The sequence below is a fragment of the Rhodococcus sp. NPDC060176 genome, assembly GCF_042728675.1.
Taxonomy (GTDB): Bacteria; Actinomycetota; Actinomycetes; order Mycobacteriales; family Mycobacteriaceae; genus Rhodococcus_F.
The window spans coordinates 2,006-115,467 of the sequence record NZ_JBHWYS010000010.1; the positions used below are offsets into that span (position 1 = coordinate 2,006).

General features: G+C 61.8%; 109 protein-coding genes, 1 tRNA gene and 2 riboswitches (1 of these 112 cut by a window edge). Of the genes, 63 read left to right on the plus strand and 47 right to left on the minus strand.

Annotated elements, in window-relative coordinates; genetic code table 11:
• Positions 1-151: 151 nt before the first annotated feature.
• Positions 152-727 (minus strand): TerD family protein, encoded by a 576-nt coding sequence (locus tag ACFWEM_RS29775; RefSeq protein WP_003940660.1) that lies wholly within the window; start codon positions 725-727, stop codon positions 152-154.
• Between the two features lie 113 nt (positions 728-840).
• Complete coding sequence (locus ACFWEM_RS29780; protein WP_378539356.1) at positions 841-4,023, minus strand: SNF2-related protein; 3,183 nt, start codon at positions 4,021-4,023, stop codon at positions 841-843.
• 111 nt (positions 4,024-4,134) lie between these two features.
• Here ACFWEM_RS29780 and ACFWEM_RS29785 point away from each other — a divergent pair, with 111 nt between their 5' ends.
• The gene (locus ACFWEM_RS29785; protein ID WP_378539357.1) at positions 4,135-5,262 is read left to right on the plus strand and encodes an alpha/beta hydrolase; all 1,128 of its coding nucleotides are present in this window, start codon (positions 4,135-4,137) and stop codon (positions 5,260-5,262) included.
• Positions 5,263-5,354: 92 nt separating this feature from the next.
• Here ACFWEM_RS29785 and ACFWEM_RS29790 read toward each other — a convergent pair whose 3' ends face one another.
• Positions 5,355-6,728, minus strand: coding sequence for a dicarboxylate/amino acid:cation symporter (locus tag ACFWEM_RS29790; RefSeq protein WP_378539358.1), 1,374 nt, complete (start codon positions 6,726-6,728; stop codon positions 5,355-5,357).
• 339 nt (positions 6,729-7,067) lie between these two features.
• Here ACFWEM_RS29790 and ACFWEM_RS29795 point away from each other — a divergent pair, with 339 nt between their 5' ends.
• The 3 genes from ACFWEM_RS29795 (at position 7,068) to ACFWEM_RS29805 (ending at position 10,882) form a co-directional block, all read left to right on the plus strand.
• On the plus strand, positions 7,068-7,973 hold the full coding sequence (locus ACFWEM_RS29795) for a phosphodiesterase (RefSeq protein ID WP_378539359.1): 906 nt from the start codon (positions 7,068-7,070) through the stop codon (positions 7,971-7,973).
• A gap of 78 nt (positions 7,974-8,051) precedes the next feature.
• A riboswitch (SAM riboswitch) is annotated at positions 8,052-8,165 on the plus strand.
• Positions 8,148-9,494 (plus strand): LLM class flavin-dependent oxidoreductase, encoded by a 1,347-nt coding sequence (locus ACFWEM_RS29800; RefSeq protein WP_378539360.1) that lies wholly within the window; start codon positions 8,148-8,150, stop codon positions 9,492-9,494. Its footprint overlaps the riboswitch before it by 18 nt.
• Before the next feature lie 20 nt (positions 9,495-9,514).
• Entirely contained in the window at positions 9,515-10,882 is a 1,368-nt protein-coding gene (locus ACFWEM_RS29805) for an NtaA/DmoA family FMN-dependent monooxygenase (RefSeq protein ID WP_264613078.1), read from the plus strand.
• Between the two features lie 51 nt (positions 10,883-10,933).
• Here the strand turns inward: ACFWEM_RS29805 and ACFWEM_RS29810 are convergent, their stop codons facing one another.
• Positions 10,934-12,427, minus strand: a complete 1,494-nt coding sequence (locus ACFWEM_RS29810; RefSeq protein ID WP_020970156.1) for a stealth family protein — start codon at positions 12,425-12,427, stop codon at positions 10,934-10,936.
• 280 nt (positions 12,428-12,707) lie between these two features.
• Here ACFWEM_RS29810 and ACFWEM_RS29815 point away from each other — a divergent pair, with 280 nt between their 5' ends.
• Positions 12,708-12,941, plus strand: a complete 234-nt coding sequence (locus ACFWEM_RS29815; RefSeq protein ID WP_007729258.1) for a hypothetical protein — start codon at positions 12,708-12,710, stop codon at positions 12,939-12,941.
• A 3-nt stretch (positions 12,942-12,944) separates the two neighbouring features.
• Here the strand turns inward: ACFWEM_RS29815 and ACFWEM_RS29820 are convergent, their stop codons facing one another.
• Entirely contained in the window at positions 12,945-13,370 is a 426-nt protein-coding gene (locus tag ACFWEM_RS29820) for a nuclear transport factor 2 family protein (protein WP_378539362.1), read from the minus strand.
• A gap of 234 nt (positions 13,371-13,604) precedes the next feature.
• Here ACFWEM_RS29820 and ACFWEM_RS29825 point away from each other — a divergent pair, with 234 nt between their 5' ends.
• Positions 13,605-14,579 carry a TauD/TfdA dioxygenase family protein gene (locus tag ACFWEM_RS29825; protein ID WP_378539452.1) on the plus strand — a complete coding sequence of 325 codons (975 nt, stop codon included), beginning with the start codon at positions 13,605-13,607 and terminating at the stop codon, positions 14,577-14,579.
• Here the strand turns inward: ACFWEM_RS29825 and ACFWEM_RS29830 are convergent, their stop codons facing one another.
• Both ACFWEM_RS29830 and ACFWEM_RS29835 read right to left on the minus strand, forming a co-directional pair.
• The gene (locus tag ACFWEM_RS29830) at positions 14,580-15,422 is read right to left on the minus strand and encodes a hypothetical protein (protein ID WP_378539364.1); all 843 of its coding nucleotides are present in this window, start codon (positions 15,420-15,422) and stop codon (positions 14,580-14,582) included.
• A 31-nt stretch (positions 15,423-15,453) separates the two neighbouring features.
• Entirely contained in the window at positions 15,454-17,247 is a 1,794-nt protein-coding gene (locus ACFWEM_RS29835; RefSeq protein ID WP_378539365.1) for an alanine racemase, read from the minus strand.
• A gap of 160 nt (positions 17,248-17,407) precedes the next feature.
• On the opposite strand from ACFWEM_RS29835, the gene ACFWEM_RS29840 reads away from it, so the two are divergent.
• Positions 17,408-18,853 (plus strand): amino acid permease, encoded by a 1,446-nt coding sequence (locus ACFWEM_RS29840; RefSeq protein WP_378539367.1) that lies wholly within the window; start codon positions 17,408-17,410, stop codon positions 18,851-18,853.
• Positions 18,850-19,770, plus strand: a complete 921-nt coding sequence (locus tag ACFWEM_RS29845; RefSeq protein ID WP_378539369.1) for a universal stress protein — start codon at positions 18,850-18,852, stop codon at positions 19,768-19,770. The genes ACFWEM_RS29840 and ACFWEM_RS29845 overlap by 4 nt, the downstream gene beginning before the upstream one ends.
• Before the next feature lie 42 nt (positions 19,771-19,812).
• On the opposite strand, the gene ACFWEM_RS29850 is transcribed toward ACFWEM_RS29845, so the two are convergent.
• Positions 19,813-20,814 (minus strand): MBL fold metallo-hydrolase, encoded by a 1,002-nt coding sequence (locus ACFWEM_RS29850; protein WP_378539370.1) that lies wholly within the window; start codon positions 20,812-20,814, stop codon positions 19,813-19,815.
• Positions 20,815-21,110: 296 nt separating this feature from the next.
• Here ACFWEM_RS29850 and ACFWEM_RS29855 point away from each other — a divergent pair, with 296 nt between their 5' ends.
• From ACFWEM_RS29855 to ACFWEM_RS29885, 7 genes are all read left to right on the plus strand, one after another.
• Positions 21,111-22,211 carry an LLM class flavin-dependent oxidoreductase gene (locus ACFWEM_RS29855; RefSeq protein WP_378539371.1) on the plus strand — a complete coding sequence of 367 codons (1,101 nt, stop codon included), beginning with the start codon at positions 21,111-21,113 and terminating at the stop codon, positions 22,209-22,211.
• 109 nt (positions 22,212-22,320) lie between these two features.
• Positions 22,321-24,444 carry a hypothetical protein gene (locus tag ACFWEM_RS29860; protein WP_378539372.1) on the plus strand — a complete coding sequence of 708 codons (2,124 nt, stop codon included), beginning with the start codon at positions 22,321-22,323 and terminating at the stop codon, positions 24,442-24,444.
• Complete coding sequence (locus ACFWEM_RS29865) at positions 24,437-25,954, plus strand: ATP-binding protein (RefSeq protein WP_378539373.1); 1,518 nt, start codon at positions 24,437-24,439, stop codon at positions 25,952-25,954. Before ACFWEM_RS29860 ends, ACFWEM_RS29865 begins: the two co-directional genes overlap by 8 nt.
• Entirely contained in the window at positions 25,951-28,875 is a 2,925-nt protein-coding gene (locus ACFWEM_RS29870; RefSeq protein ID WP_378539374.1) for a Z1 domain-containing protein, read from the plus strand. Before ACFWEM_RS29865 ends, ACFWEM_RS29870 begins: the two co-directional genes overlap by 4 nt.
• Before the next feature lie 33 nt (positions 28,876-28,908).
• Positions 28,909-29,763: a ParA family protein gene (locus tag ACFWEM_RS29875; protein WP_378539375.1), complete on the plus strand. Its 855-nt coding sequence runs from the start codon at positions 28,909-28,911 to the stop codon at positions 29,761-29,763.
• Positions 29,760-30,251, plus strand: coding sequence for a hypothetical protein (locus ACFWEM_RS29880; RefSeq protein WP_378539376.1), 492 nt, complete (start codon positions 29,760-29,762; stop codon positions 30,249-30,251). The genes ACFWEM_RS29875 and ACFWEM_RS29880 overlap by 4 nt, the downstream gene beginning before the upstream one ends.
• 149 nt (positions 30,252-30,400) lie before the next feature.
• Positions 30,401-31,423 (plus strand): HNH endonuclease, encoded by a 1,023-nt coding sequence (locus ACFWEM_RS29885; RefSeq protein ID WP_378449246.1) that lies wholly within the window; start codon positions 30,401-30,403, stop codon positions 31,421-31,423.
• Between the two features lie 42 nt (positions 31,424-31,465).
• On the opposite strand, the gene ACFWEM_RS29890 is transcribed toward ACFWEM_RS29885, so the two are convergent.
• Positions 31,466-32,056, minus strand: a complete 591-nt coding sequence (locus ACFWEM_RS29890; RefSeq protein WP_378539377.1) for a hypothetical protein — start codon at positions 32,054-32,056, stop codon at positions 31,466-31,468.
• A 381-nt stretch (positions 32,057-32,437) separates the two neighbouring features.
• On the opposite strand from ACFWEM_RS29890, the gene ACFWEM_RS29895 reads away from it, so the two are divergent.
• The 5 genes from ACFWEM_RS29895 to ACFWEM_RS29915 all read left to right on the plus strand — a co-directional run bounded on the left by ACFWEM_RS29895 (position 32,438) and on the right by ACFWEM_RS29915 (position 38,230).
• On the plus strand, positions 32,438-33,694 hold the full coding sequence (locus ACFWEM_RS29895) for a plasmid pRiA4b ORF-3 family protein (RefSeq protein WP_378539453.1): 1,257 nt from the start codon (positions 32,438-32,440) through the stop codon (positions 33,692-33,694).
• A gap of 387 nt (positions 33,695-34,081) precedes the next feature.
• Positions 34,082-35,734 carry a sodium:solute symporter family protein gene (locus tag ACFWEM_RS29900; protein WP_378539454.1) on the plus strand — a complete coding sequence of 551 codons (1,653 nt, stop codon included), beginning with the start codon at positions 34,082-34,084 and terminating at the stop codon, positions 35,732-35,734.
• A gap of 27 nt (positions 35,735-35,761) precedes the next feature.
• Complete coding sequence (locus ACFWEM_RS29905) at positions 35,762-35,893, plus strand: putative transporter small subunit (RefSeq protein ID WP_003941363.1); 132 nt, start codon at positions 35,762-35,764, stop codon at positions 35,891-35,893.
• Between the two features lie 85 nt (positions 35,894-35,978).
• Positions 35,979-36,440 carry a MarR family winged helix-turn-helix transcriptional regulator gene (locus ACFWEM_RS29910; RefSeq protein ID WP_003941330.1) on the plus strand — a complete coding sequence of 154 codons (462 nt, stop codon included), beginning with the start codon at positions 35,979-35,981 and terminating at the stop codon, positions 36,438-36,440.
• The gene (locus ACFWEM_RS29915) at positions 36,437-38,230 is read left to right on the plus strand and encodes an AMP-dependent synthetase/ligase (protein WP_378539378.1); all 1,794 of its coding nucleotides are present in this window, start codon (positions 36,437-36,439) and stop codon (positions 38,228-38,230) included. Before ACFWEM_RS29910 ends, ACFWEM_RS29915 begins: the two co-directional genes overlap by 4 nt.
• On the opposite strand, the gene ACFWEM_RS29920 is transcribed toward ACFWEM_RS29915, so the two are convergent.
• Complete coding sequence (locus tag ACFWEM_RS29920; RefSeq protein WP_124569524.1) at positions 38,227-38,607, minus strand: helix-turn-helix domain-containing protein; 381 nt, start codon at positions 38,605-38,607, stop codon at positions 38,227-38,229. The genes ACFWEM_RS29915 and ACFWEM_RS29920 overlap by 4 nt on opposite strands.
• A gap of 223 nt (positions 38,608-38,830) precedes the next feature.
• Between ACFWEM_RS29920 and ACFWEM_RS29925 the strand changes: the two genes are divergently transcribed.
• From ACFWEM_RS29925 to ACFWEM_RS29935, 3 genes are all read left to right on the plus strand, one after another.
• Positions 38,831-39,076 carry a hypothetical protein gene (locus tag ACFWEM_RS29925; protein WP_378539379.1) on the plus strand — a complete coding sequence of 82 codons (246 nt, stop codon included), beginning with the start codon at positions 38,831-38,833 and terminating at the stop codon, positions 39,074-39,076.
• Between the two features lie 124 nt (positions 39,077-39,200).
• Positions 39,201-40,790, plus strand: a complete 1,590-nt coding sequence (locus tag ACFWEM_RS29930) for an FAD-dependent oxidoreductase (RefSeq protein ID WP_378539380.1) — start codon at positions 39,201-39,203, stop codon at positions 40,788-40,790.
• Positions 40,787-41,110 (plus strand): ferredoxin family protein, encoded by a 324-nt coding sequence (locus ACFWEM_RS29935; protein WP_315874114.1) that lies wholly within the window; start codon positions 40,787-40,789, stop codon positions 41,108-41,110. The genes ACFWEM_RS29930 and ACFWEM_RS29935 overlap by 4 nt, the downstream gene beginning before the upstream one ends.
• Here the strand turns inward: ACFWEM_RS29935 and ACFWEM_RS29940 are convergent.
• Positions 41,100-42,155 (minus strand): 2,3-butanediol dehydrogenase, encoded by a 1,056-nt coding sequence (locus ACFWEM_RS29940; protein WP_378539381.1) that lies wholly within the window; start codon positions 42,153-42,155, stop codon positions 41,100-41,102. The genes ACFWEM_RS29935 and ACFWEM_RS29940 overlap by 11 nt on opposite strands.
• Positions 42,156-42,331: 176 nt before the next feature.
• Here ACFWEM_RS29940 and ACFWEM_RS29945 point away from each other — a divergent pair, with 176 nt between their 5' ends.
• The 4 genes from ACFWEM_RS29945 to ACFWEM_RS29960 all read left to right on the plus strand — a co-directional run bounded on the left by ACFWEM_RS29945 (position 42,332) and on the right by ACFWEM_RS29960 (position 44,131).
• On the plus strand, positions 42,332-42,826 hold the full coding sequence (locus ACFWEM_RS29945) for a DUF3558 domain-containing protein (RefSeq protein WP_378539382.1): 495 nt from the start codon (positions 42,332-42,334) through the stop codon (positions 42,824-42,826).
• A 41-nt stretch (positions 42,827-42,867) separates the two neighbouring features.
• Entirely contained in the window at positions 42,868-43,194 is a 327-nt protein-coding gene (locus ACFWEM_RS29950; RefSeq protein ID WP_378539383.1) for a hypothetical protein, read from the plus strand.
• A 67-nt stretch (positions 43,195-43,261) separates the two neighbouring features.
• On the plus strand, positions 43,262-43,759 hold the full coding sequence (locus ACFWEM_RS29955; RefSeq protein ID WP_378539455.1) for a DUF3558 domain-containing protein: 498 nt from the start codon (positions 43,262-43,264) through the stop codon (positions 43,757-43,759).
• A 33-nt stretch (positions 43,760-43,792) separates the two neighbouring features.
• On the plus strand, positions 43,793-44,131 hold the full coding sequence (locus ACFWEM_RS29960) for a hypothetical protein (RefSeq protein WP_378539384.1): 339 nt from the start codon (positions 43,793-43,795) through the stop codon (positions 44,129-44,131).
• A gap of 1 nt (position 44,132) precedes the next feature.
• On the opposite strand, the gene ACFWEM_RS29965 is transcribed toward ACFWEM_RS29960, so the two are convergent.
• From ACFWEM_RS29965 to ACFWEM_RS29975, 3 genes are all read right to left on the minus strand, one after another.
• On the minus strand, positions 44,133-44,486 hold the full coding sequence (locus ACFWEM_RS29965; RefSeq protein WP_378539385.1) for a UBP-type zinc finger domain-containing protein: 354 nt from the start codon (positions 44,484-44,486) through the stop codon (positions 44,133-44,135).
• 70 nt (positions 44,487-44,556) lie between these two features.
• A complete protein-coding gene (locus ACFWEM_RS29970; protein WP_378539386.1) occupies positions 44,557-45,993 on the minus strand; it encodes an ATP-binding protein in 1,437 nt (478 codons plus the stop codon).
• Positions 45,994-46,002: 9 nt separating this feature from the next.
• Complete coding sequence (locus ACFWEM_RS29975; protein ID WP_019749255.1) at positions 46,003-47,679, minus strand: FAD-dependent oxidoreductase; 1,677 nt, start codon at positions 47,677-47,679, stop codon at positions 46,003-46,005.
• Between the two features lie 222 nt (positions 47,680-47,901).
• Here ACFWEM_RS29975 and ACFWEM_RS29980 point away from each other — a divergent pair, with 222 nt between their 5' ends.
• From ACFWEM_RS29980 to ACFWEM_RS29995, 4 genes are all read left to right on the plus strand, one after another.
• Positions 47,902-48,387, plus strand: coding sequence for a DUF3558 domain-containing protein (locus ACFWEM_RS29980; RefSeq protein WP_378539387.1), 486 nt, complete (start codon positions 47,902-47,904; stop codon positions 48,385-48,387).
• A gap of 34 nt (positions 48,388-48,421) precedes the next feature.
• Positions 48,422-48,820, plus strand: coding sequence for a hypothetical protein (locus ACFWEM_RS29985; RefSeq protein WP_378539388.1), 399 nt, complete (start codon positions 48,422-48,424; stop codon positions 48,818-48,820).
• Positions 48,821-48,828: 8 nt separating this feature from the next.
• Positions 48,829-49,344, plus strand: coding sequence for a DUF3558 domain-containing protein (locus ACFWEM_RS29990; RefSeq protein WP_378539389.1), 516 nt, complete (start codon positions 48,829-48,831; stop codon positions 49,342-49,344).
• A 98-nt stretch (positions 49,345-49,442) separates the two neighbouring features.
• On the plus strand, positions 49,443-49,679 hold the full coding sequence (locus ACFWEM_RS29995) for a hypothetical protein (protein ID WP_378539390.1): 237 nt from the start codon (positions 49,443-49,445) through the stop codon (positions 49,677-49,679).
• 56 nt (positions 49,680-49,735) lie between these two features.
• On the opposite strand, the gene ACFWEM_RS30000 is transcribed toward ACFWEM_RS29995, so the two are convergent.
• Together ACFWEM_RS30000 and ACFWEM_RS30005 are read right to left on the minus strand one after the other, a co-directional pair.
• On the minus strand, positions 49,736-50,197 hold the full coding sequence (locus tag ACFWEM_RS30000) for a 6,7-dimethyl-8-ribityllumazine synthase (RefSeq protein ID WP_378539391.1): 462 nt from the start codon (positions 50,195-50,197) through the stop codon (positions 49,736-49,738).
• A 46-nt stretch (positions 50,198-50,243) separates the two neighbouring features.
• Positions 50,244-50,756 (minus strand): Lrp/AsnC family transcriptional regulator, encoded by a 513-nt coding sequence (locus tag ACFWEM_RS30005; RefSeq protein ID WP_003941343.1) that lies wholly within the window; start codon positions 50,754-50,756, stop codon positions 50,244-50,246.
• Positions 50,757-50,975: 219 nt separating this feature from the next.
• Between ACFWEM_RS30005 and ACFWEM_RS30010 the strand changes: the two genes are divergently transcribed.
• The 3 genes from ACFWEM_RS30010 (at position 50,976) to ACFWEM_RS30020 (ending at position 54,820) form a co-directional block, all read left to right on the plus strand.
• On the plus strand, positions 50,976-52,091 hold the full coding sequence (locus ACFWEM_RS30010) for a Glu/Leu/Phe/Val dehydrogenase (RefSeq protein ID WP_378539392.1): 1,116 nt from the start codon (positions 50,976-50,978) through the stop codon (positions 52,089-52,091).
• Between the two features lie 129 nt (positions 52,092-52,220).
• Positions 52,221-53,339, plus strand: a complete 1,119-nt coding sequence (locus ACFWEM_RS30015; protein WP_378539393.1) for a methyltransferase — start codon at positions 52,221-52,223, stop codon at positions 53,337-53,339.
• Positions 53,340-53,452: 113 nt separating this feature from the next.
• Positions 53,453-54,820, plus strand: coding sequence for an acetamidase/formamidase family protein (locus ACFWEM_RS30020; protein WP_378539394.1), 1,368 nt, complete (start codon positions 53,453-53,455; stop codon positions 54,818-54,820).
• Positions 54,821-54,841: 21 nt separating this feature from the next.
• Here the strand turns inward: ACFWEM_RS30020 and ACFWEM_RS30025 are convergent, their stop codons facing one another.
• The 7 genes from ACFWEM_RS30025 to ACFWEM_RS30055 all read right to left on the minus strand — a co-directional run bounded on the left by ACFWEM_RS30025 (position 54,842) and on the right by ACFWEM_RS30055 (position 61,235).
• On the minus strand, positions 54,842-56,188 hold the full coding sequence (locus tag ACFWEM_RS30025) for a hypothetical protein (protein WP_378539395.1): 1,347 nt from the start codon (positions 56,186-56,188) through the stop codon (positions 54,842-54,844).
• 212 nt (positions 56,189-56,400) lie between these two features.
• On the minus strand, positions 56,401-56,883 hold the full coding sequence (locus tag ACFWEM_RS30030) for a hypothetical protein (protein WP_378539396.1): 483 nt from the start codon (positions 56,881-56,883) through the stop codon (positions 56,401-56,403).
• 165 nt (positions 56,884-57,048) lie between these two features.
• Entirely contained in the window at positions 57,049-57,606 is a 558-nt protein-coding gene (locus ACFWEM_RS30035) for a LysM peptidoglycan-binding domain-containing protein (RefSeq protein ID WP_378539397.1), read from the minus strand.
• A 288-nt stretch (positions 57,607-57,894) separates the two neighbouring features.
• A complete protein-coding gene (locus tag ACFWEM_RS30040) occupies positions 57,895-58,686 on the minus strand; it encodes an ABC transporter ATP-binding protein (RefSeq protein ID WP_378539398.1) in 792 nt (263 codons plus the stop codon).
• Positions 58,683-59,486: an ABC transporter permease gene (locus ACFWEM_RS30045; RefSeq protein ID WP_003941393.1), complete on the minus strand. Its 804-nt coding sequence runs from the start codon at positions 59,484-59,486 to the stop codon at positions 58,683-58,685. Before ACFWEM_RS30045 ends, ACFWEM_RS30040 begins: the two co-directional genes overlap by 4 nt.
• Positions 59,464-60,492 carry an ABC transporter substrate-binding protein gene (locus ACFWEM_RS30050; RefSeq protein ID WP_378539456.1) on the minus strand — a complete coding sequence of 343 codons (1,029 nt, stop codon included), beginning with the start codon at positions 60,490-60,492 and terminating at the stop codon, positions 59,464-59,466. The genes ACFWEM_RS30045 and ACFWEM_RS30050 overlap by 23 nt, the downstream gene beginning before the upstream one ends.
• A complete protein-coding gene (locus ACFWEM_RS30055) occupies positions 60,492-61,235 on the minus strand; it encodes a TenA family protein (RefSeq protein ID WP_378539399.1) in 744 nt (247 codons plus the stop codon). The genes ACFWEM_RS30050 and ACFWEM_RS30055 overlap by 1 nt, the downstream gene beginning before the upstream one ends.
• Positions 61,223-61,318: riboswitch (TPP riboswitch) on the minus strand. (Overlaps the previous gene by 13 nt.)
• Positions 61,319-61,448: 130 nt before the next feature.
• Between ACFWEM_RS30055 and ACFWEM_RS30060 the strand changes: the two genes are divergently transcribed.
• Positions 61,449-63,017 carry a carboxylesterase/lipase family protein gene (locus ACFWEM_RS30060; RefSeq protein WP_378539400.1) on the plus strand — a complete coding sequence of 523 codons (1,569 nt, stop codon included), beginning with the start codon at positions 61,449-61,451 and terminating at the stop codon, positions 63,015-63,017.
• Here ACFWEM_RS30060 and ACFWEM_RS30065 read toward each other — a convergent pair.
• Complete coding sequence (locus ACFWEM_RS30065; RefSeq protein ID WP_378539457.1) at positions 63,010-64,236, minus strand: MFS transporter; 1,227 nt, start codon at positions 64,234-64,236, stop codon at positions 63,010-63,012. The genes ACFWEM_RS30060 and ACFWEM_RS30065 overlap by 8 nt on opposite strands.
• Before the next feature lie 182 nt (positions 64,237-64,418).
• The gene (locus tag ACFWEM_RS30070; RefSeq protein ID WP_007726096.1) at positions 64,419-64,688 is read right to left on the minus strand and encodes a GNAT family N-acetyltransferase; all 270 of its coding nucleotides are present in this window, start codon (positions 64,686-64,688) and stop codon (positions 64,419-64,421) included.
• Between the two features lie 575 nt (positions 64,689-65,263).
• Here ACFWEM_RS30070 and ACFWEM_RS30075 point away from each other — a divergent pair.
• Positions 65,264-65,590: a hypothetical protein gene (locus ACFWEM_RS30075; RefSeq protein WP_003941297.1), complete on the plus strand. Its 327-nt coding sequence runs from the start codon at positions 65,264-65,266 to the stop codon at positions 65,588-65,590.
• Positions 65,591-65,616: 26 nt separating this feature from the next.
• On the opposite strand, the gene ACFWEM_RS30080 is transcribed toward ACFWEM_RS30075, so the two are convergent.
• Together ACFWEM_RS30080 and ACFWEM_RS30085 are read right to left on the minus strand one after the other, a co-directional pair.
• Positions 65,617-66,240, minus strand: coding sequence for a Type 1 glutamine amidotransferase-like domain-containing protein (locus ACFWEM_RS30080; RefSeq protein WP_378539401.1), 624 nt, complete (start codon positions 66,238-66,240; stop codon positions 65,617-65,619).
• 34 nt (positions 66,241-66,274) lie between these two features.
• Positions 66,275-67,093: a maleylpyruvate isomerase family mycothiol-dependent enzyme gene (locus tag ACFWEM_RS30085; protein WP_378539402.1), complete on the minus strand. Its 819-nt coding sequence runs from the start codon at positions 67,091-67,093 to the stop codon at positions 66,275-66,277.
• A 191-nt stretch (positions 67,094-67,284) separates the two neighbouring features.
• Here ACFWEM_RS30085 and ACFWEM_RS30090 point away from each other — a divergent pair, with 191 nt between their 5' ends.
• On the plus strand, positions 67,285-68,823 hold the full coding sequence (locus tag ACFWEM_RS30090; protein ID WP_378539403.1) for an AMP-binding protein: 1,539 nt from the start codon (positions 67,285-67,287) through the stop codon (positions 68,821-68,823).
• Positions 68,824-68,846: 23 nt separating this feature from the next.
• On the opposite strand, the gene ACFWEM_RS30095 is transcribed toward ACFWEM_RS30090, so the two are convergent.
• Complete coding sequence (locus ACFWEM_RS30095; RefSeq protein ID WP_378539404.1) at positions 68,847-69,212, minus strand: DUF488 domain-containing protein; 366 nt, start codon at positions 69,210-69,212, stop codon at positions 68,847-68,849.
• Positions 69,213-69,486: 274 nt separating this feature from the next.
• On the opposite strand from ACFWEM_RS30095, the gene ACFWEM_RS30100 reads away from it, so the two are divergent.
• The 3 genes from ACFWEM_RS30100 to ACFWEM_RS30110 are packed head-to-tail and all read left to right on the plus strand — an operon-like array spanning position 69,487 to position 72,349.
• The gene (locus tag ACFWEM_RS30100) at positions 69,487-70,596 is read left to right on the plus strand and encodes a Re/Si-specific NAD(P)(+) transhydrogenase subunit alpha (RefSeq protein WP_214924603.1); all 1,110 of its coding nucleotides are present in this window, start codon (positions 69,487-69,489) and stop codon (positions 70,594-70,596) included.
• Positions 70,596-70,919, plus strand: coding sequence for an NAD(P) transhydrogenase subunit alpha (locus ACFWEM_RS30105; protein WP_003941319.1), 324 nt, complete (start codon positions 70,596-70,598; stop codon positions 70,917-70,919). Before ACFWEM_RS30100 ends, ACFWEM_RS30105 begins: the two co-directional genes overlap by 1 nt.
• Positions 70,919-72,349, plus strand: a complete 1,431-nt coding sequence (locus ACFWEM_RS30110) for an NAD(P)(+) transhydrogenase (Re/Si-specific) subunit beta (protein WP_378539405.1) — start codon at positions 70,919-70,921, stop codon at positions 72,347-72,349. The genes ACFWEM_RS30105 and ACFWEM_RS30110 overlap by 1 nt, the downstream gene beginning before the upstream one ends.
• A 356-nt stretch (positions 72,350-72,705) precedes the next feature.
• On the opposite strand, the gene ACFWEM_RS30115 is transcribed toward ACFWEM_RS30110, so the two are convergent.
• Genes ACFWEM_RS30115 through pdhA form a run of 5 tightly spaced genes read right to left on the minus strand, consistent with a single transcriptional unit; the run spans position 72,706 to position 77,863 of the window.
• Positions 72,706-73,359 (minus strand): hypothetical protein, encoded by a 654-nt coding sequence (locus ACFWEM_RS30115; protein WP_378539406.1) that lies wholly within the window; start codon positions 73,357-73,359, stop codon positions 72,706-72,708.
• Between the two features lie 29 nt (positions 73,360-73,388).
• A complete protein-coding gene (locus tag ACFWEM_RS30120) occupies positions 73,389-74,594 on the minus strand; it encodes an MFS transporter (protein ID WP_378539407.1) in 1,206 nt (401 codons plus the stop codon).
• A 10-nt stretch (positions 74,595-74,604) separates the two neighbouring features.
• On the minus strand, positions 74,605-75,804 hold the full coding sequence (locus tag ACFWEM_RS30125) for a dihydrolipoamide acetyltransferase family protein (protein ID WP_378539408.1): 1,200 nt from the start codon (positions 75,802-75,804) through the stop codon (positions 74,605-74,607).
• Positions 75,801-76,778: an alpha-ketoacid dehydrogenase subunit beta gene (locus tag ACFWEM_RS30130; protein ID WP_378539409.1), complete on the minus strand. Its 978-nt coding sequence runs from the start codon at positions 76,776-76,778 to the stop codon at positions 75,801-75,803. Before ACFWEM_RS30130 ends, ACFWEM_RS30125 begins: the two co-directional genes overlap by 4 nt.
• Entirely contained in the window at positions 76,775-77,863 is a 1,089-nt protein-coding gene (gene pdhA / locus ACFWEM_RS30135) for a pyruvate dehydrogenase (acetyl-transferring) E1 component subunit alpha (protein ID WP_378539410.1), read from the minus strand. The genes ACFWEM_RS30130 and pdhA overlap by 4 nt, the downstream gene beginning before the upstream one ends.
• 221 nt (positions 77,864-78,084) lie before the next feature.
• Here pdhA and ACFWEM_RS30140 point away from each other — a divergent pair, with 221 nt between their 5' ends.
• Complete coding sequence (locus tag ACFWEM_RS30140; protein ID WP_378539411.1) at positions 78,085-79,113, plus strand: phosphotransferase family protein; 1,029 nt, start codon at positions 78,085-78,087, stop codon at positions 79,111-79,113.
• Here the strand turns inward: ACFWEM_RS30140 and ACFWEM_RS30145 are convergent.
• The 3 genes from ACFWEM_RS30145 to ACFWEM_RS30155 are packed head-to-tail and all read right to left on the minus strand — an operon-like array spanning position 79,110 to position 81,304.
• On the minus strand, positions 79,110-79,559 hold the full coding sequence (locus ACFWEM_RS30145; protein ID WP_378449283.1) for an acyl-CoA thioesterase: 450 nt from the start codon (positions 79,557-79,559) through the stop codon (positions 79,110-79,112). The two genes, ACFWEM_RS30140 and ACFWEM_RS30145, sit on opposite strands and share 4 nt — an antisense overlap.
• On the minus strand, positions 79,556-80,794 hold the full coding sequence (locus tag ACFWEM_RS30150) for a benzoate/H(+) symporter BenE family transporter (RefSeq protein ID WP_378539412.1): 1,239 nt from the start codon (positions 80,792-80,794) through the stop codon (positions 79,556-79,558). The genes ACFWEM_RS30145 and ACFWEM_RS30150 overlap by 4 nt, the downstream gene beginning before the upstream one ends.
• Positions 80,795-80,830: 36 nt before the next feature.
• Positions 80,831-81,304: an Lrp/AsnC family transcriptional regulator gene (locus ACFWEM_RS30155; protein WP_378539413.1), complete on the minus strand. Its 474-nt coding sequence runs from the start codon at positions 81,302-81,304 to the stop codon at positions 80,831-80,833.
• A 102-nt stretch (positions 81,305-81,406) separates the two neighbouring features.
• Between ACFWEM_RS30155 and ACFWEM_RS30160 the strand changes: the two genes are divergently transcribed.
• A complete protein-coding gene (locus ACFWEM_RS30160) occupies positions 81,407-82,030 on the plus strand; it encodes a LysE family translocator (protein WP_378539414.1) in 624 nt (207 codons plus the stop codon).
• Positions 82,031-82,052: 22 nt separating this feature from the next.
• Positions 82,053-82,889 (plus strand): sulfurtransferase, encoded by an 837-nt coding sequence (locus ACFWEM_RS30165; protein ID WP_378539415.1) that lies wholly within the window; start codon positions 82,053-82,055, stop codon positions 82,887-82,889.
• Position 82,890: 1 nt separating this feature from the next.
• Here the strand turns inward: ACFWEM_RS30165 and ACFWEM_RS30170 are convergent, their stop codons facing one another.
• Together ACFWEM_RS30170 and ACFWEM_RS30175 are read right to left on the minus strand one after the other, a co-directional pair.
• A complete protein-coding gene (locus ACFWEM_RS30170; protein ID WP_378539416.1) occupies positions 82,891-83,352 on the minus strand; it encodes a DUF6328 family protein in 462 nt (153 codons plus the stop codon).
• 12 nt (positions 83,353-83,364) lie between these two features.
• The gene (locus ACFWEM_RS30175; RefSeq protein ID WP_378539417.1) at positions 83,365-84,183 is read right to left on the minus strand and encodes a shikimate 5-dehydrogenase; all 819 of its coding nucleotides are present in this window, start codon (positions 84,181-84,183) and stop codon (positions 83,365-83,367) included.
• Positions 84,184-84,311: 128 nt separating this feature from the next.
• Here ACFWEM_RS30175 and ACFWEM_RS30180 point away from each other — a divergent pair, with 128 nt between their 5' ends.
• Entirely contained in the window at positions 84,312-85,886 is a 1,575-nt protein-coding gene (locus ACFWEM_RS30180; RefSeq protein ID WP_378539418.1) for a molybdopterin-dependent oxidoreductase, read from the plus strand.
• On the opposite strand, the gene ACFWEM_RS30185 is transcribed toward ACFWEM_RS30180, so the two are convergent.
• Positions 85,873-86,508 carry a TetR/AcrR family transcriptional regulator C-terminal domain-containing protein gene (locus ACFWEM_RS30185; protein WP_378539419.1) on the minus strand — a complete coding sequence of 212 codons (636 nt, stop codon included), beginning with the start codon at positions 86,506-86,508 and terminating at the stop codon, positions 85,873-85,875. The two genes, ACFWEM_RS30180 and ACFWEM_RS30185, sit on opposite strands and share 14 nt — an antisense overlap.
• A gap of 175 nt (positions 86,509-86,683) precedes the next feature.
• Here ACFWEM_RS30185 and ACFWEM_RS30190 point away from each other — a divergent pair, with 175 nt between their 5' ends.
• On the plus strand, positions 86,684-87,916 hold the full coding sequence (locus ACFWEM_RS30190; RefSeq protein ID WP_378539420.1) for an amidohydrolase family protein: 1,233 nt from the start codon (positions 86,684-86,686) through the stop codon (positions 87,914-87,916).
• Position 87,917: 1 nt separating this feature from the next.
• Here the strand turns inward: ACFWEM_RS30190 and ACFWEM_RS30195 are convergent, their stop codons facing one another.
• Both ACFWEM_RS30195 and ACFWEM_RS30200 read right to left on the minus strand, forming a co-directional pair.
• Positions 87,918-88,619, minus strand: coding sequence for an HNH endonuclease family protein (locus ACFWEM_RS30195; protein ID WP_378539421.1), 702 nt, complete (start codon positions 88,617-88,619; stop codon positions 87,918-87,920).
• Positions 88,620-88,699: 80 nt separating this feature from the next.
• Positions 88,700-89,620 (minus strand): NADP-dependent oxidoreductase, encoded by a 921-nt coding sequence (locus ACFWEM_RS30200; RefSeq protein WP_378539422.1) that lies wholly within the window; start codon positions 89,618-89,620, stop codon positions 88,700-88,702.
• Positions 89,621-89,712: 92 nt separating this feature from the next.
• On the opposite strand from ACFWEM_RS30200, the gene ACFWEM_RS30205 reads away from it, so the two are divergent.
• From ACFWEM_RS30205 to ACFWEM_RS30215, 3 genes are all read left to right on the plus strand, one after another.
• Positions 89,713-92,529, plus strand: a complete 2,817-nt coding sequence (locus ACFWEM_RS30205) for a DEAD/DEAH box helicase (RefSeq protein WP_378539423.1) — start codon at positions 89,713-89,715, stop codon at positions 92,527-92,529.
• A complete protein-coding gene (locus ACFWEM_RS30210) occupies positions 92,526-93,299 on the plus strand; it encodes an SWIM zinc finger family protein (RefSeq protein ID WP_378539424.1) in 774 nt (257 codons plus the stop codon). Before ACFWEM_RS30205 ends, ACFWEM_RS30210 begins: the two co-directional genes overlap by 4 nt.
• Before the next feature lie 149 nt (positions 93,300-93,448).
• A complete protein-coding gene (locus tag ACFWEM_RS30215; RefSeq protein WP_378539425.1) occupies positions 93,449-94,198 on the plus strand; it encodes a GntR family transcriptional regulator in 750 nt (249 codons plus the stop codon).
• A 54-nt stretch (positions 94,199-94,252) separates the two neighbouring features.
• Here the strand turns inward: ACFWEM_RS30215 and ACFWEM_RS30220 are convergent, their stop codons facing one another.
• Together ACFWEM_RS30220 and ACFWEM_RS30225 are read right to left on the minus strand one after the other, a co-directional pair.
• Positions 94,253-94,711, minus strand: coding sequence for a PTS glucose transporter subunit IIA (locus ACFWEM_RS30220; RefSeq protein WP_378449297.1), 459 nt, complete (start codon positions 94,709-94,711; stop codon positions 94,253-94,255).
• Complete coding sequence (locus ACFWEM_RS30225) at positions 94,708-94,938, minus strand: PTS glucose/sucrose transporter subunit IIB (protein WP_283307394.1); 231 nt, start codon at positions 94,936-94,938, stop codon at positions 94,708-94,710. Before ACFWEM_RS30225 ends, ACFWEM_RS30220 begins: the two co-directional genes overlap by 4 nt.
• A 328-nt stretch (positions 94,939-95,266) precedes the next feature.
• Between ACFWEM_RS30225 and ACFWEM_RS30230 the strand changes: the two genes are divergently transcribed.
• The 11 genes from ACFWEM_RS30230 (at position 95,267) to ACFWEM_RS30280 (ending at position 106,886) form a co-directional block, all read left to right on the plus strand.
• A complete protein-coding gene (locus ACFWEM_RS30230) occupies positions 95,267-96,610 on the plus strand; it encodes a PTS transporter subunit EIIC (RefSeq protein ID WP_378539426.1) in 1,344 nt (447 codons plus the stop codon).
• A gap of 2 nt (positions 96,611-96,612) precedes the next feature.
• On the plus strand, positions 96,613-96,882 hold the full coding sequence (locus ACFWEM_RS30235; RefSeq protein ID WP_019749212.1) for an HPr family phosphocarrier protein: 270 nt from the start codon (positions 96,613-96,615) through the stop codon (positions 96,880-96,882).
• Positions 96,882-98,555: a phosphoenolpyruvate--protein phosphotransferase gene (gene ptsP, locus ACFWEM_RS30240; protein WP_378539427.1), complete on the plus strand. Its 1,674-nt coding sequence runs from the start codon at positions 96,882-96,884 to the stop codon at positions 98,553-98,555. Before ACFWEM_RS30235 ends, ptsP begins: the two co-directional genes overlap by 1 nt.
• The gene (locus ACFWEM_RS30245; RefSeq protein WP_378539428.1) at positions 98,552-99,793 is read left to right on the plus strand and encodes an N-acetylglucosamine-6-phosphate deacetylase; all 1,242 of its coding nucleotides are present in this window, start codon (positions 98,552-98,554) and stop codon (positions 99,791-99,793) included. The genes ptsP and ACFWEM_RS30245 overlap by 4 nt, the downstream gene beginning before the upstream one ends.
• Positions 99,781-100,560, plus strand: coding sequence for a glucosamine-6-phosphate deaminase (gene nagB / locus ACFWEM_RS30250; RefSeq protein WP_378449301.1), 780 nt, complete (start codon positions 99,781-99,783; stop codon positions 100,558-100,560). Before ACFWEM_RS30245 ends, nagB begins: the two co-directional genes overlap by 13 nt.
• Position 100,561: 1 nt before the next feature.
• Positions 100,562-101,284 carry a copper homeostasis protein CutC gene (locus ACFWEM_RS30255; RefSeq protein ID WP_378539429.1) on the plus strand — a complete coding sequence of 241 codons (723 nt, stop codon included), beginning with the start codon at positions 100,562-100,564 and terminating at the stop codon, positions 101,282-101,284.
• Positions 101,285-101,412: 128 nt separating this feature from the next.
• Complete coding sequence (locus ACFWEM_RS30260) at positions 101,413-102,963, plus strand: CoA-acylating methylmalonate-semialdehyde dehydrogenase (protein ID WP_214888709.1); 1,551 nt, start codon at positions 101,413-101,415, stop codon at positions 102,961-102,963.
• A 14-nt stretch (positions 102,964-102,977) separates the two neighbouring features.
• Positions 102,978-104,138, plus strand: a complete 1,161-nt coding sequence (locus ACFWEM_RS30265) for an isobutyryl-CoA dehydrogenase (protein WP_378539430.1) — start codon at positions 102,978-102,980, stop codon at positions 104,136-104,138.
• Positions 104,135-105,193, plus strand: coding sequence for an enoyl-CoA hydratase/isomerase family protein (locus tag ACFWEM_RS30270; protein ID WP_378539431.1), 1,059 nt, complete (start codon positions 104,135-104,137; stop codon positions 105,191-105,193). The genes ACFWEM_RS30265 and ACFWEM_RS30270 overlap by 4 nt, the downstream gene beginning before the upstream one ends.
• Before the next feature lie 23 nt (positions 105,194-105,216).
• Complete coding sequence (gene mmsB, locus ACFWEM_RS30275) at positions 105,217-106,110, plus strand: 3-hydroxyisobutyrate dehydrogenase (protein WP_378539432.1); 894 nt, start codon at positions 105,217-105,219, stop codon at positions 106,108-106,110.
• Complete coding sequence (locus ACFWEM_RS30280; RefSeq protein ID WP_283307405.1) at positions 106,110-106,886, plus strand: enoyl-CoA hydratase; 777 nt, start codon at positions 106,110-106,112, stop codon at positions 106,884-106,886. The genes mmsB and ACFWEM_RS30280 overlap by 1 nt, the downstream gene beginning before the upstream one ends.
• 91 nt (positions 106,887-106,977) lie before the next feature.
• Here the strand turns inward: ACFWEM_RS30280 and ACFWEM_RS30285 are convergent, their stop codons facing one another.
• Positions 106,978-107,511 carry a MarR family winged helix-turn-helix transcriptional regulator gene (locus ACFWEM_RS30285; protein WP_054825961.1) on the minus strand — a complete coding sequence of 178 codons (534 nt, stop codon included), beginning with the start codon at positions 107,509-107,511 and terminating at the stop codon, positions 106,978-106,980.
• A gap of 85 nt (positions 107,512-107,596) precedes the next feature.
• Between ACFWEM_RS30285 and mraY the strand changes: the two genes are divergently transcribed.
• Positions 107,597-108,673, plus strand: coding sequence for a phospho-N-acetylmuramoyl-pentapeptide-transferase (gene mraY / locus ACFWEM_RS30290; protein WP_003941316.1), 1,077 nt, complete (start codon positions 107,597-107,599; stop codon positions 108,671-108,673).
• Here mraY and ACFWEM_RS30295 read toward each other — a convergent pair.
• Positions 108,670-109,956 (minus strand): multidrug effflux MFS transporter, encoded by a 1,287-nt coding sequence (locus ACFWEM_RS30295; RefSeq protein WP_378539433.1) that lies wholly within the window; start codon positions 109,954-109,956, stop codon positions 108,670-108,672. The genes mraY and ACFWEM_RS30295 overlap by 4 nt on opposite strands.
• A 233-nt stretch (positions 109,957-110,189) precedes the next feature.
• Here ACFWEM_RS30295 and ACFWEM_RS30300 point away from each other — a divergent pair.
• Positions 110,190-110,260: transfer RNA gene (locus ACFWEM_RS30300), tRNA-Cys, on the plus strand.
• 120 nt (positions 110,261-110,380) lie between these two features.
• Positions 110,381-111,715: a DNA (cytosine-5-)-methyltransferase gene (gene dcm / locus ACFWEM_RS30305; protein WP_378539434.1), complete on the plus strand. Its 1,335-nt coding sequence runs from the start codon at positions 110,381-110,383 to the stop codon at positions 111,713-111,715.
• 82 nt (positions 111,716-111,797) lie between these two features.
• Here the strand turns inward: dcm and ACFWEM_RS30310 are convergent, their stop codons facing one another.
• Both ACFWEM_RS30310 and ACFWEM_RS30315 read right to left on the minus strand, forming a co-directional pair.
• A complete protein-coding gene (locus ACFWEM_RS30310; protein ID WP_003941303.1) occupies positions 111,798-111,923 on the minus strand; it encodes a hypothetical protein in 126 nt (41 codons plus the stop codon).
• A gap of 394 nt (positions 111,924-112,317) precedes the next feature.
• A complete protein-coding gene (locus tag ACFWEM_RS30315) occupies positions 112,318-112,965 on the minus strand; it encodes a TetR/AcrR family transcriptional regulator (RefSeq protein WP_378449308.1) in 648 nt (215 codons plus the stop codon).
• 97 nt (positions 112,966-113,062) lie between these two features.
• Between ACFWEM_RS30315 and ACFWEM_RS30320 the strand changes: the two genes are divergently transcribed.
• Positions 113,063-113,462: the start of an amidohydrolase family protein gene (locus tag ACFWEM_RS30320; RefSeq protein WP_378539435.1), read on the plus strand. Its footprint extends 1,391 nt past the window's final position; the window shows 400 of its 1,791 coding nt (coding positions 1-400); it begins with the start codon at positions 113,063-113,065; its stop codon lies beyond the right edge, outside the window.

The following is a 113,462-nucleotide window of genomic DNA, read 5'->3' on the forward strand; positions in this document are numbered from 1 at the left end:
GGCACTTCGCCCAACAACCGCGCCGTGGGGGTGGTTTTTTCACCCGGGGGGGGCCTTTCTCCGGCCAACCCCCCCCCCCTCCCCACAAACCCCCACGGGGGTTCCCCCCCGCCCCCCCCGCCCCCAACCCCGTTTCGTGTACCGGTAGAGATCAGATGTTGACGCCGTAGTCGCGGGCGATGCCGGCGAGTCCGGATGCGTATCCCTGTCCGACTGCACGGAACTTCCACTCACCGTTGTGGCGGTAGAGCTCACCGAAAAGCATGGCTGTCTCGGTGGATGCATCTTCGGAGAGATCGTAGCGTGCCAGTTCGGAGCCGTTCGACAGATCAACGACGCGGATGTACGCGTTGGTGACCTGTCCGAAGGACTGGAGTCGCGCATCGGCGTCGTGAATCGAGACGGGGAAGAAGATGTTGGTGACGTTGGGCGGTACAGCCGGGAGGTCGACGTTGATGACCTCGTCGTCGCCGTCACCTTCACCGGTGAGGTTGTCGCCGGTGTGCTCGATGGATCCGTCGGGCGAGCGAAGGTTGTTGTAGAAGACGAAGTGCAGGTCGGAAAGGACCTTGCGTTCCGGGCCGGTGACCAACGCGCTGGCGTCGAGGTCGAAGTCGGCGCCGCTGGTACTGCGTGCATCCCAGCCGAGACCGACTGCGACCTTGGTCAGGTTGGGTGCGGCCTTCGACAGAGATACGTTGCCGCCCTTGGCAAGTGTGACGCCCATTCAGGTTCCTCTCGTTCGAACGAAGTGGATTTCTTCGTTCGGGAGTTCTGTGTTGTCCGTTCTCGACTCACATTACCGTGAGCGGGTAGGTGCGGTTCGACCGAAGAGGTACCTCACTCGAACAGCGCGCGAAGATCCTCGGCGTCGAGTCCGGTGCCGAGTGAGCCTTCGGCGTCCATGACATTCGAGAACAATGCCGACTTCTTGGCCTTGAGTGCCATGACCTTCTCTTCGATGGTGTCTTTGGCAATGAGGCGGTAGACCATGACGTTTCGTGTCTGCCCGATGCGGTGAGTGCGGTCGACCGCTTGCGCCTCGGCGGCCGGGTTCCACCAGGGGTCGAGAATGAAGCAGTAGTCGGCCTCGGTGAGATTGAGGCCGAAGCCACCAGCTTTGAGGCTGATCAGAAAGACTGGGGCCGAGCCAGACTTGAACTCTTCCAACACTTCACCACGATTACGCGTCGAACCGTCGAGGTAGCTGTACGGGATGTTTTCCGCGTCGAGTCGGGTGCGCACCGAGCTGAGGAACCCGGTGAACTGACTGAAGATCAGCGCACGGTGTCCGCCGGCGATGACGTCGTCGAGTTGCTCGACGAGAGCGTCGACTTTGGCCGACGGTATCGATCCGCTGTCCTTGTCGACGAGTGAGACATCGAGACTGAGTTGGCGCAGTATCGTCAGCGATTGCAGGATCGTGAATCGGTTCTTGTCGACGTCGTCGAGCAGGCCGAGGATCTTTTGCCGTTCGCGCTGTAGATGAGTGTCGTAGATTGCGCGATGGCTCGGATGCAACTCGATCTCGAGTACCTGCTCCTGCTTGGGCGGCAAGTCTGCGGCCACCTGTTCCTTGGTCCGCCGCACTATCAGCGGTTTGACGCGTCGTCGCAGTTGCGCCAATCGTTCTGCATCACCGTCTTTTTCGATGGGAGTGCGGTAGAAATCGGTGAAGGTGGTGGGGCTGGGAAGCAGTCCCGGTGCAGTGATCGCGAGCAGCGACCACAACTCCAAAAGATTGTTTTCCATGGGTGTTCCGGTGATCGCGAGTTTGAACGGTGCGTTCACCGCCCTCGCACATTGGTGGACCTTGGACTTGTGGTTCTTGGCGAACTGGGCTTCGTCGAGTACCAGTCCGGACCAGAGGCTGGCGGAATATGCATCGGTGTCGAGGCGAAAGAGGGCGTACGACGTCACGACGATGTCGGCTCCGTCGACGAGTGCTGCCAGATCGGTTTTTCTACGTCGCAGCGTGTCCGTGATGACAGCGGTGTGGAGGGTTGGTGCGAACTTCGCCACCTCGGATTTCCAGTTGGATACGACGCTGGTGGGTGCGACGATCAGAAAGGGAGGTGCGGCTGGATTCGATTGCCTTGCAGCGCAGATCATTGCGAGGGTCTGCAGTGTCTTGCCCAGGCCCATGTCGTCGGCGAGTATGCCGCCCAGACTGTGCTGGCGGAGGAAATTGAGCCAACGGAATCCGTCGACCTGATAGGGGCGCAGAGTTGCCGTCAACGTGTCCGGGACTTCGACGGGATCGATGCCCGAACTGCCGAGCAATCCTGCGATCTGCTTCTTCCATGCTGCTGCTTGATGTTCGACTCTTCCGAGAGCCGCCAATTCTTCCCACAGCCCGGCCTGAAATTTGCTGATCGCGAGTTTGCCGGTAGGTCGATCGAGTAGCGATCGCGCTTCGGTGATGAGACGGTGTAGGCCGAGTAGTTCGGGTGCGTCGAGTCGAAAGAAGGCGCCGTCCGGTAGCAGTATGTGCGTCTCGCCCTTACTCAGAGCGGCGAACAGTGTTGTGAACGGAACGCTTTGTCCCGCAACATCGACGGTGACATCGAGGTCGAACCAGTCGGATCCGCTGTCACCGTCCGGGGCCGATGTGCTGAGGCTGATCACTACAGCGTCGTCTGCAGGCCGGTAGTCGGCAGGGGTTCCTGCAACCGTGAGGTCGATGGCGTCGTGCGCTTCGAGTTGGGGCAGGAGGTCGAGTGTGAACTGCATGGAATCGAGGCCGGTCAGCGTTCCCGCGAGAGTGGCCTTTACCGCGGCCGCGCCGAGGCTGTTGGTGATGGCATCTTCGGCAGCGTGATTGCGGACCTCGGACTCGTCGGTGGCTGCATCGGCGGTAGAAATGATCAGTTCGTCGGCATCGACGGTGTATTTCCATGCCGATTCGATGTCGATGCGGTGGTCGTCTTCGTAAGTGGCCATCAGTTGTAGCCGTGGACCGGACACAGTCGGTGGGCTGTAGGCGCCGTCGGAAGATATGACGGGAGCGAGGCTTCCGAGTTTGAACACGAACCGCGAAGTGAACGCATCCCGATGCTCGGCGGGTATGTCGACTGACTTTCCGGAGTCGATCAACTGCCTCAATTTATGGGTGACCGGTGTGTGCAGTGGTGCGAGCGTGATCGTGTTGGTGGCGTCGAGCGTGAAGACACCATGTGCCGGCGTACCGACAAGTCCCCAGTCGGAATGGGTGATGATGTGCCCATTGGTCTGAATTCGGGGCGTGAGACGGAGATTGTTGTCTTCTGCTCCGTGGACGTCGAGGCAGATGTTGGCGTCGTCGAGTAGGAAGATGTTGCCGAGGCCGGCCTTCGAGTGAACGAGTGAAACGCCGACGCTGATCGCCTCATCAAGAAGCGACCAGAGTTGCGGGCTCGGAAACCCGGCAAGATCGATTTCCGCTGCATTCTGATTTCGGTAATGGTTGCCCGCGCTGTGGAGAAGATGAATGTCGCGTAAAACCCGGATGTGGTCGGCGGGGAACTGAAAGCTGCTTCCGAGTTTGTTCCAGGCAAGTCCGCCGGAGATCCACCCTCTCGCTCCTGGCTGTACGGGTTTGAGGAGGAGCCGTGTCGATGTGCCCTTGGTTCGGGTGGTGAATTGAATGCCGAGTCCACGAGTAGTGCGGTCGTGGGGGTCTGGCTGGAGCAACTCCTCGAGCGCGCCGTCCCACCCGAGTTGTCGTGGCGTCGTGTTCGCCTCGGCGACCGCTGCGAGCACCAACGCGGCCACGTGTTTACAGTTCATCCGCACCGGACACGTGCAGAGGCCACGCGCGAATGTGGCAGCACCGGTCGCGCTGTGACTTATGGAGATTGTGCAGGCGTACGGCTCCCGCGCAGTCCCCGCCACAGCCCCGGTCAAGGTATCCGGGGTGTCGTTCCAGCTGATGGACACGACCGCATTCTGCCGCAGGTAGGTAAGTCCGCGGTCGTAGGTTGTCGTGCCGACGGCAGCGCGAACTCGGTCGAGGTCGAGGGCCTTGACGGAGTCCGGTTGCACGGGGCCAGCCTAGTGGCGGCGTCCGACAGATCTTGTCGTGGTCGTTTGTCCAAGAAAGTCCGAACTGCACGGTATGTTCACGGAAACATCTTTGACTTGTTTGGGAGTTTCATGAGGACTGAGCGGCGTGCGTGGATTCGATCTGCGCGCACAGGTGCGGTGTGTTTGGCCGTCTGTGCACTTTCTTTGCAGTTGGGCGGACTGTCGACGGCAGCGCCGAGTTCCGGAAGCTCGGGTAGTTCGGGAAACTCCGGAATTCTGGGCAGCGTCGAGGGAAGCGTGAGCTCGGGGTCGACGATCCCGGGACCACTTCAGGAGGATCCGGGCCCTAAACCGGACCTGCGCGACGACATCGTCGTCCCGGCCATCGTCGGCGAGAAGGTGACTGCACCGCAGGCCGTCAGGCTGACGGTGGCGTCGCCTGCACTTCGACGCGAGGTCGGCGTCGAGATTTTGCTACCCGCTGACAATTCGGTTCCGCGCCCAGCGCTGTACATGCTCGAGGGTGTCGACGCCGGAGAGAAAAGCAGCGGATGGATGACGATCGGCGGCGCTCCGGCGTTCTTCGCCGACAAGAACGTCAACGTCGTGATGCTCAATGGCGGAATCGCGAGCCTGTACTCGGACTGGGAGAATCCGGATCCGCGGCTGGGACTGCACAAGTGGGAAACCTTCATCACCGAAGAGCTGCCACCGCTGATCGACGCACGACTCGAGACCAACGGCATCAACGCGATCGCCGGCAATTCCATGGGCGCGATGGGCGCAATGATGCTCGCCCAACGCTTTCCGGACATGTACCGGGGCGTCGCGGTTTTCAGTGGCTGCTACTCCACGATGGATCCGCTCGGCCGAACTGCCGTCCAGGCCACGATATCTTCCCGAAGTGGAGATCCGGCCAACATCTGGGGTGTGCCAGGAGGCCCGGAGTGGGAGGCGCACGATTCTTTGATCAACGCAGAGAAGTTGCGAGGCAAGGAAATCTACGTGTCGACGGCGAACGGTCTTCCCGGATCCGACGAGACGCTGCAGACTCCTGAACTGCTCGAGCGTCTGGTGATCGGCGGCGGCATCGAGGTTGCTGCGCATGCCTGCACCAAGATGTTCGACGCGCGGTTGCAGGAGCTGAAGATTCCGGCACAGGTGGATTACGAGCCGAACGGTACGCATGCGTGGGCGTATTGGCGTGAACGACTGCCGAAGGCGTGGCCGACTCTGTCCCGGGCATTGGGCGTCTGACGGTCGACGACAGTCTGTGCAGTTCCGGTTGAAAAGCAGCGTCCCCGCACCGTATTGCTCAGGTGCGGGGACGCTGCTGTTGTCAGAGAGGGTTACGCGTCGACAAGTTCCTCGGCGAAGGGATCACCGTTGCGGGGAGCGTCGAAGCGCTCATTGTCGAGGATTCCCTCACGCTTTGCGACGATGACCGGGACCAGTGCCTGGCCGGTGACGTTGACTGCGGTACGGCCCATGTCGACGATCGGTTCGACTGCGAGGAGCAGTCCGACGCCGGCCAAGGGAAGACCAAGGGTGGAGAGTGTGAGTGTGAGCATGACTGTCGCACCCGTAGTTCCGGCCGTTGCTGCCGAGCCGATGACCGAAACGACGACGATCAGCAGGTAATCGGTGAAGGTTAGCGGAACGTCGTAGAAGCCGGCGACGAAGATTGCCGCGATCGCGGGATAGATTGCGGCGCAACCGTCCATCTTCGTGGTGGCACCGAGCGGAACTGCGAACGAGGCGTACTCACGAGGAACACCGAGGTTGCGTTCGGTGACGCGTTCGGTCAGCGGCAGGGTGCCGATCGACGAGCGCGAGACGAACCCGAGCTGAGTTGCGGGCCAGACACCGGAGAAGAAGCTTCGAACCGAGAGACCGTGTGCGGCAATCAGGATGGGGTAGACCACGAAGAAGACAATGGCCAGACCGATGTAGATGGCTGCGGTGAAGACGCCCAGCGAGCCGATTGCATCCCAGCCGTAGGTGGCGACAGCGTTGGCGATCAGCGCAGCGGTGCCGATCGGGGCGAGGCGGATGATCCACCACAGGACCTTCTGGACGATCGCGAGCAGCGAAGCGTTGAATTCGAGGAAGGGAGCAGCCTTGGGTCCGATCTTGAGTGCAGCAATACCGATTGCACCGGCGATGACGAGCAGCTGCAGGACGTTGAAGCTCAGCGATGTAGTCGCCACGCCTTCGGCGACGGAAGTCTTTGCACCCAACCCCAGGAAGTTGTTCGGAACCAGTCCGGTGATGAACGCCCACCACGAACCGGAACTCTTGGGTTCCTTCGCGGCTTCGGCGGCGACGTCGGTCCGTGAACCGGGATCGGTGATCAGGCCGACGATGATGCCGATGATCACAGCGATGAACGCGGTTATGGCGAACCAGAGCAAGGTCTGCACGGCCAGGCGAGCTGCATTGGCGACCTGTCGCAGGTTGGCGATGGAACTGACGATGGCCGTGAACACCAGCGGGATCACCGCAACGGTGAGCAGCTTGACGTAACTCGAACCGATGGTCTGCACGGTGCCGACCAACCAGTTGACGTTGCCGTCGGCCGCATCAGGCATTGCCCGGGCGACGAGACCGATGATGACACCGAGTACGAGGCCGGCGACGATCTGCGGTCCGAATGCCGTCGCCCAGGACGGAAAACGGGACGTGGACTTTTCCGGCACGCCGGTGGAGGTGGAGCTGGGCATGACTATGCCTTTCGAAAATCAAGGGAGCGAAACGCAGCGCGGCACCAGAGGCCGGGCAGATTCGAAGAAATGTTTCCTGGTACGCGTCAGGTCAGAGCGAGCACGTACACATTGCGCTCGCCTGCAGGCGAAGGTCGACGTAACGCCGACTGGTCAGGAACAACACTGTCCACACACTACTCGCAGCTTCAACTACTCGATCCCGAGGGTCGCCGCGGGAGTTCGCTTCGTGTTCGTCGGGTGTGCCCCGATCAGTCACTGTTGGTCGGTTGACTAGTGTCGACGATCAGTAGGTGCCGCACCGGCGCCTACGCGTCGGCAAGCGGAAGCGAGAGACCGATGAGCGTTCGGAATGCCGAGTACCCGCGTCCGAAGCATTTTCTGGTGCACCTCAGTGACACACATCTGGTAGCACAGGGGGAGTTGTACGACGCCGTGGATGCGTCGACGAGGTTGCGGGAAGTGCTCCGCGGGATAGTGGCCTCGGGCGCACGCCCCGACGCACTCCTCTTCACCGGCGACCTGACCGACGAGGGGCACCCCGACGCGTACGCGCAATTGAAAGCCATCGTGGAACCCGTGGCGGCCGAGATCGATGCACAGGTCATCTGGGCTATGGGTAACCACGACGACCGCCCCACCTTCAGATCGTTGCTGTTGGGCGAGGACGCAGCAGATCATCCCGTCGACAACGTCTACGATCTCGACGGACTGCGGGTGATCACCCTGGACTCGTCGGTTCCGGGTCATCACTACGGTGAGATCACGGATCGTCAATTGGACTGGCTACGAGCAGAGTTGGCGGTCCCCGCGCCCGACGGAACGATACTGGCGCTGCATCACCCCCCGGTTCCGTGTATTCAGGATCTTGCAGTCTTGGTGGAGTTGCGCGATCAGCCCCGGCTGGCAGACGTCCTGCGAGGCAGTGATGTTCGGGCGATTCTTGCCGGACACCTTCACTATTCGACGACGGCGACGTTCGCCGGGATTCCCGTGTCCGTGGCGTCGTCGACGTGTTACACCCAGGACCTGAACGTGGAAGTCGGTGGGCAGCGTGGTCGAGACGGGGCTCAGGGGTGCAACCTGGTGCACGTCTACGACGAGACGATTGTTCATTCGGTCGTTCCTCTCGGCGCTCACGTGACGGTCGGTGAGCCCGTCGACGCGGCCGAGGGAGTCCGGAGGCTCGGCGCCGCCGGCATTCGAATCCTCGAGAGCGAAAAGGCGAGGCGCTCGATCGTCTGAGGTGGCAGGCGGTTTCCGGCGGGCCGGCACGGTTCGGGTTGATTGTCGGGCGGTCGCGTACTCACTACCGTCGAGGTAGGTGCAGAGCTCCAGCAACAAGGACCGGCTAGCTGGACGGCAACCCTTCATGCCGATGGGGTGCCCCGGAATCACACCTGGCGACACGCGCGGTGCGTGTCGCAAGCGGCAGTCGCCACGAGAACCGTCAGTCGGGTGCTGACGGTTTCTGCGGTCGGCACTGTGCGCTCCCGAGTAGTTCTCGAACAGGAGTATGCGCCGATGACCTCCACCCCTTCTTCTCATCTTGCTCCGCTTCATCTCGCCGTAGCGCTGGACGGTGCCGGTTGGCACCCTGCAGCCTGGCGAGAGCCACACTCGCGCCCGAGTGAGCTGTTAAGCGCGTCGTATTGGACTGACGTGGTGACGACCGCCGAGCGTGGTCTGCTCGATTTCGTCACCATCGAGGACAGCCTCTCGGTTCCGGCGGATCCACTCGCGCCCGTCGACGACGCCGTTGATCGGGTACGCGCGCGGCTCGACGCACATCTCGTGGCGGCCCGACTGGCACCCGTCACGAGCAACATCGGTTTGATCCCGACCATCACCACCATTCACACCGAACCGTTCCACGTGTCCAAAGCCGTTGCCACCCTGGACTACACCTCGGGTGGTCGCGCCGGATGGCAGGTGAAGGTGTCGGCTTCGGAGTCCGAGGCGGCCCAGTTCGGGCGACGCGACATCCCAGCGCTCACCGATGCCGAGCGTCAGTCGATCGTTTCAGGTGTCCTCCCGGACTTCGTACGTGACCTGTTCGACGAAGCTGCGGAGGCCGCTGACGTCATCCGGCGACTCTGGGACAGCTGGGAGGACGACGCCGAGATCCGCGACGTGGAGCAGCGCCGATTCATCGACCGGGACAAGTTGCACTACATCGACTTCGAGGGAAAGTATTTGTCGGTCCGTGGACCGTCGGTGACCCCGCGCCCGCCGCAGGGGCATCCCGTCGTTACCGCGTTGGCACATCAGCGGGTCGCGTACGAACTGGCGGCGCGGACGGCCGATCTGGTGTTCGTGACGCCGTTCGACGAGGAGCAGGTCACGGCAATCCTGGGTGAAGTGCGAGCAGCCGAAGAACACGTGCAGCGCACCGGCGAACCTCTTCGGGTCTTCACCGACATCGTCGTCTTCTTCGATACGCCGGAAGAAACCGGAAAGGAACGGCTCGCTCGCCTCGACGCGCAGGCCGGCGCCGAATACCGTTCGGACGCACTGACCTTCACCGGCTCTGCTGCGGAGTTGGCGGATCTTGTTCTCCGGTGGCAGCAGTTGGGAATCGACGGCTTCCGTTTGCGGCCGGGCGTTGTCGTGGACGACCTCGACGCCATCGCAGGTGAGCTGGTGCCTGAATTGCAGCGACGCAACGTATTCCGCACCGAATATCCGCAGGCGAATCTTCGCGGACTCCTTGGTCTACCCATCGACGTTCCCAACCGCTACGCCGCCGGTACTCCGGCCGCCTGACAGACGAGGAATAGATTCTCATGAGTTCTCAGAAGCGTAAGCAGGTCATCCTGGGTGCCTACCTCGGCGGCGTCAACCATCACACTGCGTGGTGGGATCCGCAGGCGGGCAGCCAGATAGAGTTCGATTCTTTCGAGCACACCGCTCGAACCGCCGAGCGTGGGAAGTTCGACTTCTTCTTCCTCGCCGAAGGCCTCGCCCTTCGTGAGCGTGCGGGACAGATTTTCGACCAAGACATCATCGGTAGGCCGGACACCTTCACGGTCCTTGCATCGTTGGCGGCGGTAACCGAACACCTCGGATTGGCCGGCACTATCAATGCCACGTTCAACGAGCCGTACGAACTGGCCCGCCAATTCGCGACGCTCGATCAGTTGTCCGGAGGGCGTGCCGCCTGGAACGTCGTCACCTCGTTCGACGCATTCACCGGCCAGAACTTTCGCCGCGGCGGATACCTCGACCGCGCGCAACGATACGAGCGTGCGGAGGAGACCGTAGCGCTGGTGCGTGAACTGTGGGATTCGTGGCGAAGCGACGACATCGTGGCAGACAAGGCATCAGGGCGCTTTCTCGCGCGACCGGATGCCGGTGAATTCGCTTTCCACGGATCACATTTCGATGTGAACGGCCGATTCACGGTGCCGCGTAGCCCGCAAGGGCGCCCGGTTATTCTGCAGGCCGGGGTGTCGCCGCAGGGGCGCGATTTTGCTGCCGGCAATGCCGACGCGATCTTCTCACCGTACGGTCAGTTGCCCGAGGCGGCCGATTTCTATCGCGATATCAAAGCACGTGCCGTTGCGGCCGGACGTGACCCGGGTGACATCAAGATCCTGCCGTCGGCGAGTTTTGTTCTCGGCACCTCGGAGGCAGATGCGATCGAGAAATACCGAGAGATTCGCGACCAGCAGGTCACCGGCCAGACCGCTTTGGTTCTGCTCGAACAGATCTGGAATCTCGATCTGTCGAAGTACGACCCCGAAGGACCACTACCCGACATCGCTCCGGATCCCGAAGCTCCGCCGATCATCCAGGGCCGCGCCTTCATTCACCAAGATCGTTTCGCGACCGTCGCAAAACTTCGCGCGGTAGCCGAGAGCAAGAAGTTGAATCTGCGCGAAGTGGTGATCGATCAGTTCGAGCGTGGACCGATCGTCGGTACACCGCAGCAGGTTGCCGAGAAAATAGATTCGTTTGTCAGCAACGACGGTTCGGATGGGTTCATCCTCGGATCGCACCTTGTGCCGACCGGCCTCGACGAGTTCGTCGACGACGTGGTGCCGCTGCTGCAGGATCGAGGTGTCCTCCGCAGTGACTACGAAGGAACGACGTTGCGTGAAAATCTCGGACTGCCCATCCCGGTGCAGCGGGAGCGCGCGACAGCACGCTGATCGACCGAAGTAGCAAGGGCCCAGCCGAAATCGGCTGGGCCCTTGTTTCGTCTAGGCTTCCCAGGGCGCCGGGATGGGGTAATAGCTCTCCAGAAACTCCGTGATCTTGCGTGTGCGAAGTTCCAGATCGATCTCCGGAGCGCTGCCGTCGTTGAGGCAGAAGAAGTCCATGGAGCGCTTGGCGAGCAGTGAGTCCATGTCGCGCAAACCGGCCTTGACCGTCGTGTCGACGTATTTGACGGCTGCGGACTTCTGCACCACCGACCGTCCACTCATGAGCGTGTAGTAGTGGTAGAGCGAATTGGTCACCGAGATATTGGAACTCGCGCGGAAGGTGCTTGCTGCAGTGGCCGCGAAGTCTTCGGCGAACTCGCGTTCCATCTCGGCCATCACGCTCTTGCGTAGTGGCGTCGCTGCGTGCTCCAGATGCCTGGTGGTCATCAGACCGAAGCGGTCCTGGAGTAGCCGGCGGTTGACTCGAGCCGCATTCTCGAACCCGCTGCGGTCGTTGTCGTTGTGTCCCAATCCGATTCTGGTGTCGGCCTCGATGAACATGCTGATCCCACCGGGGGAGAAGAACATGTCCGGGCCAACGGGGCGACCGAAGAACATGTCGTCATTGGAGTAGAGGAAATGCTCTGCCAGACCCGGAATATGGTGCAGCTGGCACTCGACAGCTTGAGAATTATGGGTAGGCAACACACTTGGATCGGCGAAGAATTTTTCGCTGGGCATGAACGTGACTCGCGGATCGTCGGCAAGCCAGTCCGGACGATCGGAATCGGTTGCGACGAAGATCCGCCGGATCCACGGCGCGTACATGTGGATGGATCGAAGCGCGTATTTGAGCTCGTCGATCTGACGGAAGCGCGCTTCTGATTCGTCGCCCTCTCCGACGATGTAGTTCTGCATGCGCTTGGCGCGCTGAGCCTGAAACTCCTTGGAAGAGCCGTCGACCCAGGAAAAGACCAGATCGATATCGAAGCTGATATCGGAGGCATGATCGGCGAACATGTTCTCGATAGTCGGCCAGATCCGGCCGAATCGCTCGACGGTTCCTCGGACAGCTTCTTCGGGGAGGACGGTTCGTCGTGTCAGTGAGTTCTCGACGGGTAGGACGATTTCTTCGTCGGAAATCGACCACAATTCGATTTGAACGCCGATGTTCGCGCCGTAGTTCATGCCGCTTGCGACGTGAACCCGCGGACGGAACAAGCGGAAGATCCGTGACTTGTTGGTTTTCGACAGGGCACCGTCCGCGACAAGGAGCGCTGGGCTCTTCTTCGCGTCGACGGTTTTGGAATAGAAGGGTGCGTTTGCGCATCCCTCGACAAGTGCCTGCCGCAGGTTTTTGCGCTCGGTCCAGCTCACCGCGATCACGGGGCGCTCGTCGTTTCCGCGGACGAGTAGATACTCGATTCCTGCGGCGTCGAGGATGTCGCGGATGAAGAGGAGATCTTCGACCATCGCTTCGAGCGGCGTGGTGGTCGTGATCGCGAGGGCAAAACGATTCTTGAATCGGACGGTCTCGGGTAGCTCGCCCATCCGTGCGCGTGACGCGGCCGACGCCGGTTCCACGGGATTGGGGCTGTCCTGCTCCGGGGGTACGAAGTAGATGTCGTGCGGAGCGGGAGATTCTGTAATGGGATGCCTTCCGATTCTGATCCAGCTGTGTATCTGTCGCCCCCGACGCTGCGAGAGCGTGGTGGCGACGAACTCAGTCTATGCCGTCGGCGCCGAAAGTCGGACATGAGTGACGGCGATGGGTAACGCGGGGCGAGTCGGGTACCCCGAGGACCGAAGCGAGAGTGAAGGAGGAGAACCGATGCGTGTGAAAGCGATGGTCGGAACGGGCGCGATGGCGGTTGCGCTGGCCGCCGGCCCAGTTGCGACAGCGTCTGCGGAGCGAACCGAGGCAGCGGGGTCGGAGGGTTCACCGGAGATGCTGACCTGCGAGGTGGTCTTCGATGCACTCGAGGACATGAGCCCGGAATGGACGGAAGAGGGGATCGATCAGGTCGAAGACTGGTGTGAGGCGATCACCGGCGAAGAAGACTGAGCGTCAGCCGCGCGAGATCACTCGTCGCGACAGTCGCCACCGCCCGTCTTCGAGTTCGAACTCGTCGGCGTAACTCCCGACGCCACTGAGCTTGGGAATTGTGGTCGTGTCGACGTAGAACGTCCAGACCGCATCCACGCGGGCTGTAGTTTCCGACGTCACGTCCACGGCGATCGCTGTGGTGACGTGACGTGTGCATGTGCCCGGGCCTTGAATGCCGGCGGCTCGACGCTCGGCTACTCCAGCAGCAATTTCTTCGCGGCCTCGCCGCACCTGTGCGGGGATACCGCGATCGGGATTGGCGGGCATGTTCCATTCGGCCTTGCGGGTGAACTGCTCGACGTAGTCCTCGACAGAGCCGGTGTCAGCCAGATGGGCGATCCGAGCGAGCGTTGAACGAATCTGTTCGGCAGGGCCCTCGGGTTGCATGCTGTCCTCCGTAGACGTGGGTGCGGCAGATCGCACGCTACAGCTCATGACGACAACGACGACGGTCTCGTCCCAGTGAGCGGCAGTATTCTCCGGCGAGGGAGCGGCGAACTTTGAGATCACCTCGAGTTCAACCGTATTCGAGCCCGCAGCGTAAATGATTGAGTGTTCACAGTAGGCAGCGCCATGACGACTGCCGCGCCCGTAGGCTTGACCGACTCACAGGAGATCGCCATGTCCGTCACCGAACTCGAACGTGTCACCCAGACCCCGGAGCAGATCTACGCTGCCGGCGGAATCACTGTCCACAAGGTCGGTGAACTGATCGGCGCCCGTATCGACGGTGTGCACCTCTCCGGGGACTTGTCCGAAGAGACCGCCTACGCGATCAACTATGCGCTGGCAGCGCACAAGGTTGTGTTCTTCCGTGGGCAGCAGCATCTCGACGACACGTCGCAGTACGAATTCGCCGGAACCCTCGGCACCCAGACCACCCCGCACCCGACGGTGAAGTCAAGGGGCGACAAGCTGTTGGTGCTCGACCGTGCCGCCAACAGTTGGCACACGGACGTGACGTTTGTCGACCGCATCCCGAAAGCCTCGATTCTGCGAGCGACGACCATTCCCGAGTACGGCGGAGCGACGACGTGGGCGTCGACTACCGCTGCGTACGACCAACTGCCGGCTTCGCTCAAGGTCTTGGTCGAGAATTTGCGGGCCGTTCACACCAATGCCTACGACTATGCCGAGGTTGTCGATCAGGCGAACCCGGTAGACGCGCAGCGCCAGGCCTACTACGCCGAATTCACCCGTGAGATCTACGAGACCGAACACCCGGTGGTGCGTATCCATCCGGCGACGGGGGAGAAGACCCTCCTGCTCGGTCACTTCTTCAAGGAGTTCGTCGGGCTCAAGCCGTCGGAGTCGGTCGCTCTTTACCAGATCCTGCAGGCACGAATCATCAAGTTGGAAAACACTGTTCGATGGAACTGGTCGGCCGGCGACCTGGCGATCTGGGACAACCAGGCGACTCAGCATTACGGTATCGCCGACTACGGGACTCAGGCCCGCAGTGTGCACCGTGTGACATTGGCCGGCGACGTCCCCGTCGACGTCCACGGCGAGCAGAGTCGAATCCTCCAGGGTGACGCCGCGGAGTATTCGGTCATCGCGGACATCGATCGGCTTCCCGGCTTCGCCGCGAACTGATCAGTCGTGCTGCGGGTGATCCGGCGGGAACATCTGTCCCCATGAGTGACTGCACGCTCGGCACGTCCATTCCGGGGTGTCCGGCCCCACGACGCAGCCCGTTCCGGCGAGCCACGGTAGGTGATCAAACGGATGGACCGGCATCCCCGGGGCACACTGAGCGGTTCTGTGTGCACCGCACTGCGGGCACAGTGGATTCTTCGACAGCATGTAGTCGATGAAGTTGGTGTGCCCGGACGTGGCCATCCTTCCGCTGCATTTGCGGCACAGCACGGCTGGGTAGTCGTCCCCAGGTTCGGCCTGCCTGAAGATCCGTGATGCGGAATGAAAGTGAAGGCGATCGCCGCTGTTGAACTTTCGCAACGGCATCGGTGAGCCGCAACCTGTGCAGTTTCCTCGCTCGCGCATCAAAGTTCGGGCGTGGGCAGCCGTGGACGTCGGATCCAGGGTGTCGATGTCGCCGAAGTAGTGCGCATAGTGTGACTGGCCGGCCGTGAGAATCCGGTCGGCCAGTGCGTCGTCGACCGGCCCAGGATCCGTGGGAAAGGTGATGGACCATCGTTGTTCGAGTTCTGGAACGGTGGGCAAACCGTGGAGTTCGTACGGGCGTTCATCGACTTCCATCCACGACGTGCCGTCGAACGGCGCAGCCACGGTCTCGACGCAGAGCACCGTGCGAGGAGTGGTGTCGAGAACCGTGACCAGCAGGTCACCGGTCGCCATCTTTCCGCGCATGATCCAGGGATCGACACGGGCTCGGGGTTCGAGAAACGCGACCACGGCATCAATCCAGGGCGTGCCGAGTGCGATGAATACGTGCTGACCGGGCCTCCGCGTCTTCATCGAACGATTCTCGCAAGGGCTGCCGACAACGTCAGGCTTTGACCACCTTGCGCCCGAGCAGCGATGCAACCAGTCCGTCGACGAAGGTCGCCTGACGGCCGAGAGGATCGGAATTCGCTGCCGCAACGCTGCCGATCGAGATCGATCTCGTCAGGCCGGTCTCGCTGATGAATTCGGCGGCGAGGTGGGCCTCTCGGAACGTGAGGCCGCCCAGATGTGTCGTGTCGTCGACTCCGAGAACACGTCCGTCGATGATGTCCATGTCGAAGTGGACGTGGACGCCGTTCACACCCTGTCCCGCCGCGGCGAGAACGCGAGGCATCAAGGCCGCCATGCCATGGCGATCGATCTCGTCGATCGTCACCAGCAATACCTCGTACTCGTCGAGTGCGCGCTTGTGATCGACCGTGGCGTTCTTGACGCCCACCAAGACGGTGTTCTCCAAACTGGGGCCGTGCAGATCCGCTGCCGACGACAGCAGTTGTTCGATATCGCCGTGGGAGGCGAAAATGATTGCACCCAAATCGGTTCCGGGTTCGGTGGCGATCGGAATTCTGGTGTTCTGCCAGGCCTCGGTAGTGAGCCACAGCGGCAACGTCGTGAGATCCGCGGCGGCGTTCTCGGCTTGAATGCAGCTGAAACCGATTCCGGACATGTCTTCGCGTAGACCGTGATCGAGGAGATGGCTTGCCAGCCCGCTAGTTTCGAGGTCGATCAATTCGACGGTCGCATTGGCATCGATCGGTTCGGTGCCCAGGACGTAGCGCTTTTCGACGTAGGGCGATGTCATCGCCATCAAGAGCGCGCCGTAATCGATCGTGAAGTCGACGGCGCCACCGAGTCGGTATTCGTCGCCTGTTTCTCCGGCGTCGACGAGGAGGTGATCGCTACTGGCGCTGATCACCTTCAGGCGCGGATCGATCGGGGTCAAGCCTTCCGGCGAGATGTCCTCGCGGCCGATGGACAAGATCAGGCGTCGGCTCGGCTTGTCCGCGTTGTCGAAGACGGGGCGTCGGCCGAATGCGTCTTCCCCTGAGACTCCATACGGCCGCGACGGCTTGACCTTGGCCTCGATGATGTCCGCGGCGAGAGTGAAGGCGTCGTTGTTCAGCAGTTCGTACAGTCCTGGGGGAGTCGGTGATTCGGCCAGAACGATGCTGGCGCCCAAACACAGATGGTTGATCCCCTCGGGCATCGTTCCGGTCTCGAGGAGTGGCAGAGAGAACGTATTGCCGCCGGAAACGATCGGCAGTTCGATCGAGAACCGCTTCGTGATTTCGTCGGCTAGGTAGACCAGATTCGACAGGTTGTCGACGGTCGGCTGGATGCCGCCGACGCACGCGAGATTCGCGCCGATTCCGATCAGTCTGATGCCCTCGATGGGAAGGATTTCGGCGACTACATCCAACGCCTCCGCCGGCAGGATCCCTTCGCGGAGATCTCCGAGGTCGATCATCAGCACGATGTCGTGGACGACTCCTCGCGCCCGTGCTGCTCTGCCGAGAGCAACAATTGTCGTCAACTCGGAGTTGAGGCTGATGTCCGCGTATCGGATCGTGTCGTCGATCTCGTTCAACGACGGTGCACGGATCAGCATCAGGGGGACGGTGATGCCGTCGCGGCGAATGCGGGCCAGGTTGTCCAGGCGGGAGTCGGCGATCTGTGCGACGCCACCGCGGACCATTGCTCGCGCCACCTTGGGGGAGCCACACGTAGATTTGCTGACGCCGGCCACCGCAATACCCTTGGCATTGGACGCTTCGACGAGGACGCGCGCATTCTGTTCGATACGACGCAGGTCGACGGTGATGGTCGGTCCGGTCATGATCTCCCCGTTTTCTCCGATGGCGGTTCACGATCCGGGCATTCCAGACCGGACGGTTGGCGTGAGCTGGGCAACTTTGCTCCAACTGTTGTGTCGCAGGACACTTACGTGCAGTATGAGGATACAACAGTTTCCTACCAGGCACTCTAGAGGAGCGTCGATGGCTACTCTCGTCAAACACGTACTTCGGCGCAAGCCGGCTTTACAGATAGACCAGGAGACCGGCGCCGATGCCAACGGCGGCGAGCTGACCCGCAGTATCGGTTTGGCGCAGTTGTCCATGTTCGGCATCGGCGCCACGATCGGCACCGGTATCTTCTTCGTCCTCTCGCAGGCAGTCCCGGTCGCCGGTCCGGCAGTGATCATCTCCTTCGTTGTGGCCGGTGTCGTCGCGGGACTCACAGCGATTTGTTACGCGGAGTTGGCCGGAGCTGTCCCGGCGTCGGGCTCGTCGTATTCCTACGCTTACGCGACGCTCGGAGAGCTTCCGGCCATGGCCGTCGGCGCGTGCCTGCTTCTCGAGTACGGAGTCTCGGCCGCGGCGGTGTCCGTCGGATGGTCGCAATACTTGAACCAGCTGCTTGGCAACCTCTTCGGGTTCCAGATTCCCGACGCGTTGTCACAAGCGCCGGAGCAGGGCGGCATCATCAATCTGCCCGCAGTGATCCTGGTGTGCCTGTGCGGTGTTCTGCTCATCCGCGGCGCCAGTGAATCGGCCAAGGCCAACGCCATCATGGTCTCGATCAAACTTGCAATTCTGTTGCTTTTCATCGTGGTCGGCATCGCCGGATGGAACAGCAATCACTTCGCCGACTTCGCACCGTTCGGATTCAGCGGCGTCATGTCCGCCGCCGGAATCATCTTCTTCTCGTACATCGGCCTCGACGCCGTGTCCACCGCCGGCGAAGAAGTGAAGAACCCTCGTCGCAATCTCCCTCTCGCGATCCTCATTGCACTCGTGTCCGTCACCGCGATCTACATCGCCGTTGTCGCCGTCGCGATCGGTGCGCAGAATTCCGCATCGTTCGAAGGTCAGGAAGCCGGACTGTCCGCCATCCTCGAACAAGTGACCGGATCTACCTGGCCGGGAACGCTTCTGGCCGCTGGTGCGGTGATCTCGATCTGCAGCGTCACGCTCGTGGTCATCTACGGTCAGACCCGTATTTTGTTCGCGATGTCACGCGACGGCATGATTCCGTCGATCTTCCACAAGGTGAACCCGCGGACTCTGACGCCGGTGCCCAACACCATCATCGTCTGTGTCGTCATCAGCGTTCTGGCCGGTTTCATTCCGATCAACTTTCTCGCCGAAATGACCAGCATCGGAACCCTGGTGGCCTTCCTCGTGGTGTCGGTCGGGGTCATTATCCTGCGGCGCAGTGACCCGGACCTGCCGCGCAGCTTCAAAGTTCCTGGCTATCCGGTGACACCGATCCTCTCGATCCTGGGCTGCCTGTGGATCATCAAGGACCTCCGAACCGTGACGATCTACGTGTTCCTCGTCTGGGTGACCGTCGCGATCATCTGGTACTTCGCCTACGGTATGAAGCACTCGCGCCTCGGTGCGAAGAACCGCACCGAGTTGGGATCGGAGTCCGAGTCATGACGCTGCTCGCGGGATACGCACCCGACGGTGACAGTTCCGGAACCGTCCATCTGGCAACGCTGTTGGCGCGCTCGTCCGGTGAACCGTTGGTGATCTGCGCGGTGATTCCCTCGCCGCCACCGCCCGGAATGGCGCGTGTCGACGCCGAATACCACCAGCAATTGCGAGCCGAAGCCGAAGCGGCGCTGGCGAAAGCGCGGGCCGACATGCCCTCGGACGTCGACGTGACCTATGTCGTGCATGAGGCTCAGTCGACGTCGAGTGGCCTGCTCGATCTCGTTCACGAGCACGAAGCCAAGATGATCATCCTGGATTCGTCGACGGCCGGGGTGTTCGGTCACGTGGCTCTCGGCAGTGTCACCTCCCGCTTGCTGCACAGCTCCGACGTTCCGGTCGCGCTGGCGCCGAGGGGATTTCGAACCAAGCCCGGTGAGGTGGTTCGCCGCGTTACCGCCGCCTACTCGGGCACACCCGATCAGGACGATCTGGTGCTCGCCGCCGCGACTGTGGCTGCGCGTGTCGATGCCGGACTCAGATTGGCGGCGTTTGCAGTTCGTGCAAACGCGCAGTACACGACCACACTCGGGACCGAGGGGGATTCACCGGTCATCTCCGAGTGGGCCGAGGTAGTCGAGCGCGAGACCAACGCTGCCTTCGAGCGTGTGCGTGCACTGCCCGAAATTCCTGACGTCATGGAATCGGTTATCAGCCATGGTCGTAACTGGGCCGAGGCGCTCGAGGGCGTCGAGTGGGATCGAGGTGACGTTCTGACGGTCGGCTCGAGCAAGGCAGGTCCACTGGCGCGGGTGTTCCTCGGCAGTCGCGCAGCGAAGATCGTGCGGTACTCACCGGTTCCGGTGGTAGTGGTGCCGCGATCGGCGTCGACCCGAATAGTCGATCAGGCCGAAGCGGAATAGAGATCAGGGCCGACGAGCGGAGTGCTTGTCGGCCCTGATCTTTCAGATCGAGCGGGAGAAGAGCGCGGGCTCGGAGCCGGGAACCTGAGAGACCTGCTCTCGGGCAACCAGATGGCGCAGGTGAGCTGCACCCTCGGACAGCGCCATCGTCTTTCCCATCGGGGAGATCTCGGCCCACGGCTTGTACCACTTCATCTTTGCCGCGACGTCCCACACGGTGAGCTTGTCGTCGGCGAACTCCTGGAGCAGGTGATCGAGTCGCTCCTGGTGATGCTCGATCAGCTCGCCGGCGCGGCCACCGACGTCGTCGATCGGAATGCCGTGAGCGCCGAGACCGCGGGTGATGTTCATGTTCTGCACGCGTGCGAGCGAGTGGAGGAAGTCGGCGAGGGCGTCTCGCTCGTCGAGTGGGTACACGAAATTGCCGACGTGTGGTGTGGTCTTCTGCAGGACGTGGTCGCCGGTAAACATGACGTCGGCGTCGTCGAGGTAGAAGCAGACGTGACCAGGCGTGTGGCCGGGGGTGTAGACAACGCGGAGGCCGCGCCCGGTCAGCGCGATGATCTCGTCGTCCGCGAGAAGGCGGTCGGGAGCGGACTCGGGGCCCACCGGAGACTCACCCGCGGCAGTCAACCGGAAGGCATCGCGGTCGGCTGCGGGTGCTCCAGCGCGTTCCATGTTCTCGAGCTGATATGCCATCCACTCGTCGTCGCGTGCAGTCGACATCTGATCGAACAGGTAGTGGTCGTCCTCGTGCATCGCGATCCAGGCGCCGGATGCCTCGCGGACCCGTCCGCACAGTCCGGTGTGGTCCGGATGGAAGTGCGTGACCACGACGCCCTCGATGTCGGTCACCGAATGCCCGATCTCGGCGAGCCCCGCGTTGAGGCCCTGCCAGCCATTGTCGTCACCCCAGCCAGCGTCGACCAAGATCAGTCCGCCGGGGGATTCCATGGCGTAGACGAGCGTGTGCCCGAGCGGGTTGTCCGTGATCGGGACAGGAATCTGGAATATGCCATCACCGATGGCCGCCGCACCGTTCATAACAAGTACCTCTTAACGATAAGGGAACGCACTCTTAGTACTTCATGTTTACCGTGCGCTCGTTTGGTTGGTGACACAGGTCCTGCCTGGCGGGAGTTCGGCATGTTTTCGGTCGACTTCGGATCGGTGAGAGTTTTATCGACTGAATGGTCTCATTGATTCGAAAGATCTTGCTGAATAGAGTGTTTCGCGAGTTCGTTGCGTTGGGGTCGTCGTCGGTTGGCGGATCCGTCGAGCAACCGCGCACTAGCCTCCGAGGGACAGGCGCGCTGTGCGGTTATCGAGAAAGACGGGTCATGCGTTTTCAGGTTCTGGACATCATTTTCAACCCACCCCATCCAGTGACCGGCGAGGAAGTTGCCCCGTCCGATCGGCTCAACCGCGTCGTCGAACTGGCGGTTCTCGCCGAAGAGTTGGGTATCGATTCGTTCTCGGTGGGTGAGCGCCATGCCGGGCCGGTTCTTTCGTCGGCACCAACCGTCGTTTTGGGGGCGATTGCGCAGGCCACGGACAGAATCCTGCTGTCGACAGGTGTCACGGTCCTTTCGCTACTCGATCCGATCCGAGTCGCCGAAGATTTCGGAACCATCGATCAACTCAGCCGGGGACGCCTCGAGATCGTGATCGGCAAGGGCAACGAGGTTCTTCAATACCCGCTCCTCGGTCTGGACATCGCCAAGCAGTACGAGTACCTCACCGAGAACTACGAACTCCTCAAACTGCTGATCAGCGAGGAAAACGTCAAGTGGGTGGGAACGCACCGGCCTTCGCTCGAGGACGCGACGACGCTACCGCGTCCTTTCGACGGACCGTTCCGTATCTGGCATGGATCGGCTACCTCGTTCGAGGCCGTCGAACTGGCGGCGAAGTGGGGCGACCCCATCGTCACCGCCAACGCCTTCCAGCCTCGTGAGAACTACAAAGTGCTGATCGACCACTACCGCGAGCAGTACCTGGCGTACGGGCACGACCCGTCCAAGGCGTACGTCGGCTCGGGTTCGGGCGGATTGTTCCTCGCCGACACGACCGAACAAGCGATCGAAGAGTTCCGTCCGATCTACGAAGGCGCCGTTGCGCAGGCCGACAAACGCAAGCACGATCCCAAAGCGGTCGGAAAGTCGACGAGCTTCCGGACCATCGAGGAAGCCGTCGACCGCGGGCCGGCGTTGGTCGGGTCTTCGGAGCGGGTCGCCGAGAAGATCATTGATTACCACCAGAGCTATGGCCACGATTTCCAATCGGTGTCCGTCAATCACGTGCTCGACTTCGAGCAGCAGAAGGACACTTTGCGCCGATTTGCGGAAGAGGTTATCCCGCTGGTGAAGGCAGAGCTGTCGACGACGCTGTGGACCTCGGCCGACAAAGATCGGGCGAAGGGTTTCACCGCCGTCGACTGAGCGGAGAAGCCTGACTGTCGGGTAAGCAGGTCCGGCGCTGCGACCGCTCACAAGCTGCAGTAACTTGTTACCGACACCGCGGTCGGTTTTGACTGCAATGAAGGTATCCGTGAGTGGGAGTAGTGCGTTGACGTTGGGTGTGAACTCGCTTCCCGCGAACGAGCTGAGTCAGACGCCGTGGGTCGATCTATTTCCTTGGTTGGACGACTACGTGTCCGATCGTGCTGCGCTGCTCGAGCCGCTGGCTCCGTCGCCTGATTGGTGGTTCAGCGAAGCGCCGTCGTTCACTGTTCTCGAGGTCGATCTCGAGAAGGTTCTCTCCGAGCTGGCGTCGCTCTACATCGCTCACCACGCGGCAGCGGTATTACAAGAGAGCTTTCCGCTTCTTGGTGAAGATCTCCCGCTGGAGGCGTTGAGTCTCGACACTCGCGCAGTGACGGCGTTGTCACGGCTCACCACCGACAAAGCAATCGGCGGACTGCTGACGCACACGACCGCTGAGATCTTCGGCGTGCGCGGAACGAGCGAACAGACGGTGCACGACATAGTGCTCAACCTGTTGGTCTGTGCGGTCATGACGACTCCGCTCGCCCGCGTCGAGACCGCCGAGGAAGCAGTTGCCCCACCCGCGATCACGGCGCTGCTCGACGATCTCGCTCAGCTCGCAATGTGGCGACGGGTCCGTGGCCAGGACAGCAGACCGCTCGTCACCGTCGAGATCGACGATGAATCTCCCGCCTCGATTCAGGAAGTTGCTGCCCGGATTTCGGCTCTGACGCCAAACGACTTGCCCGACGCCGACCGTACCGACGCGATGGACGAGATCGACAATCTCTTCTCGCAGCTGGATGAGCGGGAGTCGTTGGTGTTGCGTGAGCGGATCGTAGCGCGAGTGCCGCAGCGTAGGGGAGCGATCGGAGCCAAGCTCGGAGTGGGCTCAGGGCGGGTCGGGCAGATCGAGGCCGACGTGAAAGCCAAACTCAACGCGGCGTGCGGATTCGGGACAGCCGTGGGGAACCTGCTTGCCAGCCTGCGCGTCGAGATTCAGCCGGTAGCTTCGCTTGATCGCCTCCTCGACGTGCATCCGAGCATCGCGGCGGAGGTGCCTGGTTACGGAGTTCCGCTGTGGTTGGTTCTGGACCGTCTCGACGACTACTTCGAGGTGACTGACGGTTGGGCAGCCGCTCCGGGCGTCGCGGCGGCCAAGAAACGCACTCAGACCTTGCTGGAAGACTTTGAGTCCCCCAACGGTGTAGTTGCACTCGACGACGTCGCCGAAGTTGTGTCGATGTCACGCGGCGAACTGGAGAAGTGGCTTGCCTGGTGCGGGGTCGTCGTAGTGGCGGATTCTGCGCTGACGCGTGCGCGTCGGATCTCCGATCTGGCAGTCGGCGCGCTCGAAGCCGTCGGATCGCCGAAGTCCGTCGTCGAGCTGGTGGAGTTGCTGAAGTCCGATCGCAGTGACCGGTCGATCGAGCGCGCGCTCGAGGCCGACGATCGCGTGGCGCTCGACGGCGCAGTGTGGCGGCTGCACGCCTGGGGAAGCGCGGATTCCGTTGGGGAGGAATCGGTTTCTTCGGGAGAGGCTGAAGAAGCCAGTGAGTTCAACATTGGTGGTGACGGGATAGTCCGGCGCAAGCGGACACGCAACACTGCGAAGACGCCAGAGTTGACTCGCCGCCTGTACCGGTCAGGTAGTACGTGGCGGTATCGACTGACCGTGACCTCTGATCATCTGCGGGGCTCCGGGTTTGCTGTACCCGCCGGTGTCGCGGTCGCTGCCGGCTGTGCGCGCGGCACGAACATCGAGTTGGAGAGTCACCTCGGCGTTCAAGCAGTTCGATGGACCGGAGCGCAGCCGACGTTCGGCACTATCCGCCGGTTCCTGCGTGAACTGTCCGCGGTGGAGGGCGAAGACGTGTTGCTCGAGCTGTGGCAAGACGGAACCTTCCGCGTGGTCCGACCGGCGATCGTTCACTCTGACATCGACCCACTACGTCAGGCACTCGCAGAGGTTGGCAATCGCGAGCCATTGCGAACTGCCGAGAGACATGTGGTGCGGATTCTCGCCGAAGCCGTGTGTCTGGACGGCGAAGACCGTCCACGAAAGATACTGCGCGCGTACGAAGATCGTGGTGAAGACGTGGTTTTGGACTTCCTGGAGGCGGCATGGAGGCGCGGCGAAGCATCCGAAATCGACGAGGTAGAGGGTAAGGATGCATCCCATGACTGACGTCGCGGACACCCGCATAGTGTGCACCAAGATCCTTGCTGCGGACGAGTCCCTCGCCGGCGCCATCGGCTTGCACCACACCATCGCGACAGCGCTCGCCGATCTGATCGACAACAGCCTCGACGCCGCGGCCTCCCACGTGCTGATCAGGTTCGTTCAGGACGGCACACGGATCGTGTCGATGATGGTGATCGACAACGGCTCCGGCATGGACAGTGACACCATTGATTCCGCGATGACCTACGGCCGCCGACGCGACTATGCCGCCGGGGACCTGGGTCATTTCGGTGTAGGGATGAAAGCGGCGTCGTTGAGTCAGGCTCGGTTGCTCCGAGTGTGGTCTCGAAAGTCCGGGCACCCGACGCAGGGCCGCGAGATCGACTCGGCCTCAGTGCAGGGGCGTCAGTCAGTTTCGGTGATCGAGGACCGGCAAGCCGAAGAATTCTTCGACGCAGTCACGCCCCGCTTTCCCTTCGACACCGGAACTGTTGTCGAATGGCGCGGCATCACAACATTTCTCATGTCCGCGCACGCGGACGAGCAGACCAGCTGGCTCGAACAGACCATCAACGACGTGCGCAGTCACCTCGGCGTCGTATTTCACCGTCTCATCGAATCCGGCCGGATCGCTCTGACTGTCGATGTCTTCGACGTCGAAGCGGGACGCGCTGGCGCGCTGCGCAAGGTCAGCGCCATCGACCCGTTCCGGTATCCGCGCACCGGTGACCTCAACTACCCTCGGACACTTACCGTGTCGATCGCCGGTGCCACAGTAACCGCCGAAGCTCACGTGTGGCCCGCGCGGAGTAATGCACCGGAATTTCGCATCCACGGCGCCCCCGGCCGCGACCAACAGGGGCTCTACTTCTATCGGCACGATCGTCTTCTGCAGATCGGTGGATGGAACGCGATAGTGCGGGGTCGACCGGATTACGGCTTGGCACGAGTCGCCGTGGATCTGAACGATTCTCTGCTGCAGCACATCACAATCAATCCCGAGAAATCGGGGGTGACGCTCGACGCCACTGCGTCGGCTGCCGTCGACGGGGCCGTCTTCACGGATGGCAACGGTGGATTCCGTTCGTATCTGACCGATGCTGAGCGCGTCGTGCGGGCAGCCCGAAGTTCTGCACCTCGGCCGATCAGCGTCATCGAGCCGGCATCCGGCTTTCCGGAAGACGTGCTCGATTCCTTCAGCGACGCCTTCGAATTCAGCGTCGGTGATGATCCGGTTGCCGTGGGTTGGCGGGCCTTGGCGCGCGATCAGTTCTTCGAAGTCGACCTCAAAACTCGAACTTTGTGGATCAATGCGCGTTTTCGGCGTGATCTGCTCGGACGTCGCAGTCTCGACCCTGCTGATGCTCCGGTGCTCAAGACTCTCGTCTTCCTGTTGGTGAGTGAGATGTTCGAAGGAACGAGAATCGGCGCGCGTCAGAGGGAAAAGATGCAGGCGTGGCAGGAAGTGTTGATTTCCGCAGTGGCAGCGCACCGGGAGCAGGTAGTGCAGTGAGTGATGAGGTATTCCGTGCGGTTGCACGTGAACTCGGTGACGGGTTTCCGCCCGAGAACGTGCTCTACCCGGTCAACGCGCGCCTGCGAGCGAGCTATCCGGACGGCCTGACCATCGCGGACATCATCGATGTGTTCCTCGACGACAGTGCTGTCGGTGTACGAACGGCGCTCACCTCGCGTCTACGGCAGTGGGATGCGGAAAGTGTTGAGACGTGGGTGGGCTCGACTGTTCCGCAGAGCCCGGAACGGCGAGCTCGGATCTACGACTTGTTGGGATTGCCGGTCGACGCCCACGCCGAGATGGATGCGCACTTCCCTCGCGAAGGTGGGCCGGTTGTCATTGCTGCTCAGCAGCCGTGGGAGCCCTGGTACACCTCCGAGCGCCGGCGCGAGCACGACTTCTATTGGCGCGCTTACAAGCGAGTTCTAGCCGACAAGAACTGGGACGAGGCGACAATCGGAAAGCTGGACATTGCAACCACTGAGGTCGTGCACCGGCTTGCGGATCCGACGCGGCCCGAGCCGTATCAGTCCAAAGGTTTGGTGGTCGGCTACGTCCAGAGCGGGAAGACGGCGAATTTCAGTGGCGTAGTGGCCAAGGCGATCGACGCTGGGTACCGCTTGGTCATCGTTCTGACCGGCACTATCGAGATTCTCCGGAGCCAGACTCAGCGACGCCTCGACATGGAATTGGTCGGTCGTCAAAACATCAGTGCCGGTGTGGACGACGACTACGCCAACGACGAGGACTGGCGAAACGGGAACTTTCTCGAACACGAAATCGATCCGAACAAGACGAATGAAATCCCGGCTATCCGTCGGCTCACCACCTCGACCTTTGACTACAAGAGTCTGCTCGCGGGCTTGAGCGCACTGCACTTCGAAACCGTGGATCACTCTCTTCCACTCAATGATCCGAAGAATCTGTACCCCAGCAATATTCGCATCGCGGTCGTGAAGAAGAACGTCTCCAGCCTCAAGAAGCTGGTGGCCGATCTGAAGAAAGTGCCGACCGAACTCGATCAGATTCCTGCCCTGATCATCGACGACGAAGCCGATCAGGCATCGGTGAACACGATCGATCCGAAGAAGATGAAAACCGAGCAGATCGAGCGGACGGCGATCAACGGTCAGATTGCCGAGATCCTCGGTCTACTCAAGCGTGCCCAGTACATCGGTTACACCGCAACACCTTTTGCCAATGTGTTTGTCGATCCGGAGGACAGCGTCAACGTCTTTCCTTCGGACTTCATCGTCAGTCTCGAGCGGCCCGGCCCGTACATGGGTGGTGCGGACTTCCACGATCTCGACGATCTCGAAGACGACGACAAGACTCCGGCCAATTCGAACCAGAAAGCGTACGTACGGGATCTGCGGGCCGAGTGCGACGCGGATCGTTCTGCCGAGCAACTGCGGGCCCTCGACTCGTTTGTCCTGACCGGGGCGATCAAGCTTTTCCGGGAATCGAAGGGCGCCAAGCAGTATCGGCACCACACGATGTTGGTGCACGAATCGGTGAAGCAGGCCGAGCACGATGTGGTGGCCAACGATTTCAAGGCCTTGTGGAAGTCGGCGGGGTACAGCCAGGCAAAGAGTCTCTCGAGGCTGGAAAAGCTCTGGGCCGAGGACTTTGCAGTGGTGAGTGCTGCGCGTGGTAGCGAGTTGGCTAATCCCAGCTCGTTTGGCGACTTGGAGGAGTTCATCGGCGCCGCCTACGACAGGATCTCGGAGGGAACCAGCCCCGTCATCGTGGTCAACGGGGCAGCCGAGAAGGACTACAAACAGGATTCCCTCGATTTCCAAGAACGGGGAGTGTGGAAGATCCTTGTCGGCGGAACGAAGCTGAGTCGCGGATTCACGGTCGAGGGCCTGACCATCACTTATTACACGCGTCGAACAGGCCAAGCTGACACGTTGATGCAGATGGGACGCTGGTTCGGATTCCGCCCCGGGTACCGAGACTTGGTGCGCCTGTTCATCGGCCGCACGGTTGGCGGACCCGCCGGCGCGGACTACGACATGTACAAGGCGTTCGAAGCGATCGTTCGGGACGAGCAGGAGTTCCGGAATGAGCTCACTCGGTTCAGCGGAGTGAACGAGAAGGGCGAACCGTGGGTCACTCCACGCGATGTGCCGCCGATGGTGTTTCAGCAGCTGCCGTGGCTCAGGCCAACGGCTCGAAACAAGATGTTCAACGCCGATCTGGTTTATCGAGGCATGGGTGGTGAAAGTTTCAGCTTCACGATGCAGCCCCCGCGAGGCGACGGTTCGATCAACGCTCGGCACTTCGACGCGGTTGCACCATTATTGAAGTCGTTGGGCGAAACAGGGTCCTTCAATTTCGTTGACAAGGATGATGTTTCGCGATCGTTCACTGCGCGATACGGCATTGTCCCTGCCCATGTGGTGTTGGAGGCCGTCGACCAGTTCGAGTGGGCGAACGGGTGGGATTTCGGTCCCCACCGCGAAGCGCTCTCGACTGCAATCGAATCCGGATTGCTCGAAGACTTTGCAGTTCTGCTTCCGTACCCCAAGTCCCGGGAGCCGATCGAGATCAAGGGTTGGCACGAGAAACTTCCGATCGTCAATCGTAAGCGTCAGGAACGCGAGTACCGAACAGGTTTCACCGGTACGGCAGTTCGTGAGCGCGATGCGATCGAGCACATTGCGGGCAGCCCGAAGAAGAACGGTGGACCGCTTGCGGGTGCTCTTCATCGGAAGACTCGCGGTGCATTGATTCTGGTATTGGCGAACGATCCGGCTCCTCGTCAGTTGAAACGGGCACAGGCTGGTCCCGTGGACTCGCGCGATTTTGCGACGTTGTTCTCGTACGCGCTTCCGCACGCGGCGGAGCCGTTGGGGCGAATCGGTTTTCGGGTGAAGCAGTCAGGTACAGGGGCGATCGTCGATGCGAACTAGGTGTGTTGTGGTGGGAGACAGGAATGGGTTCTGATGGCTAAGACGATTGCGACGATCAACCTCAAGGGCGGCGTCGGTAAGACGACGATCACCGCGGGGTTGGCCGAGTTCATGTCGCTCGAATTCGGTCAGCGCGTGCTGCTGATCGACCTCGATGCGCAGATCAATCTGACGACGATGATGATCAGTGAGGGTCACTGGCTCGAACTCAACAAGCAAGGGCTGACCAGCGCAACCATTTTCCGCGACGCCGTCGATGGCACGTCGAACTTCGATCTCGAAGCGTCGATTCAGCGCGGAGTTTCTCCGGTCAAGCGAGTGACGGGTGTGGATCTGCTTCCTTCATCTCTCGATTTGATCGAGTTGCAGGAGGAGATCAGTGCCCTTCGCGTGGCTGATCGGAACTCCACCAAGCCGGTTGAATTATTGAGGGATGCCGTCGCACCGGTGATGCCGTACTACGACTACGTCCTGATCGATTGCCCGCCGAATCTCGGGCCGATCACACTCAACGGACTGGCCATGGCTGACGGCTACGTGATTCCCACGATCCCGGATGTGCTCTCCACGTACGGCATTCCGCAGATCCAGACGCACATCGCGAAGTTCGGCAAGGAACTCGGCCGTGAACTCTTCGAACTTGGTCTGGTGATCACCAAGTACAAGTCCAACTCGGCGGTGCACCGTACGACTGTGCGAAATCTTCGACGCGATCCCAACGTCCCACACGTATTGCCGGAGTATCTAGCGGAGTCGAATCAGATTGCCGCGTCGGCGGAGTTTCACCCGTACAGCACTTTGAAGGTGAAGTACGGCAATGCAGGTCAGTTCGATCAGATGCGTGCGATCACGCAGAACATTCTCACGGAAGCGCAGGCGAAGCTATGAGTGCGGGTATCGATGAGGCGCGTCGTCGCGTGCAGGTGCAGGAGACCGGTGCCGCGCTCCTGAAGTTGGGAGCGACCAACGCCTCAGCATCGGTGTTGCTGGCCAAGCTGGTTCAGGTAGTCGCGGAGGAAGCTGCCCGCACCCCGCGCTTCGCGAAGGCAATCGAGAGCGCTTTCGCAGTTCCGTCGGATGGATCCGCCGCCGTGGTACCTGCTTCTGCGCCGGCGCCGCGTCGTCGTGCTGCGGCCCCGAAGGTGAAACGGGAGCCGGGCGCTTTCGACCCGTTCGAGGTCTTCAAGCTTGATGGGGAAGAGGCTCTCTTGGAGCGTCTTTCGGCCCTCGATGCCGACGGGATCAAGGACATCATCGCGGAACAGGAAATCGACACCCACAAGGAGACGGGTCGCAAGCGCAAGGTTGATGTGCTTGCAGTCTGGACCGTGGAGCGAGTGAAGGCATTGACCTCGAAGGGGAGTGCCTTCCGGTAGGGGCCTGCGGCCCCTGTGCGCCTTTTTGGTAGTGGGCGCCCCCAGAAAGGCGCATAGGTTCGTCGGCCTCGTTCATCGGTGGATGGCGATTCTGCACGGGTGGCTTCGACTGATTTCGCGTGGTGCCGGCTACTGTGTGAACTTGCGGGTTGGACACCTACCAGGAAGGCGCAAAAGTGGCACCTTCAGCGATTTCTGAGTTTATTGATCCATCGCCCGCCGCGCTGGCAGCGCAATGGAAATCGGTGCTCGTTCGCCAGGAGGTTCCGAAGGGAACCCGGCAGGTGCCGTTTGTTCCGAGCGAGGTGGTGTTGTCCCTCTGTGCATCTTTGTTGATCGACCATCGCCGGTTCGGCAGCTCTTCCGCACACCGTGCGGGAACGCCGGTCGAGCAATTTTCGAGTTTGTTTAAGCGTCGGCCCACCAGTTTTATCGCAAAGATGGCGAACCTGGACGGAACGCGTAGTCATGGCGGGCGTCATGAGGTCGAGATCGCTTCGTTGATGCTCTCGGACAGTGAGTTGATGCAGGACGTCTATCTGCGAATCCTGCGGTCGGCGCGTTCCCACGGAATTGACGAACGTGCGTTGCCAGACTTCCTTGGATTGGAAAGCGGCGAAACGCTGTGGCTAGCGGGACAGGAGGAGTTAGTCCAAAGTGAGATCGAGAGATCCTTGGAGCAGTCGCTCGAAAAGTGGTCTCGCGAACGCGACGATATCCCCATCGCTACCACTCAGCGGTTGCTGACCTCCAGAGTTCGGATCGGCCAGCATCGGTTCGCCGCTGGGGTACTCAGCAATCACGAGCACCGCTGCGTGTTCTGCGGCCTCAGCGCGAACATCGCTGGCCGACGCCGGCCGCGCCTACTGACTGCAAGTCATATCAAGCCCTGGCGGGACAGCACTGACAAAGAGCGACTCGATCATCGCAACGGTTTCACCGCTTGCCCGACGCATGACATTGCCTTCGATACAGGGCTCATCACCGTCGATGAGGACTTGAACCTCCACTATGCGCCCGGCGTCGAGAGCGATATGGAGATCGAAGGTCCCCTTCGCGCGGCACTCGGAAAGCCGCCGTTGAGAGACCGATTGATCTTGCCGGACAAGGCGGAGCGTCCAGATGTTGTCTATCTGGACTGGCACCGCACACAGATCTACGTCGCATCGTGACGACTCCATGGAGTGCTTGGCGGAGCTGATCGGAGAGCCAGCCTATTTGACTGGGGTAATGCCGAGATCTCCGTCGACGGCGTCTGTTTCATCGCCGCACGCGCAGTCACAGTCTCCGCCGCAACCGCCGGGATTGCAGTCGCCGGCGTAGCTGTCGTCATCCGCGTCGCAGTCGAGGGCTCCGCCGAAGGATTCAGCGAAATCGTCGTCGAGTTCGTGAGTGAAGTCGTGAACCTCGTCGATCAAGTTCAGCAGATGCTGCGGGGCGAAGGGATCGGCGTCGAGCATCGTGGAGACCAGCAGGTGGTCGCCGCTGAAGGCGAAGCGCAGGCGCGGCCATTCCTGCGCGAGTTCGATCAGTCGAGTCGCAGCGTGCGAGGGATTGCCGAGGCCCGTCAGGACCGAGGACCAGACGTTGATCTGGGGTCCGTCGTCGGCGACGGTCACGTAGACGACAAACCCGTGAACCGGCACGACAATGTCGCCGTCGTCATCGGTGGCAGGCTCACTGCCCAGTAGTTCGGCGAGAGTTTGAACGCACAGGCGAACCAATTCGTCGCGCTCGTCCGTCACCAAGGCAATTGCGCCGTTGATGTGGAGGGGCTGGTCGGCGGTCGTGTCTTGGTCGCTCATGGATCCTCATGTTCTGTGCCAGTCCGAGTAGGCGCTGGGCACTGTTTTCGTGCGGTAGCTGTCAGGTCTACGGTAATCGGCGCACACTATTGGCAGCGCAGTGGATGATCAACAATGCCTGCGCAGGTCCGCGCTGATCAGGACTTGACAGCCGACCAGCGACGCCATGCGAGCCCCGACAAATCGGGCAACCTTGTGGCAGTGAGTATCTCGGCTGTCGGTAGGTAGATCTAGCCTCCATCGATGACGGGTCAGCGAGTTCGGCGAGCTTCACATCTGCGTTTGGTACCTGCATATCAAGCGGCGCAAAGCCAGATGAAGGTCCTTACGCCGAGGCAGATGCGGAATCAGCGTCGACGGCCGGAGGTGGCGAACTTTGTCATGCGGATCGAACTCGATTGCATCACGCCGCCTATTTGGAGACGGTTTTCGGTTCCGTCGAATATCGAACTGGACCAACTTCATTCGATTGTGCAGGCGGTGATGGGGTGGGGAGATCAACACGCTCATCAGTGGGTGAGTGTCCATCATTCAACGGACAATGGCCCAGATCGGTATATCGCGCCAGAGGTGATCGAGCGCGACGGATACCAGGAAGACGAGTTTGGTGAGGACGAAGTCCGGATCGACGAGGCAGTTACCGCGGCAGGGGAGTACGTCCGTTATGAGTACAACGCCCGCGCAAGGTGGAGTCACACGTTGGTTCTCGAGCAGATTGTCGAAGACCAGCCGATTTCTGAGCCATCCTGTCTCGACGGCGAGAGAGCGTGCCCGCCGGAGGATTCTGGCGGTCCGATCGGGTATCGCGAGTTCCTGAACGTGCAGGCGAGTACCGGACTGTTCGATCCCGAACGTTTTGTTCCCGCAGAGTCCAATGCAGCAGTCACCATTGCAGTGGCACTGCATAAGTCACCACCTGTGGGAAGCTCGGTGTTCGAGAAGTTCTTGCGCCGCCTGTCGGTTCATTCCGCGCCGAAATTGTTTGCCGCAGTTGCCAAATCGGAGCTTCGTGGCGGATATGACAACTATTTCGAGGTGATGCGTGAGGGAGCAACCCGCCAACTGCTGTGGCTGCTGAACTCCGCGCGAGGTGGTGGGATTGTTTTGACGGCGTCCGGGGCACTTCCTTCGGACCATGTTGCGGCCGCCCGAGACGAACTCGATTGGGGCAGCGACTGGATCGGTGTCACGGCAGGAAGTGACTCGCAATTAGCAGTACTCGTTGAAGTCGCAAAGACACTGAGATTTGTCCGGAAACTCCGAGGCACTTTGATTCTGACTCGACTCGGCGCGTCAGTGCTTGCATATGAAGGCGAGCTGTGGCGTCACATCGTGACGGCCATGCCGTTGGGAAAGGGTGAGTTGGCGCAGGAAGCCGGCCGAATTCTGTTCCTTACGTTGGCTGCCGGCTTGTCGGAGTCCGAACGTAGTGAAGTGATGATCGAAGGCCTCACGGCATTGGGTTGGTCGACAACAGACGGAACACGACTCGGGGACGACGATTGGACGCGGATGGTGCGAGACACTCTCGTGTACCTGCGAATGATCGGGGCGATTGTCTCCAACCCGCTGGACCAGCATGTTTCCGCCGATCCCGAGTGGGGCCGACGGTTTGCCAGGATGGTCCTGTCGACGTAGGTACGCGATCGAATCGAGCATCGATTTCAATCGATGCGGAGTTGTTATATGCGCTGGAAGCGCACGATTTTTCTGCGGCGGAATCATGAAGATTTTCGGTGGAAAAATATCGGAGTTTTTGTTCGAAATTGCCATCATGCTATGGTCGATTTCCAGTTGTTGACTTGCGTGGTCGAGCCAAAAGCTTGCGCAGAAGATTTATTTTGTGGAGGTTGGGTTTCCGGAAAGACGAAGTGCGTGTTGCTAGTCAATTGAATATGTGACCGGTGTTGGTATGACGGTCGCTCCTAGGGCGTGCAGAAACGAAGCGCAAAGATCCTGAACAGGGGTTTTGTGCCTTGTTCTGCCGATTATGTGCGAAGGATGTGGCATGTGACGGGGTCCGACATGGTCCAGTTCAGTACCTTGGTAATTGTTTCACTGCTTGTTGCTTTTTATGGTGGAACTTTTCTGATTTCTCTTCGTATTGGTAAGAAACAGGAAAATGCCGACGGCTTTATGACCGCCGGAAATAAATTAGGATTTGGTGTTTCGGCCGCGAGTATGACGGCCACCTGGATTTGGGCGTCGTCGATGTATGCATCTGCCACTTCTGGTTACACCTATGGAATCTCCGGCCCCATTCACTACGGTTTATGGGGCGCGTTGATGATTCTCTTCATTTATCCGTTTGGCCAGCGAATTCGCAAAGTAGCGCCGAAAGCCCACACCCTGGCTGAGGTCATGTACGCGCGGCACGGACGCTCGAGTCAGCTGATGCTCGCGGGCTCCAATATCGTCGGCAGTCTCATCAGTTTGATGTCGAACTTCCTCGCTGGTGGTCTGCTGATCGCGTTGCTTTCGCCGTTCAACTTCATCCAGGGTGTGTTCATCGTTGCGCTGGGCGTTTTGCTGTACACGCTGTGGTCGGGCTTCCGTGCTTCGGTGTTGACCGACTTCGTTCAGCTGATCGGAATGCTCGGTGCGGTAGCGGTTTTGGTGCCGTTCATCTTCTTTGCGGCGGGGTTCCCGGCAGCCTTCGAATCCGGGGCAAGCAACCTTACTGCTGAGCAGGGCAACTTCTTCTCGAGCGTTGCCTTCTTCGAACAGGGGGCGCCGTACATCGCGGCAGTTCTTGCCTACGCAATCGGCAACCAGACCATTGCCCAACGTCTGTTCGCGGTCCGCGAAGACCTGATCAAGCCCACCTTCATCACCGCAACCGTGGGATATGGCGCCACGGTCATCGGCGTCGGAATGCTGGGTGTGCTCGCTCTGTACCTCGGAATCGAGCCGATGGATGGTGACGTCAACAACCTGATTCCGCAGATGGCCGCGTCGTATCTGCCCGGAATTTTGCTGGCTGTCTTCTTTGTCATGATCATCGGCGCGCTGTCATCGACGGCGGACTCGGACCTTGCTGCGCTCTCGTCCATCGTGATGACCGACGTTTACGGCCAAGCCGTCGCAGGCAAGGCTAATGCGAACCCTCGACGGATGCTGCTTATCGGCCGAGTAACGATGATTGTTGCCACGGCGGCGGCTATCTCCTTGGCAAGTCTGCAATTGAGCATTTTGGATCTGTTGGTGTTCGTCGGCGCGCTGTGGGGCGCTTTGGTGTTCCCGGTTATTGCGAGCTTCTACTGGGGCAAGGTCACCAACAAAGCCTTCACTGTGTCGGTGCTGGTGGCTCTTGCTGCCTTCTTGCCCGTCCGATTCAGTTGGGTGCCGATGGATGGGATGTTCGGGATACTCTCCGACATCGTTGCCGTTGTCGGTATCGGAGTGGTGCTGGGGCTCATGACATTTGGATTCTTCGGTCTGAAGATTGCGCAGATCGTCGGTGGCCTGACGATCGTGCTGTCCGCGCCGTTCGCGATCGGCTTCCTGCACGACTACCCAACGCTCAGCGGATCTTTGGTGGCCTATGCCGTCAGTACCGTCGTGTGTTTTGCGATGTCCGTCAATCAGCGTGAGACGTTCGATTTCGAACTGATCAAGCAGCGGACGGGAGACTTCGACGATGACGAGCTTCCTGCCGTGGGAGCGTCCGGAAAGTAACCGTCGAGACAAGTGGAAGGAATACGAATGAGTACAGCTCTACTGACCATTTATGTTCTGATCTGGCCGGCGTTGGTCTTGGTCGTGCTGGGAGTCATCAGCAAGGGATTCTTCAAGGATTGGGCAACTGCTCGCCGCAACGGTGAGGATCTGGTCTAACTTTTCACCCCGCCACCGACGGACTTCTTGTCGGTGGCGGCGGTCATATTGCAATCGGGACTGGGGGCAGCGTTATAGTTGCCCAGTGCAACACGACGGAGCAATGGCGCTCACCGGTCCACCAGCTGTTCATGACGAGCTGGTGCACCTGACGCGGCAGTTGATGACGGGGGATCGGCATTCCGATGACCACCCGTCGATCGCCCAGCATTCGTTCCTCTCCTTCATCGGCCGCAATGACGGATGCAAGGCCACGGAGATCTCCGAAGTCTTCGGCGTCAACCGCTCGACCATCTCGCGCCAAGTGCGCGGGTGCATCGAGGCAGGCTGGGTATATGCCGATCCGGGATCCGTTCGTCAGGGCAATCCGCTGCACCTCACGGAGGCTGGCCGCAAATACCTCGACGCCGCCGACGCGCGTCGGCTCGACCAAGTCGCCGGCAGGCTGCACGATTGGACCGAGTCCGAGGTCGCAGACTTCGCCCGCGCACTCCACCGCTTCAGAATCAGCATCGAATCGCAGACCAACGGAGATGACACCCTGTGAGTGAGTACAGCGCCAAAGCCCAGTTCACCATCTCCGACAATGAGTCTGTGGTGCACACCGTCTTCACTCACGCCGAGCGCACGCCCGAACTGACGGTGTTCTCCCGCCCCAAGGGAGAGGGTTGGGTAGACGTCACAGCCAAAGAGTTCGCCGAGCAGGTCACCGGCGTCGCAAACGGTCTCATTGCAGCCGGGGTGCAGGCAGGCGACCGCGTCGCACTCCTCTCCGCGACCCGATACGAGTGGACGCTCTTCGACTTCGCCATCTGGGCTGCCGGCGCCGCTACCGTTCCGATCTACGACTCGTCGTCTCAGGGGCAGGTCAGCTGGATCCTCGAAGACTCCGAGGCCGTCATCGCAATCGTCGAAACCGGCGCGCACGAGCAGCTGTTCCAGGACGCGCCAAGCTCTCTCAAGGCCGTCATGCAGATCGACGACGGAGCAGTCGAAAAGCTGACCGCACAGGGCGCCGACGTTGACGATACCGAGCTGAAGAAGCGACTCGCGGGCATCAAGGCCGACGATCTGGCGTCACTCGTCTACACCTCCGGCACCACAGGCCGTCCCAAGGGATGCATCCTCACGCATCGCAACTTCCTGTCCGAGGTGCGCGGGATTCTCACGGCATCGATCGGCAAGGTGGCGGTTCCGGGAAACCGAGTCCTGACCTTCCTGCCGCTCGCTCACGTACTGGCTCGCGCGGTGTCCCTCGCGACGTTCGAAGCTGGTGCGTCGCAGGCGCACTGGTCCGACTTTTCCACCATTACAACTCAATTCGAGCGGTACAAGCCCAACACCATCCTCGGTGTTCCGCGTGTATTCGAAAAAGTCCGTGACGGCGCAGCACGCAAGGCGGAGTCCGGTGGAAAGATCCCAGGCGCGATCTTCGCCTTCGCCGAAGCCACCGCCAAGGAGTACAGCCAAGCCCTCGACAAGGGCGGTCCCTCGCTGATCTTGAAGGCGAAGCACGCAGTTGCAGACAAACTCGTGTACTCGAAACTTCGTGAGGCTCTCGGGGGCGAATGCTGGTTCGCGATCTCCGGCGGCGGCGCCCTCACTCCTGAACTGGGGCACTTCTTCCGTGGGCTCGGAGTTCCGATCTACGAGGGTTACGGTCTCACCGAAACCACAGCAGCGCACTGCGTCAACGTCCCGGGCGCTCAGAAGATCGGAACCGTCGGACAGCCGATGGGCGGCAACGGGGTACGCATCGCCGAGGACGGCGAGATCGAACTCAACGGCGGGGTTGTCTTCAAGGGCTACTGGAAGAACGACAAGGCCACCGAAGAGACGTTCGTCAACGGCTGGATGCGCACCGGGGATCTCGGTGAACTCGACAGCGACGGTTACCTTTCCATCACCGGACGCAAGAAGGATCTTCTGGTGACGGCGGGTGGCAAGAACGTCTCGCCCGGCCCGATGGAAGACCGTATACGTTCGCATTCCATCGTCTCGCAGGCAGTCGTCGTCGGCGACGGGAAGACCTACATCACGGCGTTGCTGACCGTCGACCCCGAGGTATTGGAGAAGTGGAAGGCGGAGAACGGCAAGCCTTCTGGTGCCACCGTCGCCGAACTACGTGACGACAAGGACCTTCGAGCGGAGCTGCAGAAGGCTGTCGACGACGCCAATGCTGCTGTCTCGCATACAGAGTCGATCAAGAAGTTCGTCATTCTCGATCGCGATCTGACCGAGGAAGACGGTGAGATGACAGCGACGCTCAAGATCAAGCGCAATGTGGTCGTCGATCGGTTCTCGAAGGAGATCGAAGGAATGTACGCGAAGAGTTAGGCGCGTTTGGGGAACTGCTCGCGGTAAGCCATCACGTCATCGAGGCGGAACCTGCGGTGGGTGCCGCGTAGTTCGATCGGGAGTTTCCCGGCGTCGGCGAGTTTGCGCACATACGTGTCCGAAACGCCGAGGATCTCTGCTGCCTGCGAGGTGGTGAGGAGTTCTGCAACTGGCCCGAGGGCGACGCTGTCGCCGGCAGCGAGGTAGGTCAGGAGTTGGACGACGGCGTCGCCGACCGACGGAGGAATCTCGATGCTCACGCCGTCGAACACCAGCGTGGTCGTGTCCGTCGAGGTTGCGGCTCTCTGGGCCAGAGCTGTCTTGATTCGCTCGGCAGCGTCGCCGTCGACTGCGGAAACGATGTGGTCGATGCTCACGCGGTGTATCTCCGATCGAAGGCAGTGTTTCGCAAGCATAGACAGCGACAGTGTCCGTCGGCACGCTGGATAGCGCCGTGTGCGTTGCGTTACATGAGTGCCGTGGGTGGAAAACGATTTACCCACGTAGATCGGAATTCGAAGGTTTTGGCGCCCAAAGATATTCGACTCGACGCATATTTAGCTCACCAATTTTGGTGTACCCGCAAGTAACATCCTGAGCGTGGCTAGACGATCGGTAACGGTGAGATTCGACGTAGAGGAACTGAGGGCCCTAGAGACCCTCCAAGAGCTCACGGGCGCGGACATTTCGAGCGTCATTCGTGAAGCTGTGATCGAGCATGCGCGTCGATGTGTTGCGCAGGGAAAGCCCCGCGACATCGCCGAGCGACGTCAATCGCTGACCTTGCAGGAAGCCTTCGCCAAGTATTCCGCGCTGTGCACCGATGAGGAGCGGGAAGCGTCGTAGCGCTCTGTCGATGCGATGGTGACCGGTTGAGTTCACAGTGATTCTGACTGTGGCGCTGGGTAGTTCGTTCGAGGAATATTGCGGCAACAGCAGTGTTGCGTAGACCTCTGACAGGAGCTGGCCAGTGATGGACGTCCTCGAACTCTCCACCGATGTATTGGTGATCGGTGGTGGCCCCGCCGGCGCGTGGGCAGCGTTGCGCGCGGCCAAGGCCGGTGCAGACGTCGTCCTGGTCGACAAGGGCTACTGCGGAACGAGCGGCGCAACGGCCCCCTCCGGAACGGGTGTTTGGTACGTCGAACCGGATACGACTGCACGTGAGCGGGCAAAGGCCGGACGCGAGGCGCTCGGCGGATATCTTGCCGACCACCACTGGATGGACCGCGTGCTCGCGCAGACCTACTCCAACATGGATCTCCTCGCGGTGGAGGGCAGATATCCCTTCCCCGTCGACACCAGCACGGGCAAGCAGATACGCACCGGCTTGCAGGGGCCGGAGTACATGCGGCGGATGCGCACCTGGATTCGTCGAGCCGGTGTGCGGATCCTCGACCATTCGCCGGCACTCGAGTTGTTGGTGGACGGCGAGGGCCGAGTTCGCGGAGTCGCCGGATACCAGCGTCACGAACACCAGGACTACCGCGTCTCGGCAGGCGCGGTAGTGATCGCCAGCGGAGGTTGTGCGTTTCTGTCCGGTGCGTTGGGCACCAATGTCGATACCGGTGACGGTGCATTGATGGCAGCCGAAGTCGGAGCCGAGTTCTCCGGCATGGAGTTCTCCAACGCGTACGGAATCGCAGCGGCCGGATCGACGATCACCAAAACTGCCTACTACGCGTACGCGACGTTCTTCCACGCAGACGGAAGAGTGCTCGAAGGTGCAGGTTCGGCGAAGGGGAGGTCCGTCATCGCCAGTACGTTGCGGAACGAGCCGGTCTTCGCGCAGATCGATCGAGCCGACGCTGAGGTGCAGCGTCGAATGAGACTGGGGCAACCCAACTTCTTCCTGCAATTCGATCGCCGCGGAATCGATCCCTTCACCGACAAATTCGAGGTCGGCATGCTCGCTGAAGGCACGGTGCGCGGCACTGGGGGAATCAACGTCGTCGACGACGATTGCGCGTCATCCGTTCCAGGACTGTTTGCCGCCGGGGACGCTGCGACCCGAGAGCGAATCTGCGGAGGTTTTACCGGCGGGGGAAGTCACAACGCCGCGTGGGCGATGTCCTCTGGTTCGTGGGCGGGCACCGGCGCCGCGCGCTATGCGCTGTCGGTCGGACGCGGGGCTACCAGTGGTTTACGCGGAGCCGGAACCGTCGGATTGCGTAATCCGGTACGAACCGGGTTTGCTGCCGACGATGTGGTGAAAGCTGCTCAGGCGCAGCTGATTCCCTTCGACAAGAACTACCTCCGCAGCGGTGATCGAGTATCCGCAGCGCTTGGTGAGCTCGAATCGCTCTGGGGTGCAGTGAGTGCGGATCTGGGCGCGGACCCAGCAGGTCGGATGGCGGCGCGGCAGGCTGCCGCGATCACGGCCGTCGGTCGCTGGATGTACCACTCGACGTTGGCGCGGACCGAGACTCGGGGAATGAGCAAGCGGGACGATTATCCCGAACTCGATGTGACGCAGCACCATCACGTCCTCACCGGCGGTTTGGATTCGGTGTGGACCCGGACTTCTGAATCTGTCGGGTCTGCACTGGTGGCGTCATGATCGAGCTGGTGTCCGCGCCTGACTGCATCGGCTGCGACAAGTGCGTAGATGTGTGTCCTACAGATGTTTTCGATCGGACGCCGTCGGGCGTCCCGGTGATTGCGCGCCAATCGGATTGCCAGACCTGCTTCATGTGTGAGGCATATTGCCCGACGGATGCGCTATACGTGCATCCGCAATCCACACCGCTGGAAACGGCCGATGTGATCGAGGACGATCACATCGGCCGCTACCGAGAGAAGCTGGGATGGGGCAAGGGGCGGGCACCTGGGTCGCTGACTGCGGTGGGTCCCGAGGTGCCCCGTCCGGTCACGACCTGACGAGAATCTTGACCGCCGTGTCGTTGTGCTCGATCAGAGTGGTGAATCCTTCGGAGATCAACTCTTCGAGCTGAATGCGACCGGTGATGAAAGGCGCCAGATCGACAACGCCGTCCTGGACCATCTTGATTACCGCCTCATGGTCACGGACGTACGCGATGGTTCCGCGTAGATCGATTTCCTTGAGGACCAACTTCTGCATGTCGATGGTCGCGGGCTTGCCCCAGATCGACACGTTGACAACAACTCCAGCAGGCCGGACCGTGTCGAGCATGGTGTCGAGTACTGCGTTGACGCCTGCGCATTCGAAGCCGATGTCTGCGCCGATGCCTCCGCTGAGTTCGAGGACGCGCGCTTTGACGTCTTCGGTGGTGGGATCGATGACGTAGTCGGCGACTCCACTGGAGAGGGCCTTGGCCTTGCGGGCTTCGCTGAGTTCGGTGACGATCGTCGTGACACCCAGACCCTTGAGAACTGCCGCAACGAGGAGTCCGATCGGTCCGGCTCCGCCCACGATGGCGACGTTGCCGCTTTCGGCTCCACTGCGTACGACTGCGTGATGGGCGACGCTCAACGGTTCGATGAGAGCTGCCTCGTCGAGCGGGATGTTGCCGATCTTGTGGATCCAGCGACGGTCGACGACGACCTTCTCGCTGAGTCCGCCACCGCCGCCGGCCAAGCCGATGAACCCCATCTTCGTACACAGGTGGTAGTTGCCCGCCTTGCACGGGGCGCACTCGTTGCAGACGAAGTACGGCTCGACGACAACATTTTCACCGACATCGACGTCCGTCACACCTTCGCCGACCTCTTCGACGGTGCCGGAGAACTCGTGGCCCATCGTGACCGGCGCATTCTCGTGTGAGAGTGGATGCGGGTGTCCGGGTGCGGAGATGAAGATCGGTCCCTCGAGGTACTCGTGGAGATCGGTGCCGCAGATTCCGCACCATGCGACCTTCAGCTTGACTGTTCCTGGCCGCAATTCGGGCTCAGGGATCTCTTCGATCCGGATGTCTTTCTGCCCGTGGAACCGTGCTGCCTTCATTGATCCGCACCTCACTTCGTTGTGAATCCCCTGGTAGATCGACGTTAGGCCGATTGTCGGCGTGGGTGAAGGGTTGCAACGGAATGCAATGTCGTGGAACCGATCGGTGCTGGGGAGCGTCCAATACTGTGAGCGGGCCGCGAACGAGGGGGAGTGCTGTGGGAGTGAGGGGTGCAGTGGTCTTGGTCGCGGCCGCGCTGTTGGTTGGGGGTTGTTCCTCGACTGTCGAGGGCGAGGCTTTCCCTGTCGATGTGATTGGGATGTTTGATCCGTGTGAGGTTCTCAGCAATGAGGAATTGGAGAAAGTCGGAGTTGACCCGGCAACAAAAGAGGTTGACATCGTTGACACGCATATCGATGGGTTCAATATCTGTAAGTGGGAAGGGTCTTGGTTCTTCCTCCGTCTGACCTCCACAACACACTCGCTGGCGGACGTCGAAGCAAATCCGGTGATGCGCGATCTACATCGAATTCAAGTTGCCGGCCGAGAGGTTCTGATGTTCCAAGAACGCAATGACAAGGCTGATTCGGCATGCAATATCGCCTTCGCGACTGCGCAGTCCACGGCAATGATTCGAGTGGGTGCGAAAGTCGGTGACCAGCGCCCCGAAACTCCGTGTGAACTGGTTGAGCGGGTCGGTCTGACCGTGTTACCGCTGCTTCCCGAATGACGCTCGGAAGAGATTCGACTCGTAGTGAATTGGAGTATGTGATGTCCGGTTTGTATCTGGAGAAGAGGGTCGCAGAGGATCTGGCGGAGGCGTGTGATGATCTAATTTCGCTGTTCAGGTCACTGTCGGACGATGCGAACTATCTCGGTCAAGTCGGAGGCTTCGGCACTCTCGGATCCGCCCGGGCACTGCAGGTTAAGTTCGAGGAGAAAGCGGTCGGCGGCCCGGATGCGCTGGTCGATGTGTTGTCGAGTCATATCGCGGTCGTGGAGGCGATGCAGGCTCAGTTTCAAGCCTGCATCGACAACGCATTGGATCAGGAGTCGTCGAACGTCTCGACTTTAAGGTCGATCGACCCGCCAAATTGAGTTAGCGGAGTGCCGCTGGAGTATCCCGGCAGCGAAGGAGGGGAGTGCTGTGGGAAAGAGGGGTGCAGTGGTCCTGGTCGCGGCCGCGCTGTTGGTTGGGGGTTGTTCCTCGACTATCGAGGGGCATGCAGTTCGCCCAGACGGAACTGATGGGCTGTTCGACCCATGTTCGGCAATTCCGGACGAAGTGATCTCAGGTCTCGGCGCAGACGTCGCGAGTGAAGAGACCGGAATCCTCGGCGTCCGTCAGGGGGAATTTGAGATATGCACCTGGATGTCTGATTGGTATCAGCTCGGAGTGTGGTCGACATTCCACACGCTCGACGATGTTCGTCGAAATCCCAACGACACAGATATTCGGGATGCGCCAGCTGTCGGGGCGGGAGCAATAACATTTCGCGAGCGCAGAGATGTGGACGGGAATCTGTGCATGGTCGCGATCCCCGTTCAGCAGGGTGCGATATTCGTTCGGATTGATGCTCTCTTTGGTGAGACTCACAAGGAAGAACTATGCGAATTGGCGACTCGTCAAGCAGTTGTGCTTCGTCCGCACTTACCGAACTGAAACTGGCATTGAATCGACGACCGAGGAGGTTCGATGAGCGAAATTAGCGATGTGTTTTTCCTTGACGCTGGAATCGCTGCCCGTTTGCATGATGCGTGTGACGTGCTGCATGCGGAACTGCAAGCGATGATTGTCAAGGCGATCGAGTTGGGGACGATCGACGCCTTCGGCACGCTCGTGTCTGGACAAGCGCTCCAGACCAAATTCGAGCAGAAGGCTGTGGGTGGGCCGGACGCCCTACTCGACGTGCTTAAAAGCCACGTCGAAGCTGTCAAGTCGATGCAAGCTCAGTTTCGAGCCTGCATCGACAACGCATTGAATCAGGAGGCGTCGAACGTCTCGACTTTGTGGTCGATCGACCAACCGAACTGAGTCAGTGGATGTGTTGCTGCCAATCGGCTGGGACACGACCCTTAGGTCCCGGCGTCGGCTGAGCTACGGGATGTGAAGTGGGCGCCGCCAATTCAGGTCCGTCGTACGCCTCATTGGTTTCGAAGCTCCAGAACCAATCCTCGCCGGGTTCGTAGCTCTGCATGAACGGATGCTTCGTCGAGGCCGCATGCTTGCTCGCGTGCTGTGACGGTGAGGAGTCGCAACACCCCACGTGACCGCATTGCGCGCAACGACGCAGGTGCACCCACCAACCGCCGCTCGCATCGCATTCGACGCATCCCGCGCCACTGGGCGGCACGCTCGGATCGATCCCCGCTGGAAGTCCGTCGGTCATGGTCCACCCTCTCACTGCCTGAAGTCGGTCATTTCATCGTGCGCTTTGCCTGCCGGCCGTGCAAGGGCGACTAGTCGTCACGCGTATCCCGCGGTGGGCCCGCGATTGGCAGCAAAACTCTGAACCGGGTGTTACCAGGCTCTGACGTGACCCGCAGCTCACCACGATGCTTGCCGACCACAATTCGCCACGAAATATCAAGGCCGAGACCGGTTCCCTCGCCGACTGGCTTGGTAGTGAAGAACGGTTCGAAGATCCTGTCGATGACGTCATCGGGGATCCCGGCGCCGGTGTCGCAGATCTCGATGCACACGCGGTCACCGTCTCGGCTTGTCCGAACGGTGAGTGTTCCCGATCCGTCCATGGCAGAGACCGCATTGTCGATGAGATTGGTCCACACCTGATTGAGTTCGGCGGCGTAGGCGTCGATCGGAGGCAGCGTGAGGTCGTATTCCTTGACGACTTCGATTCCGCTTCCGATCTTTTGGCCCAACATGATCAACGTGCTGTCGAGCAGTTCGTGGACATCGATGGTCTGGAAGGGAGCGCGGTCCATCTGTGAATACTGTTTCGCCGCACCGACGAGCGTCGAGATCCTCGTTGTGGAGTCGGCGATCTCGTTCATCAGGAGTTCGGATTCGATGGTGTAATTCAGCCAGCGAATTGCGCCTTCGAGTACGGACTCGTCAACGGCTGCAGCAACATTCTCGAGCCAAGCGGTGTCGAGACCAGCCTGCACGAAGGTCGGAGCCAGATCCCAACCCTCTCGAATCGAATGATCCTCGAACCATTCACCCAACGAATCCTCTCGATCCGAGGCTTCGAGGGGAGTGAGCGTCGGCGCCTTGGCGACAACCTCTGCAACTTCTTCTTGAAGCCGCATGAGAGTGACGAGTGCATCGCGGTCGTAGGTGCCTGACGCGACCATTCCCAGCTTGTGACGCATACCTGCAACACGCTCGCGCAACGACGCCGTCGCTCGAACCGCTGCGGCTGCAGGGTTGTTGAGCTCGTGAGTCAATCCCGCCGACAGTGATCCAAGCGCCAGCAGTCGTTCGCGTTGGTCGATGATCTGCTGGGTGTTTTTCTTGCCGAAGAAAACACCTTCGAGTAGATGAACCGCCATCGGAAACCACTCGCGCATCGCATTGCCGAATTTGTCGGCGTCCAGGACGAAAAACGTCGAAGGAGTCGTCACCCGCATCGAACCGGCGTACACCTGCGGTACCCGATCGCCGAGATACGCCGTCCATCCTCCCGAGTAGACGCCGCGCTGGGTGGTCCTGTTGATCTCGATGTCTTCGCCGCCCGACAGCTTGGACAGCACGACCTCGCCCTCGATCAGGACGTAGAAGCAGGTGGCAGGCTCACCTTCGAGGTAGACCTGCCCTCGATCGATCTCGGTGATATGGCCTGCCTGGCAAAGCGATTCGAGCTGATCGTCGGTGAGCTTCTCGAACAGGAACAGGGTGCGAAGCAGGTCGGGGCTGCACTCAGGAATGGACATCGAATCTCCCTATTGTTGAGCGAGATAGCGGTGGACGAACATCACGGCCATCGCGCCCTCTCCGACGGCCGACGCGACGCGCTTGGCCGATTCGGCGTGTACGTCCCCGGCGACAAACACTCCGGGGACACTGGTTTCGAGATGATGTGGTGCGCGGTCGAGCGGCCACCCGTCCGGTGTGACGCCTTCGGACGGAAGGTCCGGGCCGGCAAGAACGAAGCCATTTCCGTCGCGGACCACCACGTCTCCGAGCCAGTCGGTCAGGGGAGCGGCACCGATGAAGATGAACAACCACTGAGCATCGACAGTGTCTTCTTCTCCGGTGGCTCTGTTACGCAGTGTAATTCGTTCGAGGTGATCGTCACCCTCAGCGCCGACTACCTCCGTGCACGTGCGCACGGTGATCTTCGGATTCTTTTCGATCTGCTGAATCAGGTAGTAGGACATCGAGGCTTCGAGCGAGTTGCCGCGAATGAGAATGGTGACGGACCTAGCTCCGCGGGACAGATAGACCGCAGCTTGCCCTGCCGAATTGGCGCCGCCGACTATGTACACATCCTGCTCGCTGCACCGAGCGGCTTCGGTGACGGCCGATCCGTAGTAGACCCCTCGGCCGGTGTATGTATCGAGTCCCGGCGCCGAAAGCTGGCGATAGGAAACACCGGTCGCCAAGATGACCGAATGGGCGTCGACCGACGAACCGTCGTCGAAACGCACTGTGCGGGCCGAGCCGTTGATTTCCAAACCGGTGACGTCTCGCGCGGTGATGACCTCGGCGCCGAACTTGGTTGCCTGGCGCCTCGCCCGATCGGCCAACTGTGCGCCGGAGACTCCGTCGGGGAAGCCGAGGTAGTTCTCGATTCGTGAACTCTGGCCGGCCTGACCGCCAGTCGCCCGCCGTTCGATGAGAACCGTCCGAAGTCCCTCCGAAGCGCCGTACAGAGCAGCGCCCAGACCCGCAGGGCCGCCGCCGATGACAACGAGATCGTAAAAGTCTTCGGAGAGGGTGGTACTCAACCCGAGTTTGTCGGCGAGTTCGGCGTCAGTGGGCTCGACAAGGACATCCCCATTGGATGCGATGACGACGGGAAGCCGCAGTTCGTCGGTACCGGCAGCCGAGAGCAGTCGTTGGCCTTCCGGCTCGTCTGACATGTACCAGCGATAGGCAAGTTGGTTGCGTGCCAAGAACTCTCGAACGTCGGAGGATCGCTCGGACCAACGATGGCCGATCACCTTTGTTTCCTCGGCGGGGTGATGACTCGAGCTTGCCCAGGCATCGAGCAGCGCATCGATGACGGGGTACAGCTTCTCCTCCGGCGGATCCCAAGGCTTGAGGAGGTAGTGGTCGAGGTCGACTACGTTGATGGCGTCGATCGCAGCATCAGTATCGGCGTAGGCGGTCAGTAGAACGCGCCGAGCTACGGGATACAGGTCCATTGCCTGTTCGAGGAACTCGATTCCACTCAAACCAGGCATGCGGTAATCGGCGACGATGACAGCGACTGCATCGCCGCGAAGTTTCATTTCACGCAAGGTCTCGAGAGCCTGGTCGCCGGACTCCGCACGAATGATTCGGTACTTCTCTCCGTACCGCTTGCGGAGGTCTCGAACGACGGCACGCGAAACACCAGGATCGTCGTCGACGCTGAGGATCGCTGGTTTGGCCGGGGCTTTCGGTGCGCTCACTCGGTGCCTTCCCGAAGTTGTAGTCAACCTCTCCAGTATGCGACTGCTGAGCTGAGCGTCAATCGCTGGAGATGCGCTCTGAGTGAACCGGCGATCGTGACCTGGGAATTTCAGGATTGCGGGAACCGATGGGGTCTCTGATGCATCCAATAGAGTGGGTCCACATCAACAGGGGGTGCCATGCGGGGGTCGGTGGGGGTTGGGCGATTGCTCATGGCTGGGATGTTGGTGTGGGCTGCGGCAGGATGCAGCTCAGTCGTGGAGGGGGCGGCTGAGCCTGCATCCGGCCAAGAGGGTTTGTTCGATCCATGCAAGGACATTCCGGACTCAGTTCTGGAAGAAGTGGGGCTTGATCCGGCGACCGAGGAAGTTGACATCGCGGGTGTTGCGCAACCCGGGTGGAAGATCTGCACCTGGTCAGGCTCGTGGTACTTCGCCGCGATGTACGCAAACGAACACTCGACGGACGACATCCGGGCGAATCCGGACTATGCGCAGCTGCGCGATATCGAGGTTGGACAGCGCAAGGCTATCGAGTTCCGAAGGACGGCGGACTTGGATGACGGCGCGTGTTACGTCGCTGTGGATACAGGGCAAGGGTCGGTTTGGTTGAAGGTCTACCGCAAGGGAATTCGCCCGATCGAGGAGCCGACCTGTCAATTGGCATTTGGGTTCGCGGGGAGGTTCGAGGGTTTATGGCCGAATTGATCGACCGAGGCATCGGCAAGGACGGGGGAGCGACGTGACGAATCCAGAGATACTCCTTAGCAGCCGACCAGCGCTATCGCTGTTGTGGGACCTAGACGCTGGTGGACCTTCCTTTCAATTGGATCCGGAAGTCGCTCACGGGCTTATTGGTGCCTGTGACAGCTACCTGCTCGTGTTGGAGGGCGCGTTGGGGATGGTCGGCGGAGTGTCCGATGTAAAATGCATGGGATCTTTGACCTCCGCGGAAAACCTCGCTGGAAAATTCTCCAAGAAGGCCGTCGGTGGGGAGGACTCGTTGGAGAAGGCGCTGAAGAGCCACGTCCAGGTTGTCACCGAGATGCGGGACTTTTTTCAGAAGTGTCTGGACAGTTACAGCGGTGTCGATACTTCCAACGCGGTCACGCTCGCGGGCCAGGATCTTCCGGGTTCGTGAGTTCTCGGATGAAGGCCAACAGGGTGGCGGCCGTACTGTTCGCGGGCGCACTGGCGGCGGGGTGCAGTGCATCGTTGCAAGGGGCGCCGCAACCTGCGTCCGGCCAAGAGGGATTGTTCGATCCCTGCAAGGACATTCCGGACTCGGTTCTGGAAGAAGTTGGGCTTGATCCGGCTACCGAGGAAGTTGATATCGCGGGTGTCGAGCAGCCGGGATGGAGGATTTGTTCATGGACAGGAACGTGGTTCTTCGTGTCAGTTCTCTCAAACAGATACACGCAGAACGACGTGACCCGAAACCCGGACTATGCGGAGTTTGTAGAAATGCCGATTGGTGATCGCGTGGGTATTCGATTCCAGCGAGAAAGCGATGCAGCAGTCGACGGCTGCTACGTGGCCCTTGCGGCCTCGCAGGGTTCGGTGTGGGTCAATGTCGAAGCAAAGGCTGGGGTCACGCACCAAGAGTCGGCGTGTGAATTAGTTGCATACGTCGCAGAACACCTCGACGGGAACCTCCCGCGGTGAGCACGGCGAGGGGGCTTGTGATTGTCGAGCCCGATGTTGCGAAACCGATTGTATGTGCTTGTAATTCGTTGCTCGACGAGCTGCGAGCGATGGTGCTCATGTGTGAGCGAATCGGAGACGTGAAGGGGATGGGGACTTTCCAGTCTGGGCAGGACCTCGCCGCGAAATTCTCCAAGAAGGCCGTCGGCGGTGAAGATTCGTTGGAGAAGTCGTTAAACAGCCACATCCAGGTGGTCACCGAGATGCGGGACTTCTTCCAGCAATGCGTCGACCGCTACGGCGAAGTCGACGACTCGAACGCCTCCGCACTGGCAAGCGTCGACACCCCTCGATAGACACAAAAAATCTCGCTGAGCCGATGGCATTCGACTCAGCGAGACTTGGGTAACGACTAGCTGGTGGGCAGGGCCTTCAACGACTTGACGGTGGCGTCGACCGCGCGCGCAGCCTCGGCGCCCTTCTTCACGAAATGCGTGCTGAAGTAGTCGACGTGCTCGGCGTGCTCGTGGAAGTGATGCGGCGTCAAAACCACCGAGAAGACCGGAACGTCGGTGTCGAGCTGCACGCGCATCAGACCGTCGATGACAGCCGTCGCCACGAAGTCATGCCGGTAGATTCCACCGTCGACGACCAGGCCTGCGGCAACGATCGCCTGGTAGCGGCCGGTCTGGGCCAACCGCCGAGCGTGCAGCGGGATCTCGAAAGCCCCCGGTACCTCGAAGAAATCAACCGTGTCCTTGGGGTAGCCGAGCTCGACGATCGCGTCGGTGAATCCGTCGCGTGCACGGTCGACGATGTTGCGATGCCACGTCGCCTGAATGAACGCGATGCGCTGTCCCTGGATCTCACTCATAACCATGAAACTAGCGCACCGGGAAGCATCGACGCGACCACCCGTCCTAGTCCTGCTGGCGGGGGAAGGCAGTCGAACGACCCCAGCCGGCGTCATTGGTGAGGTGCTCGAGGAGAGGCTGAATTCGATACGGAAGGGGATTGGTCAGAGCGATGGTCGTGGTCGAATGCGTGACGCCTGGAAGCGACACGATCTGCTCGGCCAACTTCTGCAATGCCGCGTGCGTCGACGTGGCAACCCGAACGAGCAGATCCTCGCGGCCGGTTGTGGCGTGAATTTCGATCACCTCGGGCAACTCGGTCAGACTGCGGGCCACTGCGCTGATCTTGCCCTGCTCGAGCTCCAGACCGACAAATGCCTGAATCGGGATACCGACCTCGGGGAGATTGAGATTCGGCCGAAACCCGGTGAGAAGTCCGTTGGATTCCATGCGCTTCATTCGCGACTGGACGGTGTTGCGGGCGACGCCCAACGAGTTGGCCAACTCGGCCACACTCATCCTCGAGTCCTTGCTGAGCAGTCCGAGCAACTGGACGTCGAGCTTGTCGATGCTGAGCACTTTGTGAACCTCTCCTCAGTGATATGAGTCACTGGATGATCGAATTGACTAGTTCAAGAGATTTGCATTGACCAAATCGTAACTCAGGCAGAGCATTGGTTCCACGAATTGCTCAGCGGGATTCTCTTTGGGTTATTTGTCCCCAATAGTACCCAATAGCCAATTCGTCCCAATATTTCGACTGCGCCCCGTTAATCCTTCGGAAAGGTCTATCCCACAATGACTCTCACCGCCGAGCCCGTGAACTCCGTTGTTTCCCATGACGACACTGCGGGCGTGTTCGATCGCGCCGACTACCTGCGCGATTACCCCCACGAGCAGGTGAGCTTCTTCCAGGATCCCGCGAGCGGCCTCAAGGCCATCGTCGCCATCCACTCCACGACGCTCGGCCCCGCGCTCGGCGGAACGCGCTTCTACCCGTACTCCGACGAATCTGCCGCAGTCACAGACGTTTTGCGCCTCTCGCGCGGCATGACCTACAAGGCTGCGGTTGCCGGCGTCGACCTCGGCGGCGGCAAGGCTGTCATCATCGGCGACCCCGCGACGGCCAAGACCGACGAATTGCTCGGCGCCTACGCAAAATTCGTCCAGACCCTCGGTGGCCGCTACATCACCGCTGGTGACGTCGGAACCAACTCCAACGATCTCGACGTCATCGGCCGCAACACCGACTTCGTCGTCGGCCGCAACGCCACCGTCGGCGGTTCCGGCGACAGCGCTCCGATGACGGCCCTCGGCGTATTCCAGTCGATGCGCGCCGCGGCGCAGTCGCATTGGGGCACGCCGTCGCTCGCAGGCAAGACTGTTGGTGTCGAGGGCACAGGCAAGGTCGGCTACGAACTCATCAAGCTTCTTCTCGCAGACGGTGCAACCGTTTTGGCGACCGACGTCAACGCCACAGCGCTCGACCGCGTCAAGGCGGACTTCCCGCAGGTGAGCATCGTCGACAGCATCATCGACGCCGATCTCGACGTCTACGCACCGTGCGCAATGGGCGCAACCCTCACCGACACGACCGCACGCTCGATCAAGGCCGAGGTTGTCTGCGGCGCTGCGAACAACCAGCTCACCGTCCCCGAGGTCGAGAACATCCTCCGTGACCGCGGCATCACCTGGACACCTGACTACGTGGCCAACGGCGGCGGCCTCATCCAGGTCGCCGGCGAGCTGAAGGGCAACTCGGCCGAAGAGGTCAAGCTCAAGGTCGAGAAGATCTTCGACACGGTCACCGAGATCTTCGCGAAGTCGAAGAAGGACGGAATCCTCGCCGGCGAGGCAGCTGACGCGGTCGCCGAGGCTCGGATCGCCGAGGCAGCTCGCGTAGCCAAGGGCTGACATCCCTCTCGCAGTCATGTAGCGCGGCCGGTCCCGACTAGTGTGGACACCAGACAAGCAGATTTTGCAGATCTGGACCACATCAGCCGGTAGACCGGCCGCCATGCGTCGGACGCCGGAAGGGCTTACATGACTGAACAATTCGCTGTGTGGACCGAGAACGACGCCGAACAATCGGCCCGTTGGGGTTCGACGAGCAACGCCCCGGCGCCCAAGCGCGTCGTCGTCGCCGACGACACGATGAAGGCCGACGACGCCTATCGCTTGGCGTGCGAAGGCACGGCGTTGCTGTGGCGCGGAGACTTTCAGAACGCTCGCCAACTGACGAAGGCCGTCGCGTCGCGCATCGACCGCAAGCCGCGCCGAGCCTCCGACGATCCCGCCGAAGCCTTCCATCTCCACCGGCAGACCCAAGGGCGTCGTGCGCAGATTCTCGGCATGCTGCTCATTCCCTTGGATGCAGATCTGTCGATTCCACTTCGGCGCTCCCCGGACGCGCAAGTAGCTTTGACCGAGGCGTTCGGGATTACTGGTGAGCCGTCGGTTCGCTCGTTGCGTGACATTCTCGGCGCCATCGGTGCTTACGAGTGGCACCGCAAAGGCGTTTTCATCGAGGCTCTCGACGCCCGCATCCATCCCGCGTTCGGAGTGTTCTCACCCGTCCGCGGCGAGTATGTCGACCTTGTCGCGTCTGCGCCACTGCCGTCGACGGAATCGGCTTTCGACATCGGCACCGGCACCGGCGTTCTGGCCGCCGTACTGGCGCAGCGCGGCGTCAAGACAGTGACAGCCACCGACCAGGACCCCCGGGCACTGCAATGCGCCCGTAGCAACCTCTCGCGGCTTGGCTACGGCGATCAGGTGAACGTGGTGGAAGCCGACCTCTTTCCCGAAGGCTCTGCCCCGTTGGTGGTGTGCAATCCTCCCTGGATTCCGGCCAAGGCCACCTCACCCATCGAATACGCGGTCTACGACCCGGCCGGAGCAATGCTGAAGGGCTTCCTGACAGGCGTCGCAGCGCATCTGGACGACGGGGGAGAAGCGTGGCTGATCCTCTCCGACATTGCCGAACACCTCGGTCTCCGAACGCGATCGGAATTGCACGACCTGATCGCGGCTGGTGGACTCACCGTTGTCGACCGCATGGACGTCAAGCCGACGCACGCAAAGGTCAGTGACCGAACCGATGCGCTTCACGCAGCCCGGGCACGAGAGACGACCTCGCTCTGGCGGCTTCGCCGTCGCTGAATTCATTCTCAGTCAACGGTATTTCCTTGCCATGAAATGGTAATGAACGAGTAACAAATCGGGTCTAGCTTTCTTCGCAGTCGCACATCGTCACGCACTCCGGAGGAAACTCGATGGAAAACACTCTTGCCCGCAACGCAGCCGAAGACCTGACGAAAGGACTTGGCCGACGCGGATTCATGAGGGCAGTCGCTGCCCTCGGCGCGGGCGTAGGAGTTGCCGGTGTGGCTTCGGGGTGCGCGCACTCGAACGCATCGCCGGCTGGATCATCCTCCTCTGCACTGCCATTCGCCGATGGTGTTCCGATACTGCAACCGGGCCGCGGAAATGTCAGCGGCGATCACTATCTGAGTTCGGATCCGTCGGACGTCATGTGGGGCTATGTGCCCAACATTCACACCCGCGAAGTGATGCGGATGAAGTCGGGCGAGACCGTCACCATCGACGCACTCTCACACGAGGGAATTCTCGAGGATCAAGGTCGCAATCCTCTCGAATACTTCGGCAGTAAAGGCGTTTCCGAGCAAGACGTGCTCGAGGACGCGATTGCCGTTGCGGCCGAATACAACCGAACCGAACGAAACTTCGACAAGGACGGCCCCCACGTCGTCACCGGACCCGTCTTCGTCGAGGGCGCACAGCCCGGGGACGTACTCAAGATCGAGACCCTCGAAGCCATTCCCCGCGTGCCGTACGGTGTTGTGTCGAGCAGACACGGCAAGGGTGCTCTCGCCGTCACGGCCGACGGAACCGCTCCGGCGGGAATCACTCTGGACGAAGTCATGCCGCCGGTCGCCACGGACGGGCGGGCGACAAAGGATCCGTTGAAGTACGGCGGTGTTTCCACTTTCACGGCGATCGAAGACGGTAAGGGTGTGATGCCCTTCGGTGAATCGAAGGTGCGGTTCCCTCTGCGTCCGTTCATGGGAATGATGGGAGTTGCATACTCCACGGACGCCGATCCGACATCCCCGTCGTCGAACTCCATTCCTCCGACGCTGGGCGGCGGGAACATCGACATCAGGCATCTCGGCGTCGGATCAACCTTTTACCTGCCGGTCTTTGCCGAAGGCGCCCTGTTCTACGTCGGTGACCCACATATGGCCATGGGCGACGGTGAGGCAGCGCTGACGGCGATGGAAGGTTCGCTGCGCGGCACGTTCCGACTGAGCGTGTGCAAGAAGGATTCCGGCGACGCCCCGTCGGTGGCATTCGGATACCCGTTCGCAGAGACCGAGGAGGCCTGGATTCCGATCGGCCTGTCCGACCCCAACGGTTCGGTCGACGGGCAGAACAGTGACCTCAACGGCGCCATGCGGCGCGCGGTGGTCAACGCGCTCGACTTCCTCGAGCATGATCGCGGAATGGATCGAGCGACGGCCTACGCCTATCTTTCTGCCGCAGCGGATTTCACGGTCTCGCAGGTAGTCGATCGAACCGTGGGCGTCCACGGGCAGATCTTCAAATCCCACTTCGAATAGTGAGAACGGCGATCCGTCGTGTCAGGACGGATCGTCGAAGAGGCTCTGCTGCAAGGGATCGGCGAACAGGCCCATCTGCTCAGGTTGCGGCTTTGCCGGAGTCTCGGTTCGAGAATTGGGCAGGACTACCAGTCGCAAAGCCCCGCGCAGGCGGTCGACCATGAGTTCCCACCCACCGACCTGATCCTCGTAGCCCGCAGCCTCTTCGGCGTCCCCACGACTGTGGGCGTCGACGGCCTGACTACGCAGCTGAATCTGCCATTCGTTACTGATGTGGAGGAGCTGAAGAATCAGATCGCGATCGCGACCGCAGACATCCGCCACCGCATCGAGATCCTCGGCCACATCCAAATCGAGGTGCAGTAGGGTCTCGAGTTCGGGAGGCAGGTCCTCGGCCGTCAGATCGGGCTGTAGCGAGGAAGAATCACCGTTCTTGTTCGCGAAGAAGAGGTCTCCGCCGACACGTGCGGCGAATTCGTCGTCCACGGTGCGCAGGAAGGACGTCAAGGCCGCGCACGTATCCGTCAGTTGCTTCGGAACGAATGGTGAACCCGCTACCTCGAGGAACACCGACAAACGGTCGTCGATCAAGACGAACTTGATGCGTGACCATTTGCGGTTGAGATCGGCGATGACCTCGGCTGCTCGGGTGCGGTTGCTGATGTCCTGAACGAGCGGCGAGAACAACTGCACGTCCATGGACTCGGACAGCGGACCCACGAACATGACGGTCGAGCCGACACGAATTGGTATGTCCCCGTCGCTGTCCCGCTCGGGAAGAGTGCCGAGCATAGGAATCAATGCGAGAGTGACCAACTCCTTGAGATGGTCGATATCGGTGGGCATGTACGCCGCGGTGGGGTCGAGTGTCGGAAGTTCTGTCGACTCGACAACCGACGGATCGAAATCCGGAGTCTGCTCGTTGCCGGTGAGATCGCTGGCGAGGAAGGCCGGGTGCTGCACACCGAATACGTCACGGAAGGCGGCGACTGTCATCGCTGCGAGCTGGTCGGCCCAGTTCTGTGCCTTGTCGACGCAGAAGGCGGGAGAGTTGTTCGGATCCTCGAGATTCTCGGAAGGCGGATTCCAGCCGAGTGCGATCAACTTTTGTTCGTCGGCGTCTTCGAGTCGATAGCGAGGATGAAGGAAGTCGTTGGAAGGAACCTCGCAGCGGACTGTGTTCTTGTCCCACACGAGGAACTGAACGCATGGCGCTGCGCCGTCAGCTGGATCGAAGTCGCCGGTGGACGATTCCACGGCAAGAACATCGCCGTCGACCATGATGGAAATGTGATCACCGAGGCGACGTTGAAATTCTGCCCATGCCCGGTCGACACTGATATCGAGATCGAAGCCCATTGCGCTCATCAGCCACCTCCTTCCGCAAAAGCTCAGACCTATACGGTAACGCGAGGCTCCGACAATGCTGCTGTCCTTTTCCGGTCGACCGGATTGCAGCGGGTCACAGGCCGTGTGGACGACGAAGGTCGCCGCAGGTAGATCGGGTATTCGAGATCGGCGACTGAAGTGCTCCTGTAACCGCCGTCACGCCAGGCGGTATGCAGCCGAATGAGCGAGAACTATCCGGCGAGAACGGGCGAGACCTCGACGACGGGCGGCGTGGACCCGGTCGTGACCACTGGGGTGGTGCTGGTCTTGGTAGTCGTGGCTGTCGCGGTCGGTGTTGAGGTCGCGGTGGCCGACGCGGAGGTCGTGGACGAGACCGGTGTTGTCGTGCTCGTTGCAGTAGTAGTCGAGGTGGCAGAACTCGTGCTTGTCGCGGTCACCACCAGCGGCTGATTGCGAGGAGCAGTCGTCTCGTCGGCGATTCGCCAGGTCGGCGTCGGAGGAATGACAACGGTAGGAACTGCCACCGAGCTGTAGAACGCGGCCGGTTCGATCCCGGCGACGGACTCGACGGAAACCGACGAGACCAGAGCGGGAGGCTTCACCACAGGGCCGCCGGCACCGAATGCGCCGGCTGCTCCGCCGAAAACGAGGCCTGATGTCAGAGAGAGAGCGGCCACTGCGACAGCGCCGATCATGACTGTTCTGTCTTTCATGCACACCTGTCCTTCGGGAGCAGTACGGAAGTACTGTAGGCGAAAAGATGCCGCAATGGAGTATCAGGGTCTGCTGGGCGAGACACGAATCTGTGTGGCGTAGAACACAAAAGGCCCTGGGGGCCGACGCGAACGTCGGCACCCAGGGCCAGGTCAAGCAGTGAATCAGGCGGGGATCGTCAGTACCTGACCGGCGTTGATGAGATCCGGGTTCGGGATGCCGTTTGCATCCGCGATGCGTTGGTACTGGTTGCCGTCACCGTAGAAGCGCTCTGCGATCGCCCACAGGGTGTCGCCGCTTTCGACGGTGTAGCTCTGCGCTGCCGGAGCGGCGGGTGCAGGCTCGGGTTCCGGTGCCGGAGCGGGCTCGGGGGCAGCCTCGGCGGCCGGCGCCTCGATTGCGGTGTCCGAAGACCACAAAGCGTTTCCACCGGCGGACAGAACGACGTTGCGATCGTCCTGAACCGAGAGGGAGGCACCGTCGTTGCCTGCGGTCTGCGATGCCCACACGGCGTCGGAGTCCTTGTAGATGACGAAGTTTCCGTCAGCCTGCACCTCGGCGCGGTTGGCGCCGGATCCGTTGGTGCCTGCGGCCCAAACAGCCTGTCCACCCTCGGACAGGACCAGGTTGCCGTCGTCCTGCAAGCTGAGGGTGTACGCGCCGTTGTCGGACTTGAGTTCCTGGCCGACTCCGAGGCTCTGACCTGACTGCAGTGTGCTCACGCTGTCCCTTTCCAAATCTGTTGCGATGACTGTGCCTCCACGATTCCGCTTTACCGTCCAGTTACCTTCTGGCCGTTGGTCTCGTAGGCGACCGAGTGTACGTTACCGAAGAGTACAGAGAATTGTGCAGCGTTGACGGACTGCGTGTCGAGCGTTCGGATCTTGCTGATATTAAGGCGTTTTGGGCGAAAGTGCCGCGACATCCTACGCGAAGTTGCACCGTCGCGATGCACTTTCTCTTGAACGGCAGGTGAAATCGGCGCGCTCTCAGCGCATTTTCAGTAACCGCTAGGGGCGTAGCGACTTGCGCGTCTCGTCGTGGAGAACGGCAAGCAGTTCACGCTCGACGTCGGCGAACTCGGGCGTGGTGATCATGTCCAGCTCGCGTGGCCTCGGCAAGGGAACGTCGACGACGCACCTGACCGTGGCCGGACGCGCAGACAGAACGACCACGCGGTCGGACAGATAGATCGCTTCACGAATATCGTGGGTGATCATCAGTACGGTCCACCGGTACTGCTGCCACACGTCTTGCAGCCAGGCCTGCATCTCGGTGCGGGTCAACGAGTCCAGTGCGCCGAACGGCTCGTCGAGCAGCAGGACAGGTTTGCCCTGAACAACGGTGCGCAGCATCGCCGCTCGCTGGCGCATACCGCCCGAGAGCTGCGCCGGCCGAGCGTCCTCGAATCCGGACAGGCCGAATGCCGGGAACAACTCACGAGCCCGCTCGCGTGCTTCCTTCTTGGCGACTCCCTGCACTTCCAAACCGAGGGCCGTGTTGTCCAGTACCGAGCGCCAAGGGAACAGAAGATCCTTCTGCGGCATGTACGCGGTGTGTACCTCGGCGTCTGCTTCGGATTCTGTTGCGCGCGTGCCCACACGGACCGAACCGGAGGTAGGAGATTCCAGCCCGGCAAGGACGTTGAAGATCGTGCTCTTGCCGCAACCGCTCGGCCCGATCACTGACACGAATTCGCCGGATTCGGCGGAGAATGACACCGAATCGAGCACGAGACGCGATTCTCCGGCAGTGTCGAACCTCTTGGTCAGGTCCTGGATTTCGACCATGGGGTCAGTCATGTCCGTGACCTTTCGTTCATCGCCCATGGTGCAACGATGCGCTCGATGGCGAACGTCAGCAAGTACAGCGTGACGCTGATCAATGCAGTCACCAGTACCGCCGCCAAGACCAGGTCGGTGCGGAAGGAGTTCTTCTGGGTGCTCATGTAAATGCCCAAACCGGAAGTAGCGCCGACATATTCGGAGAACACTGCACCCACCACCGCGTAGGTGATGCCGATACGTAGGGCAGTGAAGAATCGCGGAATCGCCGAAGGTAGGCGGACGTAGCGGAACTCCTGCCAGCGAGTGCTGCCCATGCTGCGCAGGAGAGCGCCCGCTTCCCGGTCGGCCGCGGCAAATCCCTCGATGAGTCCGATGGTCATGGGGAAGAACGTCGCAAGGGCGATCACCAGCACCTTCGGCAACAACCCGAAGCCGAACCAGATGATCATCAGCGGCGCGATGGCGATGATCGGCAGCGTCTGCGAGACGACGAAAAGTGGTACCAGCGCGCGTGACAACCACGGCGAAAAGTCCACGACCACAGCAAGAATCCAGGCCAACACCAATGAAACAGTGAAGCCGACCAACGTGACCTGCAATGTCGACCAGGCGTGGCCGGAGATGATCTCGCGGTTGTCCCACCCCTGGGACAGAACGCGCCCCGGAGACGGAAGTACTTGCGGCCGAATCCCACTGATCTCGACGTAGATCTGCCACGCCGCCACGAGGAGCACCACCACGGCGAGCGCGGGAAGCGCCCGCCGCATAGTCGAGACCAACCGTCCGCTCACGTCAGGACGCGTCGAGATACTCATTGGTGAAGTACTCCGAGAAGTCCGGCTTCTGGGTCAACGGCTTCCCGTCGGGTCCGGCGAGCAATCCGTTCTCGAAGAGGAATCCCGAATAACCCGACCAGGTTTCGAGATTCTGGGCACCCACAACGCCGTTGGCGTCTTTCATGTAGTCGGCGGCGAGCATCCGCTGACTCTCACGCACGAGGTCTTCGTCGGTGAAAGCTCCGGGGTTCGCGTCGATGAGATCCTGCGCGGCCTGGTCCGGGTTGTCGGCAGCAGTCTGATATCCGCGTTGAACGGCTTTGACGAACTTGCGTGCCTCGTCGGGATGGTCCTTCAACCACTGCTGGTTGCCGTTGATTACGATCGAATACGCATCGGGGAAGCCGTAATCGGTGTACTGGAAGTACCGCATCGGAGTTCCGTTTCGCTCCGCTTCGAGGCCTTCCCACGCAAAGTAGGAGACGGTGAAGTCTGCCTGGCCCGAGTACACGGCTTCGTACGCGGAAGTTCCGAGCGTGACCGTCGTGAAGTTCCCGGTCCCGCCGTCGTTGCGGATGATCTGCTGCAGCGTTTCGACTTCGCCGGGATCGCCGAACCCGGCGTACGTCTTCCCGTCGAGATCACGTGGGCGCGTGATGTCCGCACGATCCGCCTTCACACCGATGCCGGTGGCGCGGTGCTGAAGTGGCGCGATGACGGACGTAGTGGCGGCGCCGGCCGCACGGGCGAACGTGGCCTGACTCTGTGTGCTGATGCCGAACTCCGCATTGCCGGCATCGACCAGGGTGTCGGGCGAGGTGTTGTTGTACGGCAGGATCGAGACGTCCAGGCCGGCGTCCTCGAAGTAGCCCTCTTGGAGTGCTACGTACAAACCGGTGTGGTTCGTGTTCGGTGTCCAGTCGAGTGCGAACCGAATGGTCCCGTCGGAAGAGCCGCTGTCAGAGGCGCATCCGGTCAGAACTGTGAACGCGGCTGCGATCGCGGCAGACGTGGCAAGCGTGCGGCGCAGCGCCGCAAACGACATCACGACGCCGGCCAAGGCTGCTGGTGGAGTGCGGAATCCCAGAACATCAGCTCGTAGCGACTGGCGATGCGGAACGCCTTACTCATCGCGTCACGCTCTGTCTCGGTGGCTGCTTCAGCGGCCGCGTCGACCAGTGCGCGAGCCTGCGCCACAGACTCGTGGAATTCGGGTGCGTCGTAGGTTGTGACCCACTGCGCGTACGGGTGTGACGGATCGGCGTCGAGCACCTCGCGCGCTGAAGCGGCAAGATCGCGGCCGACCTCGGCGTAGATCCAGAAGCAGGGGAGTACCGCCGCTGCGGAGACCGGGTAAGGCGAGGTTGCTGCAGTCGCCGTCAGATACGAGACGTATCCCAGGCAGGCCTGCGAATGCTCCAGTTTTCCCGATCCCGCGGGAAGAATTCCGCCGGTGAGCAGTCCGTCGTGAAGCGCAGATTCCACTGTCGCTGCCGTGGACGCGGAATTGGACCAGAAGCCCGCGGACTGCGGATCGGGTGCGTGCGCCGCGACCAGGGACAAGGCCTTCGAATATCCCTCCAGATAGAGCTTGTCCTGCTCGATGTACGTCCGGAACGCGTCGAGAGGCAGTGTTCCGTCGCCGAGGCGTTTGAGGAACTCGAGTGAGTCGATCGACTCGCGGAGGGCCTTCGTCTCGGCCCAGAGTCGATCGGTGAACCGATCCGTCGACGGCGCTGTGGCCACCGAGTTTTCGGCAGAATTGTATGCAGGCTGTGTAGTAGCCATGACATCCCTTCGTCAGCATTACCTGATCAGGTTCCCGGGTGTGTTCTCAGCCCCGCCCATGCGGAGCACCCCGTGTCAGAACTAGGCGACCTTAACACCGAGCCTCTCCTTCGTCGGCGCCTACCTGGCAGTTGAGTAATCGGCGCACACCGGCCTTAAGTTGGTACGTTTGGTCTTGTTTGCCACACGCGCGGGTCGGGAGGGGATTCAGACATGGAGACCGACGTTCGACCGAATCTTGGCGAGGACGGAACTCTCGTGATCCGTGCCCGAGGCGGAGAAGCCCGGGGATATCCGGATGGCGGAGTGTTCGCGTGGAAGGGCATGCCCTACGCAGCAGCGCCGGTGGGTGAGCGGAGATTCCGCGCGCCGCAACCCACAGAGCCGTGGGACGGGGTGCGCGACTGTCGTGAGTTCGGGCCGATCGCGCCGCAAGGGCAGAGTCCGGCGGTTCCGATCGACCGTGCTTTCAAGATCGACGAGGACTGTCTGTCGATCAACGTGTGGGCCCCGCGCCCCGACGGAACGCCGCGACCGGTGATGGTGTGGATTCACGGCGGTGCTTACTGCCTCGGGTCCGCCGCGCAAACGATCTACGACGGCCGTCATCTGGCTGAAACCGGAGACGTCGTTCTCGTGTCCTTCAACTATCGCGTCGGTGCCCTCGGATTCCTGGACCTGTCCGGATTCTCCACCGCGGATACCGTTTTCGAATCGAACTGTGGTCTGCGAGACCAGATTGCGGCACTCGAGTGGGTTCGAGACAACATCGACGCGTTCGGCGGAGATCCGGGAGCGGTGACCGTCTTCGGTGAGTCCTCCGGCGCAGGATCCATCACGACGCTCATGACCTGTCCCAGCGCCGAAGGTCTGTTCCAACGCGCGATCGCTCAAAGTCCGCCCGCGACCTCCGTCTACGGGGCCGAGCGCGCCAAGACCGTAGCGGAGCGGTTTCTCGAACTGCTCTCGATCGAGCCCGAAGATGCGGGCGATCTGCTGACCACGGATCTCGAACTTCTCGTCAAGGCAAGCGATGACCTGGTCAACGAAATCCCGACACGGATTCCGGGAACTTTGGCGATGGCGCCCGTCGTCGATCGCGATCTGGTGCCGCACTACCCGGTTGCGGCTTTCCAGAAGGGTTATGCGCACCGGATCCCGCTGATCATCGGTTCCAACAAGGACGAGGCGTCGATCTTCAAGTTCATGAAGTCGCCCCTGATGCCGGTGAGCGCGCAGTCCGTCGAGGCCATGCTGCAATTACTGGCCGACGATCACCCCGATATCTCCGCAACCAAACTCGCCGAGATCATGTCGGCTTACCCTGACCATGCGAAACCGAGTGGTGCGCTGGCGCTTTCACGGGACGCGGCGTTTCGCATGCCGACCCTGTGGATCGCCGACGCGCACTGCAGGCATTCCCCTACGTGGGTCTACCGCTTCGATCACGCGACGCCGATGCTCAAGGCGGCGCGGATCGGCGCGGGCCACGCGACCGAATTACCTTATGTATTCGGCAATTTCGGAACCCTAAACGTCGACCCCACGTTCTGGCTCGGCGGACGGAAGGCTGCGATGGAGGTGGCCGGCCGTATCCAACGGCGATGGTTGGCCTTCGCCAGGCATGCCGTGCCGGCGGCCCTCGACGGCTCGAAGCACTGGGCGCCGTACGAGGAAGAGAAGCGGTCGACGCTGTTGATCGACTCCGCCGACACCCTCGTCAGCGACCCAGATCACGGACTGCGCGTCGCCTGGGGCAACGACGTGATGGGGTTCAACTGACGTCGGTCGAGTGCCGCGGACGATCGAGTTCGCGAAGCACCGGCAGGGAAGCACAGACAGCGGCGATCAGGATGATCGGAATCGACAGGGCCACAAAGGTCGACGCGATTCCGAGTTGATCGAGCAGAGGGCCGACTGCAAGGTAGCCCAGCGGGCCGGCGGCGTAGGCCGTCGACGTCATGACACCGACGACGCGTCCGCGCATGTGCTCCGGGCTGTGCGTCTGCATGGCGTAGTTGGCGATCGGTCCGACCGGTCCGTAGACGAGACCCTGTAGCCCGGCGAGTACGAGGATCACCCAGAGCGGGGGGAGGAGCGCCATCGCGAGCATTGCGATGCCGAGAACGGCGACCGCAAAAATCATGATCAGGCGTCGGGACATGATCGGTGCGAGTGGGGCATAAGCGAGAGAGCCGATGATGCCGCCGATCGCCAAGGCCATCAGCACCGATCCGAGTTGGGCAGGTTGATCCAACTCGGTGAAGTACACCGGGAACACGACGCTCTCCACCGGCATGTAGAGCGCGACGACGGCCATGTCGATCAGAGCCAGAGTGCGGAGCAGTTTGTTGTTCCAGACGAACCGAAGACCGTCGAGGGTGCCGTGCCAGATCGATTTCGGCCGATGTTCGTGTTCGGGCACCCCGGCCCCGGGAAGCCGGATGAAGGCGACCACGACTATCGAGAACACAAAGCCTGCCGCCGTCACCCAGAGCGTGTTCACCGCTCCGATCGTTGCGATCAGGACACCGCCGATGCCAGGGCCGATCAGGTACGCGACATTGAAGTTGGCCTCGTACACACTGTTGGTTCGATCGAGTTTCCACTTGGCGGCCCGAGTTGCGGCCGGCAGCATCGACTCCCGCGCCGCCATTCCGGCGGGGTCGAACACGGCGCCGAGCGCGGCCAACGCCGCGATCACCGGGATGGTCAGGCCGGCAGTGGCCGCGATGATCGGAATCGTTGCTACCGACATCGCGGAGAGTGCGTCGGAAATCATCGAGGTACGACGACGTCCGAACTTGTCGACGAATGTCCCTGAGAACAAGCTCGATACGAGTAGCGGAATGGCTGCTGCGCCGGCCACTATCGCCGCGTCGGTGGCCCTGCCCGTTCGTTCGAGGACCAGCCAGGGGAGCACGACGACAGCGATACCGTTGCCGATCGCCGAGAACAGCGTCGCGAGATTGACCAGTACGAGAGGGAGATAGCTGGGAATAGCTACGTCCGAGGATGTAGGTGGACGCCGATCTGCTGAGGCGACCACGTTCTTTCCTTCCCCGAGATGGTGCCGACCAGGGTTTCGACTCGGATTTCGACGAGTTCGACGACGGCACCATCGACGCTAGCAGCGGGGTCTGCAGGTCCGCGAGTGGTTTTTCGCGGATCGTCTTCGTTCGGTTATGCCTGGTAAACGGGGTTCTCTGCAACAAACTTCTCGACGTACGAGCACGTCGGAAGGATCTTCAATCCCTCGTTCCGGGTCTGATCGAGCGCTTCACGCACAACGATTGCGGCAAGTCCGCGCCCACGAAACTGCGGATAGGTCACCGTGTGGTGGAAATCACGGACGCCGGAATGGTCCGAGTACTCGGCAAAACCGGCGAGTTCGCCGTCGACTCGGATCTCGAAACGCGTTTCCGCGGGATTGTGCGCCACTGTCTCGGTCATCTTCGGGCTCCGTTTCGAAAGGGCGGCCGGCTGCGCCGCGCCGCGTCTGCGTTCTCTGGAGCACGCTACCTGGCAGGCCGCCCGCAATATCATTCGCTGACGTGGGATCCGTTACTTAGCGCAACTACAACTGGACGACCGTTCAAGGGACCTTCGTCGCCACGGAGAACGAACAAAACTGGTCTGTACGTGCCGATTTGTCCGTGCTTTCATGCCCACATCCGGTGATACATATGCATTGCGATCGTAAACATCCCAATATGTGGGATGTGTCACAAACTTTTTTGTCGTCTGTTCGGATGCTTTAAGAAGAGGGCCTGAACCGGGCAATTTGCAGGTCAGCGGCGCGCTGATCGCGTGTCGGTGATAGGTGCAAGGTGCCGAGAACCCCATGGGTATTGCCTTGGTCATCAGATCGTTTCTTGGACGTGATCCCAAAGACCCGCTCGGGGGGTTAGCGTTTGAATCGTCGGGGATAGAAGAAGCGTTACACCTTCGCCGGAAGAACTTTTGGCGCGGCGCAACAACGGTTCGATTTCGAGTCTTCGTCGGACAACTTCGAGGAAGGAACGCACATGATTTTCGGGCAGCGTGAGTCGAACAGTTACTTTGCCGCAATTTTTTCGTACGACTTCCTTGACGAAGGTCTGGGATACGAGACCATCGCTCGGATTCACCGGGGTGAGATCTGCGAGTGGATTCGCGATCTCGAGGCTTCCGGATTGTTCTCCGCTGCAGAGGTCCACGCCGCTGAGCTTGCATGGCGAGAGAATCCACGCTTGCTCCTCGACGCTCTACTCGAGGACGCCGACGAGGTCTCGGTCAAGCGCTGGGAGATTGCGTGGACGAGGCTCGAGCGCCAGTCGCCGGCGGCCGGAACCGCGGTGGCAGAGCACGGCTGACGCTCAGCTGAGATCTAGTCGACGGCTCAATCGTCGACTAGAACCGCGTCCTGATCGGCGAGCACGGTGAATTGCGCGCCCGCAGAGGTCAGCGCCGCAACCGTCCGTGCGGTTACCTGCGGATCTTCGAGTAATGAATCGCCGCCGTGCGGCACTATCGCGAAGTCGACCAGAGCGAGCCCGGACCAGATCGGGTCGACACCGCACGTAGGCATGACTTCAGCGGGGTCGTCCGAGGCGTCGAGCCCGATCAGAGTCGGAGTCGCCAGGCACGCTCCCGCGCTGTACCCCGCATAGGCTACGGCGCCGGAACGTACCAACCTCTCGATCACCCGATCAGCGCCACCTCGGGCTAACTGTGCTCGTAGGACGAACGTGTTTCCGCCGCGGACCCACAGGCAGTCGAATTCGCGAAGCCGGACTTCGAGTGCTTCCGGTGCACCCAGGAAATCTCGGACGTCCACTTCCTCTGCCGTGAAGCCTGCTGCTCGTAGTGGGGTCAATTCGCTTGTGACTGCCGAACTGCGGGCGTTGAGCGGCCATGAATCAGCAGCCGCGGCGATCACTGCGATGCGAGCGCCGCGGCCTACAAGATCGACAAATGCCTCGGCGTGATCGCCGAATCTGTAGGACGAGAGAAACAGTTTCACTTTTCAGGACCTTCGGGACCGACCCACCCAATCCTCAAATCGTGAACGCCAGATTGTCGACGACGCGTGTGCCCACCGTGGTGTCACCGCGAAGCGAGATGTCGGTTCGGTGATCGGACGCGTGGACGCGGCCACCGGCAATTCGGGTGAAGAGCGGTGAGCTCATCGTGATGGTCGTTGTCGCCGGACCATCCAGTTCCGGGACGAGCGTTGCACGCGCGTCGACGGAGACGTGAAGTGAACGGGCAAGTGGCCCTTCGAGTTCGAAAGTGATCCGTGCTCCCTCTGGCGCCTTTCCTCGTTTTCCGACGACAAATCCGAGCGCGCTGGTGATTTCGCCGAATGCAATCTCCGCGCGCAATCCGCCTTCTTCGCCCGGAATGCCAACTGCATCTCTGATGTCGAGTTCGTGCATCCAACAGTCGAAGGTCCGAATACGCATGAACCGGCCATAGGGCGCAAGACCGACCGGAGTCTGTGTCTCGGCGTCCCAATCCTCACCCGTCATCGAGCGAAGTGCGTCGGTTCGCTCGGCGGTGATATCGCGATATCGGGCCAGCAGGTCCGTGTGCGGTGTCCGCCTCAGGCCTTCGACCCAGCGCTCGTTGAACGCCGCAATCTCGTTGTGGACGTGGGGCAATGCATGCACGTCCAGGTTGATCGACGGCGGATTGATGCCCGCGAGCAGTGATTCCGTGCCGATCAGGTGGGACACGATGTCGTGAACCGTCCACCCCGGAAGGTTCGACGGAGCAAACCACTGATCGCCGTCGAGTTCGGCAAGCAGTGCGTCGATGACACTCCATTCCTCGGTCAATGCGTCGACTACTGCGTCCTGGGGCCAACCACTCATGCGGACATCTCCTGTTTCGGACGGTGCGGTTCTCCTCACTGTATGTCGCGTCGGATAAGTGAGCGGGCATTCCCAGGCTTCGAGTCGGTGTCGCCAAACATCCGAGGGAGGCAGAGTTCCTGTGGTAGACCAGGATTGTCGACGCCGAAGCAGGCTCACGCGGCGTTGTCGTCACCGACAGAGGAGTCTTCGTGTTTCCAGGAAATTTTGTCCAGTCCACGCCGGACAAGCCCGCCGTCATTCGCCCTGCGACGGGTGAGTCCATCACCTATCGAGAACTCGACGAGCGTTCGACGCGGCTGGCGCGGTACTTCCGAAGCGTCGGTGCCAAGCCGGGGGATCACGTCGCTCTCGTCTCGAACAACGATCTCCGGGCGTTCGAGGTGTACTGGGCAGCGTTGAGGTCCGGTCTGTACATCACTGCGGTGAACTGGCATCTCACGGCTTCGGAGGCTGCCTACATCGTCGACGACTGCGAGGCGACAATTCTGGTTGCATCGGGGCAAGCATCGGCAGCAGTTCCGTTGGACGAGAGGCTGATTCCGCGCGTCCGTCATCGATTGGTGTACGGCGGCGCTCTCGAGGGGTTCGACGACTACGAGGAGGCGGTCGACGCTCAGTCCGCCGATCCACTCGACTCGCAGCCACGTGGGGCGGACATGCTGTACTCGTCCGGAACCACCGGCAGGCCCAAGGGGATCAAGGGAGATCTTCCGGAGGGTGAGGTGGACACCACCATGGATCCGTACACCGCGGTGTTCGCGCCGATGTACGGGTTCGATTCCGACACAGTCTATTTGTGCCCGGCGCCGGTCTATCATGCGGCGCCCCTGCGCTTTTGCGGCGTGATCAATTCTGTCGGCGGAACCGTGATCTTGATGGATGCCTTCGAAGCCGAGACTGCGCTGGAGTTGATCGATAAATACGCTGTGACGCACAGCCAGTGGGTGCCGACGATGTTCGTTCGAATGCTGAAACTCCCGAAGGAGACCCGCGATCGTTACGACGTCTCGACGGTGAAAGTCGCAATTCACGCTGCTGCTCCCTGCCCGCCCGAAGTGAAGACGGCAATGATCGACTGGTGGGGGCCGGTGATCCACGAGTACTACGCCTCGACCGAGGGTTCGGGCGCCACCTTCATCAACAGTGCGCAGGCCTTGTCGCACCCGGGTTCCGTCGGTCGTGACGGCGTGATGGGGATCGTGCACATCTGTGACGACAGCGGGCGCGATCTTCCGGTCGGCGAGATCGGCACCGTGTTCTGGGAACGGGAGACTCTGCCGTTCCGCTACCACAACGATCCCGAGAAAACGGCTGCCGCGCAGCATCCGGATCATCCGACGTGGACGACAAGTGGAGATATCGGCTATATCGATTCCGAGCGTTTTCTTTATCTGACCGATCGAGCGGCATTCACGATTATCTCGGGCGGCGTCAATATCTATCCGCAGGAGTCCGAGAACATCCTCACCTTGCATCCGAAGGTGTTCGACGTGGCAGTCATCGGTGTTCCCGATGAAGAAATGGGTGAACAGGTCAAGGCGGTTGTCCAACTTGCGGAGGGAATCGAGCCGAGTGCGCATGTCGCCGAGGAATTGCTGGAATACGTCCGTAGCCAGGTTGCACATTTCAAAGCTCCGAGAAGCATTGACTTTGCCGACGAATTGCCTAGGACCGCGACAGGAAAACTCGTAAAGCACAAGTTGCGGTCTCAATATGTGAGCAGTTGACCTTCAGGCGAAATGCTAGGACATCAGAGTATTTCTGCAAGATAGTCGGCAAGGACCTGCGCATGGCTGTACGGCAGGTCCTTGCTTGCCGTCAGCAGGACAACGGGTCGAGCATCCGATACCGGTGCGATCCGTTCGACGTATTCGCGAACGGGAGATGCATCCAATTCGTCGATGTATCTGCTTTTGAATGTGTCGAAACGGGTGTGGTCGTGGCCGTACCATTTTCGCAATTCGGGGGAGGGCGCCAAGGCCTTCGGCCAGTCGTCGTACTGCAGGCTTTCGCGTTTGACGCCGCGCGGCCAGAGTCGGTCGACGAGGAGACGGACGGCGTTACATTCGGAAGCAGGTTCGTAAACTCGCTCGACGGTGATGATTCGGCGCGCCATTGTGATGCCTTTGCGTCTTTCGGCCGTTTCAAATAGTGGAATAGCCCGCCATTAGGGTGTGATCGGCCTCACAGTAGGCTTCTTCAAGTATGTCCAAACATACTGTTCGGACTCGATTCAGATGGAGAAAGTGCGTCGTCAGTTTCCCTACGCCGCGGTAACTCTGGCTACTATCAGTCACCATTCACCCAAAAGCGGGTCATCTTCCGCTCATCACATGCTGGTTGCCGCTCGTCGCAGCAGGCGAACCACCAACCGCAGAAGGTAATGGAAAATGGAAACATCGAAGAGCGCACAAGTGCGTCCGTCGGTCGGCGTCCCTCGAGAATCGAGTGACGGCGAGCGTCGGGTCGCGTTGGTGCCCAAAATTGTGTCGGCTTTGATCGGCAAGGGTGTCGACGTGGTCGTCGAGTCCGGGGCCGGTCTCGGGGCGTTGATTCCCGACGAGCTCTACACCGCTGCCGGTGCGAAGATCGGCGATCCGTGGACTGCTGACGTGGTGGTCAAGGTCGCGCCTCCGTCGACGGAAGAGATCGCCCGCATCAGCACCGGCGCGAAGCTCATCGGCTTCCTGAATCCGCGTAATGCAGACAACCGCATCGCCGAGTTGAAGGCCGCCGGCATCGAGGGATACGCCGTGGAGGCGATTCCTCGTATCTCCCGCGCGCAGGTGATGGACGCGTTGTCCTCACAGGCGAACGTGTCCGGGTACAAGGCTGTTCTGTTGGCAGCATCGGAGTCGACGCGGTTCTTCCCGATGCTCACCACCGCTGCAGGCACGGTGAAGCCTGCGACGGTGCTGGTGCTCGGAGTGGGTGTGGCAGGTCTGCAGGCGCTGGCGACAGCCAAGCGTCTCGGTGGCCGCGCTACCGGGTACGACGTGCGCCCTGAGGTCGCCGACCAGGTGCGTTCGGTGGGTGCACAGTGGCTCGACCTCGGAATCGATGCGGCGGGCGAGGGTGGATACGCCCGCGAGTTGACCGACGACGAGCGAGCGAAGCAGCAGCAGGCACTCGAAGACGCGATCAAGGGCTTCGACGTTGTGATCACCACGGCTCTGGTTCCGGGTCGTCCCGCGCCGCGCCTGGTGACCGCTGCCGCGGTCGAAGGGATGAAGCCGGGCAGTGTCGTGGTCGACCTCGCGGGTGAAACCGGTGGTAACTGCGAGCTGACCGAGCCGGGTCAAACTGTCGTCAAGCACGGCGTGACCATCTGCTCTCCGCTGAATTTGCCGGCGTCCATGCCGGAGCATGCGTCGGAGTTGTACTCGAAGAACATTTCCGCGCTGATCGAACTGATGTTGGTGGACGGCGCACTCGCGCCCGATTTCTCCGACGAGGTTCTGGCCGGTGCGTGCGTCACCCGTGAAGAGAAGGGCGCCTGATGTACACATCACTTCTGGCGAACATCGCGATCCTGGTGTTGTCCGGGTTCGTCGGTTTCGCTGTGATCTCCAAAGTTCCGAACACTCTGCACACCCCGCTGATGTCCGGTACGAACGCCATCCACGGCATCGTCGTCCTGGGTGCGTTGGTCGTCCTGGGCAAGGTGCACGATCCTTCGATCGGGTTGCAGATCATCTTGTTCGTCGCGCTCGTCTTCGGAACCGTGAACGTTGTCGGTGGTTTTGTGGTCACGGATCGCATGTTGGCGATGTTCAAGGCCAAGCCGGCCGCCAAGTCTGTGTCGAAGGATGGTGACCAGTAATGGAATACCTGGTCAATGCGCTCTACATTGTCGCGTTCTCGATGTTCATCTACGGCCTCATGGGTCTTACCGGCCCGAAGACCGCAGTCCGCGGCAACCAGATCGCCGCGGTCGGCATGCTCATCGCCGTCGTTGCAACTCTGATCTCCATTCGTGATGCGGAGATGGGGAACTGGATCCTCATCGCTGCCGGCCTTGTCATCGGTGTTGTTCTCGGTGTGCCGCCGGCGCTCCGCACGAAGATGACGGCCATGCCGCAGTTGGTCGCACTGTTCAACGGTGTGGGCGGCGGCACCGTCGCGTTGATCGCGTACGCGGAATTCCTGGACTCGGACGGGTTCACCGGATTCCAGCACGGCGAGTCGCCGACGGTACACATCGTCATCGCTTCGCTCTTTGCCGCGGTAATCGGATCGATCTCCTTCTGGGGCAGCGTGATCGCGTTCCTGAAACTGCAGGAAACGCTGCCTGGTCGTCCGATCGGAATCGGCAAGCTCCAACAGCCGCTCAATGCTCTGCTGCTCATTGCCGCCATCGCGTTCTCGGTGATCATCGGTATCAAGGCGATCTCGCCGGAAGGCCCGACCAGCTCACTGTGGATCGTCGGCGTGCTCGTGCTCTCGGGCATCCTCGGACTGATGGTCGTGCTGCCCATCGGCGGCGCGGACATGCCCGTCGTCATCTCGCTGCTCAACGCACTCACCGGTTTGTCAGCTGCTGCTGCAGGTTTGGCGCTCAACAACCAGGCGATGATCGTCGCCGGCATGATCGTCGGTGCTTCGGGCACCATCTTGACCAACCTCATGGCCAAGGCCATGAACCGGTCCATCCCGGCCATCGTCGCCGGCGGCTTCGGCGGCGGCGGCGGAGAAGCGCCATCTTCCGACGGTGTCGTGCGCACGGCAAAGGCAACCTCGGCGGCCGACGCGGCTATCCAGATGGCCTACGCCAACCAGGTCATCGTCGTCCCCGGATACGGACTTGCCGTCGCGCAGGCTCAGCACGCCGTCAAGGACATGGCGAAGTTGCTCGAGTCGAAGGGCGTCGAGGTCAAGTACGCCATTCACCCGGTCGCCGGTCGTATGCCCGGTCACATGAACGTTCTTCTTGCAGAAGCGGATGTCTCGTACGACGCGATGAAGGAAATGGACGACATCAACGACGAGTTCGCGCGCACCGACGTCACTTTGGTGATCGGCGCGAACGATGTCACCAACCCGGCGGCGCGCAACGATCCGAGCTCACCGATTCACGGAATGCCGATCCTCAACGTCGACCAGTCGAAGTCCGTCATCGTGCTCAAGCGCTCGATGAACTCCGGTTTCGCCGGTATCGAGAACCCGCTCTTCTTCGCCGAGGGCACCTCGATGCTCTTCGGTGACGCCAAGAAGTCGGTCTCCGAAGTTACCGAGGAACTCAAGGCGCTGTAGCGCAGGCACTCGAAAGGGGCGTCCACTCGCAAGAGCGAGTGGGCGCCTTTTTCGTGGCCGTGTGCGGCAACGACTTCTTGTGCTGCAACGACAAAGGCGCCTGGTCCGAGACAAAACTCGGAACAGGCGCCTCTGGCGACGTTTACGGGACCTCGGGAGTTTCGGGGTCGGAGGAGAAGCCGGAAAGTAGTTCGATCAACTTCTGGATCAGTTCGAGCGGGTTCAGATCTTCGAGGCTCACGGTAAAGACTCCTTCGCTGTGGAACTACTTGATTCGGACATTTCCGAACATACGTCATGTCCGAGCGTGGCGGGCGAGCTATCGGCGAAAATCTCTGGATCCCAAAGATTTAGGACTAAAGTCGGATGCTCCGGTGCCTGGAGAACGCGATTGCAGCCGTATCCGGGCGTAGCTCTTCACGTTTCGCGGCGATGGGCGATCGTGCCATCAAAATGGCTGCGGCACAGGCCCATACCAGAGCGATCAGAACTCCAGCTATCACGCCGAAAAGGCCGCTCAACTCGGCGGCCAGTGCGCTGGCACTGATCGCAGCAACCCCGGCGAACCCGAGTCCGGCGACCACCGGACGCCACTGCGGGGCGGAGATCAAGATCGCCGAGCCGTACAGCGCGGTCGCCGCTGCGACGTGACCGCTGGGCAGTAGGTCCTGGGGAACATCGGGAAGCCAGGAACCGAATGCCGCGTTGGTGAGATTGGCGCCCATTCCGAGGAGCAGGATCGCGCCGATGCCGTATGGCAGTCCGCGGACCATCGAGACGACGGCCAGAGCGGTAGTGGCTGCGAGTACAGCGGTGACGTCGAATCGGCCTACCGTCCACTCGGCAAGTGCGCGCACCTGATCCGGGACGCTCAAACCGGGCGAGGCGGGTCGCACAAAATACAAGACGCCTAACGCTACGACGGCGATCGCAGCAAGAACGAGGAAGCGAGTGGTTGTGGAGGGAGCGGGGTGCTGGGTGGAGGTCGAGACGGTCACGAGTACCAGCATCCCTGTTGAGTCTGTGCCGATCGTGAGGATCAGCTGTGAGGTCTGTAGGCGGTCGGAGAATCGCGCCGAACGACACCCGCACAACCCGCTGCGACCAGGACGCATGCAAATGGGATCAGCATTGCTGTGGTGAGAGGCACAAGCTTGGTGACCCACCCGATGGTTGCCGGCCCGGCGAGGAATCCGATGTATCCCATGCCGACGACGCGAGACATGTTGGTACCGGCCGAACCTGAGCCCAGATTTCCGGCCGTGGTGAAGATCTGCGGAATACATCCCGACAGGCCTGCGCCGAACAGTGCCCAACCGAGCAGCGTCAGCGGTAGCCAGTCGGATACCACGACGGTCAGCATGCCGACGGACGACAGCAATGCGCCGTAGCGAACCACGGCCACCGGGCCGACTGCCGCGCTGATCCGATCCGCGGTGAACCGGCCGACGGTCATCATGGCGGAGAATGCGCCGAACGACAGTGCGGCAACGGCATTCGAAACACCGAGATCTTCCTTGACCTGCAGCGCGCTCCAGTCGTTTGCCACTCCCTCGGCCAGCATCAGAACAAAGGCGAGGGTTCCGAGCGCGAGCACGCGAGCCGAGAATCTGCCGTGCGTCTTTCCTGCAGTCGACGCCGTATCTGCGTGCACGTGGACGTGGGGGAGCAGGGGGCGCGAGCACAGCCAGAGCGCTAGTAAACCGATTGCCGACGCGATGCTGAGCGTGACGTACGGCGGAAGTTCCAGTGCGAGAGTGCCGAATCCGATGACGGACCCCAACACGCCGCCGACAGAGAACATGCCGTGAAAGGCCGCCATGATCGGGCGCCGGTACAGCTGTTCGGCTTCGACAGCCTGCGAGTTCATCGACACGTCCAAAGCGCCGTTCGCGAAGCCGAACACCACAAGGGCAGCGCCGAGTTGCCAGGTGTTCGTGGCAAACCCCGGGCCGAGGGTGGCGAATGCCAACCCGCTGCCCGCGAGGATGACCATGCGCCTGCTGCCGTATCGATCGGCGAGCGGGCCGCTCAATTGCATACCGGCAATGGCTCCGACAGCGAGTAGGAGAAGCAGTGAGCCGAGCGTCGAGTGACTGATTCCGACACGGTGTTCGATGGACGGAATGTGGACGACCCACATTGCGAGGAGAAATCCGTTGATGCCGAAGATGCCGAAGATGCCGGCCCGGGCGCGTACCAGGGCGGAGGTGGGGACTGCGCGGTCGGTGGGGTTGACGCTCACTCGTTCCTTTTTACAGGTGAGACAGCAACAGGTCCGGGTCCGCGAGCATCTCCGCGACAAATGAGAGGAATCTCGCGGCCTGCTCACCGCTCAGCACGCGGTGGTCAAAGGTCAACGTCAGTGTCACGACGCTCCGCACTTCGATCTTGCGCTCGATCACCCACGGACGCTCGCTCACCGAGCCCAGGCAGAGGATGACGGCTTCTCCTGGATTGAGAAGCGGAATGCCGCCGTCGACGCCGAAGACTCCGACATTGGTGATCGTGACGGTGCCGCCGGTCAGGTGATGGACGTCGGTCACTCCCGCGCGGGCAGCGACAGTCAGTTCGGTCACGGCGCGGGCGAGTTGAACCAGGTTCAGGGTCTCGGCGCTCTTGATGTTGGGCACGGACAGCCCACGCTCGGCGGCCACGGCGATGCCGAGATTCACGTGATCGTCGATGACGGCGTCGCCGCGAGCCTCGTCCCAATGCGCGTTTACCATCGGGTGCGACGCGATTGCGGTCACCAATGCCTTGGCCGCGAGAGTCAGTGGAGTGAGGGACAGCCCGGTGAACGCGTTCGAGGAACGGAGCCTGCCGAGCAGTTCCGTCGACGCCGTGACATCGGAAGTGAGAAAGACGCTGGCCTGGGGAGCGCGGGTGCTGGCAACCATCGCCGACGCCATCTGTTTCCGCATGCCGGATGAGGTCGGCTGTGCCGCTTCATCCAACGGCGCCTGCACGGTAAGCACGTCTGCGACGTCAGCCGCGGTGACGGCGCCGTCGAACCCGCTTCCGGGGATCTCACTCAGATCGACTCCTGCTTCACGCGCCGCGCGTCGCGCCGAGGGTGTTGCGGGCCGTCGCTCCGGTGTCGGTCGGGGCTGCGGGTGCGGCGCGATCCTGCTCCGTCGCCGACTCGGTTGCTCAGCCGTGGGCCCGTACCCGACCAGCACATTCGGCGACTGTGGATCACGCGGATCGGCAGGCCCCTCGATACGGATGATCGGAGTGCCGACCGGAACAGTGGTGCCAGGTTCGACGAGGAGTTCTCTGACAACGCCGACGTAGGGAGAGGGCAGTTCGACCAGAGCTTTGGCCGTCTCCACCTGGGCGAGAACTTGATTGAGTACCACAGTCTCGCCGACTTTGACCGTCCACTCGACCAGATCGGCGGACGTCAGGCCCTCTCCGAGATCCGGCAATCGGAATTCCTGCGCTGTACTCATGCCGCCAGCGTCCGGTCGAGCGCCGCGAGGATCCGGTCGGTGTCCGGAAGGTGAAACTGCTCGAGCTTGGCGGGCGGATAGGGGATGTCGAATCCGGTGACCCGCAGGATCGGCGACTCCAACTGGTAGAAGCAGTGTTCTGCGACGTGTGCTGCGATTTCGGCGCCGACGCCGAGAAACTTCGGCGCCTCGTGGACGACGACCAGACGGCCCGTCTTGTTCACGGACGCCTCGATCGTGTCGAAGTCGACGGGGGAGAGCGAACGTAGATCCACCACTTCCAGGTCGTGGCCTTCTTCTTCGGCGATCCGCGCGGCGTCGAGTGCGGTGGTGACCATGGATCCGTACGCAACCACTGTCGCGTCGTTTCCCGAGCGGGCGACGCGGGCACGGTGGAGCGGAAGCTCAGGCGCGGCATCGGTATCCACGTCGGCGGTGTCCCAGTAGCGCCGTTTGGGTTCGAGGAAAATCACCGGGTCGTCGGCGGCAATCGACTGTCGGATCATGTGAAAACCGTCGACCGGATTGCTCGGATACACCACTCGCAGTCCTGCGGTGTGAGCGAAGTACGCCTCCGGTGACTCCGAATGATGTTCCACCGCACCGATTCCGCCGCCGCTGGGAATCCGGATGGTCAGTGGTGCGGTCACAGTACCTCGGGTGCGGTAGTGGATCTTTGCCACCTGGGACACGATCTGATCGAAGGCCGGGTAGACGAAACCGTCGAACTGGATCTCGCAGACCGGACGGTATCCGCGCAAAGCCAAGCCGAAAGCTGTTCCCACGATCCCTGATTCGGCGAGCGGCATGTCGATCACCCGGGTATCGCCGAAGTCCTTCTGCAAGGCGTCGGTAACCCGGAATACGCCGCCGAGACGGCCGACGTCCTCTCCCATGATCACCACGCGACGATCGTCTTCGAGTGCGCGTCTCAGGCCGGCGTTGAGCGCGGTCACCAGATTCATGACGGTCATGACAGAGCCCCTTCCAGGCTGCCCAGATACGCGCGATGCTCTTCGCGTTCAGCGTCGATCAACGAGTGTGCCTCGGCGTAGACGTGATCGAAGAGCGCTGACGGGGGTGGATCGGCGAGCGCGATGGTTGCGCGTCGCAGTCCAGCTGCGACGTCGTCGGCCGCCGCCGCGATGGTGCTGAGTTCGTTTTCTCCGAGAAGATCGCGACGGCCGAGGAACAGACGCATTCGCTCGAGGGGATCGCGGCTTCTCCACTCCGACATATCCGTATCGGCGCGGTACCTGCTCGGATCGTCGGACGTCGTGTGCGGGCCCATTCTGCAGGTGATCGCCTCGATGAACGTCGGGCCGCTGCCTTCGCGTGCGCGATTGAGCGCCGAGCGCGTGACTGCGAGAACGGCGAGGACGTCGTTACCGTCGACACGGATCGCGGGGATGCCGTAACCGATCGCCCGATGTGAGATGGGCGTGCGTGACTGGAGGGATACCGGTTCACTGATGGCCCACTGGTTGTTCTGGCAGAAGAAGACAACGCCGACACGGAAACTGGCGGCAAATCCCATCGCCTCGGCGATATCGCCCTGACTTGTTGCGCCGTCGCCGAAGTACGCGATCGTTGCGATCTCGGCGCCGTCCAGGTGTGCGCCGAGTGCGTACCCGGTGGCGTGCAGCCCTTGGGAGCCGACGACGATCGCCGGATTGGTGACGTTGAATTGTTTTGGATCCCAACCGGAATGGGAGATTCCTCGCCACATGGTGGTCAGCAATTCGGGGGGAACTCCCCGGGAGTACGCGACGGCATGTTCGCGGTAGCTCGTGAACGCGAAGTCGTCGGGGGCAAGCGCTCTCGCGGAACCGACCTGCGAGGCTTCCTGGCCGAGCATCGGAGCCCACAACCCTATTTCGCCTTGACGCTGCAGGGCAACAGCTTCGGTGTCGATTCGGCGACTCACGACGAGATCGCAATACAACGACAGCAGTTCGTCGGGCCCGATGTCTGTTATCAGACGGTCGAATTCGGGACGGCACACGCGTGCGCCGTTCGGTTGGATGAGTTGGACCGGATAATCGAGGTTGTCGATCATCTTCGCTCACCTCGGTTTCTGCTCATGCCCGGCGCGCCTCGTGAGTACGCCGCACAATCCCGATGTGTTGTATGCAGTTGTCGCTCTACCATCAGGATCCCCCTGATCGGGAAATCCGCAAGTGTTTTCACCGCTGTATCAAGGCCGGAATTGCGAACTGGCGAGTAACAAACGTGTCGGTACGGCCAACCGATCGGAAATCAACCGCTAGCATCGGTGCGGTGACTGCAGTCGGTTTGAACGAAGAAGCTGTTTCCGCGTGGATCGCCGAACTGGGGGTCGGCGCCACGACACCACTGACTTTCGAGAGGATCGGTAACGGGCAATCGAACCTGACCTACTCCGTGACAGATGCGGGCGGAGGACGGTGGGTACTGCGCAGACCTCCACTGGGCACGTTGTTGGCGTCAGCGCACGACGTCGTTCGTGAGCACCGCATTCTGTCCTCGCTCCAGGGCACCAAAGTGCCCGTTCCCAAGATCCTCGGCATCACGGAAGACCCGGAGATCACGGACGCTCCGCTGGTTCTCATGAGCTACATCGACGGCGTCGTGATCGACGGCGTACCGGTGGCTCAGAAGCTGACCGAGGACGAGCGTCGTGCGGTCGGATTGGCGATGCCGAAAACCCTCGCGAGCATCCATGGGGTCGACCTTGAAGAGACCGGCCTCGACGATCTGGCCAGCCGCAAGCCCTTTGCCGAGCGTCAGCTCAAACGGTGGTCGGCGCAGTGGGAGAAGTCGAAGACCCGCGATGTTCCCGACGTCGACCGGTTGGCCGAGATTCTGCACCGAAACATTCCGGAACAGAGCGAAGTGACCTTGGTCCACGGCGACTTCCACCTCAACAACGTCATCACCGATCCGGTCGAGGGACGCATCGTTGCCGTCGTCGACTGGGAGCTGTGCACGTTGGGGGAGCCACTCGCGGATCTCGGTGCGCTCCTCGCGTACTGGCCGGAAGCCGGCGACAAAGTTGCCGGTCCGTTCATGGCGTCCACGCTGGAAGGCTTCCCGAACCGTGACGAGCTAGTCGCTGCCTACGTCGAGGCGACCGGCCGCGACGTGTCAGCTGTCGGTTACTGGCACGTACTCGCGCTGTGGAAGCTCTCGATCATCGCCGAGGGCGTGCTGCGCCGTATCCTCGACGATCCGCGCAACAAGGCTGAGCACGGAGGCCCGACGGTCGCGCTGATCGACGGAATCGTTGCACGCGCCGTCTTGACGGCGGATCAGCTCGGTCTGAGCTAGTTTTCGGTCAAGGTCCCGGCTGCCGATCTGATCGCAGCCGGGATCTCCACCGGCTTCCGGGTGTCGGCGTCGACGTAGACGTGAACAAAGCGTCCGCTGGCAGCGGGTTCCCAATTGCCGCCGTCGACCTCGTGAAAAATCGCGAGGGAGTAGACGATGCTCTTGGTGCCCAGCTTTTCGACGGAGATACCCACCTGCAACTGCTCGGGGAACGACAGTTCGCTCAGGTACCGGCACGACGTCTCGGCGACGACGCCGATAGCAGGCAGGTTGCGGATGTCAGTTCCCGTGGACGACATCAGCCAGGCGTTGACCGCGGTGTCGAAGTACGAGTAGTAGGTCACGTTGTTGACGTGGCCGTAGTGATCGTTGTCGTCCCACCGCGTCGGGACGGGCCAGAGGACGGGAAACTCGCTGATCGACGGGGGCGTCTGCGCTGTGCTCACGGCTTCGACTGTAGTGAGGACTTTCGCGAGAGTGAGGGCAGGGTGGTGCCCTGCAGGACGGCACGCACGATCAGTCCCACCAACAGTGCCCAGAATGCCGAACCGATTCCCAGGATACTGACGCCGGATGCGGCGATCAGAAACGTGACCACGGCGCCTTCACGTTCACTCGCCTCGCTCAGCGCCGAAGTGAGGGCACCGGCCAGTGTTGCCAGGAGTGCCAGTCCGGCAACAGTTTCCACGACGCCGGCCGGAGCGGCAGCTACCAAGGCGGCCACGGCGGCCGCGCCCGCAGCGAGAACGAGATACGCCCAGCCTGCGGTGAAGGCAGCGATCCATCGGCGTTTGGGATCCGGATGTGCGATGGGGGCGGCGGCCAGGGCTGCGCTGATTGCCGCGAGGTTGATCGCGTGGCCACCGGCCGGAGCGCCGACGATGGTGCCGATACCCGTCACGATCATCGACGGTCGCCAGGGAACGGTGTATCCGAACGAATTCATCACCGCCACACCGGGAATGTTCTGCGAAGCCATCGTGACGATGTAGAGCGGAACGGCGATGCCGATCATCGCCTGCCAGGTCCACGACGGCGCGGTGAGATCGATGCGGGGGATCATGGCGCCGGCGTCGAGCGCGCGATCCGACGTGACGAGGCTGATCCCGATCACGATCGCCGCGGTGAGAAACGCGAGCGGAACCGCCCATCGCTTGGAGAAGCGTTGCGCCGCAAGCCAGACCAGGATGACCGGTGCGACCGCTGCCGGTGCGTCCCGGACGGCGATGATCGGCGCCAGGCACAGCGGCATCAGAACTCCGGCGAGCATCGCCTGCGCGAGGGGCGTCGGGATTGCCGAGATGACTCTTCCGAGCGTCGGCCACAATCCGGTCAGAACTATCGCGATTCCCACGACGACGAAGGCGCCGACCGCGGCCGGCCACCCACCCTCGACCGCACCCGCGCCGGCGAGCAGAGCGGCACCGGGCGTCGACCAGGCGAGGGTGATCGGCATCCGATACCGGCGTGAGAGCCAGAGCATTCCCAATGCTTGGGTCACGCACAGAACCAACAGACCGGACGCCGCCTCGGCTGCGTCCGCACCGACGGCGGCGAGTCCGGTGAGCACCACCGCGAACGAACTGGTGAAGCCGACGAGGGCCGTGACGATGCCTGCGCTCATCGGTTGTGAGTTGCTGCGAACGGCTTCCGGTTCGGTTGTTTCTGTGGAGTCCGACATGGTCAGTGATTCTGCCCGACCACCTCGAGGCGCGAATTACCTGTCCGGTCGGATGGGCGAGGTGACCGCTTTGCCGTAGATGAGGTGCGTTTGGGCGTGCCAGACCTCGGGGTGCGCGGCGAGGTGGTCGATCAGTACCCGTTGTAGATGAGCACTGTCGCGGACCGCGACGTGGAGGAAGAAATCCTCCGGGCCCGAGACGTTGAAGAGGGCAAGGGTTTCCGGCAATGCGAGCGCGTCGGCCGTGAAGCGGTCGACGAGGTCGCGGCGGTGTGGTCGCAATTGCACGGCGATGATCGCCTGCATCGACCGACCCACCGCAGCCGGGTCGACAGCCGCATGAATGCCGCTGATCGTCCCGTTGGCGCGTAGGCGTCGTACGCGCTCGTGGCACGAGGACGTCGCCAAACCGACTCGATCGGCCAACACCTTGTTGGTGATCGACGCGTCGTTCTGCAATTCGGCCAAAATCTTCCAGTCCACCGGATCCAGAGGCTCATTCTTCGTCATCTGCCGAACTATATCCGGAGTCGTTTTGAACTTCCCGGATCCAGTTGCACGCTCCTGGCATGAACATGTGTCTCGAATCAGCTCGGGTGTGAGGTATTTCGGATGAGTGTCGGTCAATGGCTCGCTTTCGGCTCCCTGCTATCCATCGTCCTGTTCACGCCGGGACCGGATTTTGTCCTGATCCTGCGTCATTCTCTGGCAGATCGTCGGACCGGCGCGGTGGTGGCTGCCGGCGTGATCTCGGGGCTGTTCGTTCACACCGCTGCGGCGTCACTGGGTCTTTCCGCCCTCGTCGCGACGCGTCCGCAGTTGCTCTCCGCGCTCACGTACGCCGGGGCGGCATATCTGACCTGGCTCGGCATCTCGGCGATCCGAAGTGCATTCAAAGCCAGAGCCTCGGACGAGGGAATTCCGGCGGCAAAGGAACCGATTGCCGCCACCACGGCGTTTCGCTACGGATTCCTGTCGAACTTGCTGAACCCGAAGGCGTTGTTGTTCTTTCTCGGACTCCTCCCGCAGTTCATCGAGCCGGGTGAAGGCGCAGGGCTGCGCACGTTGATGTTGGCGGGCGCGACGGTCGTCGCCGCAGCGTTGTGGTGGGCGATCGTGGTGGTGCTGGCGGCCGGAGCCGGCAAGAAGCTGCGTCGCCCTGGCGTCGGCAAGAGGATCGATGTGGTGACGGGCGTGTTGTTGGTGGGCCTCGGTGCCTTCTTCGGGGTTGCGTGAGAGTTCGTGTCAGGATGGGCTCATGACACTTCCCGTGCTGATCGACGTCGAAGAACTGTCCGCTCTCATCGAGGCCGGCGCTGCGCCGCGATTGCTCGATGTCCGATGGGCGCTGGGTGATTCGAACGGCGAGCAGCATTTTCGCGACGGCCATATTCCCGGCGCGGTATTCGTGAACCTCGACGAGGAACTTGCCTCGCCGCCGTCGCCGGAAAAGGGAAGGCACCCGCTGCCGAGTCTCGAAGACCTGCAGGACGCTGCGCGTCGTTGGGGAATCGGCGACGGTGATTCGGTGGTGCTCTACGACGCCACCGGCAACACGGCCGCTGCCCGTGGTTGGTGGCTGCTGCGGTGGGCCGGGCTCTCGGATGTCCGACTGCTCGACGGCGGGCTACAGGCCTGGGAGTCCGCGGGACTACCGTTGGCGGCCGGTATCGGTGAGTCGGTCACTGAAGGCAACGTGACTTTCGCCGGCGGCAACATGCCGACGGTCGACATCGACGGCGTCGGCGACTGGACGCGTGCGGGCGGTGTGCTTCTCGACGCCCGAGCGGGGGAGCGGTACCGCGGCGAGGTCGAGCAGATGGATCCCGTCGCAGGGCACATCCCCGGTGCGGTGAGCGCGCCGACCGCGGAGAACATCACCGGCGACGGGCGGTTCCTGGATGCGACCCGCCTGCGTGAGCGGTTCGCCGGACTGGGCGCCGGAGACAGCGTCGCGGTGTACTGCGGATCCGGAGTGACTGCAGCGCACGAGATTGCGGCGCTCGCGATCGCAGGTTACGACGCGACTCTGTTCCCGGGCTCATGGTCACAGTGGTCGAACGACAGCACTCGCGCCGTCGACACCGGAGCCTGAATCAGCTTTTGGTGCGATCGATGAATGACGGCACGAGGAACCACAGTGCCGTGAACATGATCGCAGCGCACGCTGCCAAGGCCTTGGCGGCAACACCCCCGACGGCGACCTCGGCGATCAACAGGACCGTGCCGGTCATGGAGGCGGCGAGAAAAGCTATGCCGCACAGAGCGAATCGATTGGCCACAGGCAAGATGTCCCGACGGTGCCCGCGACGGAACAGCATACGGTGCCAGACCGCGGGCGCCATCAGGAATCCGAACGAGATGGCGACAAGTATCACCGTCACCAAGTGGATGCCGCGGATGTACGCCGACGCTTCCTCGTAGCGTTCGGTGAATGCCACGGCCAGCAAGAAGGCGAACAGGATCTGAACACCAGAGAGCGCGACGCGCAGTTCTTGCAACAACTCGTTGAAGTTCCGCGCGAGTTGTTGAGGTGGAGTCTCCCCGGTCTCGTTCACGGCGTCGTGGTCCTAGGCCCGTGAGTATTCCGACGCTCGCTGGATCTGCTCCGCGCTCGGACGCACGCCGGTGTAGAGCACGAACTGCTCGGCGGCCTGAAGGGCAATGACCGACGCTCCCGTGATCGCCGTCTTGCCGAGTTCGGTCGCCAACGCGATCAGTGGCGTGTTCGCAGGCATCGCGACGACGTCGAAGACAACCGTGGCTGCGCGCACTGCTTGTTCGGGAAACGACAATGCATCTGCTTCCGCGCCGCCGGACATGCCGATCGGAGTCGCGTTGATCAGCACACCGGGACGTAGCTCGCCTAGCTCGGTCTGCCAGTCGAACCCGTACTGCTTCGCGAGCGATGACCCCGCTTGCTGGTTGCGGGCGATCACCGTGACGTCGGTGAAACCGGTGTCGCGCACCGCAGCGACGACTGCTTTGGCCATGCCGCCACTTCCGGCGACAGCGACGGACAGGCTCGTGTCGACGCCGTTGTCACGCAGCAGATCGGCGACCGCCTGATAGTCGGTGTTGTAGGCGTGCAGCACTCCGGACTCGTTGACGATCGTGTTCACGGAGTCGATAGCACTGGCCGAATCGTGCATGACGTCGATGTGCTCGATGACCTGTTCCTTGAACGGCATCGACACCCCGCAGCCTCGAATCCCGAGTGCTCGTATGCCGGCGATCGCCGCGGGTACGTCTTCGGTGGTGAAGGCTTTGTAGACGAAGTTCAGGCCCAATTCCTCGTAGAGGTAATTGTGAAACCTGGTGCCGATATTGCTCGGTCGCCCGGAGAGCGACATGCACAGCAGCGTGTCCTTGTTGAGGTCGACGGTCATCGTTCCCACTCTAATCGCGACGACGGGGTAGTTCTTGATGGAGGAGGGACACCCATCCGGATGACCCGCAGTGCCGAATGTCGGGTATCCGATCGAAGCACCACTCGCACCGACAGAGCCGAGACGACATGGTCACACAGAACATCGACGAGCACCCGAGCACCGAATCTCGTCCACCGCGCCGTAGGTGGGTTGCCCATGCGATCTCCGGAGTGTTGGCCGCGGCTGTCGTCCTGGGGATCGGTGAACTGGTGGCGCTGCCGATCAACCCGGACGCATCGCCGTTCTACGCGGTAGGTGCAACCACCGTCGACCGAACGCCGGCGTGGGCCCGAGAGTTCGCGATCGACACCTTCGGCACCAACGACAAGCCGGCGCTGTTCATCGGAATGTCGATCTTGATAGTTCTGCTCGGCGCGGTGGCCGGATTACTGGAACGGCGACGCCGACCGATCGGCAGTGTCATCCTCGTTCTTCTGGGTGCGGTTGGTGTGTATGCGGCGATGCAACGCCCGACGGCCGATGCGATGTACGTGTTCCCGACGCTGGTCGGTGTGGTGGCGGGCGTCGCGACGCTGCGATTGTTGATCACGCAACTGGAGGTGCCGCTCTCGCCGGGCGTCGCCGACTCGTGGTTGCCTCGTCGTCAGTTCCTTCTGCTCGCGGGTGCGGCGTTGGCAGTGGCTGCGGCAGCGGGCGCGGCCGGAAAGTTCGTGGGGCAGAGAATCGCCGGCGCGGTGGCGAATCGTGAAGACTTCGTCGTGCCCACTGCCGCTGACCCGGCGCCGCCGATTCCGGCGGGTGCGGATATCGGGATTTCCGGTGCATCGACGTACATCACGCCCAACGACGACTTCTATCGAATCGACACCGCGCTCCTTGTGCCGCAACTGACGACGGATTCGTGGGAACTACGGATTCACGGAATGGTGGACCGCGAGATGACGTTGTCGTTCGACGATCTGGTGGCGCGAACGCCGATCGAACGAGTGATCACGCTGACCTGCGTTTCCAACGAGGTAGGTGGCGTTCTGGCCGGGAATGCGAAGTGGATCGGTTACCCCATGAAGGATCTGCTCGACGAAGTCGGTGTCCATCCCGACGCCGACATGCTCCTCTCGACCAGCGTCGACGGCTTCACGGTCGGGACTCCCGTCGAGATAGTCACGGACGGCCGCGACGCGATCCTCGCCGTGGCGATGAACGGTGAACCGTTGCCGTTCGAGCACGGTTATCCCGTTCGGCAGGTGGTTCCGGGACTGTACGGTTTCGTGTCCGCCACCAAGTGGGTGACGGAGTGGGAGTTGACGCGTTTCGACAAGGTCGAGGCCTATTGGACCCAGCGCGGTTGGGGCGCGCAGGCACCGATCAAGACGTCCTCGCGTATCGAGGTACCGGCAGCTTTGGCGCCGATCGAGCCGGGACAGGTGCTTGTGGCGGGAACTGCTTGGGCGCAGCATCGCGGGATCGAGAAGGTCGAGGTTCGCGTCGACAACGGTGAATGGCAACCGGCGACGCTGGCTCAGGAGTACTCGATCGACACGTGGCGTCAATGGTCCTGGATGTGGGACGCGGGCTCAGGCTTGCACACGGTCCAGGTCAGAGCGACGGACTTGGACGGGAATGTTCAGGTGGAAGAGCGCACTCCGCCGATTCCCGGTGGCGCCACGGGATGGCACACCAGGTCGTTCACCGTGAAGTGACCGGAAAATCCGAATGGGGTTCGGTATACAGGCGAACGACTCGCTGAGCCATCCATCCGGCGATCAGGGTTCGCAGGCCGAAGTCGAAGGTGTCGTCGGTTCGCAGTGGTGTCGTAGCCTCGCGCGTGATCTCGCTCGGGTTGGAGGATTGGGTCCATGCGACGTCAGGCGTCGACAGTTTCACGACTGATCCGAGAACCAGACTGTCGAGTGTGGAAATTGCGTGACGAGTGTCGGTCGGATCGAAACCGCCGTCCGAAAATGCTTGAACCAGTGCAGTATCGATTGCGAAGGTCACCTCGGTGCGGACGCTTCGTGTCATGAGCAGCGGGATGAGGCGCCAGTGCTCGACCGCAGCTCGGCGATAGGCCCACCCCCACGCGCTGATCCGTTCGCTCCACCCTGCCGGTGGAAGGGGGACAGAGATCGACGACATCACGCGGATGCGCATGAGTTCGACGATCTCGGATCGACCTGAAATGTGTGTGTAGAGCGAAGACGGAGTCACGTTCAGTTGCTTGGCGATCCCGGGCATGGTGAAGTCGCCGGTTGCGTCGACAGCATCCAGAGCCGCGTCGGTGATGTTTCGCGTGGACAGTATCGGCTGAGTGGGACGCGGCATCGATTCTCCTGGTGAGGGATTCGGGGCAATCTCGGACTCGCGGGCAATCTCGGATTTGATCGATTGACGGCAACTTCTTGATTTCGGGAGCCGATATGCATCATACTAACCGAACCCTATTCGGTATGTCGACGGATTCTTCCGGCGATCGGTACACGTCGGAGGAACATTCAATATGTCTGTCGTATGGCTGACCGGTGCAACGATCATCGACGGAACGGGCGCCGACCCGATCGAGAACTGCGCTGTTGCTGTGGAAAACGGGCGCATCAGTGCACTCGGTGGCACGTCACCCGGGGGAGCGGAGGTGCTGGACTGCACCGGGCTGACGATCACGCCCGGCCTCATCGACGCACACGTTCATCTCGGTGGATCGAGCGATCTCGCACCGAGCCTGCGGCGTCAGATCTCGGTAGCCGAGCTTGCTGCCGATATGTTCGCGACCTGCGCGTCGACCCTCGACGGGGGATTCACCACTGTTCGTGACTGCGGCGGAATCGACGGCGGACTGGCCGGAGTCGTCGCCTCGGGCAAGATTCCGGGACCGCGGATCATTCAGTGCGGCCCGATCCAGTGCCAGACCGGTGGACACGGACATCTGGCAGCGGAGTGGGAGCCGACTTCGGACTGGTCCGATCACGACATCCCCGGATTGCGTTGTATGTCTCTGCTTTCCGATGGTCCGCACGAAATGCGAAAGAACGTTCGCGAGACGTTCCGCAGGGGCGCCGACTTCCTCAAACTTTGCGTCACCGGGGGAGTGGTATCGACTCATGACAAGCTCACCGACACGCAGTTCACGATCGACGAGATCGAAGTCGCAGTCGAGGAAGCCAATGCGCGCGGTACGTATGTCACGGTGCATGCCCACAACAACGTGGGAATCCGGAACGCGGTCACTGCCGGCGCCAAATGCGTCGAGCACGGCTCCGATATCGACGACGAGACCGCCAAGTTGATGGCCGAGCACGACGTCGCCTTGGTGCCGACGTTGGCTGTGGTGCAGGCGCTCTCGGACAGTGCGGCGTCGGCGGGTCTGCCCGAATCGATTTCGGCTCGCATCGGAAAGATGATGCAGGGGCAGATCGACGGGCTCCTCGCCGCTCGAAATGCCGGGGTCAGAGTGGGATTGGGATCCGACCTCATCGGTACCGATCAAACGGGCCGTGGGATGGAGTTGGTCCTGCGCGCGAAGGTCGAAACACCTATGGATGCACTGGTTTCCGCTACCCGGATCAACGCCGACATTCTCGGAATCGCCGACGAGGTCGGCACCATCGAAGTCGGTAAGTTCGCCGACCTCGTTGCCTTCCGCGGCAATCCGTTGACGGATCCCTCGATCTTTGCCGATCGTGAGCGGATCGCACTCGTCATCCAGAGCGGGCGAGTGGTGAAGGACTGCCGCTAGATCAGCAGCGAGTGGCAAGATCCGTCAGGGTCGAATGATCAGCTCGGCTGACCGGTAAGCCATAGGAAATCGCGACGGTCAGGTACTTGCCGGCGTAGAAGCATCGGTACGCAGGATCGGGCGGCAACCAGTCACTGGGCGTGCTGTCGCCTTTCGACTGGTTGTCGGGGCCGTTGACGGCCAACAGGTTCAGTGACGTGTCGTTCGCGAACCTCATCCGCAACGCAGGAGTCCAGGAGTTCGCGCCGAAGTCCCAGGCCGCGGCGAGCGGGAAGACGTGGTCGATTTGGACGGACTTGGCCTGGCTGCGTTCGAATTCGATGTGATCACCGGAGTACGGGTCGGTCATCACTCCGGACAGCACGACGCAATCACGTGTACCGGGTTTGAACACCACGTCCGAGAGATCGTGGGCCAGGACGTTGTTGCGGGTATCGCACCCGTCGTGGCCACCTGGTGCGTCCTGGTCGTCGGACCAAGCGGGGCCGAAGACGCAGGCCTCGCCGTTACCGCAGCCGCGCTCGTATCCACCCGGATGTGGACGCTTGTCGACGATCGCGGTCCGGGACAGCAACTCTTCGAGTTCCGATCGCGTCGGGCTGCCAGGGGCCGACTCGAGACGCTCGTCCCCGAACCATCCGCAGGACGCGACGAGACATACGAGCACGAGCATCGACGTGATCGCGAATAACCGTGCAACCACCTGTGCCCCCGCCCGTCGTAGATGGTGATTGAACCCTGCCCGTCGTAGATGGTGATTGAATCATCGCGGACCGACAGGAATCAGCCGAACTCGATCACCACTTTGCCGGCGGCATGGCCGTCTTCGACTGCGGCGAGTGCGTCACCAGCGCGGGAGAATGGGTACCGCCCGGACACGGACGGGTCGAAGATCCCATCGGCTACGAGTGCCGCCACCTCTGTGAATACTGCTGTAGTCCTTCGGCGTTCGACTCCGCCGCCGCCGAGCCGGCTTGCCGCCAAGGGATCGGCGATGCTCAGGATCGGCGCGTCCGGTCGCGCGAGCGCGGCACCGCGGGTGAGAGTGTCCCCGCCGACCAGGTCGAAAACCGCGTCCACTCCGACTGGGGACAACGCGGACACTTCGTCGGCAAATCCGTCCCCCGACGCAACCCAGCGCGCTCCGGCTTCCTCGATCGCGGTTCTCTTGGACTCGCTCGCGACACCGATCACGTTGATGCTCCGCGACTGTGCAAGAGCGATCGTGCTGCGACCCACGCCGCCACCGGCGCCGAGCAGCAGGAGTGTCGCCCCGGGCTTGAGGCCGAGATCGTGGAGAGCGTCGTAGGCCGTTCCCGCCGCAACCGTCAGCACCGCGGCGTCCGCCCACGGCACGGTAGGTGGCTTGTGCGCTGACGACGAGACGTTGAGCAATGTCGATTCGGCGTATCCGCCGAAGCCGGTGGCGGTAGCGCCGAACACCTCGTCGCCGACCTCGAACTCGGTGACCCGCGGACCTATTCCGATGACAACACCGGACACTTCGCGGCCCAGAACCGCAGGCAGCGTCACCGGGACGGTGTCTTTTCGCGTGCCAGCGCGAACCTTCCAGTCGGCTGGGTTGACTCCCGCAGCTCGGACCGACACCAGCAGTTGTCCCGCGCCGGGCGGTGGCAGGGTGACGTCGAAGTAGGACTGTGTGTCGGGTCCGCCGTACTCGGTGAAGCCGTATGCCGTCGTCATGCCTGCCAGCCTATTGCCCTGCCAGATCGATAGGGCGGTCCGGAAGGGTGGTGAGGAGTAGTGGTGTCGGTGGCACCTGATTGGATGGTCGGATGCTGCATGGACTCTGGTCACCGGGATCGGGGCTCAAACTGTGGGTCGACGGGCACGACGGTGCCGGGACCGACGATCCCCATGATCCGGTCAGTGCTGTCCTGCATCGCAAGTTCCGTCATCGTGTGAATGTCGCTATGCCGCCCGTGCCTGGCGGGCCTTTGCAGAGTGAGTACGCAGCTGTTGCGTTGGCACCACCGGACGCAGTCGATCTCTTGCTGCGGTTCAAGGCCGACGACCAGCGAATCGCCGGCGACCTGCACTTTCTCGTGCACGTGGCGCGGGGGATCGACCGTTGGGTACGTGCTGGGCGAGTGGTACCGGCTCTGACGCGGGCCGAAGGCAATTGGTGGCCGCGTTGGCAGTTGTCGGTAGGGGAACGCCAGCGCGCCTGGATCGGTGAACTGGTAGTTGCCATGCCGCCGGTGCAGCGGGCTGTCGGCTCGCCGCGGGCGACGATCGAAGACATCACGAACGAATTCACGGATCCGATCGTCCGTCGAGTTCTCGGTGGCTCGGTACCGGTGATGCAGACCCCGCTGTGGCAGGCAGTGCTGTCCGGAGACTCTTTCGACGAAGCGTCGGTACGAGCGGCTGAGGGACTCTCCGAATGGGGTTCGACGTTCACCGCCGGAGAGCCGGACCTGGTTCTGCGTCTGATCGAACCGGAACTTGACGACAATGCCGATCCGGACGACGACGCGCTGTGGCGCCTTCAGGTGTGTCTACGTCCCGAAGGCGAAGCACCCGAGCGTGTTCGACTGCACCGGGCCGATCCCAAACGCATCCAGCTCGGCAGTCGCAAGCTCGAAGAGGCGATCAAGGCTTACCCCCGTTTTCGCGACGTGCCGCGAGACGAAGACAGTCTCGACCTGTTGCTGCCCACTCCTGTCGTGATGGACTTGGTCGGACATGGCGCGATTGTCTTGCGGGAGCGAGGGATCACACTGCTGCTCCCGCGTGCGTGGAACGTGGTATCTCCCTCACTGCGTGTGCGGGTGACGTCGGCGGCATCTCCTATCGTGGCGGAGAATCGTACGGTCGGTATGGACCAATTGCTGGAATACGATTGGGAATTGGCGCTCGGAGACAAGGTTCTCACCGCCGAGGAAATGACCCGACTCGTCGATGCGAAGTCCGATCTGGTCCAGTTGCGCGGCGAGTGGGTTCAGGCGGACAAAGACGTCCTGGCCCGCGCGGCTCGTTTTGTCAGTCAACGGCATTCGAGCGGGGACCGAGCGATTGTCGATCTGATCAAGGACTTGATCGCCGACGACCTCAAAGACCTGCCGGTCGAGGAAGTGAAGGCAACCGGATGGGCTTCCGCCTTACTCGACCAGTCGGTGGCTCCGCAGCAGGTCGCGGTGCCGTCGACGGTCAATGCGACCTTGCGTCCGTATCAACGACGCGGTCTCGACTGGTTGGCGTACATGAGCGCTCTCGGGCTCGGTGCGGTATTGGCCGACGACATGGGTTTGGGTAAGACGCTGCAACTGTTGGCGCTACTTGCGCACGAGAAGTCCAAGACAGCAACGCTTTTGGTGTGCCCGATGTCGGTGGTCGGAAACTGGCAGCGTGAAGCGGCGCGATTTGTGCCGAGCCTGCGTGTCTACGTTCATCACGGTTCGGACCGCGCTACCGGGGCGGAGTTGGAACAGGCAGTTCGTGAGAGTGATCTGGTGATCACCACCTACGCACTCATGACTCGCGACGTCGCGGCGCTCAAGGATCTCGACTGGCGACGAGTGGTGCTCGACGAAGCTCAACACATCAAGAACGCCAAGACATCTCAGGCGCGCGCTGCTCGCAGCATTCCTGCGGACCACCGAGTTGCTCTCACCGGAACGCCGGTGGAGAACCGACTGGACGAATTACGGTCCATCCTCGACTTTGCCAATCGAGGGGTGCTCGGCTCGGAGCAGATGTTCCGCAAACGGTTTGTCGTACCGATCGAGCGGGAAAAAGACCAACTTGCCGTCTCGCGACTGCGAGCCGTCACGTCACCATTTGTGCTGCGGCGGGTGAAGACCGATCCCTCCGTGATCGCGGATCTACCCGAGAAACAGGAGATGACGGTTCGAGCGAATCTCAGCGAGGAACAGGCCGCGTTGTACCGCGCGGTGGTGGACGAGATGATGGCGCAGATCAAGGGGACGGAAGGCATGAAGCGCAAGGGTGCCGTCCTCTCTGCGCTGACCAAACTCAAACAGGTATGCAATCATCCGGCGCACTTCCTGCGCGACGGATCGCCGATGATGCGCCGCGGGCAACACCGTTCGGGAAAACTCGGTCTTGTCGAGGACATCGTCGAGTCGGTCACCGCCGACGACGAGAAGGTTCTGCTCTTCACACAGTTTCGTGAGTTCGGAGAATTAGTGGTGCCGTACCTGGCCGACCGGTTCACCACCGATGTTCCGTTCCTGCACGGCGGAGTGTCGAAAGCCGGAAGGGACGCCATGGTCGAGGCGTTCCAAGGTGAAGGCGGCCCGCCCATCATGGTGCTCTCGCTCAAGGCCGGTGGCACCGGCCTGAATCTCACAGCGGCCAATCACGTGGTTCACCTCGACAGATGGTGGAACCCCGCGGTGGAGAATCAGGCGACGGACCGTGTGTTCCGCATCGGCCAGCGAAAGAACGTGCAAGTCCGCAAGATGGTGTGCGTCGGAACTTTGGAAGAGCGGATCGACACGATGATCGCGAGTAAGAGCGAACTCGCTGAACTTGCAGTCGGGACGGGCGAGAACTGGGTGACGGAGATGAGCGTCGAGCAACTGGACGAGTTGTTGCGACTCGGCGACGACGCGGTGGGCGAATGAGTGCGCGCGGCAAGGGCCCCGATTTCAGTGAGTACACCGGGCCTCGACGACGAGCCCCTGCGCCGGTCAAGCCCCGCCCCGCGTTCGGGAGGACGTTCTGGGGCAAGGCTTTTGTCCGCGTCGTCGAAGAAATCGGCGACAAACCTCGTGTCACTCGGGGGCGCACGTACGCGCGTTCGGGCCAGGTCTTGGCGCTCGACATCGAACCGGGAGTGGTGACGGCCGAAGTTCAGGGCAGTCAACTGCAGCCATTTGTTTCCACTCTGTCGATCGAGACCCTTGATCAATCGGATATCGACGACATCATCACCAAGATCCGCCGAGTGCCGGGAAGCCTTGCCGCACTGGTGTCCGGCACTGTCCCCGATATGCTTGCCGCTCAACTGATACCGGACGGCCCGTCTGCTTTCCGCTTCGACTGCACCTGCCCCGATGTCGGTTGGCCGTGCAAACACGCTGCGGCCGTGGCGTTCTTGACCGCCGAGCGAATCGACACCGATCCGCTGAGGTTGCTGAGACTTCGCGGTGTCGACCTGGAGCAGTTGATCGGCGGAGTGGAAGACGAGTCGACAGTTCCGCTCGACGTCGAGAATTGGTTCGGAATCGCGGCCGCGCTGCCGGCGCTACCGAACGTGCCTTTTCGTGCGGCGATCGACGATCTGGATGTCCGACGGCTGCGCGAGGCGGTTGCGGCACTGGGATTGGACATGGCTCAGCAGAACGTCGCCTTGGACGAAATACGGTCCATCTACCGACGGTTGGACGGTTGAAAACGGACAACTCCGGACTGGTGCTAGTTTCCTGTCGTGAATTCCAGTATCGTTAATTGGACCGGTCCGGTCGGGACCTGCCCGCGATTTCATATCGATATCGTCGGCGAATAGACGACTATTCATTTCTCGGAGGGACAGTCGCTGTGATGCCCGTTCATTTGCGCGACAGCGCAATACCCAAACATGAGCAGTTGCGCACCATTCTCTTGCGCAAGTGCACCCAAGAACTCCAGCCTGGCGACTTGATGACCAGCGAGCGAAACCTGATGCAGGACTACGGCGTCAGTCGGATTACCGTTCGTGAGGCCATCGGACAACTGGTCAATGACGGACATCTCGTGCGTGTACGTGGCAAGGGCACCTTCGTGGCGCACCGTGCCGTCCAGTCCAAGCTGCACCTTGCGTCGTTCACCGAAGAAATGCGTGCCCAGGGGCACCATCCCACTACTGTGGTCCTGGTCAGTGAACAGGGTCCTGTCCCCGAAAGTACTGCTGCCGCACTGAATATGCGACCGGGTTCCGAGGGCTATCACGTCAAGCGCTTACGCCTCGCCGATGGCGAGCCGGTGAGCGTCGACGACGGCTGGTTCAATCCTGAACTGTTGCCGGGTCTGCTCGACATGGACTTGACAGGGTCGATCTACCGGGCGACTGCCGACAGGTACGCCAAGCCGATCGATCGGGCAGAACAGACGGTCAGTGCAGACGGTGCCAGTACTGAGATCGCGACTCTCCTGGGCACTCGTAAAGGCGCTCCGGTCTTGTACTTCGATCGAGTGTCGTTCAGCGAGATCGCACCGGTCGAGCACACTCGCAGTTGGTACCGATCCGACCGCTACCAGTTGCAGATGGAAGTCCAGGGTCAAGCGCGGCCCAAGACACGGGGCGACCAGTAGCCATCGATCGAACCGAATGGGCGGGCACACCGGAAGGTGTGCCCGCCCTCTGCGTTACGCCGACCAGTCGAACAGCGTGTCGCCTGTGGTGACGTCGCTACCGACCGAAGGGGATTCGACGGTGTCCGGCTTGGAATCCATCACCACGACCGGGCAGATCGCCGAGTAGCCGGTGGTGTCGATGTGCGCTGGATCGAAGCTGACGACGGGATCACCCGCATTGACCGTGTCACCCTCGGCGGCGATGAGAGTGAATCCGTCGCCTTCGAGTTTGACCGTGTCGATGCCGATATGGACCAGCACGCCGGTGGCCTTCTCTCCGAAGATCACAAATGCGTGGGGGTGAAGTTTGAGGATCTTCCCGCTGATCGGCGCGACAACGGTGAGCGGCCCCTGATCGCGGGCAGGTTCGATGGCGACGCCCGAGCCGACCATCTGCTGAGCGAACACCGGGTCCGGGACGTCTGCCAGTGCGACGACCCGGCCGGGCAGCGGGGCGAGGACGACCGTCACAGGATGTCCTCGATGTCCTCGGCAAGGGTGTCTGCCTCGGGTCCGACGATCACCTGGACGACCGTTCCGGCCTTGAGCACGCCGTGTGCGCCGGCAGCCTTGAGCGCGGCTTCGTTCACCTTCGCGCCGTCCTTGACCTCGGTGCGTAGGCGGGTGATGCACGCTTCGATCTCGACGATGTTCTCTGCGCCGCCGAGGCCCTTGATGATTGCTTCCGCTTTCGACATTTGCTGCTCCTGATTGTCGGGTTGGTCGTGATCGTTGAACGGTCGTACAGGTGGGCTGACTAGTTGCTGGTCAAGGCTATCCCGGTTACGTATGTCACATTTGGGTGTTGACAACTCGCCTCGACCAGGTAAAACTACAACTGGTTATGACCGGACAGTACCCGTTGGAAGTCCGGCTCCACAACAGTTTCGGCAAAACGGTTTCGGCCTCACTTCCGAGCATGAACCGTGACCAGCATTTTCACGAAACCTGCACGTGCACGACACCCGAATTTCCAGAACCACTGGCCGATCGCGACGCGGCCCGGCGAACGAAGAAGGTCCTTTGATGACTCTCGAAGACACCCCGAAGAAGGAATCGAAAGTGTTCGCCGGGGTTCAACGCCTCGGCCGAAGCTTGATGCTTCCGATCGCAGTTCTGCCGGCTGCGGGAATTTTGCTCCGCCTCGGTCAGGACGACCTGCTCGGGCGGTTCAGTTCGATGCACAGTGCCGCGGCCGTGATCTCTGCGGCGGGACAAGCCGTCTTCACGTGGCTGCCGCTGATCTTCGCCGTCGGTATCGCGATCGGCTGGGCCAAGAAGGCCGACGGCTCGACTGCCTTGGCAGCCGTCGTCGGCTACATGGTGATCGACGGAGTGTTCAAGGCGATGTCGCCGATCGTTCTCGAAGGGAAAACCGACCCGAACGGGGATCAATCCCTGATCAACTACGGTGTGCTCGCCGGCATCGTGATGGGCTTGCTGTCGGCGATCTTGTGGCAGCGGTTCTATCGAACGAAGCTTCCCGATTATCTCGGATTCTTCAACGGGCGCAGGCTCGTTCCCATTCTGACGGCAATCACCGGTCTTGTCGTCGGTGTCCTGATGGCATTCGTGTACCCGCTGTTCAACTCCGGCCTCAACTGGGTCGGTGAAGCAGTTGCTTCCAATACCGTTGTCGGCGGCGGCATTTACGGCGCAGCGAACCGCCTCCTGATCCCCACCGGCTTGCACCACATCTTGAACTCCGCCGTGTGGTTCCTGATCGGCGATTACCAGGACGCGAGCGGTCAGATCGTTCGCGGCGACCTCAACCGGTTCTTCGCCGGCGACCCCTCCGCCGGTACGTTCATGACCGGATTCTTCCCGATCATGATGTTCGCCCTCCCCGCTGCAGCCTTCGCAATCTGGCGCAACGCCAAGCCTTCTCAGAAGAAGCTCGTCGGCGGCATCATGCTCTCCACCGGCCTGACCGCCTTCCTCACCGGTATCACCGAGCCTCTCGAATTTTCCTTCATGTTCGTCGCGTGGCCGCTGTACGTCATCCACTCACTGTTGACCGGAACGTCGATGGCGCTGGTCAATGCGCTCGGTATCCACGACGGATTCACCTTCTCCGCAGGCTTCTTCGACTATGTGTTGAACTTCGGCAAGGCGACCAACGCCTGGATGTTGATCCCGATCGGGCTCGGGTACGCGCTGATCTACTACTTCCTCTTCAGTTTCGTGATCAAGAAGTGGAACCTGCGCACGCCGGGACGAGAAGAAGAGGTCGAGGTGGCCGCAGGTGAGCCCGACCCCGCGCTGCTCGAGGCCGAATTGGCACTCGCAGCCGAGGGCGATACCCGCACCGACGCCCCACTCGTCGCAGAACTTGAACACAAGCTCGACAAGGAACTGGAAGGACGCTGAACATGGCGATCGCAACCACGACAATCGGATCCCGCGTCGGACTCCACGCACGACCCGCAGCGCTCTTCGCGCGCGCCGCGGCCGACCTACCGGTCGACGTCACCATCTCGCTCGGCGACGGCGAACCCGTCGACGCCTCCAGCATGTTGTCGGTCATGACTCTCGGTGCCGCATTCGGCGATTCGGTGACCTTGCGTGCTGACGGTGACGGCGCCGATGCCGCGGTCGGTTCACTCGCAGAGCTTCTCGCTTCGGAACTGGACGAAGCCTGATGACGGCGAGTGTGGACAACCGCATTGCGGGTATCGGAGTGAGCGCGGGTTCGGTATGTGCGCCGTGGCTGCGATTCTCCACGCCCGAACCGACCTCGGCGTCGGATCGGGTCACGGGCAGTCCCGAGGCGGAGCTGAACAGAATCCGAGAGGCACTGGACGCCGTGGCGGAGGAACTGCTCACTCGTGCACAGTCCGTCGAAGGTGTACCCGCGGAAATCCTGACGACCTCTGCTGCGATGGCGCGCGACGCGGGCATCGTGAAGGCGGCCAAGGCGAACCTGGAGTCCGGGTTGCCGACAGCTCACTCGGTGGCGATCGCCTTCGACACGTTCTGCGAAAAGCTCACGGCGCTCGGCGGATACATGGCCGAACGGGCAACCGATTTGCGTGATCTCGGACAGCGAGCTGTTGCCGTGCTCCGCGGTGAGCCGATGCCCGGAATCCCCACTCCGGGTCACCCGTACATCCTCGTGGCGCGCGACTTGGCGCCGGCGGACACGGCGACGCTCGGTGACAGCGACGTGGTCGGACTGTTGACCGCGGAAGGAGGCCCGACCAGCCATACGGCTATCTTGGCGAAGTCGCTCGGAATCCCGGCCGTGGTGAACTGCTCCGGAACCGACCTGCTGATGGAGGGCAAACTCCTCATCCTCGATGGCACTACCGGAACGGTCACCATTGATCCCTCTGTGGAAATGTGTGAGCGGGTAGCCCTCGAAGCATCCTGCGCGGCAGAGCAGTTGGCTTCGGCGCGTGGTCCGGGTCGCACACGTGACGGATTCGCGGTGAGATTGTCGGCCAACATCGGAACCCTCGAGGACGCCGCCCGGGCCGGGGCGGCGGATTGTGAGGGTGTCGGACTGTTCCGTACCGAATTCTCGTATCTCGGGCGTCACGACGCTCCTTCGGTGGAGGAGCAGGCCCAGACGTACACGTCGGTTCTCGAACACTTCGCCGGACAGAAGGTAGTGGTCCGCACTCTCGACTCGGGTTCGGACAAACCGTTGCCGTTTCTCGATCTCGGGATCGAAGAGAACCCGGCACTGGGCATCCGTGGGTTACGAGTAGGCACGGTCTATCCCGACACTCTGATCAGTCAGCTCGACGCTCTCGCCGCCGCGGGAAACGCGACGGGCGCCGACCTGTGGGTGATGGCGCCGATGGTGGCCACGGCCGACGAAGCGAAAGACTTTGCAGAACTCGCGCGTTCGCGGGGGATCGGCAAGGTGGGAGCGATGATCGAGATTCCAGCTGCCGCTTTGCGGGCGAGGGACCTCCTCGAGCATCTCGATTTTGTCAGTATCGGTACCAACGATCTGAGTCAGTACACCTGCGCCGTGGATCGTATGGCCGGGAGCCTGGCGCAACTGCTCGATCCGTGGCAGCCGGCGGTCCTCGATCTGATCGCGATGGTCGGTCAGGCGGGCGCCGACGCCGGGAAACCGGTTGGAGTGTGCGGTGAATCCGCGTCGGATCCGCTGTTGGCTCCGGTTCTGGTCGGTTTGGGCGTCACGAGTTTGTCGATGTCGGTCCCGGCGTTGGGCGCCGTGCGCGCTCAGTTGGCGTCACTCGATCTGGCGGTGTGCAAGGACATGGCCGCTGCGGCGCGGGGCGCGCGAAACCCGATCGAGGGTAGAGCAGCCGTGGCGCGGATTCTCGAGTCCGCATGAGCACGCCAGGCTCGGCCACGGTAATCGATCCGATTGTGCTGCGGGGAACGGTGATCGGGTCACCGATCGGCAAGATTCACGACGGCGTTGTCGTCGTGGACGGTCAGAAGATCAGCTGGGTCGGCTCGGCTGCGGACTACGTCGCGTCGGCGCCCGTCTTTGCCATTCCGGAACGTTCCGACTCGTTGATCATGCCTGGACTGATCGATGTCCACAGTCACGGCGCAGCGGGTGCTGGTTTTCCGAACACCGACGCCGATGGTGCGAGCCGCGCCGCAGCGCATCATTGTGAGCACGGCACGACCGGAATGTTGGCCAGCCTGGTCTCCGCGCCGCGCGCAGATCTGGTGCGGCAAGCAACGATGCTCGCCGACCTGGTCGAACGCGGAGAACTTCTGGGTATCCACCTCGAGGGGCCGTTCATCAACGGCGTCCGCTGCGGTGCCCAGGATCCGGCGGCGATCATTCCCGGTGATCCTGATCTACTCGAAGCCGTGTGCGACGCCGCGCGGGGGACCGTACGGTCCATGACTTTGGCGCCGGAGACCGAGAACTTCGAAGAGTTGCTCGCGATCATGCGACATCGCAACATCGTGCCGAGTTTCGGTCACACCGATGCCGACGCGGCAACGACGTCGGCGCGCATCGGTGCTGCAGTGCACGGGAATTGGGCCGGGCAGATCAGTGCGACCCACCTGTTCAACGGGATGCCGCCGCTGCACCATCGATCGCCGGGGCCCGTGGCTGCATGCCTGGCGGCGGCCGCGAGAGGCGAGATGGTGGTGGAACTGATCGCAGACGGAGTGCATCTTGCTCCCGAGACCGTGTCGATGGTCTTCGATGCTGTCGGCCCCGACCAGATCGCCTTGGTCAGTGACTCCATGGCCGCTGCCGGAATGGACGACGGCGACTACCAACTCGGCGCTCTCGACGTCACGGTGCACGAAGGCGTCGCGAGGCTCGCGACCACCGACGGCAGTTCCGGTGCCATCGCCGGAGGGACTGCAAGGTTGCTCGATGTGGTGCGTAGCACCGTATTCGACGGTGGAGTCGCTCTCGAAGACGCGGTCGCAGCAGCAACTCGGAGCCCAGCGCGCCTGCTGGGCCTGGGCGACCTACTCGGATCGTTGGCCGTCGGCGCTCGCGCCGACATCGTGGTCACAGATCGTCAATTGCGCCTGGGGCGTGTACTACTCGGCGGAAAAGCCGCCGGAAAGGAAAATTCATGGAAATCGTAATTCAGCCGACACCCGCGGAGGTCGACTCGACCGTCGCGGACATCGTCGAAGGATATGTCAGAGCCGGGGCGACGACGCTCGGGCTCGCAACGGGGTCGTCGCCGATCGGAACTTATCGTGAACTGGCAGCGCGGCATCGCGACGCCGAACTCGACTTCTCGCTGGCCCGAGCCTTTCTGCTCGACGAGTACCTCGGATTGCCGAAACGGCATCCGCAGTCGTACTACTCGGTGATTCGGTCGGAGTTCGTCGATCACGTCAACCTGGATCCGGCGATGGTGTCCAGCCCCAACGGTGAAGCGCCGTGCCCGGAGAAGGAGATCGCCCGGTACGACCACAGCATCGCGGCGGCCGGGGGAGTGGACGTGCAGTTGCTCGGCATCGGCACCGACGGCCATATCGGCTTCAACGAGCCCGGATCGTCCTTGACGTCGCGCACCCGCGTGAAGACACTGACCGAACAGACCAGGATCGACAATGCGCGGTTCTTCGACGGTGTGGACGACGTCCCGCACCACGTGCTCACCCAGGGCCTCGGAACCATCAGCGATGCAAGGCATCTGGTGATGATCGCGACCGGAGAAGGTAAGGCAGATGCGATCGCTGCCGCGGTGGAAGGTCCGTTGTCCGCGTTCTGCCCGGCCTCGGTGATGCAGTTGCACCGCCATGTCACCGTCGTGATCGACGAAGCTGCGGCCAGTTCGCTCAAGCTTGCCGATTACTACCGGTACGCGCTCGAACACAAGCCGTCGTGGCAGTCCTTCTGACATGACCGTCTTGGAACTGGCTGTGCAGGACGTGCGGGGGGCGAGGATCGCGCGTTCGGTAGGAGCAACTCGAGTCGAGGTGTGCGCGGCCCTCGGCCCGACGGGGGGAGTGACGCCCAGCATCGGCGTGATCGAGGCAGCGTCGGAAGTGGGGATCGCGGTACACCCGCTGATCCGTCCGCGCGCCGGAGGTTTTGTGTTCTCACCCGACGAAGTGTGGGTGATGGAGCACGACGTCCGTGCTGCCGTGGCGGGGGGAGCTGCCGGCATTGTGATCGGCGCGCTGACAGAAGACAATTCGATCGACACCGTCGTGCTGCGCCGCATCATCGGATGCGTCGACCCGGCGAGAGTCGAGGTGACAGTACATCGTGCGATGGACGTGGTGACCGACCGTCTGACCGCGCTGGACGAACTGATCGACCTCGGCGTGACCCGCGTGCTGACGTCCGGTGGAGCGGACACTTGCAGTGAGGGACTCGAAGAGATCCGGCGAATGGTCGACCATGCCGCGGGCCGGATCCAGATCATGGCGGGTGGCGGAATCACCGTCGACGACATTGCGGCAATCGCTGCCGTCGGCGTCGATGCGGTGCATCTCTCGGCACGCAAGGTTGTCGCGGTGTCCGGCGGACCTGGTGGGGGTTCGGATGGATACGACGTCACCGATGCCGTAGTCGCGCAGGAAGCGGCAGCCGCGCTCCGCGCTGTGCGCCTTTCTTAACCCCCCGCGGTTAATAAAGGCGCACAGCCCTTTGGGCTCTAGACATACATGGACATCCAACTATAGGATGGTAGACATTCACTGCTGCCTCCTCGGCGGTCCATACGAGCAAGGAACGGGTTAGCACAATGGTTGAAAATGCGACGGTTCACGAGTTGACGCACTTCGTCGGTGGCAAGCGTGTTCCCGGGACATCTGATCGATTTGCAGACGTGTTCGATCCCAACACCGGCAAGGTGCAGGCCCGCGTCCCCCTCGCGAGCAAGGCCGAGACCGAAGCCATCATCGCCAATGCCGAAGAGGCGCAGCTGGTGTGGGCAGCGTTCAACCCGCAGAAGCGCGCCCGCGTGCTGATGAAGTTCCTGCAGCTCGCTCAGGCGGAGATGGATTCCCTGGCCCGCCTCCTCTCGTCCGAGCACGGCAAGACCGTCGCCGACGCCAAGGGTGACATCCAGCGCGGCCTCGAGGTCATCGAGTTCGCAGTTGGCGCTCCGCACCTGCTCAAGGGTGAATTCACCGAGAGTGCCGGCACCGGCATCGACGTGTACTCCATGCGTCAGCCGCTCGGCGTCGTTGCCGGCATCACGCCCTTCAACTTCCCCGCGATGATCCCGCTGTGGAAGGCCGGCCCCGCCCTTGCCGCCGGTAACGCCTTCATCCTCAAGCCCTCCGAGCGCGACCCCTCCGTGCCGCTGCGCCTGGCCGAGTTGTTCCTCGAAGCGGGACTGCCCGCGGGTGTGTTCAACGTGGTCAACGGTGACAAGGAAGTTGTCGACGTCCTGCTCACCGACGATCGCATCAAGGCCGTCGGCTTCGTCGGCTCCACGCCGATCGCTCAGTACATCTACGAGACGGCCGCAGCTCACGGCAAGCGCGCACAGTGCTTCGGTGGCGCCAAGAACCACGCGATCGTCATGCCGGACGCCGACCTCGACGAGGTTGCCGACGCCCTGATCGGCGCGGGCTACGGCAGCGCCGGCGAGCGTTGCATGGCCATCTCGGTTGCCGTTCCCGTCGGCGAGGAGACCGCGGACGCTCTTGTCGCGAAGCTGAAGGAGCGCGTCGCGAAGCTCAAGATCGGTCGCAGTGACGACGAAGGCGTCGATTTCGGTCCCCTGGTCTGCCAGGATGCCCTCGATCGCGTCAACAACTATGTGCAGATCGGCATCGACGAGGGCGCAACGGCAGTCGTCGACGGCCGCGGCTTCACCCTCGAAGGCCACGAAGGCGGATTCTTCGCCGGCGCAACCCTGTTCGACAACGTCACCTCGGACATGCGCATCTACAAGGAAGAGATCTTCGGACCCGTCCTTCAGGTGGTACGTGCTGCCGATTACGAAGAGGCACTGCGTCTTCCGACCGAACACGAGTACGGCAACGGTGTCTCCATCTTCACTCGCGACGGCGACACCGCGCGTGATTTCACCGCTCGCGTCAACGTCGGCATGGTCGGCGTCAACGTGCCGATCCCGGTCCCGATCGCGTACCACACCTTCGGTGGCTGGAAGCGCTCCGGATTCGGTGACCTGAACCAGCACGGTCCCGACTCCTTCCGCTTCTACACCAAGACCAAGACCGTGACGCAGCGCTGGCCTTCCGGCAAGAAGGAAGCAGGTCAGGAGGGTCGCTCCGTAGACTCCGCTCCTGACAACCACTTCGTCATCCCCACGATGAACTGATCGGAACACTTTCGATGTTTACTCTGACCGATGACGAGCGGGCGATTCGTGACACTGCCCGCGACTTCGCGGCCGAGCATCTGGCGCCCAACGCAGTGGAGTGGGATCAGACCAAGCATTTCCCGGTGGACGTCCTCCGTAAGGCGGCGTCCCTGGGGATGGGCGGTATCTACATTCGTGAAGACGTGGGCGGCAGTGAGCTGAGCCGCGTCGACGCTGCCCGGATCTTCGAAGAGCTCGCCAAGGGTGATCCGTCGATCGCCGCGTACATCTCCATCCACAACATGGTCACGTGGATGATCGACCAGTTCGGCAACGACGAACAGCGCCACAAGTGGGTTCCCGGACTCTGCTCGATGGACCAGCTGGGCAGCTACTGCCTCACCGAACCCGGTGCGGGATCCGATGCTGCGGGCTTGAGCACCAAGGCTGTTCGCGACGGTGACGACTACATCCTCAACGGGGTCAAGCAGTTCATCTCCGGCGCAGGCACTTCCGACGTGTACGTCGTGATGGCCCGCACCGGATCTGCCGGTGCCAAGGGCATTTCGGCGTTCATCGTGCCCAAGGATTCACCCGGACTGTCCTTCGGTGCCAACGAGGTCAAGATGGGATGGAACGCGCAGCCCACTCGCCAGGTGATCTTCGAAGACGTGCGCGTTCCCGCTGCCAACATGCTCGGTGAAGAGGGCAGCGGATTCCGCATCGCCATGAAGGGTCTCAACGGCGGCCGGCTGAATATTGCCGCCTGCTCGGTCGGTGGGGCTCAGTCGGCGCTGGAGAAGGCCGTTGCATATCTGGTGGACCGTAAGGCTTTCGGTTCGGCACTGATCGAGTCGCAGGCCCTGCAGTTCCAGCTCGCCGACATGCGCACGGAACTCGAGGCTGCCAGGACACTGCTGTGGCGCGCCGCCGCAGCACTCGAAGACGGAGCGCCTGACGTCGTGGAGTTGTGTGCGATGGCCAAGCGCTTTGCCACCGACACCGGATTCGACGTTGCCAACAAGGCTCTCCAGCTTCACGGCGGGTACGGCTATCTTGCTGAGTACGGGATCGAGAAGATCGTTCGCGATCTTCGTGTTCATCAGATCCTCGAAGGCAGCAACGAGATCATGAGGGTGGTCATCGCGCGCAGCGTGGTCGCATCAGGTCAGGGAAAGCAGGGAGCAGCATGAGCGACGAGCTTGAGGTATTGATCGAAAAGCGTGATGGGCTGGGGCTCATCACCCTCAACCGGCCCAAGGCGATCAACGCCCTCAACCACTCGATGGTCAAGGCGATGGCCAAGGCACTCGAGGAATGGAAGTCCGACGACGACGTCAAGGCCGTCGTACTCACGGGCGCCGGCGAACGTGGTCTGTGCGCCGGCGGCGACATCGTCTCGATCTACCACGACGCCAAGGACGGCAAGACCGGTTCGCTCGACTTCTGGCGTGAGGAGTACATCCTCAACTCCGAGATCGCGAACTACCCGAAGCCGTACGTCGCGATCATGGACGGGATCGTCATGGGCGGTGGCGTCGGAGTGTCCGCACACGGCGACATTCGCATCGTGACCGAGCGTTCGATGATCGGAATGCCTGAGACCGGAATCGGTTTCATTCCCGATGTGGGCGGAACGTACCTGCTCTCGCGTGCTCCCGGCGAACTCGGAACGCACATCGCGCTCACCACGGCGCGTCTGAGCGCCGGGGATGCCATCGCAGCAGGCTTCGCGGATCACTTCATCCCGTCGGAGAACATCGAGACGTTCATCGCTGCGCTCGCCTCTTCTTCGGTTGAGGACGCCGTGGCGCAATACGCGGAGCCGGCTCCGGTGTCGGAGCTGTTGGCCCAGCAGAGCTGGATCGACGCCGCGTACTCGGCAGACGACGTCTCCACCATCGTGGAGCGTCTTCGCGCAAGTGCAATCCCCGAGGCGGAGAAGGCCGCGGAGCAGATTCTCGGCAAGTCGCCCATCGCACTGTCGGTGACCCTGCGATCGCTGCGCCATGCCAAGGAAGCAGCAGGCTTGGAAGAAGTCCTCAACGAGGAGTTCCGGGTCTCGACGGCTGCGCTCGCCTCACACGATCTGGTCGAGGGCATTCGCGCCCAGGTCGTCGAGAAGGACCGAAACCCGAAGTGGTTGCCGGCAACTCTCGACGATGTCACGGCAGAATCCGTCGACGCCTACTTCGCCCCGCTGGGCGACAACGAGCTCGGACTCGCCCCCCAACTGCAAGGCAACTGATCACCGCCGAAGGAGCATCACTAATGAGCACCATTGGATTTATCGGACTCGGTCACATGGGTGGCCCGATGGCGGCCAATCTCGTCAAGGCCGGACACAAGGTCGTCGGTTTCGACCTGGCACCTGCGGCGCTGGAGCAGGCAGTCAAAGACGGTGCATCGGTAGCGGATTCGGCAGCCGACGCCGTTCGCGGTACTGACGTCGTGATCACGATGCTGCCGAGCGGTAAGCATGTTCTCGGTCTGTACGAAGAACTGCTGCCGGTGGCAACACCGGGCACGCTGTTCATCGACTGTTCCACCATCGACGTCGCCGATGCCCGCGAGGCACACGACAAAGCCGAAGCAGCCGGTCACCGCAGCGTCGACGCACCGGTCTCCGGTGGAGTCGTCGGGGCAACCGCAGGCACTCTCGCATTCATGGTGGGCGGTTCCGAAGCGGACTTCCAGGCCGCGTCACCGTTGCTGGACGTGATGGGCCGCAAGGTCGTTCATTGCGGCGACGCCGGTGTCGGCCAGGCTGCCAAGATCTGCAACAACATGATCCTCGGCATTTCGATGATCGCGATCAGCGAGGCGTTCGTGCTGGGCGAGAAGCTCGGCCTGAGCAACCAGGCGCTCTTCGACGTGGCGTCCAACGCCTCGGGGCAGTGCTGGGCACTGACCACCAACTGCCCGGTACCGGGACCGGTCCCCACCAGCCCGGCCAACAACGACTACCAGCCCGGCTTTGCTGTCGCGCTGATGGACAAGGACCTCGGTCTGGCTGCAAATGCGCTGCGCAACAACGGCGTCGATGCGGAGATCGGGCTCAAGGCTGCCGAACTCTACAGTCGCTTCCATGCTGCGGGCGGTGGCGGTCAGGACTTCTCTGCCATCATCAACGACATCCGTGACCGTTCGACCGAAGGACAGTAGTGACCGACTTCAACACCATCATCCTCGAGCGTAAGGGTCGCGTCGGCGTCATCACGCTCAACCGCCCGAAGGCTCTCAACGCGCTGAACTCCGAGCTGATGAACGAGGTCGTCGCCGCGGTTGCCGACCTCGAAGCGGACAACGGCATCGGAGCCATCCTGATCACCGGTTCCGAGCGCGCCTTCGCCGCCGGTGCCGACATCAAGGAAATGCAGTCCAAGACGTACATGGACGCATACGTCGAGGATTTCTTCACCCCGTGGGACCGCGTTGCAGCAGCTCGTAAGCCGCTGATCGCCGCTGTCTCCGGGTACGCGCTCGGTGGTGGCTGCGAGCTTGCGATGCTCTGCGATTTCATCATCGCTTCGGATACCGCGAAGTTCGGTCAGCCGGAGATCAAGCTCGGTGTCATTCCGGGTATCGGTGGCTCGCAGCGCCTTACGCGCGCCGTGGGCAAGGCCAAAGCCATGGAACTGTGCCTCACCGGCCGCAACATGGACGCAGAAGAAGCCGAGCGTGCCGGCCTGGTCGCCAGGATCGTTCCGGCCGCCGACTTGCTCGACGACGCGTTGAAGACCGCAACCACCATCGCTGAGATGTCGCTGCCGATTGCGATGATGGCCAAGGAAGCAGTCAACCGCTCCTTCGAGACCACGCTCGCCGAGGGCGTCCGCTTCGAGCGTCGGGTGTTCCACTCGACTTTCGCGACGGAGGATCAGAAGGAAGGCATGGCCGCATTCGTGGAGAAGCGGTCGGCCGAATTCAAGCACCGCTGAACTCGAGCACTGCTGAACTTCTAGACCGCTGAAACTGCCCTCACACTCGTAGAGAGTGTGAGGGCAGTTTCTCTGTGTACGGGTGGTCGGTTCACCACTTGGTGGGCGCGCCGCCGGTGTCGAAGTCCCCGGCGGTCTTGCGAAGCTCAGTGAGGATCGTCACCAATTGTTCGAGCTTGTCCTGCTGGAGTCCGGGGTGAGCGAACACCTTGCTGTTGAGCATTTCGGTCGCTTCGAGGGCCAGTGCGCGACCGGCGTCGGAGATCTCGATGAGCGTCGCGCGTCGATCACTGGGATGCGGGACCCGCCTGACCAACTCCGCTTTCTCCAAACGGTCGACGGCATTGGTGACACTGGTGGGGTGAACCTGGAGGCGGGCACTTGCCTTGGCCATCGGGAGTGCGCCCGACCTGGTGAAGGTGAGAAGCGTCAGCAATTCGTAGCGGGCGAAGGTCAACCCGAGCGGCTTGAGTACCTCTTCGACCCGCGCCATCATGATCTGCTGTGCTCGCATCACCGACGTGACCGCAGCCATACCGTCGGCGACGTCGCTCCACCCGTGCTCCGTCCACTGACGATGCGCCTCTTCGATGGGGTCGAGGGGGAGCGGTGCGGGGGGAGACATAAGGTCGATCATCCCATGCTCCGAAGCGGTCGGGTGCCTTGTCTGATTGTGTGTCGCAGCCGCTTACGTCTGTAGAGTCCCACGGGTGATTTCAATCCTCGTCGCGGGTGGCGTCTCGTTGTTCGTCGCCCTCTTCCTGACTCCGTTTCTCATTCGTGTGCTTTCGCGGCAGGGGCTCGGGCACGAGATTCGGATCGAGGGCCCGCAGAGTCACCAAGGCAAGCGTGGCACCCCGTCGATGGGCGGCATCGCGATCATCGCCGGCATGTGGGCGGGCTACCTGGCGGCACACATCATCGGTTTCGGCTCGCGGCTACCGCGGCTGTCTGCGTCCGGTTGGTTGGTTCTCGCGCTCGCGACGTCACTGGGAATCGTCGGCTTTCTCGACGACTTCATCAAGATCCGCAAGAAGCGCAACCTCGGGCTCAACAAGACGGCCAAGACCGTTGGTCAGCTGGCGAGCGCCATCATCTTCGGCATTCTGTTCCTGCAGTTCTCCAACAACAATGGAGTCACACCAGGCAGTCAGTATCTGTCCCACGTTCGTGACATCTCGGTGTTCTCGATGGGGGCCATCGGCTTCGTGGTCTTCTTCTGCATTCTGGTGTTCGCCTGGTCCAACGCCGTCAATTTCACCGACGGTCTCGACGGTCTCGCAGCCGGCTCGATGGGCATGATCCTGGGGACCTACGTCGTCATCGCCGGCTGGCAGTACCGGAACTCGTGTGTCCTCGAGCCCGCCGCCGGATGCTACGACGTTCGTGACCCTCTCGATCTCGCGATCGTTGCTGCCGCAGCAGGCGGAGCGTGCCTGGGCTTCCTCTGGTGGAATGCCGCCCCGGCTCAGATCTTTATGGGCGACACCGGCTCCTTGGCGCTCGGCGGCCTGGTGGTCGGCCTGTCCGTCACGACGCACACCGAGCTGCTGATGGTCATCATCGGCGCCCTGTTCGTCGCTGAGATCCTGTCCGTGATCATCCAGGTTCTGGTGTTCCGATCGTCGGGCCGACGCGTATTCAAGATGGCCCCGATCCATCATCACTTCGAGTTACTCGGCTGGCCGGAAACCGTCGTGATCGCAAGATTCTGGATCTTCGTCGCGATCTCGTGCGTCCTGGGACTTGCCACCTTCTACAGCGAGTGGTTCTCCGCTGCCGGTTAGACCGATTCGCTCTTTCGGGTCGTAGCCAGAAGAGCGATCAGTCCGAGCGACACACACGCCGTCATCGTGACGGCCAGAGCAGTGCTGGTGTTTCCCAGTAGGCCGACGGCGGGCGCGATGGCCGCGCCGACGCCGAACTGAAACGCACCGAGCATCGCCGCAGCAGTACCGGCCGCTTCGCCGTGACGAGCGAGAGCCAGCGCCGGGGCGTTGGGGAGAACAAAGCCGATGGCGCCTGCCATGACCCACAGTGCGATCACGAATCCGGCCAGCCCGCCCAGTTCGAGGACCGCGACAGTGATAACTACCGCGCCGGAGACAACCGCAGCGACGAGCGCCCACTTGGTGATCTGCTGAGGAGTCCAGCGGTCGAGCAGTCGGACGTTGACCTGGGAAGCACCGATCAACGCGATAGCGCCTGCGCTGAAGAGCAGCGCGAACTCCTGTTGATTGAGGCCGTACTGGTCCTGATAGACGAACGACGCCCCGGAGACATACGCGAACAACGACGCCATACCGACGCTGGAGACGAGCGTCAGGACCATGAACGTGCGGTCGCCGAGCAGCGAACCGTAGGTACGGAGAACCGACTTCAATCCGCTCGGGCGACGCTTTTCCTTCGGCAGTGTTTCTGCGAGTCCGAACGCCCCGATCATCGCCGTGCCGACGCCGATCAATGCCAGGACGACGAAGATCCCGCGCCAGTCGAGGGCGACGAGGAGAGCGCCGCCGATGCTGGGCGCCAGGATCGGTGCAACACCGAGCACGAGCATCAGCCGGCTCATCACGACGGCAACGGTGTTACCGCTGTAGAGGTCGCGGACGATCGCCATGGTGACCACTGCCGCGGCTGCCGCGCCCATGCCCTGGAAAACCCGCAGGATGCCGAGGACCGCGATGCTCGGTGCGAAGACAGCCAGCAGCGACGCCAGGATGTGCACGCCGATTCCGGCAAGCAGCGGCTTCTTGCGGCCGAGAGTGTCCGAGAGCGGCCCGACTAACAGCTGTCCGAGTGCGAGGCCGATGAGAGTTCCGGTGATCGTCAGCTGAACCGTTGACGACGAGACTCCGAGATCGGCGCCGATATCCGGCAGCGCGGGCAGGTACATGTCGATGGTGAAGGGCCCGAGCGCCGTCATGGAACCGAGGGCCAGGATCTTGCCGACACTCGGCTTGCGGTCGACACTGCTCGTTTCCAGCGGGGCCGCCTCCGAGGGCGGAGCTGCCTTCACAGGTGGGGCTGCCTTGACGGGCGGGGCGACGGCGGTGTTCTCGGCACTCATGAAACCTTCTGGGTTGTCTGGGTCTGGCGAACTGCTCGGTCGTTCGGTCGAAATTTGGGCCGCAATCGAATGACCTGCGCCCACCGAGGGAGTCAGCATCGAGACTGACCGATTTGTTCCCGAAGGGCCCGCAGTTTTCCCAGAGACTGGAACGCTTGGTGGGATTGCACTCGAATCATGCTGAGCGGAACTGTGGTTCGACGCCGCCACTCGGGGCAGAGTGACTCACTGACGCGGGTGTGGCTGAGTGGCTAGGCACCGGCCTGCAAAGCCGTTCACACGGGTTCGAATCCCGTCATCCGCTCGTGTCGGAGACCGGCAGGCATACCGCCTGCCGGTCTCTCTTGTGTAGTCCTGGTTCACGTCGTCGGCTGAGATAGTCTGGGCTGCCGGAGCGAGCGGACCACATGAGTGAGGCACTGATTTGATTTCGGGACAGGACCTGCGATCGCGGCGCTTGGACGTGGGGATCAGTCAATTCCAGTTCGCCCGCCTCGCGGGAGTCTCGTCAGCCGTCGTCTCCGCGTGGGAACTCGACAAGGCGTATCCCAAACCACCGGCGGAGCGAGCAGTTCTCGCGGCCCTCACCGCATTGGAATCCGCGAAGCGCGAGGGCACCTACGCGGCGCCGCGGAAGCGATCGAGCGGTAGTACCCGTGCGCGTCGAGCGACACCGGTCAACGACCCCGCTTCGGTGACCCGGCGTGCGATCGAAGGGGCAGGAAGCGGCGGCCCCACCGTATTGACGGCGTTCTCGGGTTGTGGCGGTATGGCCGAAGGCTTTCGGATGGCGGGGTTTTCGGTGGAGGGATACATCGAAGTCGTGCCGGAGGCGCGCGCTACCTTCGATCGGAACTTCCCCGGCGCGAAGTGCCTCGGTGAGGACATCCGGGCGATCGACGAAGGCCGTGTGAAAGATCTTCTGGCACAAGTGGACATCGATGTGTTGGCTGGGGGACCGCCGTGTCAGGGTTTCAGTCTCGCCGGCCGCCGAGACCGCGACGATCCGCGTAACCATCTCTTCCGGAACCTACTCGAGCTCGCCGATCTGGTGAGGCCGAAGGTCGTGGTGATGGAAAACGTTCGGCTGCTGCTGAGCATGAAAGACCCGGACGGCGGGATGGTCGTCGACCGGATTCTCGGCGAGATGACTGCACGCGGTTACGACGCGTCGATCAATACGGTCAATGCGCAGGATTACGGAGTCCCGCAGTTCCGGGAGCGAGTGTTCATCGTGGCGACGCGCCGCGACAGTGGTATCGGGCCACTGCGTTTTCCTCCGAAGACTCACGGCGTGAATGGTGTTGCGCCGCTGCGAACTTTTCGTGACGCCACCGTCGACCTGGCCCCGCTGGAATCGGGGCAGGCATGCGAAACAGATCCGCTGCACTGGGCCGTCGAGCATCCCGAGCACGTCCTGCGGTGGCTGCGTGATGTGCCGGAAGGAATGTCGGCTCACGACAACGAAGATCCGGCCATGCGACCGTCGTCCGGATACAACACGACGTACAAGCGACTGCGGTGGGACGAGCCGGCGTCGACGGTTGGAACCACGTTCGGGATGATCTCGGCTTCACGCAACGTGCATCCGAAACACACGCGATCGTTGACCGTTCGAGAAGCTGCTCGCCTCCAGACCTTTCCCGACGACTACGTCTTCGAGGGTAAGTGGGGAGCGGTGCGCACGATGATCGGCAATGCGGTGCCGCCGCAACTGGCCTCGGCGCTGGCAGGAGAGATCAAGAAGGCGCTCGGCTGAGGTAAGGCGCCGACGGAAAATGGGGCCGACATTGTCGGCCCCATTTCGAGTTACGCCCTGGCAGGGGTGTGGTGCAAGCGAATCAGCTGAGGTTGAGCTTGGCGATCAACGGCTGGACGACCTTGATGATGTCGATGACGGCGCTGAGGGTGTTGATGGAACCCATGTTTCGGTCCTCCGTGTCGTATGTACAGGTGTGTATGTACAAGGTTGTGTCTGCGTGGTGTTTCTGTACGACCTCGTGTCGCAGACACAAAGTAGCAAATTGGACGCTTGTTTGGGTCGAAATGACCACTTTGCGCTGAAGTTGCTGAGAAGTTCACGGATTGTTCAGGAACGGAAACAAAAAACAGGCCGGACTCCCCGAAGTCCGGCCTGTCGATGACGCTTTGCGATCAGCTGAATGCCGACAACGCGCTGATGAGGCCGATGCCCGCAACTGCGACCTTGAGGACACTCAAGATGTCTTCGAGCTTGACACCCTCGGGCAATACGTTTTCGACAGACTCCATGTTGGATCCTTCATGTGTTGGGGTCGTGGTCCAGCGCCACTGCAAGCAAGATACCCAATCGTGACCACCTGTGAAACCCCGGCGCGCAGATCACAGTTGTGTTGCGCCGGACTCGCTAGCTGTCGCAGCCACCGTTGCCGCCACAATTTGCTCGACGCTGATGCCGGCGGCCGGTAGGCAGTGATAGAAAATTCGTTCGCAGAGGTCGACCATCTCGCCTCGTTCGAGGGTCGGCTCGTCGATCCAGTTGACGACGATTTCCTCCATGAATGCCTGCCATCCGGCAATGGTTGCCTCGACCGTCGCATTCGACTCGATGCTCAGATCCGTGAGCGCGGCGACGATCCACGTGGTGAAGGTGCGGCGCATCCCGCGGTAGATCGTGCGCATCCGGACGTCGCCGCTGCCGGCCATCCGCATAACGGCAAGGTAAATAGTGGGGTGCTCGATAACGGCATCGACGAAAGTTTCGATACCTGAACGCAGCTGGGACGTGATCGGTAGCTCGGGATCCGGCCGCATTCGATCTTCGAGATCGGCCGAGGCGGCCTCGAGTATGGCGTTCTGGAAACCCTTTTTGTTTTTGAAGTAGTGGAACAGCAGCGGCGGTGAGACGCCGGCCTCGGCCGCAACCCGGTCCATCGACAGCTGATCGAAAGGCTCGGTCCGCAACATGTGCACCGCCACCTCGAGGATTTGCCTCTGACGGTCTTCGGGGGAGCGGGGGACTGCAGCCATTCCGACATCTTATGTATTCGCTCGTAAGGTTCATTGACTTTTACTCAACGCTGTCTATAACGTGAGGTAACACATACGTGAGGCGAGGAGTCCGACAGTGTCTGCTTTCGACATCGTGGTCAACGACGGGTTGTGGTTCGACGGGACGGGGGCTCCTGGTCTACGTCGAAATCTCGGGGTTCGAGACGGCGTGGTCGCGGAGGTGTCCACGACGAGCCTCGAAATCGGGCCGGACACCGAGGTGATCGATGCGGCCGGCAAGTGGGTTCTCCCCGGCTTTGTCGACGTCCACACGCACTACGACGCCGAAGCCTTGGTCAGCCCAGGGCTTCCGGAATCGGTTCGCCACGGCGTCACGACGGTCGTGCTCGGTAATTGCTCACTGTCTACGGTGTATTCGACCCCGCGCGAGATCGCGGACCTGTTCAGCCGAGTCGAAGCAGTTCCCCACGATGCGGTGCTGAGCATCCTCGAAGCGAACAAGACTTGGAGCGGCC

Excerpts from the sequence above, each read along its gene's own strand:
- ACFWEM_RS30215 (WP_378539425.1), top strand. The coding sequence starts at position 93,449 with ATGCCCGTTCATTTGCGCGACAGCGCAATACCCAAACATGAGCAGTTG.
- ACFWEM_RS29935 (WP_315874114.1), top strand. The coding sequence starts at position 40,787 with ATGATCGAGCTGGTGTCCGCGCCTGACTGCATCGGCTGCGACAAGTGC.
- ACFWEM_RS30205 (WP_378539423.1), top strand. The coding sequence starts at position 89,713 with ATGCTGCATGGACTCTGGTCACCGGGATCGGGGCTCAAACTGTGGGTC.
- ACFWEM_RS29850 (WP_378539370.1), bottom strand. The coding sequence starts at position 20,814 with ATGAACGGTGCGGCGGCCATCGGTGATGGCATATTCCAGATTCCTGTC.
- ACFWEM_RS30295 (WP_378539433.1), bottom strand. The coding sequence starts at position 109,956 with ATGAGTGCCGAGAACACCGCCGTCGCCCCGCCCGTCAAGGCAGCCCCA.
- ACFWEM_RS30045 (WP_003941393.1), bottom strand. The coding sequence starts at position 59,486 with ATGAGTATCTCGACGCGTCCTGACGTGAGCGGACGGTTGGTCTCGACT.
- ACFWEM_RS29805 (WP_264613078.1), top strand. The coding sequence starts at position 9,515 with ATGAGTTCTCAGAAGCGTAAGCAGGTCATCCTGGGTGCCTACCTCGGC.
- ACFWEM_RS29895 (WP_378539453.1), top strand. The coding sequence starts at position 32,438 with ATGCGGATCGAACTCGATTGCATCACGCCGCCTATTTGGAGACGGTTT.
- ACFWEM_RS30260 (WP_214888709.1), top strand. The coding sequence starts at position 101,413 with ATGGTTGAAAATGCGACGGTTCACGAGTTGACGCACTTCGTCGGTGGC.
- ACFWEM_RS30095 (WP_378539404.1), bottom strand. The coding sequence starts at position 69,212 with ATGGCGCGCCGAATCATCACCGTCGAGCGAGTTTACGAACCTGCTTCC.
- ACFWEM_RS30155 (WP_378539413.1), bottom strand. The coding sequence starts at position 81,304 with ATGACGAAGAATGAGCCTCTGGATCCGGTGGACTGGAAGATTTTGGCC.
- ACFWEM_RS30285 (WP_054825961.1), bottom strand. The coding sequence starts at position 107,511 with ATGTCTCCCCCCGCACCGCTCCCCCTCGACCCCATCGAAGAGGCGCAT.
- ACFWEM_RS29890 (WP_378539377.1), bottom strand. The coding sequence starts at position 32,056 with ATGAGCGACCAAGACACGACCGCCGACCAGCCCCTCCACATCAACGGC.
- ACFWEM_RS29990 (WP_378539389.1), top strand. The coding sequence starts at position 48,829 with ATGAAGGCCAACAGGGTGGCGGCCGTACTGTTCGCGGGCGCACTGGCG.
- ACFWEM_RS30225 (WP_283307394.1), bottom strand. The coding sequence starts at position 94,938 with ATGTCGAAAGCGGAAGCAATCATCAAGGGCCTCGGCGGCGCAGAGAAC.
- ACFWEM_RS29790 (WP_378539358.1), bottom strand. The coding sequence starts at position 6,728 with ATGCCCAGCTCCACCTCCACCGGCGTGCCGGAAAAGTCCACGTCCCGT.
- ACFWEM_RS30200 (WP_378539422.1), bottom strand. The coding sequence starts at position 89,620 with ATGACGACGGCATACGGCTTCACCGAGTACGGCGGACCCGACACACAG.
- ACFWEM_RS29795 (WP_378539359.1), top strand. The coding sequence starts at position 7,068 with ATGAGCGTTCGGAATGCCGAGTACCCGCGTCCGAAGCATTTTCTGGTG.
- ACFWEM_RS29775 (WP_003940660.1), bottom strand. The coding sequence starts at position 727 with ATGGGCGTCACACTTGCCAAGGGCGGCAACGTATCTCTGTCGAAGGCC.
- ACFWEM_RS30025 (WP_378539395.1), bottom strand. The coding sequence starts at position 56,188 with ATGAGCGCAATGGGCTTCGATCTCGATATCAGTGTCGACCGGGCATGG.
- ACFWEM_RS30255 (WP_378539429.1), top strand. The coding sequence starts at position 100,562 with ATGACCGTCTTGGAACTGGCTGTGCAGGACGTGCGGGGGGCGAGGATC.
- ACFWEM_RS30060 (WP_378539400.1), top strand. The coding sequence starts at position 61,449 with ATGGAGACCGACGTTCGACCGAATCTTGGCGAGGACGGAACTCTCGTG.
- ACFWEM_RS30110 (WP_378539405.1), top strand. The coding sequence starts at position 70,919 with ATGGAATACCTGGTCAATGCGCTCTACATTGTCGCGTTCTCGATGTTC.
- ACFWEM_RS29980 (WP_378539387.1), top strand. The coding sequence starts at position 47,902 with ATGTTGGTGTGGGCTGCGGCAGGATGCAGCTCAGTCGTGGAGGGGGCG.
- ACFWEM_RS30000 (WP_378539391.1), bottom strand. The coding sequence starts at position 50,197 with ATGAGTGAGATCCAGGGACAGCGCATCGCGTTCATTCAGGCGACGTGG.
- ACFWEM_RS30235 (WP_019749212.1), top strand. The coding sequence starts at position 96,613 with ATGGCGATCGCAACCACGACAATCGGATCCCGCGTCGGACTCCACGCA.
- ACFWEM_RS30115 (WP_378539406.1), bottom strand. The coding sequence starts at position 73,359 with ATGCTGGTACTCGTGACCGTCTCGACCTCCACCCAGCACCCCGCTCCC.
- ACFWEM_RS30020 (WP_378539394.1), top strand. The coding sequence starts at position 53,453 with ATGGAAAACACTCTTGCCCGCAACGCAGCCGAAGACCTGACGAAAGGA.
- ACFWEM_RS29835 (WP_378539365.1), bottom strand. The coding sequence starts at position 17,247 with ATGACCGGACCGACCATCACCGTCGACCTGCGTCGTATCGAACAGAAT.
- ACFWEM_RS30175 (WP_378539417.1), bottom strand. The coding sequence starts at position 84,183 with ATGACCGTCGACCTCAACAAGGACACGCTGCTGTGCATGTCGCTCTCC.
- ACFWEM_RS30070 (WP_007726096.1), bottom strand. The coding sequence starts at position 64,688 with ATGACCGAGACAGTGGCGCACAATCCCGCGGAAACGCGTTTCGAGATC.
- ACFWEM_RS30315 (WP_378449308.1), bottom strand. The coding sequence starts at position 112,965 with ATGGCTGCAGTCCCCCGCTCCCCCGAAGACCGTCAGAGGCAAATCCTC.
- ACFWEM_RS29825 (WP_378539452.1), top strand. The coding sequence starts at position 13,605 with ATGTCCGTCACCGAACTCGAACGTGTCACCCAGACCCCGGAGCAGATC.
- ACFWEM_RS29905 (WP_003941363.1), top strand. The coding sequence starts at position 35,762 with ATGAGTACAGCTCTACTGACCATTTATGTTCTGATCTGGCCGGCGTTG.
- ACFWEM_RS30030 (WP_378539396.1), bottom strand. The coding sequence starts at position 56,883 with ATGAAAGACAGAACAGTCATGATCGGCGCTGTCGCAGTGGCCGCTCTC.
- ACFWEM_RS29995 (WP_378539390.1), top strand. The coding sequence starts at position 49,443 with ATGTGTGAGCGAATCGGAGACGTGAAGGGGATGGGGACTTTCCAGTCT.
- ACFWEM_RS29950 (WP_378539383.1), top strand. The coding sequence starts at position 42,868 with ATGTCCGGTTTGTATCTGGAGAAGAGGGTCGCAGAGGATCTGGCGGAG.
- ACFWEM_RS30230 (WP_378539426.1), top strand. The coding sequence starts at position 95,267 with ATGACTCTCGAAGACACCCCGAAGAAGGAATCGAAAGTGTTCGCCGGG.
- ACFWEM_RS30010 (WP_378539392.1), top strand. The coding sequence starts at position 50,976 with ATGACTCTCACCGCCGAGCCCGTGAACTCCGTTGTTTCCCATGACGAC.
- ACFWEM_RS29845 (WP_378539369.1), top strand. The coding sequence starts at position 18,850 with ATGACGCTGCTCGCGGGATACGCACCCGACGGTGACAGTTCCGGAACC.
- ACFWEM_RS30055 (WP_378539399.1), bottom strand. The coding sequence starts at position 61,235 with ATGGCTACTACACAGCCTGCATACAATTCTGCCGAAAACTCGGTGGCC.
- ptsP (WP_378539427.1), top strand. The coding sequence starts at position 96,882 with ATGACGGCGAGTGTGGACAACCGCATTGCGGGTATCGGAGTGAGCGCG.
- ACFWEM_RS30105 (WP_003941319.1), top strand. The coding sequence starts at position 70,596 with ATGTACACATCACTTCTGGCGAACATCGCGATCCTGGTGTTGTCCGGG.
- ACFWEM_RS29865 (WP_378539373.1), top strand. The coding sequence starts at position 24,437 with ATGACTGACGTCGCGGACACCCGCATAGTGTGCACCAAGATCCTTGCT.
- ACFWEM_RS29820 (WP_378539362.1), bottom strand. The coding sequence starts at position 13,370 with ATGCAACCCGAGGGCCCTGCCGAACAGATTCGTTCAACGCTCGCTCGG.
- ACFWEM_RS29855 (WP_378539371.1), top strand. The coding sequence starts at position 21,111 with ATGCGTTTTCAGGTTCTGGACATCATTTTCAACCCACCCCATCCAGTG.
- nagB (WP_378449301.1), top strand. The coding sequence starts at position 99,781 with ATGGAAATCGTAATTCAGCCGACACCCGCGGAGGTCGACTCGACCGTC.
- ACFWEM_RS30125 (WP_378539408.1), bottom strand. The coding sequence starts at position 75,804 with ATGAGTACAGCGCAGGAATTCCGATTGCCGGATCTCGGAGAGGGCCTG.
- ACFWEM_RS30190 (WP_378539420.1), top strand. The coding sequence starts at position 86,684 with ATGTCTGTCGTATGGCTGACCGGTGCAACGATCATCGACGGAACGGGC.
- mmsB (WP_378539432.1), top strand. The coding sequence starts at position 105,217 with ATGAGCACCATTGGATTTATCGGACTCGGTCACATGGGTGGCCCGATG.
- ACFWEM_RS29830 (WP_378539364.1), bottom strand. The coding sequence starts at position 15,422 with ATGAAGACGCGGAGGCCCGGTCAGCACGTATTCATCGCACTCGGCACG.
- ACFWEM_RS30100 (WP_214924603.1), top strand. The coding sequence starts at position 69,487 with ATGGAAACATCGAAGAGCGCACAAGTGCGTCCGTCGGTCGGCGTCCCT.
- ACFWEM_RS30210 (WP_378539424.1), top strand. The coding sequence starts at position 92,526 with ATGAGTGCGCGCGGCAAGGGCCCCGATTTCAGTGAGTACACCGGGCCT.
- ACFWEM_RS30265 (WP_378539430.1), top strand. The coding sequence starts at position 102,978 with ATGTTTACTCTGACCGATGACGAGCGGGCGATTCGTGACACTGCCCGC.
- ACFWEM_RS30015 (WP_378539393.1), top strand. The coding sequence starts at position 52,221 with ATGACTGAACAATTCGCTGTGTGGACCGAGAACGACGCCGAACAATCG.
- pdhA (WP_378539410.1), bottom strand. The coding sequence starts at position 77,863 with ATGATCGACAACCTCGATTATCCGGTCCAACTCATCCAACCGAACGGC.
- ACFWEM_RS30180 (WP_378539418.1), top strand. The coding sequence starts at position 84,312 with ATGGTCACACAGAACATCGACGAGCACCCGAGCACCGAATCTCGTCCA.
- ACFWEM_RS29965 (WP_378539385.1), bottom strand. The coding sequence starts at position 44,486 with ATGACCGACGGACTTCCAGCGGGGATCGATCCGAGCGTGCCGCCCAGT.
- ACFWEM_RS29960 (WP_378539384.1), top strand. The coding sequence starts at position 43,793 with ATGAGCGAAATTAGCGATGTGTTTTTCCTTGACGCTGGAATCGCTGCC.
- ACFWEM_RS30150 (WP_378539412.1), bottom strand. The coding sequence starts at position 80,794 with ATGTCGGACTCCACAGAAACAACCGAACCGGAAGCCGTTCGCAGCAAC.
- ACFWEM_RS29900 (WP_378539454.1), top strand. The coding sequence starts at position 34,082 with ATGGTCCAGTTCAGTACCTTGGTAATTGTTTCACTGCTTGTTGCTTTT.
- ACFWEM_RS30130 (WP_378539409.1), bottom strand. The coding sequence starts at position 76,778 with ATGACCGTCATGAATCTGGTGACCGCGCTCAACGCCGGCCTGAGACGC.
- ACFWEM_RS29970 (WP_378539386.1), bottom strand. The coding sequence starts at position 45,993 with ATGTCCATTCCTGAGTGCAGCCCCGACCTGCTTCGCACCCTGTTCCTG.
- ACFWEM_RS30050 (WP_378539456.1), bottom strand. The coding sequence starts at position 60,492 with ATGTCGTTTGCGGCGCTGCGCCGCACGCTTGCCACGTCTGCCGCGATC.
- ACFWEM_RS29840 (WP_378539367.1), top strand. The coding sequence starts at position 17,408 with ATGGCTACTCTCGTCAAACACGTACTTCGGCGCAAGCCGGCTTTACAG.
- ACFWEM_RS29880 (WP_378539376.1), top strand. The coding sequence starts at position 29,760 with ATGAGTGCGGGTATCGATGAGGCGCGTCGTCGCGTGCAGGTGCAGGAG.
- ACFWEM_RS29815 (WP_007729258.1), top strand. The coding sequence starts at position 12,708 with ATGCGTGTGAAAGCGATGGTCGGAACGGGCGCGATGGCGGTTGCGCTG.
- ACFWEM_RS29940 (WP_378539381.1), bottom strand. The coding sequence starts at position 42,155 with ATGAAGGCAGCACGGTTCCACGGGCAGAAAGACATCCGGATCGAAGAG.
- ACFWEM_RS30160 (WP_378539414.1), top strand. The coding sequence starts at position 81,407 with ATGAGTGTCGGTCAATGGCTCGCTTTCGGCTCCCTGCTATCCATCGTC.
- ACFWEM_RS30165 (WP_378539415.1), top strand. The coding sequence starts at position 82,053 with ATGACACTTCCCGTGCTGATCGACGTCGAAGAACTGTCCGCTCTCATC.
- ACFWEM_RS30085 (WP_378539402.1), bottom strand. The coding sequence starts at position 67,093 with ATGAGTGGTTGGCCCCAGGACGCAGTAGTCGACGCATTGACCGAGGAA.
- ACFWEM_RS30185 (WP_378539419.1), bottom strand. The coding sequence starts at position 86,508 with ATGCCGCGTCCCACTCAGCCGATACTGTCCACGCGAAACATCACCGAC.
- ACFWEM_RS30270 (WP_378539431.1), top strand. The coding sequence starts at position 104,135 with ATGAGCGACGAGCTTGAGGTATTGATCGAAAAGCGTGATGGGCTGGGG.
- ACFWEM_RS29785 (WP_378539357.1), top strand. The coding sequence starts at position 4,135 with ATGAGGACTGAGCGGCGTGCGTGGATTCGATCTGCGCGCACAGGTGCG.
- ACFWEM_RS30075 (WP_003941297.1), top strand. The coding sequence starts at position 65,264 with ATGATTTTCGGGCAGCGTGAGTCGAACAGTTACTTTGCCGCAATTTTT.
- ACFWEM_RS30040 (WP_378539398.1), bottom strand. The coding sequence starts at position 58,686 with ATGACTGACCCCATGGTCGAAATCCAGGACCTGACCAAGAGGTTCGAC.
- ACFWEM_RS29875 (WP_378539375.1), top strand. The coding sequence starts at position 28,909 with ATGGCTAAGACGATTGCGACGATCAACCTCAAGGGCGGCGTCGGTAAG.
- ACFWEM_RS29810 (WP_020970156.1), bottom strand. The coding sequence starts at position 12,427 with ATGGGCGAGCTACCCGAGACCGTCCGATTCAAGAATCGTTTTGCCCTC.
- ACFWEM_RS30245 (WP_378539428.1), top strand. The coding sequence starts at position 98,552 with ATGAGCACGCCAGGCTCGGCCACGGTAATCGATCCGATTGTGCTGCGG.